We start from the raw sequence: 115,343 nt of genomic DNA on the forward strand, positions 1-115,343 counted from the left end.
CAGTGCCGCTTACAGTTGGGCCGCCCATACCAATATCTGCTGTTTGGGGCAAGGGAGGCGGGGCTTTTTGTTCCTGCTCAAACCGCAGTGAGTCGGCACCGGTATAACCCAATAATGCCCGCGAATCAATTACCCGCTGCTTAAACGATGCGCCCCCGTTGTTAAAGGCTTCGTCGGCATTAACGTAATATTGCCTTTTATTGAGGTCGCCAATGTTATCAAATTTAACACCGGCCTTTGTTTTGCCAGCAATTACATTCTCTATCAGGTCAATATCTTTTTTATCCTCAAAATAATAGCCATTGGTTAATAATGCAGCCACATTTTTAGCCGGGTTTTTACCATTTAAATTTACCATCGAGCCATCGTGTAGCCTTGGGTCCACATCGGTAAAGCTGTTTTGCTGTATGGTGTATAGCCTGATAAAAAGCAATGCTAAGATCACGGTGATCAGCAGCAAAAAAATACGCTCCTTTTTTCGCACCGGCTGTAAAGGTTTATCGGGCTCCATACGGCAACTTGGTTTTTGCGAGTGAGTCGGTAACGAACAAGGCAAACGAGGTGCTGCCGTTTACATATTTACCATCAGGAAAACTAAAAGTATTTTGCAGTGGCTGCCTGCAATTAAAAAAACGTACATTATTTAATTCAACATTGTTATTATAGCCCGCTACAGCTACATTAAACTGCCTGAATGATAGGCTATCCAAAACAATATGCTTGTTATTTGCCGATAAATTGAAAGCCGGGCCGTTGTACCCGCTATCACTTTGCAGTATGATATTGCCCATCGCCTTGATATGCAGGGTGTCACGGTTAATGGTTATCGGCGCACTGATCAATACCGGCGATCTAAAAACAGTATCGGGTAACAGCAGGTAGTTACCTTTGCAATTGTTAATGGCCTGCTGCAGTTTTATTTGCTGCGCGTTGGGCGCTTTTTTTACCGGGACAGCAATTGCAACCTGCACAGGTTTGTGATAATTAAAATATTGCCATATACAAACCGCGGCGAGGCCAAGTACGACCAGAATAAGAAAGCCAATAATTGTTTTGGTTGGTGACGGGCGCTCCGGTACGGTGTAAGAGCTATCGGCCCGGATATCGGGGGCGGCACTTACTGCCGGTGGTTCCGGCTGCTGCTGTATGGTACCGGCAGGCATGGTAGCCTCATGCTTTTTTTTTGGTTTATTATTTTCAACCAGTACAACGGTAATGTTATCCTTGCCGCCGTTTTGGTTTGCGGCATTTACCAGGCTGGTGCATTTTGTTTTTAATGATGATTTGGTTGTGAGGATGTTGCATATGGCCTCTTTATCAACCATATCGGTAAGGCCATCGCTGCACAGCAGTAAGGTATCACCCGGCAAAAATGGCGATTGGCCGGTTTCAAGATAATCGCCGTTTTGGATGTCGGTGTTTTTAAATCCAAGAGCCTTGTCAATTTCGTTACGTTTGGGATGCTTCATGGCTTCCATTTCGGTAAGGCGGCCCGAGTCTTCCAAAAAACCTACAAACGACTGGTCGTGTGAAATTTTAACCAGCGTTTCATCACGAAGCAAATATAACCGGGTATCGCCAACATGGGCGTAGTAAAATTGGTTGGCAGTTAAATCAACCAGGGCGAGCGTTGCCACACAGGCCATGCTGTCGTGTTTTTTAGCCTCCAGTTTTTCATGGCTAATCTTATCGTTGGCTATTTGCAGGGCGTCGGTTAACAGGGGTATAATTTGCCCGTCTATTTTCGACAGGCGCCACAGGATAGTTTCGCGGGCCAGGGCCGCGGCCACCTCGCCACCAGAGTAACCGCCAACACCATCAATAACGCAAGCAATAATATAACGGCTGTTTGCGTCAAGCTGTGCTATAAAAGCGTCTTCATTATCCTGCCTTTGCTTGCCGGTATCAGTAAGGCCATAAAAGTTTTCAGCCATTGGGTTTACCTGGGGTTTTTATGTCAATAAAATGAGTTATCAGTAATATCACGCAAAGGGCAAGTAATCCAAACGATAATATTTGCGACATGCCGGTTATGATTTAAAAATGTTTACGCCTACAATGCCGTTCAGCAAAATCTTCGAGTTTACGGGCAGCTCCACCCACCCGGGCGAGTTAACATCGCTTTTGGCAACTTCTTCTTCGTTTAAAATGGTGAGTTCGCCAAACGATGCCAGGTAAAATTTACCGTCGGACCGGTTGTAGCGTACATTGAGGTGTGGTGTGTTCACCCACTCTGTAGGGATGCGGAAAATATTTGTTGCTTCGCGTGTTTCGTCATTGCCCGATACCACGATCTCATCATCTGTCATGATAAACTCCACCTTTTTACCTGCAAATTGCTTTTCGGGAATGATGGTTTCAAAGCGGGCCAGGTTTTTAGCATACTTATTGGGTATGTTTCCTTCATCCAGTTCCAGGCCCTCAACATAAGGAGCTTCATAATAGCCCTCGCTATAATAATTAAAGCCTTTTAACACATCCTGACTAATATCAAACGTTTGCGCGATGCCTGTTTGGCGGGGTATAAAAGTTACCCTCAGGTTTTCTTCTTTCTGATTGTTATCAGGCATCAGCTTGCCGATAAAACCGATATCGCCACGGGTATAATCGGGATGCGATACCAAACGAAATACCCATTTTGAGCTGGATGGTATCACAATTTTACCGGCCGACCGGTATTGCTTTAATAACCCGTAAAACTTTTTAATGCATTCGTTAACTATCAGACCAAATATTCCCTGTTTATTGTTCATAAACGAGGTATAATCTTCGGGGTTAAAACAGATAATGTATTCGTGGTAAAATACAATACGATCGGCAAAGGAAAGCTCGCGTATTGAATCGCTGAACTTTGCTACAATATAATTAAAAACATCATCGGGGGTTAAAACCCGCTGACTGTTTATTGTTGACGTATTTTCGGATGTTAAAAACCAATCCTGTATGCCTATGCGTTGCCAAATAGATGTTTGTGAGTCCATGTTTAAGTTTAACCGGGCTTAATTTATTACAATCAACACCGGATGATAAGATATGTTTTGCCGATGAGCGCGAGCCCGTAAAAATTACTCATCGGGTGGTTTTACCGTGCCCGATGTATCAGTTTCTGTACTATCGGCTTGTTCACCTTCGGCCTTTTGGCGCTGCCGGCGCATCTCATCTTTTATGGCTTGCTGCGTAACTGAGTCGGCAGCCTTTTGGCGCTGCCTGAAACTTTGCCGGGGCGCGGTAGTAGTTGTGGTATCCGTTTTAGGTACCGATGTACTATCCTCCGTTTTTACAACACCGGCGGCAGTTCGGTTGCCGGTAAAATATAAGTATCCTGCTGCCGCCATACTAAGCAGCAGCAATAACAGCATCCCGATAAACAAGGGTTTTGAAAGATGCACGGTATCATCATTATACGCCTGCTGAGGCAGTACTGCCGGCTCCTTAACACTTTCGTCTGATTGAATGATCACTTCACTGGCCTGCATATCATCGCTGGCTTTTATAGCCTCAACACTTCCGTCGATTATGGCCTGTTGCAACGCCATTCCGTTTGCGTAACGCTTTTCGGGATCCTTTTCAAGGCATTTCGAAATGATATCAAGCAGCCATTGCGGCACCCTCATTTCCAATGCTTTTTTCTCCGCGGGCCAATTTGCAGGTATGTTGTCCTTGCGCAGTTGCATCAGGTTGGGCACAGGCGTTTCCATGTGCGCCACCATTACGTTATTACGTGATGTTTCGCCATTATCCTGCAGCGGGAACGGTACCTGGCCCGCCAGCAGCTCATACAATATCACACCATAACTGTAAATATCCGTTTCAAAAAGCAGGGCACCTGTGTTTTGCTCGGGCGCCATAAACTCGATGGCCCCGGCATGACGCATACTGGTGCGGCGCTGCTCGTCGGACATAATGGCCAAACCAAAATCGAGCAGCACATAATTACCCGAGTGGAGATTGTATTTTACGTTATTGCTTTTAATATCCCCATGTTTTACACCCACTTTATGGCAATGGGCAAGCGCGTTTGCCAACTGGTCGGCAAGTTTCATTGCTTCCTTAACGGTGAACAGTTTATCGTGCGGCGGTTTAAGCAGTTCTTCCAGGTCGGGGCCATCAATAAACTCCATCTCGATGAAAGGAAATGAGCCGCTATCCGTTAAGCCCGAATTAAGGATCTTTACCACATTGGGGTTGGGCACTTCGTTTACTTTTTTCAGCTTATCAACCTCATTTTTAAAAGCCTTAAAGTTTTTGTCGTCCTTGTCCTCGGTATAAATGGGAGTAGGTAAAAGCTTAACCGCGCTAATAACAGGGCCCATCCGGCGGCCCTTATATACCGAACCTTGCCCACCGGTGCGCAGTGCACCCATATTTTCCAATCCTTCGGTTATGGTGAATATTTTACTCATGTTTAAACTTGTGTTGCTCCTGCTGGTTTCGCCAAAGCATAACACATAGTTGAGTAATATGTTTATAAGCAGGCATCATTGAGTTGCCAACAACCGGCATCAATACAGGTTTGCTTTTTAAGCGAAAAATGCTTATATTGGGAAATACGATGCCGGAAGAAATTGCAAATTTGATAATCCAGTACCGATAATTATTGAAAAAATACCGACAAATACCCACCTTTTCGGAGTTTTTGTTGCGAAAATGATAATGGTTCTTTGATATTGCCATCCTAACCCCGTACTGCCGGCGGCGTTATGCTGCGGCAGCACGGTGCGCTGACATCTTATAAGAAAAATGGACCGGGGGTTATCTTACCTCATCCCAATCATCGGTTCTGAAACTCGATGCCGGAATGCCGTCGTTATTGTATAGTTCGGCAACGCAAAACTCTTTAAAGGCATACCTTACGGCTATGGGAGCTGCAACCTGATCGCAAGTCAAAATAACCTGGTTATTTACCATTTTGGCTTTGGCAGGATAAAACTTCTTGTCGGCTCCGGCTACCTCAAATAGCGTTAACGGTTTTCCGTAAGTAGTTAAATAGGGAGCGTTGCTAAAAGTTACGGTAACTGTATTGGCGGTAACGGCCATGGTTTTATAGGTTGGCGCCTCACAAGCTATGCCTTTAATGCCGTAAGTTTTGCCCAGTGCCCAGTAAGCCAGGCGTTGTGCGGGCAGGGTTTTATTCATATAATGGATAAATTTCTCCATCCCTACATCCATAGTTGATGCCATACCGCTATTAGGTATCAAAGCCATGCCGTTGAATTGTGCCTCGCGCAGCATGGGGCCGCTACGTGTTTTATCCTGAGAGCCGAATGGCGCTATCTGCACGTAATAGAACGGGATATCACCTAAGCCCCAGCGTTTACGCCAATCGGCTACCATAACAGGGAAAAGCCTGCCGTATAATTTAGGTTCCTGGCGGTTGCTTTCGCCCTGGTACCATATAATGCCTTTGATGTTCAAACCAATTGCAGGTGCAATCATCCCGTTAAATAAGGTGGTCGGTAATTTCCAGGGTTGTTTTACGGTATCTACAATGGTTGGTGGAACTTTTACTTCCGGAAACGGTGTAAGACTTTCTTTGCTCATCCAGCTTTCGATCATGGTGCCGCCAACGCTTGATACGATCAACCCTACAGGCACATGCAATTTTTTTTGCAGCATGGCACCAAACTGGTAAGCAATAGCGCTAAAATTACGAGCTGATTCGGATGTAGACTCGCTCCATTCGGCCCGAACATCGTTTGTTGGAACAATAGGTGATGCCGTTTTAAAAGTGCATAGACGCAATTGCGGGTTATCGGCATTTAAGATGATCTCGGCGGCATTTAAAATAGGCGAGGAGTTACCACGCAATGCCATTTCCATATTGCTTTGCCCGGAGCAAAACCAAACTTCGCCTATCAGGATATTTTTGAGGGTCAGCAAAGTGCCGTCGTTAAAAGTGATTTGGTACGGGCCGCCTGCAACAGGCGTAGATACTTTTGTTGCCCAGTTCCCGCCGGCATCAGCTTTAGCGGCATAGGTTTTTTTATCCCAGCCGGTAGTAACAGTAACTATGGTGTTTGCTTTTGCCCAGCCCCATATTTTGTTGGCGCTTTGCTGCTGCAGCACCATGTTATCGCCAAAAATGCCGGGTAATTTAACAGTAGCGTTTGCCTTAACGGTGATGATGATCAAAAGGAGAATTACCGCCGGGCGGAAATAAAAATGGTATCGCATGGGTAGTTATAATTGGTCATGCTAAAGTAGGGTATAGGGCCAGTTTAACTCAGGGTATTTATATCAAATTTACAGGTACAATGCGTCGTTGATTTTAGAATTTGCGGTTTTGAAGTGATTTGATCACTATACTGGTTCATTCGCACTGTATTTCTGTTTCATTTATCATGTTTGTGCGCGTATGCAAAGTTCTATCTTGCGGTCAAAACCAATTCTATATTCCTGTACGGATTTTTTATGAGATACTATTTATATGCCTTGCTTTTAAATGTAGGTATTTGCTATCATGCCAATGCCCAAACCCGTGTTATTAATATTGATGCGAACCAAATAAACGGTAAACGCTCCAATGTATTTAACGAGTGCATTGGTGCGGGACGTGCCAACGAAGGTTTGCGTGCCGACTGGCAGCAACAACTGGCCATGGTGCAAAAAGACCTTGATTTTAAATATATCCGTTTTCATGGACTACTGCACGATGATATGCGGGTGTATGCTTTAGATAAAGAAGGTAAACCTGTTTATAACTGGCAATATATTGACGAATTATACGATTATATGCTCAGTGTACATATCCGGCCGATAGTTGAGTTAAGCTTTATGCCTGCTGATATGGCCAGCGGAACCAAAACCGTATTTTGGTGGAAAGCTAATGTAACCAAACCAAAATCGTATGATCTGTGGGACGAACTGATACGCAGGCTGGTTGCCCATTTGCAAGACCGTTACGGCAAGGCCGAGGTAGAAAAATGGTATTTTGAAGTTTGGAACGAACCTGATCTGAAAGGCTTTTTTGATGCTACCCAGGCTGATTATTTTGAACTATATGCACATACGGCAAAAGCTGTTAAAAGCGTATCGGCAACTTATCGCGTGGGTGGACCTGCTACATCGGCAACTAAATGGATAGACGATTTTTTAACGTATTGCGATACCAACAAGCTGCCGGTTGATTTTGTGAGTACGCACGATTACGCTACCAAATCGGTACTGGATGAGTTTGGCACCAAAAAGCAAAAACTCAAACCTGATGCTGATACCGTTGCCAAAAATGTTAAAAAAGTTCGCGGGCAGGTCAACGCATCTGCCTTTAAGAATGCCGAGCTTCACTTTACCGAATGGAACACTTCGCCCTCATCGCGCGACCCGATCCACGACACCTACCAAAATGCAGCTTTTGTGCTTAACGTATTGAAAAAGGGAATGCCTTATGCCAACTCCATGTCGTACTGGACGTTTACCGATGTGTTTGAAGAAGCCGGCCCGGCCCAAACGCCATTTCATGGCGGCTTTGGCCTGGTTAACCTGCAAAACATCAAAAAGCCAACTTACTATGTATATAAATACCTGAATGAATTGGGTTCAGCTGAGTTAAAAAACAACGACGCTACTTCGATCATCTGTAAACAAGGTAATAATGTACAGGCTTTGTTTTGGGATTTTACTTTCCCCGAAACCGGGAAAGATTTTAACCAGGGTTATTTTATCAAAGATCAGCCGCCCGTTGCAAAGCCTCCTGTCGGGCTAAAATTATCACACATAGCCAACGGAACATATACCGTTGAAGTTTATAAAACCGGGTATCAATTTAACGATCCTTATACTACCTATATCGGGTGGGGGCGGCCGTCGTACATATCGCCGCAGCAGGTTGATCAGTTAAAAAATGAGTCAGCCGGCAAGCCAATATCAACATCAACCGTAATTGTGAAAGACGGTGTATTTAGCAGGCAGTTTGATATGCGGGGTAATGATATTTATTTCGTAAAACTGTTATATAAGCACAAATAGTTCAGATATACCTGCTTATTGTATCAAACTATGATATGCTTGCGGGAGGCGTTAAACAATAATTATTTTTACCAGCCAGTTATACAAACCAGCTTTCGCCGATAATGCGAACAAATCAATTTTGAATAAATAACATATGAAAATATCAGCTGCCCGCTCAGGGTTTTTATATATGCCTATGAAAAATTTTTTAAAAGCAACCGCAACAGTTTTATTGTTGATGGGATCGCAGCAAATACATGCGCGCCCATCGGCTGTTGCCGATACCTCTGCCGATGCCGTAATGGAAAGGCAATATATGATACAAACGTTAACCCGTATTGCCGACCCGGTGCTCATTGCGCTAAGCAAAAACGAGTTGAGAAAAACCATGCCTGTTGAGGCTAAAGTGCCTGATCACAACAAGCTGACAACACACCTGGAGGCTTTTGGCAGGTTGCTGGCAGGTATGGCGCCCTGGCTTGAGCTTGGCCCCGATCAAACTCCAGAAGGCCAGCTGCGTAAAAAATACATTGATCTGGCTGTTGCCGGATTAAAGAATGCGACCGATCCTAATAGTGCCGACTTTATGAATTTTAAAGACGGACGTCAACCGGTTGTTGACGCCGCCTTTTTAGCCCAGGCGTTGTTACGGGCTCCACACCAGCTTTGGGACAGGCTCGACACCAAAAGCCAGGCTAATGTAATTGCCGCCCTGCGTTCATCGCGGGTAATTTTACCATCGTATAGTAACTGGCTGTTGTTTGCTGCAACCATTGAAACGGCATTACAAAAATTTGATCACTCGGGTGATAAAATGCGGATAGATTATGCCGTGCGTTCTATATTTTTATGGTATAAAGGTGATGGCGCTTACGGCGACGGGCCTAATTTTCATTTTGACTATTACAACAGCTTTGTAATACAACCTATGCTGGTAGAGGTTACCCAGGCCTGGGCTGCCGAAGATAAAACACAGCAAAAAAATTATGAGCTGGCGGTAAGCCATGCCCAGCGTTATGCCGAAGTGCAGGAACGCCTCATTTCGCCCGAAGGTACTTACCCGCCGATAGGCCGGTCGCTCGCTTATCGTTTTGGTGCATTCCAGTTATTATCTAAAGTAGCCCTGATGCATGCGCTCGAAAAAAGCATCAAACCGCAACAGGTTAGGGCGGCGCTTTATACCGTGATCAAACGGCAAATAGAAGCACCAAACACCTTTGATAAAAACGGTTGGCTACGAATAGGAATTTATGGACATCAGCCCGGTGTTGGCGAAAGTTATATTTCTACCGGGAGCCTATACCTGTGCTCAGAAGCATTTTTAATACTGGGCCTGCCGCAAACCGACCCGCTGTGGCAGGGACCGGATAAAGACTGGACAGCTAAAAAAATATGGAAAGGCATTGACGTATCAGTCGATCACGCCGAAGATTAATAACGATATATTATCACCGAATTATGAAGAATAAAACTATAATACTGGCTGCCATCGCGATAAGCACAACAGCCGTAAACTGCTTTGCGCAAAAAAAGAATAACCTGAAGGCTAAGCCTGAGATATTGAAACTGATCGACAAAGATCTGAAAGATGCTGATGAGCAGTATAAATACCTGTATGCCCATGTACCAACTGATAGCATACCACGCAGTTTTAACAAAGCCGGCAAATATGTAAACGCCAGCTCCGAGTATTGGACGAGCGGTTTCCCCCCGGGTGTAATGGCATATTTATACGAGGCAACAAAAGATCAGGAGTTGAAAAAGAATTATCTGCACGAGTTGGACATCATGAAAAAAGAGCAGTTTAACACCGGTTCGCACGATGTGGGCTTTATGATGTATTGCAGCTACGGCACGGCGTTAAAGAATGATCCTAAAAATGAAGCTTACAAAACCATTTTGTTAAATACGGCTAAATCATTGTCAACCCGTTTTAATCCGGCAGTAGGTTGCACCATGTCGTGGAAATCGCAGCCAGGGCAGTTCAGGGTAATTATTGATAACATGATGAATTTAGAGTTGCTGATGTGGGCCACGCAGGCAAGCGGCGATTCGAGCTTTGCCAAAATCGGTATCACGCACGCCAATACTACCATGAAGAATCATTTCCGCCCGGATGGCAGCTCGTACCACCTGGTAATTTACAATCCCGAAACCGGCGCTGTAATAAAAAAACAAACCGTTCAGGGCTATGCTGATGAATCGGCCTGGGCACGCGGGCAGGGCTGGGGTTTGTATGGTTATACCATGATGTACCGCTTTACACACGATCCGAAATACCTGGCGCATGCCAATAAGATAGCTAATTTTATACTGACGAATCCTAATTTACCTGCCGATAAAGTACCTTATTGGGATTACAGTGCGCCGGGTATTCCGAATGCTTACCGTGATGCTTCAGCAGGTGCATTATATGCTTCTGCGTTTATTGAGCTGGCCGGTTATACGGATCCGGTTAACGCAAAAAAATATCTCGAAACTGCTGAAACGATCATCAAAACCTTGTCTTCGTCCGAATATAAAGCACCTTATGGTGAAAATGGCGGCTTTTTGTTAAAACACGGTGTTGGACACCTGCCAAAAAACTCGGAAGTTGATGTGCCTTTAACATATGGCGATTACTATTTTGTTGAAGCCATGATGCGGTACAAAGCTTTGGCTAAGTAGCGGGCGTTTTGAAAGGTTTATACAGACGCTATTTTTTTAATTAATAGTTGGGTGGTTGTTAATCAATTTATAATATTGTTACCTTAGTCTCCATTTTCGATAATAAACCGATAGCATTGAAACTACTTTCCTGCTCCCCAAAGGAAGGCTTGTTACAGAGCCCGATATGCCGTATGGCCTATATTATGCTGTGCGTTTGTGCGATGGTTTCGCAAACTTTCGCACAATCCACAAAGGCCATATTTAAACATCTGACTATTAACGACGGCCTCTCGCAAAACACAGTTTATTCCATATTGCAGGATCATGAAGGCTATATCTGGATAGGAACAACCGACGGGCTCAACAAGTATGATGGTTATGAGTTTACGACCTATAAGCACGATATTGACGATAAGAATAGCCTGACCAGCAACCAGATAAATGCCTTAATGGAGGACAAAGATGGCAACCTGTGGATAGGAACGGCCGATGGTATTAACTTTTATGATCGCAAGAGCAACACTTTTACCCATACTTACACTTTTTCAAAGCAATCAGCCGAAACTAACGACTATATAACCGACATCCTGCAGGATAAAAAGGGAAACATCTGGGTATCAACTTACGATGGTTTAAAGGTTTATGATGCCGCCCGCAAGTTGTTTATCAAATACCAAAGCGGCGACGAGACTGATATACAATCGCAAAAAGTACAAACCATATTTGCAGGCAACGATGGTATACTTTGGGTAGGCACCAATAAAAGCCTCAAGCTGTTTGACACTAACAGGCGCCAATATATATCCATTCCGGCGGTGCTGGGCAATAATGCCTTATTAAAAACCAGCGGTATCCGTTCGGTAAAACAGGATAAAAAAGGAACATACTGGATAGGAACAGAAATAGCAGGTGTGTTTAACTATGACCCCAAAAGGCAAACCTGCGTTAATTACCGTCAGCAAACCGGAAATGCCAATAGTTTATTGAGCGATATCGTTCGCGATATTTGTATTGTTAACGGCAGCGAGGTTTGGATAGGTACGCGGGATGGCTTAAGTGTTTTAAAGGATGGCAAATTCAGCAACTATCAGTATGATAAATACAATCCGGATGCGCTGAGCCATAACTCGGTGCGGTACATTATGCAAGACCGCTCGGCCAATGTGTGGCTGGGTACTTTTGCCGGCGGTGTAAATGTGTTTTATGCGGGCAGCAATAATTTTATCCAGATATCAGAGCAGATAGGGGCGAGCCCCGGCCTTAGCCACCGTGTAGTAAGTGCTATATTGAGCAATGGTAACGGTACATTTTGGGTTGGTACCGAGGGCGGCGGACTAAATTATGTGGATCGCAAAAATAACCGGTATAAAGCGTTCTCGATCTTAAATGAATCGCAGCAGCTTAAAAGTAATAACGTAAAATCGCTGGCTAAGGATGACAAAGGCAACCTTTGGATAGGTGCTTACGATGGGCTGGGGTACTTCAATACGCAAACACATGCATTAACCATTTACCGTTCGCTTAACAACTATCCAAATCCTGTCGAAAACCAGATCTACGCCTTATCGGCCACCAGCGATGGCGTTTGGATAGGTACAAATGGCGCCGGTTTACAGTTTATGGATAAAAACGGTAAGGTAACCGGTTATACCCACAATAATAAAGATATCAGCAGTATCAGCAGCAATTCGATATCGGCTATTTTGAAAGACGAAAACGCCTACGGTTATTGGATAGGGACACTGCAGGGGCTAAACTATTTTGATACGCGGACTAAAAAGTTCACGCAGTATAAACATAACGATGCTGATAAGTCCAGTTTAAATTACAACTCGATACTAACCTTATTTATTGATCGGGAGCAAAGGCTTTGGTTGGGCACCGAAGGGGGAGGACTATCCTACTTTGATCGCAGAGCCAATAAATTTTATGCCATTAACAATCAGCAGGGCTTAACCAATGGCGTGGTGCATGCCATTAACCAGGATAAAGCCGGCAACTTATGGGTGAGCACAAACAAGGGTTTGTTTAAGATCGGATTTGCAAAATTTAGCGTTCCGTTTAAAAACAGCGATCTGCTCATCAGCAATTATACCATTGCCGATGGTTTGCAAAGTAACCAGTTCTCATCAAACTCAACCGCTGCCGATGCAAACGGCGAGCTGTTATTTGGCGGAATCAGCGGTATCAGCTATTTCGATGCTGCTAAAATAGAAGTTAACAGGTTTAAGCCGCCGGTGGTATTTACCGATTTTTTGATACGGAATAAACCGGTGTTATTAACCGAGGAAGACTCGCCCTTAACAACCCAGATAAATGAAACCCAGGAAATTACGCTTACGCATGATCAGGGCTTTATTAGTTTTAAATACGCTGCTCTAAACTTTATCAGCCCGGGTAAAAACCAGTATGCTTACCGGATGGAAGGTTTTAGAGGCGATGACGACTGGCATTACGTTGGCAATCAACGCATGGCAACTTATACCAACTTAAATGCCGGTACTTATTACTTTAAGGTAAAAGCAGCCAATAACGATGGTATCTGGAACAACAATGCCAAATCCATTAAACTCATCGTATTGCCGCCGTGGTGGAAAACCTGGTGGGCATTTCTGATCTATGCGTCTTCTATCGGCGGGCTGCTTTACTTTTTTTACTATTACTCTTTTAAAACCGAACGTTTAAAAACCGAACTTTTATTTGAGCAGTTAAACCACGAAAAAGACCAGGAATTATCACAGCGCAAGCTAACCTTCTTCACCAACATCTCGCACGAAATTAAAACGCCGCTAACCCTGATACTGGCGCCGCTCGAAAAAATGGTAAGCATGAACGAGGGCAACAACAAGATACAAAATCAGCTGATGCTGATGCAGCGTAACGGAGAGCGCCTCATCAGGCTGATCAATCAATTATTGGATTTTCGAAAATTCGAATCGGGTAATATGCGTCTTGAGGCTGCCGAAGGCGACATCGTCAGGTTTGTAAATGAGATATTTATTGCTTTTGAAACTTATGCACAGGCTAAAAATATCTCGTTCAACTTTAACAGCGGACAAAACAGTGTCCGTCTGTATTTTGATCGCGATAAGCTGGAAAAAATATTATATAACCTGCTCTCAAATGCATTGAAATTTACACCCGAAGGCGGCAAAATAACATTGAGCATTAAATCCGACGATACCAATGTTTTGATTTATGTAGAAGACAGCGGACCGGGTATCCCGAGTGAAAATCTTGAAAAAATATTTGACTTATTTAACCACTCCGGGCCCTCGCAATATAATGCACACGGCACAGGTATCGGGCTGGCTTTTTCAAAGGGGCTGGCAGAACTGCATCATGGCGAGCTGCTGGTTGAGAGCAGGGTAGCTGCCGGTAACCAAAATAGCTATACCTGCTTTACTGTAAAATTACCTATGGGCAGTGCGCATCTCAATTCCGAAGAAATTATTCCGGAATTTAAGGATAGCGAAAATATTACGCAGTACACGTTGGGCATTAACCTCGAAGAGCCACTGATCCATACTGCTGAAGTAACTACCGACAATACCGACAAGCCAATCATGCTCGTTGTTGAAGATAATCCCGAAGTATTGAATTTTGTGGCCTCAACTTTTGCAGCGAGTTACAATGTATATAAGGCCGGGGACGGGCAAAAGGGGTGGCAGTTGGCTGCCGAGATCATTCCGGATATCATTATCAGTGATGTGATGATGCCCAATATGAATGGTATCGAACTGTGCAATAAAGTAAAATCTGATATCCGTACAAGCCACATCCCGATCATTCTGCTATCTGCGCGTACGCCGCTTATCTTTAAAATAGAAGGTTTGGAAACAGGCGCCGACGATTATATCACCAAACCGTTTAGTGTAAATGTATTAGAGGCCAGGGTAAGTAACCTGGTACAATCGCGTAAAAAACTGCGCGACCGTTACCGACAGGAAATAACCCTGCAGCCTAAAAATGTAGCCATTACCTCACCCGATGAAAAGTTTCTCACCAAGGTGATGAAGTTTATCGAAGATAACATAGCCGAACCCAACCTCACTGTTGAAGAACTGGGCAAAGAGATAGGCATGAGTCGCGTTACACTTTATCGAAAAATAAAAGCCCTCACTAACCAAACCGCTATCGAATTTATCCGTGGTGTACGCATTAAACGTGCCGCACAATTACTGGAACAGAACAAGTTTAACGTGAGCGAAGTATCGTACATGGTTGGATTTGTAGATGTAGATTACTTTCGCAAATGTTTTAAAGAGCAGTTCGGCTATACCCCCAAAGAGTATATGCAGCACACGGGCGATAAATAACCAAAAAAACCACCTGAACCTTGTTTTTGCAGCATTATACAGGTATAAAAGCCTGAAATACCCTGTGATTTTAACAACTCCCGCCTTTACTTTTATGGCCATATATCTATAAAGAATGAGATCTGCATTGAAGAGTGTTCCACCAAATAAGGGGCGAAAGCTGCTGGTTATAGGCGCCCTGTTAATTGTAATTTTATTAGTGGTTTTTAACCTCATATTGTAATAGCAATGAAAAGGTTAAGCATCATATTGTTGTTGTTTTTTATTCCGGGTATGGCGTATACCCAATCAACTGCCGGTCAAAAAAAGATCATCATCATTACTTTTGATGGTTTGCGGTGGAAAGAAGTTTTTACAGGCGCCGACTCTGGCAAGCTATTTACAGGTACTAAAAAGAACAAAGATTCGGTAGCAGTAAGAGCTAAATTCTGGGATGGTAACGCTGCCGCACGCCGGGCTAAGCTGATGCCGTTTTTATGGAATACTATCGCACAACAAGGCCAGCTTTATGGTAATCGTTATGTAGGCAGTAAGGTTAACGTTACCAATAGCTTTTGGTTTTCGTACCCGGGCTACAACGAAATATTTACCGGGCATTTTGATCCGCGTATCAACTCAAACGATTATGGCCCTAACCCTAACATTACCGTACAGGAGTATATCAATAAGCAGCCTGGCTATCAGGGCATGGTTGCTGCATTTACATCGTGGCAGGCTTTTGACAGGATATTAAATAAAGAGCGCTGCGGTTTCCCGGTTAATGCAGGGTATACAGCATACACAGGTAAAAATCCGTCCGAAAGGCAAAAAACCATCAGTGAAGCACAGTTTTTGCTGCCGCAAACTTTTGGAAACCACGAGCGGCCTGATGTGGTAACTTACATGCTGGCAAAAGATTATCTGAAACAAAATCACGCCAAGGTATTACAGATTAGTTTTATTGAAACTGACGCTTATGCTCACAAGGGCTTATACCCCGAATATTTAACATCGGCATATAACAATGATAAGATGCTCGCGGATATCTGGAACTATATCCAAAGCGATCCTTTTTATAAAGATCAAACTTATCTGTTCATCGCTAACGACCATGGCCGCGGCGATGATGAGCAGGACCACTGGGATCATCATAACAATAAAACCCCGGGATCTGACCAGATATGGTTCGCTGTTCTCGGCCCCGGTATAAAGCCATTGGGTGAAACAAAAAACCTACAGCTTTATCAAAATCAATACGCCAAAACTATAGCAGCACTGCTGGGTATCAACTTTATTAGTCCGGATAAAACCGGCGACACCATTGAAAGTGTTTTAAAATAACCAATACAAAGCCAATTATAACCAAACCAACATGAAAAGAGTACTTATTTTTAGTTTATTATTCATTGCCGGGCTAAACCGATTGCTTGCGCAGGATAAAAATGCCATGCACATTACACCCTTTACGGGAATGGACTATATCCGCGTAGTGGTTGATGTGGGTTTCCGTACTGCACCTGGTAATACGTTTAAGCTCACCATTAAATCAAACTCCGACGGAAACGTATTATGGCAGGGGGACGTAACACCCGCCAAAGCCATCAACGAAAGTAAAGATCAGCTGGCCTTTACAGTGGATAAGCTAAAACCGGTTTTGTGGACACCCAACAATCCCTATCTGTACGAAGTGACCTTACAGCAATATGCATCGGGTAAATTGAATGGCGAGTTAAAGGAGCGTGCCGGTTTTCGTTTAATGGAACGCCGGGGCGGCAATTTGTACCTTAACGGGAAACCTATCTTTTTACGCGGCATTGCCATTAATCCGCCCGACCGTGGCATACCGGCCAAGCTGGAACGGAGTCGCGAGTTTGCGATGGAATATGTACGTTTTATGAAAAGCATTAACGTAAACATTATCCGCATACCCGATGCCGAAGAATGGTATGACGTATGTGACGAATTGGGTATGATGGTTTTTGGCGGTAATTACGCCGGTAAAGTGGCCCAGGGCGCAAAAGTTGAAGCTGCCGAACAGGTAGGAGATGAGGGAGACGGCGGTTTCCCGAAAGACTATAACAAAGGCGTGTCATGGTATGAAAATGATAAACTAGGCCCTATTGCGCACCACCCAAGCCTGATGGTTTATGCCATGACCAATGAAACCCCGTTTGTTGGTAAACGCGCACAAGAGTGGGAGGCTTTTTTAAGTTATAATTTTGAGAAACTGAAAAAATGGGATGAAACCCGTGTTTATATTGCCAATGCCGGTTATGGCTACGGTAAAACAGGAGATATTTGTGATATCCATCGCTATTGGGGCTGGTATTACAGTTCGCCCTTTACGTTCTTAAATATTCGCGATAATGCCAAAATTATCCCTTTTCCAAAAAGCGGGCAGCCAATAACCTTTACCGAGTGTGTGGGTAACTATACCGGGCCCGACGGGCGCTACAACCAAACGCCTGCACATAAAAACCCAAGTTCGCAACTAGCCTGGACCGGGCACGAGCGCGAGGACCTGCAGGCGCAACTGGCAGATATTCATCAAAGTTTCACATTTAAACAGGCTACAGAAAGTTTCAGGCAATTACGGGTAATTAATCCCGACCTGAGCGGCGTATTCCCTTTTACCATTTTATTTTATAACTGGGACACGATAGAAAAATTTGGAGATATGCACCCTAAGCCGGTTACAGAGCAGGCAAAAATATCATACCAACCCATATTATTAAGCTGGGAGTGCTGGACATCACATGTTTACACAGGTTCAACTATTAAACCAGTTGCACACATTATCAATGATGATAATGACTTTAACGACCTGAAAAAAGTAACCATGCACTACCAGATACTGGATAAAACTAAAACCGCTGTAGTGAGCGACAGCTTGACTTATGCGGATATCCCTTACTATGGCAGTGCCCAAAAAACATTGGATATTAAAATTCCTGATGGCCTTGTATCCGGCGATTATGTGCTTGTAGGCAAGGTATATGCCAATGGTAAGCAAGTTTCGCAAAACACCTTTAACCTCTTTATTGCCGATAAACGGTATGTTAAAGATGTTCCGGTTGCCAAATCATCTGTACTGCTTTATGACAGCGAAGGCAAAACCAGAAACGCCTTTAACAAGCTTAATATTGCCTATAAAAGCGCTTCATCGCTAAATGCCATACCCGCAAATAATCTGCTGATCATTGGCGAAAACTCGGCCGATAGGGATATTAATGTTCATGCTTCGGTAATCAGGGATTTTATTAAAAAAGGAGGACGTGTTATCTGCCTGCGCCAGGATAGCATACATCGGCCAAATGTTAACACTCTGCTTGATTATAAGCTAACCAATACTACGGTTGATATTGATCATCCGGTATATCCGGTATCGAGCATTGCGCCGCGTAATGGCTATTATGTAAATGTCGAGCGCATAGAACATCCCATTTTTTCCGGTATCAGGCGGAGCGACCTGAGGGTATGGTCGGATTATACCGACTGGAACGAAGCCAAAAAGGGAATGCCTGCCATTTACCCGGTAACAGATGGCTTTATGCTGGATGACAGGAACGGGGTTGGCGCTACATCGATATTGGCTGATTATAGTTCTGGCCTGCAGGGCATTGCCGTTGCCGAACAGTACATGGGTTTGGGCAGTATGATAATTACCGGCCTTGACCTCGCTAACCGTGCAGATATTGACCCTGTAGCCGACAGGCTTTTGCTGAATATGATTAGTTATGGCGCTAATCCGGTGGGGCACAATGTTTATCAGCTCATAACCGCGCCAATTACGTGGGGTGAGTACGAAACAGAAAAAGGCATAGTTGTAGATCTGTATAGCGGTTTCCTGGTTAATGGTACTCCGCGTTTAGTGGGTGCTGCAGCTAAAAAAGGCATTGTGGTAACCAAAGAGGGTTATCAATTTGCAGGTGGAGCCCGCGGAGGCTTTAATACCCGGCCAGGTACGCAGTACGTAGCTAATGGCCGCCGTCCGTGGGGGCCTTATGTACAAACTTTTGGCGGGCAGCCTAAATTAGGATCGACCCCGCTTGGCGAGGGCAAGTTCTGGTGCCGCATCCCCGAAGGGCAAAACAACATGTCATCCGTTGTTTGGAATCCGGGCGATGAACCCTTAGCGATCAAAATAAAGGTAAATGACTTAGCCGAGGTTACGCAAATTATAAAAGCCGGGGAGCGAGCCACCGTTGAAACGCCCGTTAACCGGACAGATGTAAACGTAACCTATACCGGCGATCGCAGGTTGGTAGTTTTAGAAACAGCTTTCAGTAAAAAATAACATCAATAGCACGGCATTTGTAACAAAAAGCCGTGCTAACACCTAACAGTAATAAGTGTAAAAAGAGCCCTGATAAAACCTGGAGGCCGGTGGAAAATATTCGTTTTTAGGCTATATCTGCAGCTTTTTTTGAAATATAACTAATTAACAAACGACCATAAAAAATGCAGTTTATCCGGTAACAGGTACTTTTGAACGATTAACCCTGTATGCAGATTTTAATTATCATTTAATATTGCATCAGTTACCTGCAGTTAAGTCACTCATAACCGCGATAACCATAAACCAATAAAAAACCAATACCAGTAACCAATTATACTCAGGGTATAATGCGTTGATTCTTGTTTAATATAATGTGCTTTTATGCCTGTTGTACAAACCCGTTTTGCCGTATGCTTTGAGAAATGCTTTACAGATAACCATGGGCATAGTGCCTGCATATTTATTGACTTATTAAAGGACTTTTATGTATAAATTTTACTTACGGGGAGTTACTGTACCTGCGCTGTTTTTAATTGTCGCTCTTTCGGGAGGGACAACAGCAGCGTTTTCACAATCACCGGCAAATGTTACCGATAGTATTGCACCGACAGATTCGCTGGAAAAAGCACGGCAAATATTTCTGCTTAATAAAACACAGCAAAAAACCAGCCTGTTACAAGCAACATCCACGGTATATACTAATCAGTTAACCACTACACCGGCACCATCGTTTTTGCAGGCCCTGCCCGGAAGATTATCGGGTTTGTATACCCGTCAGCGCAGCGGTGTGCAGGATAACGATGATCCGACATCGGTAATTGATTTCAGGGTACGCGGGCAGAACCCGCTGATCCTGGTTGATGGCGTTCCGCGCGATTTTACTTCCATCGATCCGGAGTCTATCGAATCGATCAGTGTATTAAAAGATGCCTTGTCAACCGTATTGTATGGTCAGCGATCATCCAATAACATTATCCTGGTGACAACCAAGCGCCCGGTTGCAACACCATTTGTTTTATCGGCTACCGCGCAATTTGGTTTGCAAAGCTTAATTAACCTGCCTAAACCAGTTTCATCGGCCGATTATGCGATATTATATAACGAGGCACGCAACAACGATGGGCTGGCGCCTGTTTACAGCGCAGCCGATATTACCGCTTATCGTAACGGTACCGATCCGCTGGGTCATCCTAATAACAATTACCAGGATCTTTTTCTTAACAAGAATGCCCCAATATCCCGCTACAATATAAACATGAGAAGCGGCAACGATGTTGCCCGGTTTTACGTGGCATTAGATTATGAGAACGAGGGCGGCTTTTTCAAACAATCGGGTATCAACACCTACAACACCAATACCGATATTGACCGGTACATTGTTCGATCGAACGTTAGCGTTGATCTGAGCAAAACGCTCAATATTGGCCTTAACTTGTTTGGCCGTATCCAAAACTCAAACCAGCCGGGTGCAACAACCTCAACTGTTTTTACAGCATTGGCCAACACACCAAATAACGCCTACAATATTTTTAATGCCGATGGCTCTCTGGGCGGTAATACCAAATACGGCAACAACCTTTCGGGCGAGATCAATAACTCGGGATATTACATCGGTACTACCCGGGATATTTCTGCCGATCTGAGCATCACACAAAAACTCAGCAGCCTTACACCGGGCCTATGGGTAAAAGCCGATATTTCGTACAACAACACACTCGATCAAACCGTTAACCGCTCCAAAACTTTCGCGGTATACAATCTTACCAGTGCGCCCGGGGTAACTCCGGCTACGTATACTGCAATAGGTACCAATGGTTCACAAGCTAACACTTTTGCTTTTAATGCCCGCCGTACCTATACCTATGGTAAAGTAAGTATTGGATATGATAAGAGCTGGGGCAATGGTCATAGCCTCAACCTGTTGGCTTTAGCCGATCAGCAAACTACTACTTTAGATCTAACCTTGCCTGCCACCTATACAAACATCGCAGGTAATGCAGCCTACAATTACAAACAAAAATACTTTGCCGAAGCCAGTGTTAGTGATGGTGGCTTTAACCGTTTTGCACCAGGCAAACGTTTCGGTTTGTTTTATGCCGCAGGCTTAGGATGGAACCTGGCCCAGGAGAATTTTATGAAAGGCGTGTCGTGGATAAACGTTTTAAAACCGCGTGTTAACTATGGCCGTACCGGCAATGCTGATGTAGGTTATTATGTATATAATCAATACTATGCGGCTGGTGGCACAACACCGGTATATTATTTCGGCTCTACGCCAACAAATGCCCGCGGATTTACGGAACTAACCCTGGCCAACCCTAACGCTACCTGGGAAAAAGCCAATAAATTTAATGCCGGTATCGATCTGGAAATGTTTAGCAACAGGCTGAAGATCACATCAGAGTATTTCATCGACAGTTACTTTGACCTGATGCAAACACCCGGAAATTCATCACAGCTTATCGGGCAAACCTATCCGCAGGAAAACCTGGGCCGTAACCGCTATTCTGGTTCCGAAACCAGTATCCAATGGAACGGCAGATCGGGCAATTTGAACTACTTTATCATGGGTAACGCCTCGTTTTTAAACTCGAAAGTTTTATTTCAGGATGAGGTTTACCGCCAGTACGATTATCAAAAACGTACCGGGCTGCCGGTTAGCGAAACATTTGGTTATGTTGCCAATGGGTTCTATCAATCGCAGGCCGATATTAACAGCAGCCCGCGCGTTGATGGCTACTCACCTGTACCGGGCGACATCAAATTCAAGGATATTAATAACGACGGCGTAATTAACCAGTTAGACGAAACCGCCATCGGTTCGCAAAAGCCACTCATTTATTTCGGTTTTACCGGCGGCTTTAGTATAAAAGGATTTGATCTGAGCTTTTCGTTTCAGGGTGTTGCCAACAACAATATTTTACAAGGTACCGCCGGTAGCGATAATGTGCTTACAGGCGGCCAGCAATTTGCATTTCAAAACAACGGTTTAGGTAATGCCTACCAATTTCAGTTAAACCGTTGGACGCCTACAAATGCCGCAAATGCAACCTTCCCGCGCTTATCAATAGGTACCAACGTTAATAACGATCATGCATCAACATTTTGGATGACATCAGCCAATTACCTGCGCCTGCAAAATGTCGATCTGGGTTACACCATCCCGGCATCATTTACAACCAGGTTTAAGGTAAATAGCATACGCATTTTTGCTAACGGGTTTAACCTGTATGCTTTTGATAAACTTGACCATACCGACCCGGAGAACTACAATTCGGTTTATCCGCTTCGCCGAACCTTTAACGCCGGTATCAATATCAAATTATAGTATAAACCTTCTGAACAATATGAAGAATTACAAATATTCCATCCTTCTTTTGCCACTGATCATTGCGCTTTTCGGCTCTTGTGTAAAGAGCCTGGAAACAGAACCGCTTGAGCAGGTTACCAGCCAATACCTTTGGGACCCCACAGACTCATTAGGAACCAATGCCGGGTACTTCCTGAATCAGATATACAGCACCCTGCCAAACGGATATGCCCGTATTGGTGGCGATTTTTTAGATGCTGCGACAGATGATGCTGTATCGAGCAATGATGGTACTACCATTGCAACCTTTACAAACGGCGGTTACAGCGCGTTAAATAACCCCGATGATTCATGGAAAGCTAATTATGCCAGCATCAGAATGTGTAACGAGTTTTTGCAGAATTTTAGTAAAGTACACCTGTTAAAATCACTTGCCCTGCAGGGGCAATATTACCGCGCCGAAAACAGGTTTTTGCGTGCTATGTTTTATTTTGAACTCATCAAACGTTATGGCGGTGTGCCATTGGTTGGCGATAAAGTGTTCACTATTGATGATAACCTGAATTTGCCACGCAATACTTTTGATGATTGTGTTAATTATGTGGCCAGCGAATGCGATGCCGTTAAAGACAGCCTTCGTGCAGACCCGGTTGCGGCAGGCGATTACGGACGCATCACTAAAGCTGTAGCATTAACTTTAAAGGCCAAAATATTGTTGTATGCTGCCAGTCCGCTAAATAACCCAACCAATGATATTGCCCGTTGGCGAAAAGCCAAAAACGCTGCTGCGGATATCATCAGACAAGGCGTTTTTTCGCTCGAACCGGTATACGCTAACGTGTTTTTGGGGCGCAAAAACAACGAAGTAATATTAGCGTACCAGCGCGCAGTAACTACTGATCTGGAAACTTTAAACTCGCCGGTAGGATATACCAGCGGCACAACACCCAGCAAGGGTCGTACAAGCCCGACAGAAGAGTTGGTTGAAGCATTTACAACCACCAAAGGCTTGCCTATCACTGCCGATGTGAAAACGGTAACCAACCCAACAGGTTATGATGCTGCAAATCCTTATTTAAACCGCGATCCGCGTTTGTCTTTAACAGTGTTTTATAATGGGATGAACTGGCTTGGCCGCGCTGTGCAAACTTATAACGGCGGACTGGACCGACCTGATAACTCGCTTACGCAAACCAAAACAGGGTATTATATGCGCAAGTTTCTGGGCGATTTTTCGACAGGTACGGCCTACTCTAACCAAAGCCACAACTTCCCGATATTCAGATATGCCGATGTGCTGCTGATGTTTGCAGAAGCAAAAAACGAAACCGATGGCCCCGGAACCGGTGCCGCCGCTACCGATTCGGTGTATACTTATCTGCGCGCCATCAGGGCAAGGGCAGGGATACTCGCGGGTGCTGCGCCTAATTTATACGGCCTGGCTAATGGTATGAGCGTTTCTGCTATGCGCGATGCCATACGTGCCGAACGCAGGGTAGAGATGGCTTTTGAAGAGCAACGTTATTGGGATCTGCGCCGCTGGAACATTGCTGCAACAGTTTACAACCAGCCGCTGCACGGTATCCGGATCGCAAAAAACGGCACCATATTGAGTTACTCGGTTGAGCAATTGAATATACCGTTCCAGTTTGTGGCACCGCGTATGTACCGGTACGCCATACCATATAGCGAGATGGTAAAAAACACAAAACTTACACAAAACCCCGGTTACTAACCAATAGTTAAGGCCTATCAAATTGAGATAATATGAAGAGATTAATACACATAATCATAATGACAGCGGGTTTGCTGCCGTATTGGGCATTTGCGCAAACCACTGTAAGGGGTACGGTAAAAGATGCTAACGGGCCGCTGCCCGGTGTAAGCGTGCAGGAAGTTGGCGCCCCCGGAAACGGTACTGTTACCGATGCACAAGGCGCTTACCATATAACGCTGAAAGGTAAAACCAACACGCTGGCATTCAGTTTTATCAGCTTTGTTACCCAGCAGATCAACGTTACCGGAAAAACGGTGCAGGAGGTAGTGCTGAAAGAAGATAACAAAGGCTTGCAGGAAGTTATGGTTGTTGCCTATGGTACCACCAAAAAAATAACCAATACAGGCGCCATCAGTACCATAACCGCTAACGACATTAAAACAGAGCCGACACCGAATATCCAGAATACGCTGGCTGGCCGCGTGCCGGGCTTTATTTCGCAGCAGCGTAGTGGTCAACCGGGCTCGAGTGGCGCCGATTTTTATATCCGTGGTGTAAGTTCCATGTCCGGCGCCTCGCAAAAGCCGCTGATCATTGTTGATGATGTGGAGTATACTTACGATCAGGTTGCACAGCTTGATGCTAACGAGATCGAGTCGTTCACCATTTTAAAAGATGCATCTTCAACCGCGGTATTTGGTATTAAAGGAGCAAATGGCGTTTTGGTTATCACAACCCGCAGGGGTAAAATAGGCAAGCCACAGGTAACCTTTACTACCGAGCATGGCTTGCAGGCCGCGGTTAATACGCCTAAGTTTTTAAACGCTTACCAGGTAGCCCAATTGCGTAATGAAGCCGATGCCAATGACGGTTTGCCTCCCGATTTTACTGCCGAAGATATTGAACACTGGCGCACCGGAGACGACCCCTACGGCCATCCCAATGTTGATTGGTATAACACAGTATTTAAAAAATATGCCTATCAAACCCGTAATAACGTTAATGTTTCCGGTGGTAATGAAAAAGTAAAATATTTTGTTTCGGTAGGGCAGGTGGGCCAAAACGGGTTGATGAACGATTTCAGCAAAAACACCGGTAATCCCGAAAATAACTATTCTTACGATCGTTATGATTTTCGCTCCAATTTGGATTTGCGGGCCACCAAAGATATGTCCCTGCGCCTGGATATTACCGGCAGGTTAGGTACCACAAGCCAGCCGCATATCGCAACAGCTCCATTAAGCACTATTTATAGCTTTCAACGCCTTCCGCCGTATGCCGAACCACTGCTAAATCCGGACGGTAGTTACCCATGGGCATTCCGTTCGCGTAATATTTATTACGAAACAAGTTTAGTAGGCAGGCTTGCCGAGCAGGGGTATGACAGAACATACCGTAACGAGTTCAATATTTTGTTCAATGTAGATCACAAATTGGATTTTATTACCAAAGGATTATCTGTAAAAGCACGCATTGCTTATGCGAGCGATGCCTCGTATGGCAGAAGCTTGTCGCGCGATAATATTCCCGCGTTTTACTACAATCCGGCCAACGGTACCTATACCCCCCAACCAACCAATTTGCTTTATGCTTTACCGCCGCTAACATTAACCGGCGATGCATCACTCAGTGCATCTTCAAAAACTACCAATACATTAGGCAGCTTAAATTACGATCGTACGTTTAACGATAATCACGTTTACGCGCTGGCATTGTACGATTATAATTCATACGCGCCTGCTGCTTATGTTAACTCTACAATCGGAATACAGGAAGTGGCTCCTATCACAACTTTTGGTACAACTTTTCGTGCGGGATATGATTTTAAGCAGCGCTATTTGATTGAATTTGATGGTGCCTACAATGGTAGTAACCGGTTTGTTGCTGATCATCAATTGGGCTTTTTTCCGGCAGTATCAGTTGGTTGGAATATCGCCGAAGAACCATTCTTCAAAAAGCATGTACCTTTTGTCGATCTGTTAAAACTCAGAGGTTCTTATGGTATTGTTGGATCTGATATAACAGCCGGTAACACCTATAAAACCGAGCAGATCTACTCGGCTGGTACTGCCTATAATTTTGGTGAGACAACCAATACCGCGGCTACCATACAAGAAGGCGATCTGGGTAATACAGAGATCACCTGGGAGAAATCGCGTAAAACCGATATCGGCATAGATGCGCAGTTTTTTAACAATAAGCTGTCGCTCACCATTGATTACTTTTACGATCGTCGCTATGACCAGCTGATCACCCGGAATGACGTATTGAAGATACTGGGCGTTAAACCAGCCGTTACTAATCAGGGTGTGAGTGAAAACAAGGGTTTTGACGGGCAAGTAAGCTATCATGATCAGGTTGGTAAATTTAATTATTCTGCTGCCTTTACCTTCTCAGTAGCACGTAACAAAGTATTATACGATGGGACCCCGCTTCCGCAATACCCATGGTTATCAACCGTAGGCAGGCCAATTGGCCAGGCAACCGGCTACAACGTATTGGGCTTTTATAAAGATGCCAATGATGTTGCCGCTTCGGCCCACCTAACCGGCGCGCAACCAGGCGATTTAAAATATGATGACCTTAACGGCGATGGTGTTATAGATCAGCAGGATATGCGCGGTATAGGGAAAAGTAATTTACCTCAAACCGTTTTGGGTACTAACTTAGGTTTAGGATATAAGGGATTTTCGTTTAATATCCTATTCCAGGGAAGTTTTAACTACAGCTATCGTGTTGCCGAAGCCGGTATTATTCCTTTCCAGGGAAACCTGCAGGAAGTTAATTGGGGCAGGTGGACCCCGGCAACCGCTGCAACGGCAACCTACCCTCGCTTAACCACAAACCTTGCAGGTCCAAGCAGTCCTTCGGCGGCAAATAACTCGTCTTTTTGGCAAATTGATGCACATTATATCAGGTTGAAATCGGTTGACCTTGGCTATAGCTTCCCAGCCAAATGGACAAGTAAGCTTAAAATAAGGAGCGCCCGCTTATATGTAAGCGGATATGACCTGTACACTTGGGCTAACTTTAATTTATATGCACAGGATCCTGAAATATCCAATAACGCAAGTGCAGGCACGTATCCGGTTCAAAAGGTATACAATGTTGGGTTACAGGTTGGATTTTAATTTAGAAAAGCACACAGATGAAGAAGAATAAGATAATATTGTTTTTAGGCTTGATTGGATCGTTATTAACAATCAATGCATGTAAAAAAGGCCAGGCTTTGGATCAGGTTAAAACTACCGACCTAACCGAAGAAAGCACTTTTGCGGATAGCGCCCGTACCATGCAATTTGTAACGCGCATCTACAACGATATCGGTTTCAGTGCCGACCCAAAAAGATTTGCGGCCCTGGCGGTCAACCCGAGCAGCGTAGGTGTTTACGCCCTTGGCGATGAGGTAGAATATTCAACTCAGTCAGGCTCAGCATGGAACGTTATATTTCAAACCGGGTCGGTGAGCTCATTACAAATACCCGATGATGCATGGGTAACCACTTATGCTAATATCAGGCGGGTAAATGTGTTTTTGAGCCATGTTGCTACTACACCGTTGTCTGCAGCATTGAGATCAAGATTGACAGGCGAGGCTCGTTTTTTGCGGGCATGGTATTATTTTATTTTGTTAAAGCACTATGGTGGGATACCGTTGGTTGGCGATGCGATTTACACATCCGAAGATAATATTCCCGGCAAACGGGCAACATTTGACGCCTGTGTTAATTACATTTCATCGGAATGCGACGCCGCTGCCGGATTGTTACCATTACAGCAATTAGGTTTAGATTATGGTCGTATAACCAAAGGTGCATGTTTGGCATTAAAATCGCGTTTGCTATTATACGCCGCAAGCCCGTTGTTCAATGCCCGGCCCGATGCCGATTACCTGGATAAGTTAGGTACTTTGAAAGGCATTTTGAGTTATCCGAGCTATGATGCCACACGTTGGAACAAAGCTGCCCAAGCCGCCCTCGATGTGATCAATTTAGGCCAGTATAGTTTGGTCGACCTGCCTGCGCCTGCAGGTAATCCTGTGGGTTATACTGCCGGTTATGGCTTTGACAGGGTATTTGTTACACGTAAAAATTCAGAATATATTCTGGCTGTAATGGCAGGCAATAACCGCACGCTTGAAGCGATCTGGGATCCACCATCGCGCGGTGGTAGTGGCAGTGCCTGGCCGTACCAGGATCTGGTGGATGCGTTTGGCACTATTAATGGCAAGCCAATAACCACTGATATCAAATCTGCAAGTAACCCGCAAGGTTACGATGCCGCAAACCCATATTTAAACCGCGATCCGCGCTTTAACTGGTCTATCTATTATAATGGTGCTTACAGGTTAAACACCAGTAAAACGGTTACACAGGGTTTTACCTATACCGGCTATTCGCAGGATGGCGAACCGACCACAAGAACAGGGTATTACGTACGCAAAATGCTTGATGATAACACCATCGCCAGCGCAACCTCATCAACCACCGAACGCTGTTTCCCATTGATCCGCTATGCTGAAATATTGTTAAACTATGCCGAGGCCAGTAACGAAGCAGGCGATATTAATACAGCCTATACGCAATTAAAGACTGTACGTGCACGTGCTGGTATACTGCCGGGAGCAGGCAATAATTATGGACTGGCAACGGGTTTGAGCAAAGAGGATATGCGCACTGTGATACAAAACGAACGCCGTGTTGAACTTTCCTTCGAAGAACACCGGTACTGGGATGTAAGACGATGGAGAATAGCTGAGAATATAGCAAACCAACCATTACATGGGGTAACTATATTACAAGCGGGGGCTACGTTTACTTATACGCCAAATATTATCCGTACACCGGTATTTACAACGCCCAAATGGTACCTCTGGCCAATCCCTCAGGGTGAGGTTAATAAATCAACAGATCTTGTACAAAACCCCGGCTGGTAAATATCGCCATTAAATCAAAAAATTTAGGATCATGAATTTAAGAAAATCTTATTTATCAGGTATTAAAATACAGTTTTTGGTAATGATAATGCTTGCCGGAGTGTTATTTGACTCTTGTAAAAAACAGCAGTTTGCAGTTCCGGCTAATGTGGGTACTATCAGGTTTGCCAACAGCGCCTATACCATTGAGCGTAATGCCGGTACAACAACAATTATTTTACCATTATCGTTACCGCTCGAGTCGGACGGCACGGCTTTGGTTACTGTAGACAGTAAAAGCACAGGGCTGGCTAATCAATACACACTCAATCCCGCAATACCTGCAAATGGCGTAACGCTTAATTTGCCAAAAGGCTCAACACAGGCCTCGTTCAATATTACCTCAGCCGAAAACTTTGAGGGCGATATTACCATAATTTTAAACTTAAGCGCTGCTACCGGTGGTGTTACAGTAGCAAATTCAAACGCTTCAACTGTTATCACTATACATGGCAAGCCAATTATACTGCCGTCTATCACCGCTTCGGTAGCAAGCCTTGCTTTTGGTAATGTCAATACAACCACAACTTCAGCTTCGCAGTCGTTCACCGTTACAGGTGTTAAACTTACTGCACCTGTAAATGTTACTGCCGATGCTAATTACCTGGTATCGTTAGATAATACAAATTTCTCTTCGTCGGTAAGTATCACCGCTGCCGCAGCTATGGCAGCACCGGTAACCGTATATGCCGAGTTTGCCCCTAATACAGGTGTTAACCAGGCTTTACCGGGTAATATTACTATTATTTCGGGTGCATTGAGCGCCTTGATCCCGGTTACCGGCAGCGAAGTTGGTAATGCGGCACCAGGCGTATTGATAGCCAGTAACGACTTTAGTTATGGTGGCACAGCAGGAAACCTTACCACAGCAAGCGGTGGGGTGTGGTCGGCATTTTCAGCAGCAGGATCAAACCCGGTACAATATGTGGGTTCGGGCTTAACGTATACCGGTTATGCAGGATCGGGCGTTGGCGGTGCATTGGTTACCGAAAACAAAACGGCATCGGCAGAAGACGTAAGCATGAGCTATACCGGACAAAGCAGCGGAACAGTTTACATTGCCCAGATGCTTAATTTTGTTTCGGCCCCTACAACTGCCGACTTTTTCGCCTCCATGGGTGATGGTGCTGCGGGCGCTACGCCGCTTTATTTTAACAGGTTATACGCCAAGCTAAGCGGCAGCCAGTTTGTATTGGGCATCAGCAGAAATGCATCAACCACGCCGGCTTATACGGCAACTCCATTAAACTATGGTACAACGTACCTGGTAATTAATAAGTACGATTTTACCAACGGCACCTCATCGCTTTATATTTTAAGCGGCGCTATTCCGGCAATTGAGCCTGCAACCCCGGCTGCAACATCAACCGGCGGAGCGGCTGATCCGAGCTCGATGACCCGGTTAGTGATCAGGCAAAGCACAAACTTGTCGTTGAAAGCCACCTTTGATGGTGTACGCGTTGCAACATCGTGGAAACAGGCTGTGAGTTTATAATTGGTTAATATAAATTAAGCTATCCGGATAATTGCCGGATAGCTTTAAAAAAAAGTTATGAAGAATTTTAAGATCTTTTTTGTGTTGTTTATCGCGATAGCCCTGATTGACCTTGGTTGTTCAAAACATAATGACCCAGGCACAGATACTAATACCAACACAAACACCGGTGGTGGCGGCAGTACCTATCCAAAAGCTCCGTCGAACAATCCGGATGGTTATGCAACAGTTATCAGTGCCGATTGCTCACAAACACAGGGAAACGTGATGCGGATAGAGCAGGCTAATGTTCACTCAACTACCAGCGCTTTGCCGGGCGAAAAATCAAGAACATGGTTACAGGCCATGGGGCATACTACCATACGTACCTGGCTTGCGCTTTCAACTATTTACAATAAAGGTTATACCTATAAGTACGATGGTGGGCCCGATGCCGAAACATCACTGGCTTTTTATTCAACCTGTGCCGATTCGTTACTGGTGGCATTGTCGGCATACGAAGGCTCGGCATCGGCACCTGTACCTGCTGCGGGCGCACCGTTCCAAAACTTTTTAACGCAGACCTTACTGTATTATAAAACCAAATTCCCTAAAATAAAATACATTGAAGCAGGCAACGAACCCGATTATTTAGGTGAATCGGTAACCGATTACTACAACGTTTATAAATACTATTACACCGCTGTAAACTCGGTAAATGCTACCCTTGGCCTTAACGGGAACAACCGGATAATGCTGAGCAATGCTCCTTTTACCAGCAGTACCTCAACAAGCGGGCAAATCACCTATGATTATACTGCGGCTTTTTTAGCACTCTATGCTGCAGATACCGATCCCGGTAAAAAACTTGATTTCTACAGCATCCATTGCTACAATGGCATTAACGACCCGATAACGTTGAAAACCTGTAAACCGCAAATACTTGCAGCATTAACAGCAAATCACCTGCCTGCAATACCTGTTTTTGTAACAGAGTACGGTATGGTTGGTGGTAGCTTTGTACCCAACGGCTGGACGGAAAACGATATGATGAGCGCTTACCCGGCCGCACAATTGGCTAAGGCTTTCTTTTTATACGATGGCGGTTGCGACAGGGTATTTAACTGGTGTATCAATCACGGAACAATCCCGCATAAAAGCGAACTGGCCGATCTGACCAACGCTTATCCCAACCCCTATGGTAATGCATTACTGTTTGCCAAAGAGGTTTCCAATCGTGGTACGCGCATAAAGGTTACTTCGACAAAATTGAGCGCTACCACCGGCCTGGGTATAAACGCACTTGCTTCAATGGGTAACTCAAAAGGTATTGCCGTATTGGTATGGAACTATAATTATACCGCTGCAGTGGCCGATCAAAATATCAATGTGCAACTCAGTAATATACCATCATCGGCTTTTAGCGATGGTAAGATGCAGGTAAAGGTTTATATGCTGGATTCAAACAATAATAATATTTATAATAACCCCGCTCAAAACACATTAAAAACAACATCGGATAATACATACGCCTATTCCCCGTCGTTAGCGACCTCTTTAAAGCTACAGCAAAACTCCGTAGCTTTAATTGTAGTAACCCCTTAATTGTTGATTGATTCAGATAAGCACAGGTATCTCATTTTTTTGAGATCCTGTGTTTTATCGTCAGTATTAATATCTTCAACCGAATAAATCGCCTTCACCTAAATAGGTACGGATCAATTTAAGGATATCATCTCCGAAATCTTTGGCTTTTACAGGGCTGAACCCCTTTAAGGCTGCCAGATCCTGTAAAGTACGAGGCAGTTTGGTAGTGATATCACTGAGCATATTGTCGGATAAGAGTGCATATTCTAAAACCTTACGCTCTTTACTGGCATTGATGCGCCAATCTAACAGCTGATCGTACAATTGGGGGTTGTTGATCTCTTTTTCAGGAATTGTTGTTTTAGGGTTCCAGTTCTTTTGGATAGGCCGGTGATCGAGCCCGGCTTGCTGTGCGCTTGATAAAATGGTTTGGATAGATGTGGCCGTGGATAATTGAACAAACGCCGCGGTCTTAGATTTAAGGCTGATCGCGAGGTAGTTCATGGCTTCATAGTATTCGGCAGGAAGATCAGTGCTTTTTTGCGCAGTGTAGAAACCGGTAATAGCCGTATTCAATACGTTTAGCTTAGGGGCAAAATACGCCGCCGCATTTTGCAGGCGGGTTTTTAAAGGCTCGTCGGTCCAATTATAATGCTTGCCGGTTAACGCAGCTAATTCCTTACGGGCGAAACGTTCCCCGACGGTTTTGATTTCGTTATGCAATAACAGATCAGCTTGCCCGATATGTGTTCTTAAAGCACTATCAGTCGATTCACGGTTTATGCTTTCCCTTTTATATTGCTGCCAGGCGTTACTTAATACGGAAAAGTCGAAAAGGTCCTTCCATATTTCGATCTCCATCTCCCTGATAGTTTGTTGTAATAAAAGCTCGTCGGGCACTTTTGCAGCGGCCTGTTGCATAAAACGTACGATCTCTGGATCGGTACGAACATTTTCGGCGCGTACAGGTGCTTTAAGAATTATTCCTTCCAGGCTCCGGCAGCGGCTTAGCGCCACATAAGCTTGCCCAAAAGCAAAGGCCGCGTCGATATCAATAACCACTTTATCAAAAGTAAGGCCCTGGCTTTTGTGGATGGTGATAGCCCAGGCAAGGCGTAAAGGATATTGGCTAAAACTCCCGTTATTGGCCTCGTTAACTTTTTGTTCACCTTCGGCCAGTGCATATTTTACGTTGTTCCAGGTTTCGGGTGCAACATCAAATTCAGTCCCATCGTCCAGGAAACTGAGCCGGATACTGGTGGGAGATAGGGCGACGATGCGGCCTGTACGGCCATTATAATATTGTTTTTTGCCCGAACTGTCGTTTTTGATGAACATAACCTGTGCACCGACCTTTAATACCAGCTGCTCTTCGGCCGGGTAACCTTCTTTCGGAAAATCACCGGTGATGTTAGCTTTAAAAGTATAAACCTCGCCCCCCAGTTCGGCCAGCCGCAACTGGTTAAACTCGTCTACCAGTTTGTTGTGTGTAGACAGGGTTACATAATCCTTTAAATTATTGGCATTCAAATGGGGCTGATAGTGGGCATTGAGTTGGCCAAGCATATCATTATCGGCATAACCATCGCGAATATGGTTCAGGATATCAACAAATACAGGGTCCTTTTGCCGGTAAACCTGGGTCAACTCAAAGGTGAGCACCGGGAATTGCTGAAAGGCCATGCTATGAAAAAAATATGGGCCCTTATAAAAACGCTGTAATACCGGCCAATCCTTTTCGTAAACAGGGGGTAACTGGTAAAGATCGCCGATCATTAGCAATTGTACACCACCAAATGGTCGGGATGAACCTTTAACCTGCCGCAAAACACTGTCGATATAATCCAGCGTATCTGCCCTTACCATACTGATCTCATCAATGATCAGTAAGTCGAGGCATTTTAACAGTTTGTCTTTTTCCTGGCTGATCTGCCTGAATTCAAAATTACCGGCAGGCACCTGCGGGCCAAAAGGTACCTGAAAAAAAGAATGGATGGTAACGCCGCCCGCGTTAATGGCGGCTACAGCGGTAGGGGCAACAATTGCTAAATTTTTGCTGACAACGGATTTGATATGACGGAGAAAAGTAGTTTTTCCTGTTCCTGCTTTCCCGGTCAGGAATATCGGCCGGTTGGTTTGTTCAATAAAGCGGAGGATGAGTTCGTGAAAGGGCTTCAGTTGCATCGGTTTAAAGATAAGGAATTACAGGATGTTACAGAGAGTGATCGCTTCCTTATCACAAATATTGAATGGCGTTTTAATTGTTCCATTTAATTATAAATTTAGCCAGATGTTCCTGCTCATCAATATTCAGAATACTGCCATCATAGATCCAATAATTTTGCACATCAAAAAGGATGCGCCCATAATATTCACGCTCATAAGCTGCATATAATTGGTAACAGCGTATTGTGCCTTCAATTTCGAAAACTATCCGCACAATCTCACCTGAGCCATTTATACGCTTCAACCAGGCTTTCGCTTCTTGTCCGGAATCAATATTGTTTAACATCGAAGCAAATGTAAAAAGAAATTCAATAAATACTAAAAAAATTAGTATTTATTGACGCGCAAACGGCTGTGACCGTCAGGGATTTGAATGCAAATAAGGTGGGAGATTTTTCTTTTATTCGTCAAGAGTATCTAACTCAGTTTTGGCCTCTTCAAACCGGCTTACCTGCTCTGCGGCCTGTTCTTTAGCTCTTTCTAATACCATCTTGCGATAATGAGGTTTTTTTCTTCGGGCGGGGGCATCGTTCGACAGAAAATTATCCACTGTGGTTTGTATAAGTGTTAACGGAGGACATACTTTTTTGATCAGGTTTTTTTTGAGCCAGTTATTTTTTCCTTTGCCGCCTATTCTTTGGCTAACAAAATCCTGGTTAGCCTGGATGAGTGCCGTGCGGCTTTCTACAGCCATCGGCCTGGTTGTTTTGTCAAGTTCGGTTACCGCTTCTGTTTCGGCAGCATTACGTTCCCTGTGGAGATTAATATTGGTTTGAAGTTTATTAACTAAGCTCGCACGGTAGGCTTCGCCTGAAGAAACAGCGCTTACCGATACAGGGAAATATTGGCCCGACTGGGCTGCCACTTCCTGATCTACCGTGTTGAACATCACGGACTTTTGTCGTGCCAGTTCTTTCATGTTGGCCAAATCAAGCAAGTTCAAATCAAAAGGTCCAACCGTTTCCGACCAGCCGGTATCATGGCGGTGAGCAATTGGTTTGACATGCAAAACATTTGCTGTGAATATTGCGCGTGAAAAATCGTGTTTATCGCCTCGTCGCCCATGTGCGGGTACATTTGCCTGGAGGTGACCATGCAACACCCATTTACTGGTAAAATCCTCCCACCTGGCGTCTGTAGTATTCATCAGCCATTCTGCAGCAAAATCCCATTGGCCTGCTTCAGAGGTGGTCCGGTAAACAGATTCCGCAGTCACGGTAATAATGCCGCTTTGAAAAAGATCGGTAAAAATCGCTTTGGCACTCTTCTTACCATCAGCGCTAAGGGCCTCCGCATCATCGTCATGACCTTCCTGATTGGCGGTCTCTATCGTATCATCCCGTAAGGCATCGAGTCTGGTTTGAAGAGCAGTGCGCGCGGGACCTAAAGATGCATTAACATCAAAGGCCGAAGTTGAAAACGCGGTTCTGTCATCGTCTACCTGGTCTTCGGCATTTAGTACTTTAATCTTGCTATAAAAGTTGGCAAATACGGGCTCCCAATCACTTTTTCTGGCCGCAATAGCCGTGGCATAAGGGTGGTCGGTAGCCAAAGCGGCATTAAGGGGAGTCAATTCGGCTTGAATAGCTGAAAGAAAAGGCCCCCCTCTGAGTATGTCCCGGTCAATACGTGCTTTTATCCTACGGGTGTCTGCCAGGTTATTAACGGTGCTTTGATAGGAAGCCGGTTTGATTTCTGAGGCACGAGGCATCTTGTCCACACCATTTCCAATAGACAACATACCCTCCCGATCCTGGTTTGCAGTGAGTTCGATAGCATCTAAGCGGTTTCTTACCGCAGCTAACTCTGCCGCGGTTAAATGCCCCGCCAGGTCAGCCGGCGACAAGGTCATCGTTCGGAGGTCGATAGTGATATGGGTATCGCCATTAGGTTGCAATACACCGTGTCCTTCGTAATACGCTCTCATGAAAGTTCTTCTCAACTCATTGCTGAGGCCCGTTACATCAGCAGCAGCCAATAGGCCATCTACACTAACTAATTGTGCAATAGGTGGAGGCATAAACCGGGCTTGTACAGGAGCAGTAATGCCGGTAGTGCTATGTGCCGGATTATAAGAAACAGGTGCTGATGCTGCCGTATTACACTCAGTTGATATCCCGGTGTCAACTTGATCATTAGCCGGTTTTTGCTGTAAAACCGGCACCGCAGGCATAGCACGCCCTTTTGAGGCTTGATGGGCTACCGCCTGGGATGATGATTGGTTTGTGGTCTTAGAAATAGACTCAGCTTTCATCGGTTTAAATGGATATATGGAATGCGCATCTAAAAATACATTTTTTAATGTATCCATTTGAAAAAGAGTGAAATTGTTTGGGTTTTATAAACTCAAAATGCATATTTTTATTAACGCCAATTAAAAAAACCTATGCCTAAAAAAACACTCTTCTGTTCAGTAATTATTTTTTTTCTGATAGCTACCGCCCATGTAAGTGGTGCAGTAAAGTCGTTTACAAAAAATGCCGATGGTGTTATTTTTAAACTTGATAAAGGTTTAATGCGGATATCTATCCGCAAGGCAGATATTATCCAGGTAAGTTATACCATTTTAAATGCCTTTTCGGTAACGAAGTCATTGGTGGTAAACAATACCTGGTCACAAAAAACTGCGTTCGTAGTTACTGAGAACGATCATGACATCATCATCGCCACTTCAAAATTAAAGATCCGGATTGATAAGGCGAGTAATGCTATCACTTATACAGATATCAAAGGGAACATTATTTGCTCAGAATACAAGCCTGCTAATAAAGGTATGCGTACAGCAACTATAGCAGGCATCAATACCTATAATTGCGAAACACAATTCAATTCGCCGGCCGATGAAGGATTGTTTGGTTTAGGCTGCCATCCCGAAGACTCACTCTCTATTAATTATAAAGGGCGCAACCAAAATCTGGCTATTAAGTATATGACGGGGGCGATACCTGTTTTATTGTCAACCAAAGGGTACGGTTTATTGTGGGATAATTATTCTGCATCAAACTTTTATGGCGCCGAAGGTGATAATACCCGTTTTAAGTACCTATCCGAAAGCGGCCGCGAGGTTGACTACTATTTTTTCTATGGGCCGGATTTTGATCATATTATTGATCTGTACCGTAGCACTACCGGCAAAGCGCCTATGTTCCCAAAATGGGCTTTTGGCTTGTTCCAGTCGCAGGATAGGTATAAAAGTGAAGATGAGGTATTGACGGTAAAAGATGGCTATCGTAAAAATCATATCCCGGTTGATGCCATTGTGCAGGATTGGTACTATTGGGATCCGCTGCCTATCGGCTCGCATATCATGAATCCCGAAAGGTACCCTAACCCTAAGGCTATGGTTAATGCGTTGCATAAGGATAATATTCATGCTATGATCTCTATATGGCCGGTATTTGGCAGCGGTACCAAAAACTTTGATGCACTTAAGGCTAACGGGTTTTTAACCGACATTACCTGGGATAACGTGGTTACTCATACTTTTGATACTTATTACGATGCTCATAATCCCCTGGCAAGAGATCTGTATTGGAAACAGGCTAAAGACAGTTTGATTGCCCGCTATGGCTGGGACGCCTGGTGGGTTGACCAGTGCGAGCCAGATAATGGCGCCTTGCTGGATGCCCGCAGGCAAAGCAATTTTTCGGTAGGGAAGGGAATTGATTATTTTAACACCTATTCGCTCGAACATACCAAGGGTTTATACAAAGGCTGGAGAAACGACATCAAAAAGAAACGCGCTTTCTTTTTAGTGCGACAGGCATTTGCCGGGCAGCAGCGCAATGCCACTACGTTATGGTCGTCGGATATTACCTGCACCTTCCGTGCATTTAAAGACCAGGTTCCGCAGGGCATTAATGCCTGCGCGTCGGGCATTCCGTATTGGACATCGGATATTGGTGGTTACCATTTAAAGTGGCAGGCACCAAACTGGGCCCTGCCCGAAAACCGTGAGCTGTTTACCCGCTGGTTTCAGTTCGGTGCCTTTTGTCCGGTGTTCAGGATACATGGTAAAGGCGAACGAGCCTTGTTTTCAAATAATTGGGATGCTAAAACAAAACAGATCCTGTTAAAGTACGATAAACTGCGTTACCGGCTAATGCCTTACATCTATTCGTTGGCGGGCAGGGTAACTACCGAAAACTATACCATGATGCGTTCTTTGGCTTTTGATTTCAGGAACGATGCCAACGTGTACAGTATTTCTGATCAGTATATGTTCGGCCCGGCTTTTATGGTTAGCCCGGTAACCGATCAGCTATATACAGGTGCAAATGCTGCCCGTGGTATAAAAACAAGAAAAGTATATCTGCCGAAAGCAAAATGGTTTAATTTTTGGACCGGTGAGCCTGTTGCAGGTGGCCAAACAATTGATGCCGATGTGCCGATGGAAACATTGCCGCTGTATGTAAAGGCAGGATCGATCATACCGATGGGACCTGATATTGAATATGCCACTCAGAAAACGGGTGCGCTAATTGAATTACGCATTTATCCCGGTGCCAACGGTAGCTTTAAATTTTACGAAGACGAAAATGATAACTATAATTATGAGCACGGTGCCTATGCAACTTTTACCTTAAACTGGAATGATAAGGACAGAACACTCAGCATATCTGATACCCGGGGGAAATTTGCCGGCATGTTAAAACAACGTGTTTTTAATGTGGTGGTGGTAGGTAATGCACATGGCACAGATATCAATGCCACTACAGGCACCGATAAGGTAATAAAATACCAGGGGAAAGCGGTACGCGTAAAGATCTAATACAAAGTTATTAACTCCTTTAGTATGAGGTGACTAAGTGTATAAACTGCAAAAAGTGCAGTTTATACACTTAGTTTCTGAAATTAATTGCTTTTTATTTGAATTAATCAAAAAAAGTTGTTATATTGAGCATCGTTTTAATGCAAAGGACACCGTTAAGTCTTTTTTAAAATAAAAAAGTAACGGTAGTCGGTCGGATGTTGAGAGGGAGCCTGCCTGAAACATTATAACATTGCAATACCTGCTATTGTATCTATGATGTGGCTTTTTATAAAAGTCTAAAACATACTATTTTGATGGCCGCATAAGCAAATGCTTTTGTAGGCCGATCGTGTTTTAAAAGCCGATACAAATTTTAAGAATTAACATTAAGTTAATATTTAAAGCGTTCTTACTGACTACATTAGCAGGCTGCTATTGAGTTGTAATCTAATTGCATCATGCTTGTATACGTAGGATATTGCTCATTGGTTTCAAAAAAAACGTTCATAATCTAATATAACTACTGTTACCTTTTAATTCACTGTAAATGAAAAAACATCTACTTTGCTTATTTTATGTCTTTCTGTTATTGCTGCCAGTTTCTTTATTGGCTCAAACAGCACCTACCTTTCCTGCTATAGCAGGTATTACTTCCACAAGTTTTAGTGCAGACTGGTCAGCTGCAACAGGCTCGGTAACCAATTACACCTATGACGTTGCCACGGATAACGCATTTACCAATATTTTGGTTGCATATAATAGTGCTACTACCACTAGTACCGGGGTAAACGTAACTGGTTTAACTGCCGGAACAACCTATTATTTCAGGGTAAAAACGGTAAACAGTTCAGGCAGTAGCGCCTACACAACTGCCATAAGTACAACCACACTCACCGGATCAAACTTTTTAGCTAATTATGATTTTAATGGGGCGTCAGGTACTTCAAATACCGACGGCACTCCGCCGCCATCGGTAAATAATCTGACATTGGGCACTGCTACGCTTACCGGGGGAGCTGCATCTGCCGGTGCCGGACGATTTGCAGGTAATACCTGGGGCACGAGTACAACTATTGATGTAACAAAATATTATTCAGTAACACTTACCCCCACTTCGGGATATACATTTACACTTTCTTCGCTTACGTTTGCCGTTCAGCGTTCATCCACAGGATGTGCCAAATACAGCGTTCGCAGCAGTCTGGATAACTTTGCAGCCGATTTACCAGGTACCGTAACATCTAATGCTAATCTTACAGTAACGAGCGGTGTATTTAGTAATTCTAATACCTCGGCAAAGCAAGTCGGCAGTGGCATCACACTCGGCGCCAGCTTTGCAGGGTTAAGCAGTGCCATTACTTTCCGGATCTATCCATTTAATGCATCTAATGGTACCAGTGGCGCCTTTAGTGTTGATGATATTAATTTTACCGGTACTACAACTGCCGCTGCTGATGTTACACCGCCATCTAATACAAGTACTTATCCTAAAACAGCCAATCTTGCCAGTACATCGGTTGATGTGGTAAGTAACCTCGACGAGGCCGGCACAACTTATTACGTATTGAGTCCTGCGGCTACCGCAGCTCCAACCATAACCCAAATTATGGCGGGGCAGGATGGCACAGGAGCTGCAGCATTAAAATCAGGCTCATTTGCGGTAACAGCAAATACCGATGCTTCGGCAACCATCACCGGTTTAACGGCTTCAACAGCTTATAAAATTTATGTCGTATCAAAAGATGCAGCAGGCACTCCTAACGTGCAAACATCTTTTACAACGCTTCCAATAACCACGTCAGCTCCGCCTGCCGATGTAACCCCTCCGGTTAACGCAACTAATTATCCAAAAGCTAATAATGCCACGCCATCATCTATCGATGTTGTAAGTAATCTTAATGAAATTGGTACAACCTATTATGTAGTACTGCCAACCACAGGTACGGCGCCCACTACATCGGCACAGGTAAAAGCCGGGCAGGATGGTAATGGTAACGCTGTAACTTTATCGGGTTCGTTCGCAGTAGCAACCGCTAATGCCGATGCGACAAAAACTGTAAGCGGTTTAACAGCCTCAACAGCATATAAGGTATATGTCGTGTCAGAAGATGGGATACCGAACTTGCAAACTGCATTTTCTACTTTAAGCATCAGCACCACTGCCGATGTTACTCCGCCGGTTAACGCAACCAATTATCCAAAAGCCAACAATGTTACCAGTACAACTGTTGATGTTGTTAGTAATTTAAATGAAACCGGAACCACTTATTACGTGGTTATACCCACCAGCGGCACAGCGCCAACAACTGTTGCCCAGGTAAAAGCAGGGCAGGATGGTAACGGTAACACGGCTACTGCATCGGGTTCTTTTTCAGTACCGACAGCTAATACTGATGCAACTAAAACCATTACCGGTTTAACGGCTTCAACAGCTTATAATATTTACGTGGTTTCGCAGGATGCGGCTGGTACGCCTAATCTACAGGCAGCCTTTTCAACGCTTAACGCCACAACTACCGCTCCACCAGCGCCTGCAATAGGTACAACTGGTACATTAACCTTGTTAATAACAGCATCAGGTACTGCATCACCAAATACCAGCTTTAGCGTGAGTGGTGCAAACATGACTGAAGGTATATTGGTAACGGCCCCGTCAGGCTTTGAAGTAAGTACAGTTAGCACATCGGGCTTTGCCAATAGCATAACTGTTGGCGCAGCAGGTACAATAGCATCCACAACTGTATTTGTACGTTTGGCAGCAGCCGATGCAGCAAATACTTATTCTGGCAATGTGGTGTTGACAAGTAGTGGTGCCACTACTGTTAATGTGGCAACGGTGAGCAGTACAGTAACGCCTTTACCTATTTTAGCCTGGGATTTTGGCCCGGATGCATCAAACACCAATGCAACACATGCCACTACTACCAGCGATGCTAACCTTGTTGCATCTACATTAAGCAGGGGGGCAGGGTTAACAGCAAGCGGTTTGGCAGGAGGGTTCAGTTCATCTAATTTTACGATGAACGGAGATCTTGCAGATGCCATTGCCAATAATAAATATTATCAGTTTACAATTGGTGCCAATGCCGGTAAAGCGGTTTCATTAAGCACCCTGGATGCTAATCTTCGCCGGTCGAGCACAGGGCCTAATGCTTATCAATGGCAATACAGCCTTGATGGTACTAACTTCAACAACATCGGCTCGCCTGTAAGTTACACATCTACCAACACCAACGGCGATCCGCAAACACAGATCGTCCTTTCGGGGATATCTGCATTGCAAAATGTTGCTTCGGGTACTGCCATTACCTTTAGATTATATGCATATGGCGCTACAGCTACAGGTGGTACTTTTGCTTTCGGCAAACCAACTCAACCGGCTAATGATCTGGCAATAACAGGAACTATAGGTATTGCCCCGCCAACAGTAAGTTACGCTACACCGCAAACATATCTTCAAAACACGGCAATTACAGCGTTAACGCCAACAAGCGCTAACGTAGCGGCGCCGGCCTTTAGCACTAATGCTGTAGGCACTGCCTTTGCACAACCATTGGGCGTTGCCCGTGACGCATCCGGAAATATCTATATTGCCGATGCAGGCGCATCTTCAGTTTATAAAATGGCAGCGAACGGTACTGGTCTTACAACCATAGGTTCAGGTATTGCTGGACTTGGTGCAATAGTATTGGACGTAAATGGTAACATGTATGTAACCGAAGTTACCACAGGCAAACTCAAAAAAGTAACACCAGGAGGAGTAGTAACCGATATAACAGGAGCCGGCGTATTTACTCAGCCTACAGGCGTGGTGCTGGATGCCTCCGGAAATATCTTTGTTGCTGATCAGGCCACTAACCTGGTAAGTGAAATACTTTCGGGGGGAAATACGCCTGCTACTATTGCTTCAGGCTTTAGTACACCATTTGGTTTAACTATTGATGCATCCGGAAATTTATATGTAGCAAATCAGGGCAACGGGAAATTGCAAAAAATAGACGCGACAACTCATACTGTTACTGATGTTGTTACTCTTTCTCCGGGTTTAACTGGTTTAACGCTGGATGGAGCAGGTAACTTTTATTACACGAATGCTGCTGCTCATACTGTTAATGAGATACCGCAAGGAACTATTACACCGACATTATTATCTTCGGGCTTTACAACCCCGGGTGGCATAGTGATTGATGCCACAGGCAATGCTTATGTTGCAGACGCAATAAATGGCGGATCGGTAAAAAAAGTAGCACGTACAGGTGGCTATTACATCACTCCGGCTTTGCCTGCGGGTTTAAGTATGGATGGCACAACAGGTGCCATTAGTGGCACCCCAACAGCGGCAAGCGTCGCTACAAATTATACCGTTACCGGATTTAACAGCGCAGGCGGTACCAGCACAACTGTTAATATAACAGTTACCCCACAGCCTGCCATTGGCACTACCGGCACTTTATCGGCATTAAACACAACTTATGGTTCTGCATCGTCTAATGGTACATTCAGCGTTTCGGGTACCAATTTAACAGCTGGTGTATTAGTTACCCCGCCAGCCGGTTTTGAAGTAAGTACCGACGGTATAGCCTTTACAGGTACAGTTACTGTAGGCGCCGCGGGTACGGTAGCATCAACCCCCGTATATATCAGGCTGGCTGCAAACAATGCATTAAACAGCTATTCGGGCAATGTAGTATTAACCAGCAGCGGTGCCAATGCGGTTAACGTAGCTACAGTAAGCAGTACGATTAGTGCTGCGCCATTAACTATTACGGCAAACAATGTTACTAAAACCGTTGGTACAGCTATAACAGGCGGACCTAACTCTACGTCGTTTACATCCTCGGGTCTAAAAAATTCGGAAACTATTGGCTCGGTAACTATTACTTATGGCACAGGCTCTGCCGCGGGCGCGCCGGCTGCAACATATACCGGTTCTGTAGTACCATCAGCAGCAACCGGTGGTACATTTACGGCAAGCAATTATAGTATTACGTACACTGCAGGAGATATTATCGTATCATCGGCACCAACTCCAACAATAGGTACAACCGGAACTCTATCTGCATTAACAGCTACTTACGGTACGGCATCAGCATCGGGCACATTCAATGTATCCGGAGTTAACATGGCGGCCGGCATATTGGTTACCCCGCCGGCAGGATTTGAAGTAAGTACTGATAATGTAACATTTAGCAGCACTGTTACGGTAGGAGCAGCAGGTACGATAGCATCTACACCGGTTTATATCCGTTTGTTAGCTACCGTGGCAGCTAACATTTATTCGGGTAATGTGGTCCTTTCAAGTACAAATGCTGTAAATGCAAACGTAGCCACCACAGCAAGTACGGTAGGCCCGGCAGCAATAACCATCACAGCTAAGGCTGCCTCTAAAACTTATGGACAAACATTAAGCAATACGGTATCATCAACATTATATACCCTTACCGGGACATTGAAAAATGGCGAAACCATTAGTGATGTAACCATTACTTATGGCACGGGTGCGGCAGCTACAGATGGTGTTAACACTTATACAGGCACAGTAGTGCCGGGCAGTGTAACAGGTGCCAATGGCTTTTTAACAAGCAATTATTCTATCACTTATACCAATAACGATATTACAGTTACAAAGGCTGCATTAACTATTACAGCAAGTACTGCTAACAAAACTTACGGTACCGCATTAACAGGAGCGGCAGGTTCAGCAGCATTTACCACATCGGCACTGCAAAACTCGGAGACCGTAGGCAGCGTAACCATTGCTTACGGTACAGGTGCGGCAGCAACTGCAGCGGTTAATACTTACACCGGTTCTGTAACACCATCAGTAGCAACCGGCGGAACATTTACACCTGGTAACTACAATATCACTTATAATGCTGGTGATATAGTTGTGGGTAAAGCTAACCTGGCCATTACCGCTAATACCGCCAATAAAACTTATGGAACAGCCTTAACCGGAGCATCCGGTTCGACAGCCTTTACATCAACAGGCCTGGCTAATTCAGAAACTATTGGCAGTGTAACCCTTGCTTACGGCACAGGTGCAGCAGCTAACGCAGCAGTAAATACCTATACAGGTTCTGTAACGCCATCAGCTGCTACGGGTGGTACATTCGCGACAAGCAATTACAATATCACTTATAATAGCGGCAACATTGTTGTAGGTAAAGCTAATTTATCCATCACAGCTACCGATGTCAATAAAGTATACGGTGCAACCTTAACCGGCGCAGCAGGATCGACAGCATTTACTTCAACTGGTTTAGTTAATTCAGAAACTATCGGCAGCGTAACCGTAGCCTATGGGACGGGTTCGGCAGCAACAGCAGCGGTTAATACCTATACAGGTTCTGTAACCCCATCAGCGGCTACAGGCGGTACATTCACTGCAGGTAACTACAATATCACTTATAACAACGGAAACATTGTTGTAGGTAAGGCTAACCTGGTTATTACAGCAAACAATGTCAATAAAGTTTACGGCGCTACTTTAACAGGTGCAGCAGGTTCAACAGCATTCACATCAACGGGCCTGGCTAATTCCGAAACTATCGGTTCGGTAACCATTGCTTATGGTACAGGCTCAGCAGCAACTGCAAGCGGAGGTACTTACACTGGTGCTGTAGTAGCAAGCGCCGCAACAGGCGGTACATTTACGCCGGCCAATTACAACGTAAGCTATGCAGCCGGTAACATAACAGTGACACCGGTTAGCTTAACGGTTACTGCCACCAACGCTACTAAAGTTTATGGTACTGCTAACCCTGCGTTTGCAGTAACTTATGCAGGTTTTGTAGGTGCAGATAATGCCGCCAGCCTCACTACACAACCAACAGTGTCTACTACGGCAACTACAACCTCTGGCGTTGGCACTTATGCCTTAACACCAGCCGGTGGTGTGAGTTCTAATTATACTTTTGTATACGTTCCGGGTTCATTAACGGTAACACGTGCAGCATTAACCATTACTGCCGATGCCAAAACCAAAGCATACGGTTCTGCCAATCCTACGTTAACGGCAACTTATACAGGTTTTGCCGGTACAGATAATGCGGCCAGCCTAACTACCCAACCAACATTTGCAACAACAGCAGTAACCAACTCCTTACCAGGTACCTATCCGATAACGGTATCGGGAGCAGTTTCTGCAAACTATACCATTACCTATGTGGCAGGTACATTAACTGTTTCGCCGGGTAATAATGCTAACCTGTCGTTCCTCACTATCAGTGTGGGTTCATTGTCGCCTGCTTTTGCAACGGCAACCACAACCTATACTGACACGGTAGCAAGTACTGTAGATCGTTTGAGCGTTACCCCAACTTTAAGCGACCCTGCGGCTAACCTGCAGGTTAATGGCACACAGGTTGGCAGCGGTAACTCATCAACATTTATCCCGTTAAATGTAGGTAATACTACCATCACCATATTGGTTACAGCGCAGGATGGTACAACTAAAAATACTTATACGGTTAAAGTTTACAGGGCAACAGCGGTGAGTAGCATCTCAGCCACCAATGTCATGTCGCCAAATGGTGATGGTATAAATGATGCCTGGGTGATCAAGGATATCAACCTGTATCCAAACAATAATGTAACGGTTTATGATCGCGGCGGACGTGTAGTTTACACCAAACATGGTTACACCAACGACTGGACAGGCACACTGAGAGGAGCGCCATTAGCCGAAGGTACTTATTACTACACGGTGGACCTGGGTATTTCAACGCCTATTATCAAAGGTTATATCACCATATTAAGAACCAGGTAATTTTTGTAACCTAACCATTTAAAAAGCATCCAGATGAAAATTCTCAATCATATTAAAAACATCACATCAGCAGTAATCCTTACTGTAGTTTGTTTATTGACACTGACATTAACCAGCAAGGCGCAGTTAAACCCTTTTCAGCAAGGCTATTATCAAAACCGTTACCTGGCCGACCCATCAATGGCCGGTTTGGAACAGGGGTTGAACGTTAACCTGGGTTACCGCCAGCAATGGAGCTCGTTTCCGGGTACACCTAAAACTCAAACGCTTACCGCCGATTACCACGCGACTGATAAAGTTGGTTTGGGATTGAATATCAGTAATGATAAAGCCGGACTGATCCAGCAAACCCGTGTGATGGCAACCTATGCTTATCATTTGCCGATTGGCGGTAATAATCAAAAACTCAACTTTGGTTTATCATTAGGTATCAATGATCCTTTTATCAGCACCAGCAGTGTTAACGGCGATCAAGGGGATGTACAGATAGCAGATTATAACCAATTGAAAGCTTATGTGGATGGCGATTTCGGTGCATCGTACACCAGCAACAATCTAACCATTGAAGGCGTGGTGCCGAACCTGAAAGCAACCGTTTTTGGTAATAACGACGACCGCATCAATGTTGACCGTACTACCTTTATGACGGCTGCAAGCTATAAGATACAAATACCCGGCAACAGCCTTGCAATTGAGCCAAAAGTAATGTTTAGAGGCGTAAAAGGTTATGATAATATTTTTGACGCGGGTGTTAACTTCAGTATGGCCAGTACCGGTTTAAGCCTGCAGGGCATTTACCACAGCAACCAAAATGTAGGGATGGGTTTTGCCTGGGAAGAGAAAGCCTTTGGCCTGAGTGTTAACTATAACCTTGAAACCGGCCCTATCAGCAGCTACAGCTCGGGTGCTTTTGAATTTGGTTTGAAACTCAAGCTGTTTAACAAGAGCAAATAATTTAACTGACATCATACAACTAAAATCCTTTAGAGTATCTCTAAGGGATTTTTTGTTTTGTGGTATGATCTTACCGGCGCATGCCAGCCTATTTACTAACTTGTAACATTAACGATTGAAAGTATTTCTGTATCTTTTTGCTGATATTTTTATAGGTATTTTGTTTAAATCTACTTTACATGGTTTAATGTAGGATAATATACTACAATAGATAGGGAAAATGATATAGAAAACTTGGCGGTTTGTAAAATACTTTTGTTAAGATCAATTAACCGCCGCATTGTATTGGATAACCGGGAAAATCGCGATAAAGATCACCTTGTTAAAAAGGCTTTTGCTTTCCCTGTTATAATAAAATACCTCTGCAAAATTGCTTGTTTTTATTCAGAATGATAAAATGCGTTAGTAAAAGTGTTGTTCCATTTTTGTTGCTGATCCTGTCAGTGGGTATTGGCCGTGCGCAAAACTCAGGTACCGTATTGCGTACGGATCAGCTTAAAAAATATGTGGCCTATTTTAATTCGATAGATACCGAGGCGGTAAAGAATTATGTACCCAACAGCGAATCGTTTACGTGGCTCTCTAAAAATATCCCATTATTTGAATGTCCGGACACCATCTTACAGCGCATGTATTATTACCGCTGGTGGAGCTTTCGCAAGCACCTGGTAAAAACTCCGGATGGCTTTGTTTTTACTGAGTTTATTACCCCGGTAAAGTTTGCAGGTAAATATAATACCATTAGCTCAGCTGTTGGCCACCAGGTGAACGAGGGGCGCTGGCTGCGCGATCCGGAATATATTAATGATTATATTAAGTTTTGGTTATTGGATGTTCCGGGTTTACCCAAGCCGCACGGACATAACTTTAGTAGTTGGATAGACGATGCCGTTTATCAGCGTAACCTGGTTAATCCAAATAAGGCATGGATACAAAAATTGCTGCCTGCCTTAAATACCGATTACCAAAAATGGGAAGCCGAAAAGCAATTGCCCAATGGCATGTTTTGGCAGTTTGATGTACGCGATGCCATGGAAGAATCGATAAGCGGATCGCGTAAGGATAAAAACATACGGCCCACTATAAACAGCTATATGTACGGCAACGCCAAAGCACTGGCGCAGATGGCCGCCATGGCAGGCAATGATACACTACAAAGTAAATATTCGGCGAAAGCCAAAGAATTAAAGGCCTTGGTGCAAAATAACCTTTGGGATGACGCCGCTTCGTTTTTTGAAGTTAAACTAACCACCGGCCAGTTTTCGGATGCAAGGGAAGCTATTGGTTTTATCCCCTGGTATTTTAATTTGCCGGATGATGCGCCAAAATATGCCAAAGCCTGGGATCAGTTAACGGACACTACGGGCTTTAATGCGCCATGGGGTTTAACCACCGCCGAAAGGCGCCACCCTAAATTTCGCACCCATGGTACCGGTAAATGTGAATGGGATGGAGCTGTTTGGCCCTACGCTACCACGCAGGATTTGAAAGGCCTGGCAAACCTGCTCACCAATTATACCAATCATGGTAAAATGACCGGCAAAGTATTTTATGATGCGTTGCACAAATACGCCTGGAGCCAGCAAATGTACGGCAGGCCTTACGTTGGCGAGTACCAGGATGAAAAGACAGGTTACTGGTTAAAAGGCGATAACCCGCGCAGTACGTTTTATAACCACTCAGGTTTTGCCGACCTGGTGATCAACGATCTGATCGGCATAAAGCCAAGGTTAGACAATACACTGGAAGTTTACCCGATCATCACGCAAAGCGAATGGGCCTGGTTTTGCCTGGATAAAGTTTTATATCACGGAAAAAACATTACCATTCTGTGGGATAAAACCGGTACAAAATACCACAAAGGCAAAGGCATGCATATTTATGCCGATGGGAAAGAAATATTAAAAAGCGATAGTTTGAAACATGTTTTTGCCAAACTGTAGCCTATAAATACATTTAATGAGCATACGATTACAATACAATGGATAGCGTACCAAATTTAACCATTCAGTTTCCGGGAAAATTGGTGTTTGGTAAAGGGTGCCTGTCCGCTTTACCCGATGAATTGCTGGCATTAAAAAGCTTGAGGGTGTATATTATTACTATAACCCCGCTGTTAGGCCAAATTGAACCACTTATTCAGAAATTGAGAACAGCAAACGTTGAAGTTGCTGTAAATACAGCTATTATACAAGAACCGACTTTTGCCGATTTTGAAAATCTGATGGTTGAAGCTGCGCAAATTAACCCGGACACAGTTTTAGGTATAGGCGGTGGCAGTGTGCTGGATATTGCCAAATTGGTGGCGGCACAGCTAAACAATACACAAAGCCTGGCAGATATTGTTGGCATCGGTTTATTAAAAGGCCGTACAAAAAAACTGATCTGTGTGCCTGCAACATCGGGCACGGGTAGCGAAGTATCGCCAAACGCGATATTGGTTGATCACGAAAATCAGAAGAAGGGTATTATCAGTCCGTACCTGGTGCCCGATATGGTATATGTTGACCCGTTGCTCACCCTGAGCGTACCGGCCTCAATTACCGCTGCGACGGGCCTTGATGCCTTAACGCATTGCCTGGAAGCATATACCAACAAATTTGCACAGCCATTTATTGATATGTATGCCTTTGAAGGTATGCGGTTGATAGCTGCTAATATTACACAAGCGGTAAATAACGGCGCCAATGAAGAAGCCCGCACACAGGTTGCCATGGGCAGTTTGCTTGGCGGTTTTTGCCTTGGCCCGGTAAATACGGCTGGTGTGCATGCGCTGTCATACCCGTTAGGCAGTTCGTTCCACTTGCCACACGGCCTATCAAACGCGCTGCTGCTGCCCTATGTTATGAAATTTAATATCCCTGCCGCAACGTGCAAATATGCCGAAGTGGCTATGGCTTTGGGTTGTGATAGAGGCAGCAACGATAACGAAACAGCACAAAAAGGAATAGAAAAAATAAAACAACTGATTGCCGAATGCGGCATCCCCGCAAGGTTAAAGGATGTGAACATCCCTGCCGATGCGATACCGCAAATGGCTACCGATGCGATGAAGATAACACGTTTATTAAAGAATAACCCACGACCGATAACTTACCAGGATGCGGTTGATATATATACTGACGCCTACTGACCATGAAGATAAAAAAGAAATACCAGGGTGTAATTATACCAGCTGTTGTTCCGCTTACTGCAAAGTTTAAGCTGGATGAACAGGGTGTTGAAAGCATGTTTACCAACTTCCACAAGCACGGTGTTTATCCGTTTATATTGGGTACCACCGGCGAGTCGGCATCATTGTCCATGTCGCTTAAAGCCGAATACATTAAACTTTCGGGTAAATTAAAACGTCCGGGCGATATGTTGTATACTGGTATTGCATCCAATTGCTTTGAAGAATCGGTTGAACTGGCAAAAATGGCTTTTGATAACGGTACGGACGCAATTGTGGCCAGCTTACCATCATATTATGCCCTGTCAGAAAAAGACATGAAAACGTATTTTGAGCAGCTGGCCGATCAATGCAGGGGGCCGCTCATTATTTACAATATCCCGGCTACCACGCACATGTCCATCCCGTTAAAGGTGATAGACGAATTGAGCCATCATAAAAATATTGTGGCCACCAAAGATTCTGAACGTAGTGACGACCGTTTAAAAGAAGCATTGCACCTGTGGGCCGCACGACCCGATTTTAGTTACTTTTTAGGATGGGCCGCGCGCTCGGCCGTTGCCTTGTTAAATGGCGCGGATGGTATTGTACCAAGCACAGGCAACCTGTTACCCGGTATTTATACCGATATGCTTAATGCGGCGCACAAAGGAGATGTAGAGCTGGTACATGCGTTGCAGCACAAATCGGATATATTTGGCGCGCTTTATCAAAAAAGCCGCTCGCTGGGCGAATCGCTTTGGGCTCTTAAAGTATTGATGAACGAGAAGAATTTGTGCGATACCCACGTAATGCCGCCATTACAGCCACAAACCATGCAGGATGAAGACCTGCTAAGACAGGGATTACACAGTTTGATTGAGCAAGAGGGATTAGTAATTAAAAACGTTTAAAATGGAAGTAAAACCAATAGTAGGCATTACCATGGGCGATCCGGCAAGTATAGGTCCCGAGATCGCGTTAAAGGCATTGCTGGATAAAGAAATATATGATATCTGTCGCCCGCTTTTGGTTGGCGATGCAGGTGTGTTTGCTCACATCGCAAAGAAACTAAACATAAATATAACGCTTAGCGCGATCACTGATGTTAATGATGCCAAATTTGAGTTTGGTAAGGCCGATATCTTCGATCTGAAAAACGTTGACATCGATCAGCTCGAATTTGGTAAGATCTCGGCCATGTGTGGCGAAGCTTCATTTCAATCCGTAAAAAAGGTAATCGAACTGGCGATGGCAGGTGAGATAGATGCTACGGTTACCGGGCCGATCAACAAAAAATCGATAAACGAAGCGGGGCACCATTTTGCCGGGCATACCGAAATATATGCGCAGTTTACCGGCACAAGCAAATACGCCATGCTGCTGGTTGAAGATCATATGAAAGTGATCCATGTGTCAACCCATGTATCGCTTCGGCAGGCCTGCGATTTAGTAAAAAAAGAGCGCATTTTAGAAGTGACTGAACTGTTGTATAACGGTCTTATCCAATTAGGCGAAACTAACCTGAAAATAGGCATTGCAGGACTAAATCCCCATGCCGGCGACTCGGGCTTGTTTGGTACCGAAGATGATATGGAAATATTGCCTGCGGTTGAAGAAGCTTTAGGCCGTGGGTTTGACGTGGAAGGACCGGTACCGGCCGACACGATGTTTGCTAAGGCCGCAACCGGGTATTATGGTGGTGTGGTAGCCATGTATCACGATCAGGGGCATATCCCTTTTAAGCTTTCGGGTTTTAAATGGAACGCCGAAAAGAAACAAATGGACAGCGTAAAAGGCGTTAATATTACAATGGGCCTGCCCATCATCCGTACATCGGTTGATCATGGTACGGCTTTCGAAATTGCCGGTAAAGGTGTTGCCAGTGCGGATGCAATGGTGTTAGCCATCCAATCGGCAGTGCAGTTAAATAAACACCGCAAGGCTGCAAAAATGTTGCAATTATAATGATCGTAGTTATTGCAGATGATTTTACCGGTGCTGCCGAATTAGGCGGTATAGGACTAAGATATAAACTACAGGTAGAAATTAATACCCGTGTCAATCTGCAATCAAAGGCCGATCTGTTTGTTATCGCTACCGATACCCGCTCGATGACCAAAGATGAAGCCGAGCGCGAAACAGAAGAGGTGGTACGCGAACTGGCTAAACTGAACCCTACCTGGATATTCAAAAAGGTCGACTCGGTGTTACGCGGCTACGTTGCCGAAGAACTGCTGGTGATCATTAAAAAGCTGAACCATACACGCGCTTTGGTAGTTCCGGCAAATCCGGCCCTGAGCCGAACCATTACCGATGGGCAATATTTTTTAAACGGCACGCCTTTGCACCAAAGCAACTTTGCCAACGATCCGGAATTTCCGGTTAAAACATCATCGGTAGTTGAAAGGCTGAACGATAAAGGTATCCAAGTTTATTCGCAAAAGCACAACGAAACGCTAAAACACGAAGGGTTAATTGTTGGCGATGCAGCCAGTATTGATGATTTAAAAGGCTGGACAAGCCAGATCAATAAAAATATGCTGCTGGCCGGTGCGTCGGGTTTTTTTACCGCATTGTTGGATAGCCTGATCATCCCGGACGCACAAGCAAATTCAGTAAAACCAAGAGCTTTTGAAAACCCGATGCTCATCGTTTCGGGTACATCATTTGGTAAAAGCCGCGATGCCATTAGTAAGCTAAAAGCTGATGAGATGCCTGTAAGCTATATGCCGGCAACTGTACTCAACACACCTTCGCCGGATGAAGCGGATTACGAACAGTGGTGTAACGAGATCATTGCCTATCTCAAAGAATCAGGCCAAGCTATTATCGCGGTAAGCGAAGATATGGTAGACGGTTCAAAAGCCGACGCCAAAGACCTGCGATATAAAATAGCCATTGTTGTTAAAATGGTTTTTGACCGTGTGGATATTAAAGAATTATTAATTGAGGGCGGATCGACAGCATCGGCAATTTTAAAACAATTATGTTTGTACAGGTTCTTCCCGGTGGAAGAACTGGCAACCGGCGTTATCCGGATGCAAACCGAAAATAAACCACAGCTATATATCACACTTAAACCGGGCAGTTATGCCTGGCCGCAAGCTGTGCAACCGTATAGTTTATATTAAAAATTATAATGCAGAAGCAAACTTTACACCTGGTCGATTACCTCATTATTGCGGCATCGCTTGCAACCTCATTGGGCATAGGTTTGCGTTTTGGCAGGAAGCAAAATTCAACACAGGACTATTTTATTTCTAAAGGCGCAGTGCCGTCATGGGCCATAGGCATGTCGCTAATGGCAACATTAGTGAGCAGTGTAACCTTTCTGGCCTATCCCGGCGAAGGCTATTCATCAAACTGGATACTGCTGGTACAGGGGTTAATGGTGCCCGTAGTGCTGCTGTTTATGGTGTGGTTTATCGTTCCGCTTTACCGTGACGTTATCGGGTTAAGTACCTATGAGTATTTTGAAAAGCGTTTCGGCCTGTTTGCACGTATGTATAGCTCCGTGGCTTTCGTGCTTACGCATTTCTCCAAAATGGGTACGGTGTTCTTCCTGCTGGCTTTGGCACTATCAAACATGACGGGCGCCAATACCTTTCTCATCATCTGGGTAATAGGTTTCGTAGTAATTGCTATTACGTTGATAGGGGGTATTGAAGCCGTGATCTGGGCCGATGTGATACAGGGTTTTTTGTTGATCACAGGCGGTATTGTTTCATTTGTTATTTTATTGTTCGCACTAAAAGGAGGCCCGGCCGAAGTTTGGCATATTGCCGAAACTAATGGTAAAACGGGTTTTGGCCCTTACAATTTCAACTTTAAAAAGCTCACCTTTATTGTAATGGTGATCAATGGTGTGTTTTACGCCATCCAAAAATACGGTACCGATCAAACCATGGTGCAGCGTTATTTAACTGCCAAAAGCGATAAATCGGCCATTAAGGCAACTTTATTGGGTGTTGGGCTAACTGTACCGTTGTGGATACTGTTTATGTTTATAGGTACGGCGCTTTTTGTTTTTTACAAACAAAACCCATTGCCTGCCGGTACACGTCCTGATGCCGTTTTTCCGTATTTTATCATGACCAACCTGCCGCCAGGTGTTGTCGGTTTAATACTTGCTGCGCTTATTTCGGCAGCTATATCCAGTTTAGGATCTGATCTGAATTGCCTGGGGGCCGTTGGTGTTGAAGATTTTTATAAAAAACTCAGACCAAAAAGTACTGATCTGCAAAACCTAAAAGCCGGTCGCTGGATTGTGGTTTTTGGTGGTATCGGGTCGATATTGATAGCTACGCTATATCTATCAGCCGGTGATGAAGGCGTTTTGGGAATCGTATTTACGCTTTACGCGATATTTTCGGGTGGTATTGCCGGTATATTTTTGCTGGGATTATTTAGTTCGCGGGCCAATAAGCAGGGGCTGGTTATTGGTGTGATAGCTTGCGTATTGTTTACAGCCTACGCCTTCTTGTCGTCAACTAAAATAGGTTTGGGTAAGGATAAACATGTGCTGCTCGATATGGGTAAGTACGGCTTTAAGCAGCACAAATATATGCTGGGTGTGTACAGCCATATCATCGTGATCGTGATAGGTTATGTGACGAGTTACTTTTTCCCAAAACCAAACGTGCCGAAGAATTTACTTTTTAGCGGATGGCTGGAGAAGAGAAGGAAGTCAAGTGTCATAAGCCCTGAGTCAAAAACATAAAGATTCTCCATCCCGTCATTGCTTCGTGCCTCGCAATGAGGTGTGATTTTAATTTTAAAAGATGAAATATTTTAAAATATTATTCCTGTTTTTACTGATAACTACACTTGCTGATGCAAGCACAAGCAAAGCCGTACACATTGTAGTACCCGTAAAATGCCACCCAAGGATATTGTTCGGTGCTGAGCGGCTGCGCGAAGCGTATGGCAAAGCGGGGTATGATGCTATCATCCTGCATCAAAATACGGTTCCAGCCGGCTGGGCAATTGTGGTTGGGTTAACCAGCGATGAAGTGGTAGTAAAATCCACTGCTGCCTGGCGTCTGCCCATGAAAAAACTGCCTGCCACTAAGGAAGCCTTCAATATCACTTCATCAAAGCAAAACAACATTGTTATAGCCGGGTTGGATAATTCCGGTGCATTGTATGGTTGCATAGAATTGGCTGATGAGATCAAGGCTACCGGTAAACAGCCGCAAAATATATCGAAATTTGATCATCCCGAAATGGTGTTGCGCGGTGCCTGCATCGGTATGCAAAAATCAACCTATCTACCGGGCAGAACCGTTTATGAATATCCGTACACTCCCGAAACCTTTCCATGGTTTTATGATAAGCAGCTTTGGATAAAATACCTCGACCAGATGGTGGAGAACCGCATGAACTCGCTTTACCTGTGGAGCGGCCACCCGTTTGCTTCGCTGGTGCGATTGAAAGATTATCCTTATGCAGTTGAGGTAAGCGATGAAACTTTTAAAAAGAACGAAGAAATGTTTCGGTTTTTGACCACCGAAGCAGATAAACGCGGGATCTGGGTGATACAGATGTTTTATAATATCATCGTATCAAAACCCTTTGCCGAGCATAACCACATGAAAACGCAGGATCGTAACCGGCCGATCGTACCAATTATCGCCGATTATACCCGTAAATCGATAGCTGCATTTGTGGAAAAATATCCTAACGTAGGCTTAATGGTTTGCCTGGGCGAGGCAATGGAAGGTGTTGGTCAGGATGATATCGACTGGTTCACAAAAACAATCATCCCCGGGGTTAAGGATGGTTTAAAGGCATTAGGCACAACCGAGGAGCCGCCGATAGTGTTGCGCGCTCACGATACTGATGCTCCGGCCGATATGAAAGCAGCCCTGCCGCTTTACAAAAACCTGTACACTGAAGCTAAATATACGGGCGAAGCGCTTACAACTTACACTCCGCATGGTCCATGGGCCGAATTGCATCGAACGCTGAGTCATTTGGGTAGTGTGCAGATAGAGAACGTACATATTTTAGCCAACCTGGAACCTTTCCGCTATGGTTCGGCTGATTTTATACAGAAAAGCGTGCTGGCTATGCACAATACATACGAAGCCAATGGTTTGCATTTGTACCCGCAGGCATCGTACTGGGATTGGCCCTACAGTGCCGACAAAGCCAATGGGACGCGTTTACTACAAATGGACAGGGATTGGATATGGTACAAGGAATGGTCGCGCTACGCATGGAACTGCCACCGCGATACCATTGCCGAAGGGCAATACTGGGCAAAACAGGTAAGCGATAAATATGATTGCGGTGAAAAGGCAGGCGCAGATATTATGGAAGCGTATAAGCAATCGGGCGAGATTGCGCCTAAGCTGCTGCGCCGCTATGGTATTACCGATGGTAATCGTCAGACATTAACGCTGGGCATGTTTATGAGCCAGCTGGTCAATCCCGAAAGGTATGGCTTATTTACTTTGCTTTACAACTCTGAAGGGCCGGTAGGAGAGATGCTGAGCGAATATGCCGACAAAGAATGGAAACATGAACCACATACCGGCGAAACGCCGGTGCGCGTTGCCAGCGATGTGGTACAAGAAGGCAAGGATGCGATCAAAGCGATAGAAGCCGCTGAACCATTTATCAAAAAAGATAAGGCCGAGTTTACCAGGTTAAAGAACGATATGTATTGCTACAACGACCTGGCTAATTTTTATGCGTTAAAGGCACAGGCTGCACTACTGGTATTGCGCTATAAAAACTCGAAAGATGTAAATGACCTGGAAAAAGCCGTGCCGCTACTCAAACAAAGTGTGGAGCATTTTAAGCAATTAACGGAACATACCAAAAACACTTACCTGTACGCCAATAGTATGCAAACCAGCCAGCGTAAAATACCTATTGGCGGTAACGACGGTAAAAACAAAACCTGGGCCGAACTGCTGCCTAAATACGAGAATGAACTGGCGCATTTTAAAAAGAATGTAGACTCGCTGAAACGACATGCGGGTGAACCTGAAAAGGTAAGTGCAGCATCGCTTATGCCGGTAAATGTTAATTGGTTATCAAAAGTTGAAGGTACTTATACACTTGCTGCAAAAACATCGGTTTACACAGATACCGACTTGGTAGCCAATGTTTACGATGGTATATTGAAAAATATGAATGGCCTGCGTTTATCGCAAAAACAACAAATTGCCGAAGGCACTACATTGAAATTTAGCACAGATAAACCGGTTAAGCTGTTAGTTGGATTTTTTAAAGAAAAGGGAAAAAGCTATTCGCCCGAACCGACTTTAGAGAATGATGCCAGTGCGAATGATTATGGTCAGGCTGAGATCAAGGTAGCCAATGCTATTGTTTTTAAAGATATGCCGCCTGTAAATATTCATGCATATAGCTTTGCCGCAGGTACACATACTTTAACCTTGGCAAAAGGTCGTTGTTTGATAATGGGATTTGTGGATGGTAATTTAACACTCCCGGTTTATGATGCGGCCATGAACAAGGGTGGCGCAAATCGTTTTTTAGATGCTTTATTTGAATAATAGATGAAGAAGCTTAGTCTGATCGTAATATCGATATTATTTGCCGGTTCAGCTTCCGCGCAAAGCGATAACCTGAAACTTTGGTATAACAAACCCGCCGAAAAATGGACGGATGCCTTGCCTATAGGTAACGGCAGGCTTGGCGCAATGATCTATGGTGGCGTAAACAGCGATCATATCCAGTTTAACGAACAAACCTTATGGAGCGGAGGGCCGCGAACTTATCAGCGTGTAGGTGCTGCAAGCTATTTGCCTAAAATAAGAGAACTGCTTTTTGAGGGTAAGCAGGCCGAGGCAGAGAAGCTTGCCGGTGAACATTTTATGGGAATGAAAAGTAACGAAGCTACTTACCCAAGCCAGTTTGCCGGGTGGCTGAAAAAAGTAAAAGCCGACATTGCTTTGGCGACACAGGATGAAAGTAAATGGCCCGAGATTAAAGTCCCCACACCAAATGGCTGGGAAGTTGCAGGTTTGCCGGGAGTTGATGGGGCGGTTTGGTTTAGAAATAGTTTTGAGTTACCTAAGGGTTGGAAAGGTAAAAACCTGGTGATCAACCTTGGTAAGATCCGCGATATGGATATCACCTATATCAACGGTGTAGAAGTTGGCTCGATGGATTCGATGAATTTTGGCCGTATATATACCATCGCGGCAAGCTTGTTAAAAGAAGGTAAGAATGAAGTTGCTATTCAGGTGATTAATCCTTACGATAAAGGCGGATTGGTAGGCCCTAAAGCAGATCAGAAACCTTATGTGGTTTATCCGGAAGGCGAAGATCCGAAAAACGGAATAGTATTAAGTCCCAATTGGAAGTATAAAATTCAGGATGCTGATCCACCCGCTGCCCCGGCTTATGAAGCCGATTATCAGCCTTTCGGCGATTTATACCTCAACTTTAAAAAAACCGAGGCAGTTACAGACTATCATCGCGAACTGGATATTAAAAATGCTGTTTCGACCACAAGTTATACCAGCAATGGTGTCCATTTTATACGCGAATACTTTGCGAGTGAGCCGGATCAGGCTATCGTGATCCATATTAAAGCTAATAAGGCAGGTCAGGTCAATTTAGATGCTTTATTGCAAACTTTTCAAAAGAAAAACCATATTGCCAAAATTGATGATCATACCATCGCTATGACCTTGACAGTAAATAATGGCGTGTTACATGCTGCCAGTTATTTGTTTGCCAAGGCGGTTAATGGAAAGATCAGCGTAAGCGACAAAGGTGTGAGCGTTAATAATGCTGATGAGGTGACTTTTTATTTGATCGCAGCTACTTCCTTTAAAAACTATCAGAATGTTACGGGTGATCCTAAAGCTATATGTACACAGCAACTGGCAAATGTTAGAAGCAAAACTTATGCAACCATCAAAGCCGCACACATAGCCGACTATCAAAAATATTTCAACACGTTCTCGGTTAATTTTGGTGGTGATGGTGCTGTAAGCTTACCTACCGATGAGCGCATCAAACAGTTTTCGACCACGTTTGATCCGGGATTGTTGTCGTTGTACATGCAATATGCGCGGTACCTGATGATCTCGTGTTCGCGGCCGAATAGTCCGCTGCCGGCTAATTTACAGGGTATTTGGAACGACCAGCTTACGCCACCCTGGGGTAGTAAATATACCACCAATATTAACCTGCAAATGAATTACTGGCCGGTTGATGAACTGAATCTTGCTGATTGCGGCAAACCGCTGTACAAAATGATCAGCGAACTATCCGTCGCCGGTAAGGCAACTGCTAAAGTATATTATGATGCACCGGGTTGGGTGCTGCACCACAATACCGATATCTGGCTGGGTACCGCGCCTATCAATGCCTCTAATCATGGTATATGGCAACCGGGCGGGGCGTGGCTTTGCCACAATTTGTACGAGCATTATTTATTTACAAAAGATAAAACGTTTTTACAAACCGCCTATCCTGAGATGAAAGGCGCAGCCGAGTTTTTTGTGAGTACACTGGTTAAAGATCCGAAGACGGGATATCTCATCAGTACGCCATCAAACTCGCCCGAGCACGGTGGTTTGGTTGCCGGACCTACGATGGACAGGCAGATCATCCGCGACCTGTTTAAAAACTGTATCGCGGCAAGCAAAACATTGGGTATTGATGCGGACTTCCGTAAAAAGCTCGAAGAAAAATATAAGCAGGTAGCTCCGAATATGATCGGTAAATACGGGCAATTACAGGAATGGATGGAGGATAAGGACGATACGTCAGATACGCATCGCCATGTTTCGCATTTGTGGGGCGTTTATCCGGGAACGGATATTACCTGGGATGCTTCGCCGGCTATGATGCATGCGGCCGAACAATCATTTAAATATCGTGGTGATGATGCCACCGGCTGGAGTTTAGCCTGGAAAATAAACCTGATGGCACGTTTTAAGCATGCCGATCATGCCATGCTTTTGGTTAACAAGTTGTTAAGCGTTGCCGAAAATGATAACGGTAAAGATCGCAGCGGTGTTTACCATAATTTATTTGACGCACACCCACCGTTCCAGATAGACGGTAATTTTGGCGGTGCCGCAGGTATTGCCGAAATGCTGGTGCAAAGTCAGCAGGGGTATATTGAACTATTACCTACTTTACCCGGTGCTTTGCCCGATGGAGAAGTTAAAGGCCTTTGCGCCCGTGGTGGTTTTGTAATGAATATAAAATGGCAAAACGGCAAGCTGCAACGGTTGGAAATCACATCAAAAGCAGGTAGCGACTGCGAATTGAAATATGCCGGCCTGAGCACAAAGTTCAAAACCGTGAAAGGTAAAACTTACGTGTTTAACGGGAGTTTAAAAGGTGTATAAACTGTGTGTAAAATGAGTAAAAAACGACAGTTTTATATACCAAACGTTAGACAAATTGCATGCATTGCATTACTGTTTAGTGTTTTGGCAATAACTGATTTATACGCTCAAAATACACCCTTTTCGCCCCCTGTAAGGCAGGATATTCTGCTCAATAAAAACTGGGTCACCACTGAAGACGATGGCAATATCAACGCTCATGATGGCTTTGAGGATCCGGGGTTTAGAACAGCCAATTGGAAAACCGTTGATGTGCCACATAACTGGGACGAGTACGAAGGATACCGCCGTTTAAAGCATGGTGACAGGCATGGTTATGCCTGGTACCGTAAAAATTTTACTGCTAAAATACTACCCAATAAACGCTACTTTTTATATTTTGAAGGTGTGGGCTCGTATGCTACGGTTTGGCTGAATGGGAAAAAAGTGGGCTACCATGCCGGCGGGCGTACCACTTTTACTTTGGATGTTACCGATGTGATTAAAGCACAAAACGTTTTAGCAGTTCGTGCAGATCATCCCGATAAAATTCAGGACCTGCCTTGGGTGTGCGGAGGTTCGTCGGATGAGGTAGGTTTTTCGGAAGGCTCACAGCCGATGGGGATTTTCAGGCCGGTGCATCTGATTGTGACCAATCCCGTAAGGGTACAGCCTTTTGGCGTGCATATCTGGAATGATACGACAGTTAGCAAACGGAATACAACCGTGAATATCGAAACCGAGGTTAAAAATTATAAAAGCAGCTCTGCAACTATTATCATCAGCAGTAAACTGATTGATCAGCAAGGTAAGGTTGTTGCGGGGGCACATACTGAACGAACGCTTAACCAGAGTGAAAGTACCACAACGCGCTATGGTATAGGGTTTAAAAATGTGCATTTATGGTCGCCGGAAAGTCCGTATCTGTATCGTTTGGTAACCGAAGTAATTGACGAGAATGGAAAGGTAATAGATAGAGACACTACGCCTTACGGGATACGCTGGATAAGCTGGCCGGTAGGCAGAGTAGGCAATAATAAACAGTTTTTACTGAACGGGAAGCCGGTTTTTATTAACGGCATTGGCGAATATGAGCACAATATGGGCCAAAGCCATGCCTTCACCAATGAGCAGGTACGTACACGGGTAATGCAGGTTAGGGCAGCCGGTTTTAATGCTTTTCGCGATGCGCACCAGCCGCATAATTTACTATATCAAAAATATTGGGATCAACTGGGTATATTATGGTGGCCGCAGTTCACGGCGCATATCTGGTATGATACGCCCGCTTTTCGCGATAATTTTAAAACGCTGCTGGTTGATTGGGTAAAAGAGCGCCGTAACGATCCGGCAAACATTTTATGGGGGCTGCAAAACGAAAGTAAACTGCCCGCCGGTTTTGCTAAAGAGTGTTCGGAAATTATTCGTCAACTCGATCCAACGGCATCGTCGCAACGCAAAATAACAACTTGTAACGGGGGGGAAGGTACCGACTGGAACGTGCCGCAAAATTGGACAGGTACTTATGGTGGCGATCCGCAAACCTATGCTGCCGACATCCAAAAACAAGTTTTAATAGGTGAGTACGGAGCATGGCGCAGTATAGACCTGCATACCGAAGGCGGTTTTGTGCAAAACGGGCCGTTAAGTGAAAATCGCGAAAGCCAGCTGCTGGAAACCAAAATACGGCTGGCAGAATCGGTTAAAGATAAAACCACCGGGCAATTTTTGTGGGTATTAAGCTCGCACGATAACCCGGGCCGGGTACAGGCGGGTGAAGGCTACCGCGAACTGGATAGAATCGGTCCGATAAATTATAAAGGTTTGTTAACACCATGGGGTGAACCTACCGATGCTTTTTACCTGTATCGTGCCAATTATGCGCCAAAGGATAAGGAGCCGATGGTTTACATTGTATCGCATACCTGGCCGGATAGGTGGTTAAAACCGGGTAAAAAAGACAGTATTTGTGTATACTCTAATTGTGATGAGGTGGAGCTGTTTAACGATATCAACGGCGCATCATTAGGTAAGCGCCATCAACAGGGTAAAGGCACACATTTTCAGTGGGATGATGTTGATATCAAATATAATGTGCTTTACGCCGTAGGTTACGTAAAAGGCAAAAGGGTGGCGGAAGATAAGATAGTACTGAACCATTTGCCCAAGGCGCCTAATTTTAACGCGTTTATATCTGGTGGGGATGTTATTGCGCCGAGCCCTAACCTGAAATATATTTACCGGGTAAATTGTGGCGGGCCGCAGTATATTGACCATTTGGGCAATTATTGGATGCCTGATGTGCAATGGACGGGCCAAAACGAAAAGGGATGGGGTTCCATATCGTGGACGAGCGACTTTCCGGGTATGCCGGCCATGTTCGGCAGTCAACGGCGGATTAATGATCCGATAAAAAACACCTCAGACTGGCCGTTGTTTCAAACCTTCAGATACGGTCGCGATAAGCTGCGATACGGTTTTCCGGTGCCCGATGGCGATTACCAGGTTGAACTTTATTTTGCCGAACCCTGGTATGGTTTGAGTAATATTAACGCGACGGGCTGGCGTGTGTTTGATGTGGCTGTTAACGGTAAAACCATGTTAAACCATGTTGACCTGTTTAGAGAGGCGGGTTATGCTTCGGCTATCAAAAAAGTGCTCCATGTGTATGTGAATAACGGTCATATCGACATTGATTTCCCAAGAGTAGCATCCGGGCAAGCGGTTATATCAGCTATAGCCATAGCAACGACTAATAAAAATATTAAACGGGTGCTGGTTGGCCAACAGTTAATTAAACATTTTAGTAGTCACTATTCATCGCCTTCAGTACCAGAACGATGGCAACCAGGCACCTGGATGGATACCGGTGTTAAACAATTTGCCGATGATAAAACCACTTTTAGCAAACTGCCGCCAAACCTTTATGGAGCCGAGTGGATTAGGCCACCCAAAGCCGTGACAGTTACTTTCGAGTATGCACGTATCGATCTGGATGCTGATGCCGAGGTATATGTTGCCCTGGATGAAAAAGCGAAGCAACTACCTGCCTGGATGAAAGATTACGACGATACCAAAACGTTGATAGAGAACGATATGGATGGCGGACATAATTTTAAAGTGTATCATCATCGCTTTAGTAAAAACGCGCCGGTAATATTTGGCAAAAATGCCGATAGCGTGCTGATGTATACTATTGCGGTGTTGCCGGTAACAAATATGGAGCGCGCTACCGACCTGAAACCGACAATATCCTACAAAACAGAAACTGCCGCACTGGCAGGAGGTGTAGCAATTGTCGAAACAACCGGAAGAAAGGCGATCGGTTTTAATGGTAACGAGGGGAGTGTAACCTGGAATATTTCTCCTGGTGTAGCCGATATTTATACCCTGCGCATTAAATATTTAAACACCACCGGTAAAACGCTTACCGCAGATGTGAAAGTTTTGGCTGCCGATGGTACGGTGATGAAAGCCGGTTTAATGGAGTTTCCGGTTGTAAACGATGGGAAATGGAAAACGGTTGAAACAACTACAGGTACCAGCATTAACGCAGGAAATTATAAAGTGCTTATTACAGCTAAAGATGCCACCGGGTTAAGCATTTCAGGATTGGAAGTACAGTAGATGCGCAGATGAATTTGAGTAAATTAAGATATATGAGAACAAAATATCAATTAGTTTTTGCAGCGTTATTAATTATTGTAACGATTTCGGCACAAGCTCAAAAAATAGTACCTGAAGCTAAAATGCAGGAAATTTACAATGAAGTAAAAACGCCTTACAAATATGGGATGGTGGTTGTGCCAACCGATAATCAAAAAAAGGTTGATTGCCCTACTGTATTCCGCAAGGGCGGTAAATGGTTTATGAGCTATATTATTTTTAACGGCCGTGGCTACGAAACCTGGATAGCCAAAAGCGACGACCTGCTGCATTGGGCAACGCAGGGACGTATCCTGTCGTTTTCGGATACTACTGATTGGGATAATAATCAAAAAGCTGGTTACCCGGGCCTTGAAGATTCGAAATGGGGCGGGAGTTACGAACTGCAAAAATATAACGGTAAATACTGGATGAGCTATTTTGGCGGGCATGACCGTGGATATGAAAAAGGTTTGTTGTCGATCAGTATAGCCAGTACCGATAAGGACCCATCAACACCGCACGAATGGCAACGTTTAGGCAAACCCGTGTTAATGGTTACAGATACCAATGTGAGCTGGTGGGATAACCACACCTTGTACAAACAAACCGTGATCTGGGACAAGGCAAAAACCACCGGCTATCCATTCTTAATGTATTATAACGCCAATGGCGACAGCGTGAACAAAAAGCGCGGTGCAGAACGCATTGGTATGGCGGTGTCAAACGATATGGTACATTGGATACGCAATCGTAAAGATCCGGTGTTGAACCACGGCGCAGGCATTACCGGCGATCCGAATATCGAGAAGATCGGCAATGTGTGGGTGATGTTCTATTTCGGTGCATTTTGGTCAACATCGGGGCCAACCTGGCAAAAACATGGCGGCGCGTTTAACCGCTTTGCCGCATCGTACGACCTGGTGAACTGGACGGACTGGACGGGCGATGACCTGATCAAATCATCGGAAGTATTTGATGGTCAGTTTGCGCATAAATCGTATGTTATTAAATATAAGGGCGTGGTTTATCACTTTTATTGCGCTGTAAACAAAGCCGATCAGCGTGGTATCGCTGTAGCAACATCGAAGGATATGGGCAAAAGCGAAGTTAATTTTGTAGCACCGCCACCACAAAAAGCAAGATCGGTAGGGCAATGATTGATATGGTGAAAATTTTAAAAAGGGCATTGGCCAAGTGCGATTCCCCTCTTGAGAGGGGTGGAGGGGTGTGTTATTTACGTTTTTATAAAAATGAGCGAGTTTATTTGGGCGTTTCCCTACGAGCCAGGCTATTCGCTCATACTGCACGGGCCTTAGCCACGGGCCGGTATCCGCTACTATCCCTAACGCGACCGATCGGTAAAATACTGTTAGCATGTAGTGTTGTATTGCTGTGTGCCTCTACCGTTTTTGCCCAACATTTCCCATCCCAAAGCTTTAACCAAAACTGGAAGTTTTTTTTAGGCGACGATAGCCTGGCTAAGCAAGCAGCCTATAACGATAGCCAATGGCGTAAACTCAATTTACCGCATGATTGGAGCATAGAAGGTAAGTTTGACGAAAAAGCACCCGGAACTATTAACGAAGCTGCTTTACCTGCAGGCATTGCCTGGTACCGCAAAACGTTTACCATCCCGGTAACGGATAAAGGCAAAAACATATTTATTGATTTTGATGGCGTTTACCGCAACAGCACGGTTTGGCTCAACGGGCATTTGTTAGGCAACAGGCCTAATGGATATATCTCGTTCAGATATGATCTGACGCCTTATCTTAACTTCGGCAGCAAGCCTAATATCATCGCTGTAAAGGTTGATAACTCGGCGCAGCCAAACTCGCGCTGGTATTCGGGATCGGGGATATATCGTAATGTTTGGCTGGTGAAAAAGAATAAAACACAGTTTAAACCTTGGGGAGTGATTGTTACAACGCCGTTTGTTTCAAATGCAAAAGCCGAAATTGATGTATCAGCTAATGTTAACGAGGAAGAGGAGGCACATTATTTCCGGGTCACTACTAAGATATTCGATCAATCGGGTAAACTCGTAAAACAAGCATCCCAAACTACAGAATATAAGTCATCGGATGTGATCCGTCAAAAAATTATCATTTCTAAGCCCAGCCTTTGGTCTGTTGAAGGCCCTTATTTGTATAAATTGTTAGTTGAGATATCGCCGGTTTATGAGGCACTGCAATCAAAATCAGTCATACTTGATAATTACCAAACTACTTTCGGCATCCGCTCATTCAATTTCGACGAGCATAAAGGCTTTTTTCTTAACGGCAAGTCCATAAAAATACTGGGCGTTTGTCTGCACCATGATGCCGGTGCTTTGGGTGCTGTAGTAAACACACATGCTATTGAGCGGCAGCTTAAAATATTAAAGGAAATGGGGTGTAACGCCATCCGCACATCGCATAACCCACCGGCACCCGAACTGCTCGACCTGTGCGATAAAATGGGTTTTTTGGTAATGGATGAGGCTTTCGATATGTGGAAGAAGAAAAAAAACCAGCAAGATTATCACGTGGATTGGGATAAATGGCACCGGCAAGATCTGATAGATCAGATAGAACGCGACCGTAACCATCCATCGGTATTTATGTGGAGCATAGGTAACGAAATTCGCGAACAGTTTGATACTACAGGTATCCGCATTACCAAAGAGTTGGCTTCGATTGTAAAAGCTTATGACCCGACCCGACCGGTAACATCGGCACTAACGGAAACCGATCCTAAAAAGAACTACATCTATCAATCGGGTGCTTTGGATGTTTTGGGTTTTAATTACCACCAGGAATTATATCCCGATTTCCCGAAGAATTATCCCGGTCAGAAATTTATTGCTGCCGAAACCATGTCGGCTCTTGCCACACGGGGGCATTATGATATGCCGAGCGACAGCATACGCCGCTGGCCGCATAATGGCAAGGATCCTTTGAAAGATGGTAACCCTGATCTGACCGTTTCGGCTTATGATCATGTTTCGGCCTATTGGGGATCTACTCACGAAGAAACCTGGAAAGTGATCAAAAAATATGATTTCCTTTCGGGACTGTTCGTTTGGACAGGTTTTGATTATTTAGGCGAACCGGTACCCTATCTATGGCCAGCCCGCAGCTCTTATTACGGTATTGTTGATTTGGCCGGTTTCCCAAAAGATGCGTACTACATGTACCAAAGTGAGTGGACGAATAAACCCGTACTGCACATCTTTCCGCATTGGAATTGGCAGCCTGGTAAAGTGGTTGATGTTTGGGCATATTACAATTGTGCCGATGAGGTGGAGCTGTTTTTAAATGGGAAATCGTTAGGGGTGAAGAAGAAACAAGGCGACGACCTGCATGTGATGTGGCGCGTTAAATACGAACCCGGCACATTAAAAGCGGTATCTAAATTAAACGGTAAAGTGGTTTTGGTTAAGGAAATTAAAACCGCAGGCAAAGCTGCAAAAATTGACCTGATAGCAGATAAGGAAAAACTGAAAGCTGATGGGAGCGACCTGAGTTACATCACCACAAAAATTACCGATGCACAAGGCAATTTAGTGCCCGATGCAGATAACGCGGTACAATTTGAGGTGAGCGGGCCGGGTTTTATAGCCGGGGTTGATAACGGTTTGCAAACCAGTTTGGAGCCGTTCAATTCATCATCGCGCAAAGCATTTAACGGTTTGTGTTTAGCCATTATACAAGCTAAAAATTACACGGGTAAAATTATGGTAACGGCAACCTCGCCCGGGCTGCAGCCCATTACAATTTTTATTGATTGTAACAAATAAGTTATTGATGGCAATATCGTACAATATCTGGAGAACCTGATACAGAAAAGCACTGCCGGTTGCAAGTAGTTTTATACCCTATAAACCTACAGTACCATTTACCAGATATATGAAACAACAAAGCATATTTGATTATATTAATGTTGACGGATTTTCGTCGACACCTAAATATATGCAGCTTGCCAATTGTATCCACGAGGCGGTAGTAACAGGTAAAATTAATCAGGACAGGATTCTACCATCTTTGCATGAGTTGACCTATCATCTTGAAATATCAAGGGATACGGCGGATAAAGGTTATAAGTACTTACGCAGCCTGGGCATACTGGCGTCCATACCCGGTAAGGGCCATTTTATTACTGCCAATAATGTAGTACGGCAAAACAAGATATTTTTGCTGATCAATGAGTTGGGTAATAATAAAAAAGTGTTTTACGATGCCTTTAATCAGGTTTTAAAAGAACCGGTTACTATTGATTTTTATGTATACAATAATGACTTTGCCTTGTTTAAAAAGCTGCTTAACGGCAGGCGCGAAGGGTATACGCATTATGTTATCTTACCACACTTTACCGAAGGCGGCGAGAACGTTCACGAACTGATCAATACCTTACCAAAGGACCGGCTGATATTACTGGATAAGCCTATTAGCGGAGTGCATGGGAACTATGGCGCGGTTTACGAAGACTTTAAAAAGGGTATTTACGCATCGCTCGAAAAGCTGCTCAACCCTTTAAGTAAGTATAATACCATCAAACTGGTGCTGCCGCAAAACGGCTGTAACGCAGGCGACGTGGTGAAAAATTTTAATGCGTTTTGCCTGCAATATGCTTTTGAGCGGAGCGTGGTTACTCATGTAATTGCCGAAGAGATCAAAGAAGGGGAGGTGTACATTTGCCTGTCGGACGATGATCTGATCACACTGATCGAAAATGTAAAAGCAACCAACCTAAAAGTAGGCAGGGATATAGGCATTATATCATGCAATGAAACGCCTTTGAAAAAGTATATTATTAATGGGATCACCACCATCTCTATTGATTTTGAGCAGATGGGCAAACGGGCCGCGAATATGATACTTAAAGGCCAAATGGAGCAGGTTGAACTGGAGTACCGGATAAATATGCGATCATCATTATAAATGAACTATGATAAATAGCATATGAAAGTTTTACCTGTTTTCGATCTGGCGATCATTGTACTCTATTTGGTGGGAATGGTTTTGGTTGGGTTTTACTTTTCGCGAAAAAACAACAATTCCGATTCGTACTCCAAAGCGTCAGGTTTAATACCCGGCTGGGCTATCGGCTTATCCATATACGCCACGTTTTTAAGCAGCAATACTTTTTTGGGCGTACCCGGCAAAGCATATGGCGGTAATTGGAACGCTTTTGTGTTCAGCTTATCAATGCCTTTAGCAGCTTTTGTTGCCACCAAATACTTTGTACCATTTTACCGTAAAACCGGCCAGATATCCGCCTATACCCATTTAGAAAAACGCTTTGGCGCCTGGGCACGTACTTACGCGGTGGTTTGTTTTTTGTTAACCCAGCTGGCTCGTATGGGGTCGGTATTTTTTGGCATTGCATTAAGCTTACAGGCCCTTACAGGTTACTCCATGCAAACCATTATGGTGGTAATGGGCATATCCATTATTATCTATACGGTAATGGGTGGCATTAAAGCAGTAATATGGACAGAGGTGGTGCAGGGTATTATCAAAACCCTTGGCGCGCTACTGATCATCTACCTGATCGTGTCGCATATGGATGGTGGTATCCAAAGGATAGTTAGTATCGGAAAGGTAGCAAACAAGTTTAGTTTGGGTAGCTTTTCGGCCAATTTCACACAATCAACCTTTTGGGTGGTGTTGCTTTACGGCTTTTTTATCAATCTCAACAATTTTGGGATGGATCAAAACTATATTCAGCGTTATCATACAGCTAAATCATCAAAGGCTGCATCACGTTCGGTATGGCTGTGCGTATATATTTATGTGCCGGCATCGTTTCTATTTTTCATTATAGGATCTTGCTTGTTTGCTTACTATAACATCCACCCCGAATTATTGGAAGGTATTAAGCACCAGGTAGCTGTTGAACGGCTCCCGCTTAACGCCACTGCCGACCAAATCAATGCTTTGGCCACTAAGCTGCAACCGGCCGATTACGGTGATAAAGTAATGCCGCATTTTATGGTAACCAGCATACCTACGGGTTTGGTTGGTTTGATCGTTTCGGCCATATTATCGGCGGCCATGAGCACGATTAGCTCGGGCATGAATGCATCGGCAACGGTATTTACCGTGGATATTTATAAGCGCTATATTAAACCCGGCATCAACGAACGTCAAACACTTAACATGCTGCACATCGCCACGGTTGTTTTTGGCATACTGGGCATGGGTACCGGCATTGCCATGATCGGGGTAAAGAGCATATTGGATATTTGGTGGCAGCTTTCGGGAATTTTTGCCGCGGGTATGCTTGGGCTTTTTCTGCTGGGTATCATCAGCAAACAAACCAAAAACCAGGAGGCTTTAATTGCATCGGTAATTGGGCTACTGGTTATTTTATGGATGACTTTCCCCAATATTATCCCGGCCCAATACAGTTTTTTACGCAGTACGCTACACACCAACATGATCATTGTAGTGGGTACGCTGGCTATTTTTCTTGCCGGGATTTTACTCACCCGTTTGCGCAAGACCACCACAACCAAATTGACATCAACAACAGTAAAAGAAATACAATAAATGGAACAAAAAGGATTTATACCGGTGATGCTTACCCCGTTTAAAGATAACGGAGCGATTGATTATGATGTATTGACACAGCTAACCGAGGTATATATAGAAGCGGGAGCAAAGGGTTTGTTTGCCAATTGCCTGTCGAGCGAGATGTTTGAATTAACCGATGCCGAGAAATTACTGGTTATAAAACATGTTATCAAAGTAGCTAACGGCACCATCCCCGTAGTGGCAACCGGCACTTTTGCCGGAACTATTGATCAACAGGCCGACTTTGTTAAAAAAGTAAATGATACGGGTACGGATGCAGTGATCGTGATTACTGGTTTGCTTGCCGCTGAAGAAGAGAGCGATGATATTTTTAACGAACGTGTTTTTAAACTTTTTGATAAAACCGACAATATCCCCCTTGGCTTTTACGAGTGCCCTGTTCCGTATAAAAGATTACTGTCGCCAGCGCAATTGATTGATTTTGTAAAAACGGGCCGGGTGGTTTATCATAAAGACACCTGCCTTGATCTGGATACGATCAGAGAAAAACTCAAGGCAACATCCTATAACCCGCAATTTGGTTTGTACGATGCTTACATGGCACACGCGGTTAAATCATTAAAGGCAGGCTCGGCGGGTTTGTCGTGCATCCAGGGTAATTTTTTTCCTGAATTGATTGTGTGGCTATGCGATAATTATGATAATGCCGCCTTGAAGGCCGAAGTTGACAGTGTGCAGCAGTTTTTAATTGATAATATGGACGTGATGCACAATGTATATCCAATTATAGCCAAATATGGCCTGAATAAACGGGGATTAAACATTTCAACTTTTACCCGCCGCAAGGTTGGCGATTTTTCATCGGCAGTAAAGAGCGGGATCGAGCACCTGTACCAGGATTACTCATCACTACAAAACCGGATAGGGCTGCAGCTTTAATTGTGCAGGTATTTCCGTTTGTACTCTAAAGGTGTCATCCGGGTAACCTTTTTAAAGTGGCGGTAAAAGTTTGATACGTTATTAAAACCACACTCAAAGCAAAGCACTTCGGTAGGTAATTTATCCTCAATTAAAAAGCGGCAGGCATGGCTTATACGTATTTCGGTTAAAAAATCGGAATACGTTTTTTTGGTCATCAGCTTAAAGTACCGGCAAAACGACGTAACGCTTAAATTACCAATAGAAGATATCTCCTCAAGGCTTATCTCTTTTTTGTAGTTAGCCAGGGTATAGCTGCAAACCTTATTCAGCCTGATGGTGTCCGACTCGTTCGATTGATGGAACTCGTTGTGTGATAGGGTAATGGGTTTAAACTCGTCAGTTTCGGCTAATATCTTAAGCATAGAAAGCAGGATGATAACCCGGTCGAGGTTAGTGGCTTCAATAGCTCTTCGCATTAAAACAGCTAATTCGGCTTTTGCTTTGCCTTCGATAGTTAAACCACTTTTGGCCTTTTCAAACAATTTAGGCAACAGGTAAACTTCGGGTAAGGTGAGCAGGTATTTACCCAGGCAATCGGGCAAAAAGTGAATAACAATTACTTCGACATTTAAATTTGACTCCGGTAAAAAATATTCTTCCTTACAACGCCAGCAATGGGGCAGGTTTTCGCCCAATAACGTAATTTCTCCAGCAGAGAAGTTGCTGATGTTATCACCGATAAAACGCACACCTTCACCTTTTATAATATAATGAAGCTCTAACTCAGGGTGGTAATGCCAAATGCCCCTAAAAGTGGGTAATATATCGTGGCGTATACTAAACGAGTTTTGTGGCTTAACATCTACTTTTAAAAAATGAGGTTTCATTTACTCAATAATTACGTTTTTGCTGGCAATTGGTTTTAGGATCTGGAGATCCAGGTTTCAATTGATAAAAGTAATAATTTATACTTTATTATCACCTAATAAAAATGCTAATATCCTATAATTCCGCATCCGGGCCGGTTTTTGAAACGACTTTGTTACGTTATGATAAGATTCTACAATAAGTTGATAACAATTAGCAATAATGTAAGTGTGTGATATTTGATATTTGTATTGGATAGTAAAATTTAAACAAATGCACTATCACTAACATATAAACCAAAGCTCTTAGCTATACATTTTTGCTTAAATATTAGTACCGGTTTTTTAAAAGGTGCTAAACAGATTAAAGTTATTCTACACTACTTGTTCGAATAAATTATGATAATTTATTCGGATGATTGTTTAGAATATCATAAAAACTGAATGGATGTATTGCAAAGTTGCAAACTATAAATGTTGATTAAACACTAATAACCCCCATGAATAAACTATCCCTTCTGCTCATTCTTATCTCTGTGTACACTATACCTGTGTGTGCTCAAAAGGGCGAGTCGGCTGCAAACCAGGACCCTAACTACACCCAGGTAATTACCGCCAGGGCCTATAAAATTGTAAACGTATTAGGTATTACCGATTCAGCAAAATTTAAACGCGTACAAGGGGTTATAGTTGATCAATATCGTAATTTAAGCACCATCCATGATGCCCGCAATGCACAGGCTAAAGACATAAAGCAGCAAGCCGGAGAGGATAAAGCCGCCGCAAATGCAAAAATTAAAGCGATAGATGACGATGTAGATGCAAAGTTGAGCAAACTGCACGCAGAATACCTGGCCAAATTAGGTGCCGACCTTAGTGCTGCACAAATTGACCAGGTTAAGGATGCCATGACCTATAACATACTTGGTGTAACCTATAAAGCCTATACTGATGAAGTGCTTACACTAACCGAAGCTCAAAAAACGCAGATCAAGGCATGGCTGGTTGAAGCGCGCGAACTGGCCATAGACGCCGAATCATCAGATAAAAAACACGCTGTATTTAATAAATATAAGGGCCGCATTAACAATTACCTTTCTGCACAGGGCTATGATATGAAAAAAGAAGGCGATGAATGGCAAAAACGCATTAAAGAAAGATCACAACCAAAACAGAACTGACCAATCAAAACATAATAATAAAACCAATTAATCATTAGCTAAATATGAAACCAAATTCAAAACCATTATGAGAAAACTTTTCCTCTTATTTTTTGTGATGCTTGCCTTGAGTGTTATAGCGCAGGCGCAAAACAGGACCATCACCGGAGTCGTGACCGGTGAAGGCGAAACAGAACCCTTGGTAGGGGTAACTATTACGGTTAAAGGAAGCACTTTGGCAACTGCTACCGATGTGAAAGGTAAATTTTCTATTAAAGTAACCAACCTGCAAAACGTAACCCTTGGCGCTAAGTTTATTGGGTTTCAATACCAGGAAATAACAGTTAAACCCGGTGAAACGGTAGCCAACTTTGCACTGAAAGCTACAAACTCTAACCTGAACGAGGTTGTTGTGGTTGGTTATAGTACAAGGAAACGATCAGAAGTGATTGGTGCTGTAGCTACCATTAAGGCATCCGAGATTGAAGATATTCCTGCTCCTAACATGGCGGGTGCATTACGTAACCGTATAGCAGGTTTAAGTGTAAGCCAAACATCTGGTCGCCCTGGTGCCAGTATTACGCTTAACGTGCGTAACTCGCAAATAGCTGCTACATCTGCGCCGGGTGTTACTACCGAGCCTTTATATGTTATTGACGGGGTGATATCAACAACCGACCAGTTTAATGCGATTGATCCCTCCATGGTAGAAGACCTTACCATACTAAAAGATGCATCGGCTGCTATCTATGGTGCCAGCGGTTCAAAGGGAGTAATTTTGATCACTACCAAAAAAGGTAGACCTGGTAAGCCTAAATTTACTTATAATGGTTATACCGGTATTTCTGACGCTGTAGCGATACCCAAAATGTTATCGGCTTATGAGCAGGCTAAGCTGATAAACGATAATCTTGATCAGCAGGGTTTTGCTTCTAATAACTCATATTTTTCTCAGGCCGATCTTGATTACCTGAAAACAGCTCCTTATAAAAGCTGGTTTGATGAATTATGGAAGCCCGCAGTTATGCAAAGGCATAATCTGCAAATGAGTGGCGGTACCGAAAAATTACTGTTTTTTGTTGGTGGCAGCTACCAAAACGAGAATGCGAACTATGCCGGTATGCGCAATACCAAATATGGTTTCCGCAGCGGTATTACCGCTACTTTTAGCGAGAGCCTGAAGGCAGACGTTAGTTTCAACCTAAATTATGGCAACAAATTCAGTAATAACGATATATCAACTGATCAGGACCAGGCTTTCTTCCAATCCTTAATTACTACGCCACAATGGGTGCCTATCCAAATTAACGGTATGCCGGTAACCATCGCCTCTGTTAAAAACCCATTGGGTATTATTAATTCAGGATATTTTGCAAATCAATCAAACACTGATTATACTATTAACGGGGCCCTTACTTATACGCCAAAACCGATACCAGGTTTAACAATGCGTTTTCAGATGGCACAAAATGGAACCAGCGGACATAGCACTACTTACACCGCACCTTACAAACAGTATGATTTTGTAAAAACAGGTAATAATAATGCCTTGTATACCGAAACCCTTTTAAGCACAGGGGATGGAGTTTCTGCAGCCAATGCCAGGTATGAGCCTGCACAAAACTATGCTAACAGGTACCAGGCTGATATTACGGTTAACTATAGTAAATCTGTTGGTAAACACAGTATTACGGCTTTGGTTGGTGGCGAGCAGTCGCAAAGTTCTTCAGAAAACCTTGATATTTACTTTCAGAATCAGATCATCCCTAACCAAACTGAATCGTGGGCATTTGATCCTGCATTAACCTTTAAATCCAACGCTAAAAGCGAAAGTATTAAGCAATCTTTTTTTGGCAGGTTAAGTTATGATTTTGCAAAAAAATATTACATTGACGCTGTTGGACGTTTTGATGCTTCAACCAATTTTGCTACCGAAAACGCATGGGGCTTTTTTCCTAATGTCGGTGTTGCGTGGATAGTTTCGGAAGAGAATTTTTTCAAAAATATTTCAAAAATTAGTTTTATATCCTTTCTTAAAGTTAAAGCCAATTTCGGATTAACCGGTGACGACCGTTTAGCAGCGCGTTTATGGCAGGCCACATACACTGTTGACCCTGCTAATACCGGCTATGTTTATAACAACACCAATGCGCCATCGGCCAACGTAACCAATTATCCCAACCCGGATATCACATGGGAAAAGAAACGATCTTTAAACTTAGGTTTGGAAGCTCAGTTCTTTAATGGCAAGGTTACCTTTGGTTTTGATTATTTCCACGATTACGTTTACGATCAGTTTGATAAGAACGGAGCGAATAACTTCCCTTATTATGCAGGCTTTCCGGCACAAATTGTTAATAACGAAGACCACCATACCTATGGTACAGAGTTTACTTTGGGGTATAATACCAAATTCTCCAAAGGTCTTACTTTTAATGGCAGTGTTAACTTTGGCTTTAGCAGCGGCTACACAAGCCAGGTGTTTCAAAACCCATTCCAATATTTCCAGAATACACCAACCGACTGGCAGATCCTTCAGGGGGTTAATCCAAAAGTTTACAACAGTGGCAACATTGGTTTAATATCAAAAGGTGTATTAAAAACACAAGCTGATGTAGATGCGTTATTAAGGAAAAACCCAAACTACACTATTTATAAACTGACTCCTGAACCCGGCTGGCTGGATTACGAGGATACCAATAACGATGGTCACATTGATGATTTTGATATGGTACCGATGTATAAAAACGGAACTGACCCTGTAATTAATTTAGGCTGGAACCTGGGATTAGATTACAAAGGGTTTTCACTCCGTACAAATATAGTTTCGAGATTTGGTGGCCATGTGTTTTATGACAGCAAGGCACTTGTAAAACCAACGTTAACTGTTAACGTACCTGCATATTGGAATGACCGTTGGTCGCCTCAAAACCCTGATGGTTTATTGCCAAGGAGTGATGATGCATCTGCCGGAAAAAACTCTACCTTCTGGGCAAGAAGCGCCACTATGGTACGTGTAAATAACATGTCGTTAGCTTATAGCATACCGGCTAATTGGCTGCGCCGTACAGGTTTAAGCAATGTTAGATTAATTATTACAGGTAACAACCTATGGACAATTGTAAATCCATTATCTTACAAAGATCCGTACACGTCATCCATTTATGATTATCCTACCATCAGAACTATTTCTGGAGGTTTAACTATTGGATTATAAAAACTAAATCATGAAAACAAAAAATAAAATATTCAAAACATCAGTAAAAAGTATGGCTGTGTTTTGTGCAATTGCTTTAGTGTTTTTAGCAGGTTGCAAAAAAGACTTTCAGGTGCCTGCTCATAGTTCGATAGATGCGGAAGTACTATGGAACGACGAAGGCTCGGTACAATATCATTTAAATGGAACTTACCAGGTAATAATGCCTGATTATCCTTACGAAGTGGCGGCATACCTGCAAGAATTTGCCAGCGATGAGAATATCGGATCGGCCACGGATGGCACCCTGAAAGCGATAATGGGCATAGGCGCGGTACTAACATCTAATGATGTTAAGATCATCGGGAGCAAATACCAGGGTAGTAACAAAGGTGATAACAGGTATTTTGACCTTGCCCGTTGTAACGCCGGTATTGATCAGTTGTCCAGTTCAACTATGCCTTTAGCCACCCGCAAAAAGCTTATCGGTCAGTATTATATGTTAAGGGCAATGGGTTATTTTGATTTGGTAAGGTTATACGGCGGCGTTCCGTTGATCTTAAAAACGCAAAGCCCGTCAAATTACGAAACTGTGCCTCGCTCTAATGCAAAAGCGTGTTTTGCCCAAATTGTAAAAGATCTGGATTCTGCCGCTGTTAATTTAAACGGTGTTACCTTTGCCGATGCTACTGAAAGAGGCAAATTAACCAGGCTTGCTGCTGTTTGCTATAAAGCAAAAGTATTGCTTTATTGGGCAAGCCCGCAGTTTAATCCGGTGAATGATGGAGTGCACATTTATGACCCAACCCGTTGGAACGATGCCCTGGCTGCCAGTAAAGTCGCGTATGATCTTTGCCAATCTTCAGGTGTTAGTTTAATGCCTGATTATAGCACTATTTTTCAAACAGAAGGCACAGGCAATACCGAAGCCATTATAATACGTTCGTATTCTACCCTTTTAGAAAAAAGAGGTAATAACGTAGAATCTAAAGTTCGCCCGGGTAGCGCAACATTTACCGGCGGCTCCGCATCTGATTATTATGTAGCTACGCAACGTATGCTGGATGCCTATCCTATGGCAGATGGTACACCACTTAGCCAGGCAGGCGCCACTTACGACAGTTTTATGTTTTGGAAAAACCGCGATCCACGTTTTGCGCAAACCATCGCATATAACGGCAGCAACTGGAAATTGAACGGTATAGCTGCACGTAAACAATGGACATATTCTGGTGAGATCGAAGGAAGTACTAAACCATTTTATTGTAAACGCTTCAGCGCTCCTGATCTGCCTGCTGCATCTGTTGCCATAACTGCAGATAAAGGCGGTAACGGGTTTGATTGGATAGAACTGCGATATGCCGAAGTTTTGTTAAACTATGCTGAGTGTTTAAACGAAACAGGAGATCTGGCTAGTGCAAAAAATATGGTGCGCCTGATCAGGCAGAGAGCGAAAGTACTTGTAGGTACTAAAGACTATGGTTTGGATTACGCCACCGACAAAGCCACAATGCGCGACCTGATAGCTAACGAACGTATGGTTGAATTTGCATTTGAAGGCAAACGTGGCTGGGATTTAAGAAGGACCAGGAAGTTTCATGAGTTAAGCGGCTTTTTAAGTGTTACAGGCGAAGTAATTAGCCCTGTAAACACCGCTACTAAAAAATCTGAACTTGAAACCCTTGATGCCAATGGTATACGCGGTCGTGATAAACTGAACATGGATGTTGCAGCAACTTACCTTAACTACTTTTCACGTACAGCAGTTTACGGAAACAATACACAGGGTATTTCTATCGCGTCATCACAATGCTATTTTTACGGACTGCCAAGTTCATTCCTTTTATCATCTCCACTGTTAGATCAAACTTTAGGTTGGGATAACGGAACATTTGATCCACTTAAATAAGAGAAACAATGAAAAAATATAAATTTATTTTATGTGTGCTTGCAGGCGTATCGTTATGTCTAACGGCTTGCAAAAAAGAAGGTACCAGCATCTTCAATATGTTTGAGGGTGTTACCATTGATGTAAAAACCACTAACCCAACAGATATTAGTGCTACTGATACCAAGGTAGTTAATGATGGCGATAATGTGTCATTCAACTACACTGTCACTTCTGATCAGGATATGTATGGGATTTCTTTATTAGAGGTTGGTACAAATACCCCGATCCGTAAAATTATTTTAGATGATGCGCATCGCCGTTCTTTTTCTGAGGTTTATACGATGGTGGCTAATAACCGATGCGGCGTAACCAGTTACCGTATATACCCAACTGATAAAGTAGGTGTATATATGGGCGATGGTCATAAAGTGTTTTCTATTAACATAAATAACAATTACGACTTTAATGCAGAGCAACACGTAGATCTGGCTGATAGCGCGACCGTAGATCCGGGTGCAACATTAGCCGCACCGCCTGTAATTACCTATACTGCCCGTCCTTTAGCAAAAAGCTTCTACTCATTAACCGATGTAAAGGCATATAATTATAACGATGCAAAGGCAAATTCAGCTAACATCGATTTTGGTATATGGGCAAAAACAACGGCAACAAAAAATGCAACCACCGGCATTGTAACCGTTACTTATAACTTTTATGCTTATGTACCAACCAGTGTTGCAACTAATTATTTGCCATTTACCACCTTTGATTTTAGCACCTGGACAAAACGACCAAGTAAACTAGCAACAACAACGCAAAATTTGGCAGCTTTTCAAGCACTTAAAACCGGCACGCAAATTATAACCGCGGGAAAGGCAGCTAATATTACCCAGACAAGCGTTGAAATAAAAGCAGCTACTACTTTTTATGTACTTACGCCGGATGGGCGTTATGCTTCGATCTATGTAGATAAGATTGGTTATGATCATATCTATGGTTATTATGCCAACTTCTTTATAAAGTACGCTTATAAATAGTAAGTAATATTTTAGAACTATTAAATTTAGTAGTGGTACCATTTAATACCCTATAAAATTTAAAAAGTGATACAAAAGGGGAATACTTAAAAGTATTTCCCTTTTTGCTTTATAACTGTTTACATCATATCTATATTTAACCTCATAATATAAATGGTTTATGTGCATTCATTTTATATGATATTAACAATTTTTGCAATGGATCATTATTTTTAGTTTTTATAATTAGTGCTTTATATGAGGCCTAAAGAGCAAATTTGTAACATGATTGCGACAAAATGCCCATTTTACAACAATTGATAGGTTGTGATAAAATCGTATAAAACCATGCGAACATACTATATGAAATAGCAGGGTATACAATGCATATTTGAATTATAGATAATTTGCTAAACACCAATTTATACCTAAAAGTCTAAGTAAATTTCAGGGCATTAATTTACCGGCTAATATGCTTGTAGTATGTTTTGTAAACATGGTGATGCCGGTTGTTATTTAAATGATTAGTGTAAACTTATAAGTCAACTACATGAAAAAAAGTACCGTTCTATTTTTGATGGCCACAGCTGTAGCCGGTTTTGTAAAAACCTCCTCAGCTCAATACCCGCAAATTCCCAAAAGTGTTCAGGAAGCTTCTGATAAATTGATCAAAGACACCTACCGAAAGTCAGACTCGGCCTGGGCCGTAGCTTTGCCTATCGTTCAGTACGATCAAAAACATGGTAAACCTTACGTGCCATGGGCTTCACGTCCAACCGACCTGCCTCAGGCAAAAATTCTGGCCTTCCCGGGAGCTGAAGGTGGTGGTGCTTACAGTTTTGGCGGCCGCGGCGGTAAAGTTTATGTAGTAACTAACTTAAATGATGATGGCCCTGGCAGCTTACGCTGGGCCTGTGAGCAGGGCGGTGCACGTATCGTAGTATTTAATGTTGCAGGTATCATTCACCTTAAAAGTCCGGTTATTGTAAGGGCACCATATATTTCTATCGAAGGCCAAAGTGCACCCGGCGACGGTGTTTGTGTTGCAGGCGAATCGTTTTGGGTAAACACGCACGACGTGGTTATCCGCTATATGCGTTTCCGCCGCGGCGAGACCAATGTAGGCCGTCGTGATGATGCATTGGGTGGTAACCCGGTAGGTAACATCATTGCCGATCACGTTTCGGCAAGCTGGGGGCTTGACGAGAACTTTTCGATGTACCGCCACATGTTTGATGCCGGCATAGGCGAAAAAGAAGAAAAGAAGGGTACTGTTAACATCACTATACAAAACTGTATCTATTCAGAAGCTCTGGATTACTGGAACCACTCGTTCGGCAGTACTACCGGCGGCGAAAACAGTCTGATGGTGCGTAATCTTTGGGCCGATAATACCGGCCGTAATCCATCCATCGGTTGGACAGACGTTTACCACTTTGTAAACAACGTGGTATTTAACTGGCACCATCGTACTATGGATGGCGGCGATTATACCAGCAACTTTAATATCATTAACAACTATCTTAAACCAGGTCCGGTTACACCGAAGGACGCACCTGTTGGCCACCGTATCTTAAAACCCGAATCAGGTCGCAGCAAGCTGAAAGAAAAATATTTTGGCCGTGCTTATGTAAACGGTAACATTGTTGAAGGGAACGCCCAGGTAACCAAAGATAACTGGGATGGCGGTGTACAGGTTGAAGACTCAAACGGGCACGAACTACCCGACGCAGGTAAATACAAAGATTTTATGAAAGTAGACGAACCGTTCCCGTTCCCGCATGCGCCAATTACTGTAATGACTGCCGAACAAGCTTATCATTATGTGGCTGATAACGCTGGTGCCACATTACCTGTACGAGACGCTGTTGATAAGCGTATCACCGAGCAGGTACGTACTGGCAAGATCGCTTATAAAGAAATGGTTACCGATACCGATTTCCAGTTCAAAGTTCGTAAGCTGCCTAAAGATTCGTACAAAATGGGGATCATCACTGCCCCATGGCAGGTTGGCGGTTACCCGGATTATAAAGGTACACCTTATAAAGACAGCGATAACGATGGTATGCCAGATGCCTGGGAAACCGCGCACGGCCTAAACCCTAAAGATGCATCGGATGCAACCAAACCTGCTAAAAATGGCGAAGGTTACACCAATATCGAAGTGTATCTGAATACGTTAGCCGAAAAAGGACAGCAAAAGCTGCCAGCATCATTGACCAAATTTTAATAGTTTTCCATCGCTACCGATATAAAAAACTCAAACAAATATGTTTCCCCTGTCGAAACTTAATTTACACCTAACAACCTGCTTACTGGCAGGTTGTTTATTTATTGATCTTTCAGCCACGGCACAAAAAGCGCCAAAAGCTCCCAAGCCACAACCGCCGGTTGCCGAAAGAGATGGCAAACTGGTTTACGCCGCTGACGAGCAAGGTAACCGCATACCCGATTTTTCGTATTGCGGATACATGGCTTCCGAAAAGGCTATCCCTAATGCGCCTGTACGCGTAGTTGTACCGGTTAAAAAGGGCGATGCTACGGCGCGCATACAATCGGCGCTTGATTATGTGGCTTCGCTGCCTGCGGATAAAGATGGTATACGGGGAGCGGTTTTGCTTGAGAAAGGTAAGTACGATGTTTTAGGTACTTTGCTTATCCGAAAATCGGGCATTGTACTCCGCGGAAGCGGTAATACGCTTGAGGGTACCGTGTTAGTTGCAGGAGGAAAAGACCGGGCGACATTTATCAGGGTTTTAGGTACACCCAATAAACATGTTGATAGCTGGACTAAAATTACCAACGCTTACGTACCCGTAAACGCTACCGAAGTTAAGGTGGCCGATGCCGGTAAATTTAAGGCAGGCGATATGGTGGTGATACACCGCCCCACCACTTTAGCCTGGATACAAAAGCTGGGTACCGAGAGCTTTGGGGGCGGCTTATCAGCGTTAGGCTGGCATGCAGGTGATCGCGAAACGAATTGGGACAGAAAAGTTGTAGCCGTTAAAGGCGATGTAATTACACTGGACGTTCCGTTGACCACGGCTCTTGATACCACTTACGGTGGTGGAAGCATTGCTGCTTATCAATGGGCTGGCCGTATTGAGCAGGTAGGTATCGAAAACCTGCAAATGCGCTCGTATTATGATGAGGCCAAACCAAAGGACGAAGACCACCGCTGGATGGCGATCACAATAGAGAATGCACAGGATGCCTGGGTGAGGCAGGTGGTGTTCAAACACTTTGCGGGTTCGGCCGTGAACGTTTTAGAAACCTCGCGCCGTGTTACTGTAGAAGATTGTAAGTCATTATCGCCAACATCCGAAATAGGAGGGCAGCGCCGTTTTACATTTACTACTACGGGCCAGCAAACTTTGTTTCAGCGCCTTTATTCCGAATATGGTTATCACGATTATTCGGTAGGATATTGTGCACCGGGCCCGAATGCATTTGTGCAATGCGATTCGTGGCAATCGGTTGGTTTTAGTGGCGCTATTGACAGCTGGGCATCGGGAGTGCTGTTTGATGTGGTCAATATTGATAACAGCAGGTTAAGTTATGCTAACCGTGGTCAGGATGGGCAAGGCGCAGGCTGGAGCGCAGCGAACAGTGTATTCTGGAATTGTACCGCCGCTATAGTTGATTGCCCCAAACCGCCAACGGCGCAAAACTGGGCTTTTGCTACATGGGCGCAGTTTCAGGGTGATGGTTATTGGAGCGATTCGAATAACAGTATCAGTCCGCGCAGTTTTTACTATGCACAGTTAAGTGATCGTTTGGGACGTGACAAGGCTATGGAGCTTGCACAGATATTTCCGTTGAACACCAGCGCATCAAGCAGCCCGACTGTTGATGAAGCCCAAAGATTAATAGAACAATATAAAAAACCACAATTGCATTTAAGCGATTGGATAGACCAGGCCGCTAAGCGCACACCGATACCGGTAAGCGCATCGGGTGCAAAAACTATAGACGAGATAGGCGTTAAAGAGCCAATCACTCCAAAAATGGCTGCCCCAATGGCTGTTGTTAACGGTGTGATCGTTCGGGGCAATTCGATATTGACCGGTCGTCATTATGATTCTCCGTGGTGGAACGGTAATGTTCGCCCGGGAGGGGTAAAAGAAGCCAAGCCATCGGTTACGCGTTATGTACCCGGCCGCACTGGCACCGGTTGGACGGACGACCTGGATAGCATGACCAACAAAATGGTCAACCAACATGTGCTGACCTATGAACATAATTATGGTTTATGGTATGATCGCCGCCGCGATGATCACGAGCGTATCCGCCGGATGGACGGCGATGTTTGGCCGCCGTTTTATGAATTGCCATTTGCGCGCAGCGGCGAAAGCAGTGGCTGGGATGGTTTAAGCAAATACGATCTGACCAAATACAACACATGGTACTGGAGCCGCCTGAAAAAATTTGCCGATCTGGCTGATGAAAAAGGCCTGGTACTGATCCATCAAAACTATTTTCAACATAATATTATTGAGGCAGGTGCGCATTATGCCGATTTCCCGTGGCGCACGGCTAATAACATCAACAACACCAGCTTCCCTGAGCCGGTTCCGTTCGCGGGCGATAAACGGATCTTTATGGCCGAGCAGTTTTATAACGAGAAAGATCCGGCTTTAACCAAATTGCATATTGCTTTTGTTCGCCAGTGTTTGGATAACTTTAAAGATAATACAGGTGTAATTCAGCTGATAGGCGAAGAGTTTACCGGTCCGCTGCACTTTGTACAGTTTTGGGTGGATAACGTTAAACAGTGGGAAACTGATAATAAAAGGAAAGAGATCATTGGTTTAAGCACTACTAAAGATGTACAAGACGCAATTCTGGCCGACCCTGCGCGTGCTGCGGTAATTAATGTGATCGATATTAAATACTGGCATTACCAGGCCGATGGCAAAACTTATGAGCCGAAAGGCGGACAAAGTTTGGCCCCACGCCAGCACGAACGTATTTTAAAACCTAAGGCAACTTCGTTCGAGCAGGTTTACCGTGCAGTACATGAGTACCGCACCAAATATCCCGATAAGGCCGTGATCTACTCTGATGATGGCGCCGATAACTATGCATGGGCGGTATTTATTGGCGGCGGTTCGCTGGCGGCAATACCTGTTGTAGCTAACCCGAAGTTTGCAGCTGATGCATCAACCATGCAGCCAATTGATCTGCCGGGAAATCCTAAAGGACAATATGCCTTGGGTAATTTTATGAAAGGTTATATTGTATATAACGACTCGAATGAGCCTGTCCATTTAAATGCCTCTAAATTATCGGGAGAAATAACAGTTCATTGGATCAATCCGCGAAATGGGCAGATCATTAAAGAAGGTGAGACATTTATGGGAGGGCGCGACATAGAGCTAAAAGCTCCGCAAGCAGGCCCGGTAATTATGTGGGGAACGGTTAAATAATTATTAAAATACCGAAGAATACCGATGTTATAAATTAATGGTACAAAAGGTCAGATAAAAGAAATGTACAAAAGAATAACGATCATCATCCTCTTAGCACTTGTGAACGTGGTATTTGGAGCGTCAGCGCAAACACCATCGCGCTTAAAAATATCGGCCAACCACCGGTACTTTACCACATCGGATGGTAAACCATTTTTTTGGCTGGGAGATACCGGCTGGCTGTTGTTTGAAAAACTTACCCGCGAAGAAGCGGATAAATATCTCACCGATCGTGCTGCGAAAGGTTTCAACGTGATACAGGTAATGGTACTGCACGATCTGGGTATTAAAGATGCTTACGGCGATTCGGCCCTGATCAATAAAAGCGTCGCCACGCCTCGTGTGGTTAACGGCAACTCATTAGCTGATAAAACTTACGACTATTGGGATCATGTAGACTACATCGTCGACCTGGCTGCCAGCAAAGGCATTTATATTGCGATGGTGCCCGTTTGGGGCTCGGCGGTAAAAGCTCACCATGTAACTGCGGCACAGGCAAAAACTTATGCCACATTTTTAGCCGGGCGTTATAAAAACCGCCCAAATATCATTTGGATGAATGGCGGCGACATCCCAGGCACACAGAACATGGATGTTTGGAATGCTATTGGGTCAACCTTACATCAGCTTGATCCATCGCACATCGAAACTTTCCACCCGCGTGGCAGAACTCAATCGTCCATCTGGTTCCACAACCAGGATTGGTTAAGCTTTAACGTATTCCAATCGGGACACCGCAATTACAAGCAGGATACTTCGAAGAACGACTTTAAATACGGAGAGGATAACTGGAAGTATGTCAACTCCGATTATAAAAAACTACCTGTTAAACCAACCCTCGATGCCGAGCCATCATATGAAGATATCCCGCAAGGTTTGCATGATACAACAGAGAAAAGATGGATAGCTGCCGACATACGGCGGTATGCGTACTGGTCGGTTTTTGCGGGAGGTTGCGGTTTTACTTATGGGGACAATTCAGTTATGCAAATGCACTTGCCAAAAGACAGGTCAAGCTCATATGGGGCTAAAGCCTACTGGTTTGATGCGATAAATGATCCCGGCTCATCGCAGATGCAATATGTTAAGAAACTGATGCTCTCTCGCCCGTATTTTGAGCGTGTGCCCGATCAAACCCTGGTCGCTGCAAAGCAAGGCAAACGATATGATTATTTAATAGCTACTAAAGGAAAAAATTACGCGTTTATTTATACCTATAATGGCCGTAGTATCCCGGTGGCGATGGGTAAAATAGCCGGAGCCAAAGTAAAAGCATCGTGGTATGATCCGCGAACCGGGGATACGCAGGCCATCGGCACTTTTGCCAACACCGGTACTCACGAATTTAACCCGCCCGGAGAAATAAAAGCAGGAAACGATTGGGTTTTAATATTGGATAAGATATAAACGATGAGAAAATTAGGGTTCTTAATATTAGCTGCAGTATTGTTTGCATCCTGTAAAGTAAAAAAGGATGTGTATATGTACAGCTCATTCCACGAACCTGCTAACGAGGGCTTGCGCCTGATGTACAGCTTTGATGCTTACCACTGGACGGACCTGAACCATATTTTTATTAAACCCGAAATAGGCACCGAGAAGATCATGCGTGATGTTTCTATTTGTCAGGGGCCGGATGGGATCTTTCGTTTGGTTTGGACAACCGGCTGGAAAAACGACCAGAGTATAGGTTATGCCAGTTCAACCGACCTGATCCACTGGTCGAAACAGGAGCATATCCCGGTAATGACTTACGAACCTACGGCGGTAAATGCCTGGGCACCGGAGTTGTTTTATGATGATGAGGGCAAGCAGTTCATTATTGTATGGGCATCCTGCGTTCCCGGTCGTTTCCCGAAAGGAGAGGAGGATGAGAAGAACAACCATCGTTTATACTATACCACCACCACCGATTTTAAAACTTTTGCGCCAACTAAATTATTTTTAGATCCGGGTTTTAGCGTGATCGATGCGACCATCGTACAGCGTGGAAAGAACGATTATGTGCTGGTGATGAAGGATAATACCCGCCCTGAGCGCGACATTAAAGTTGGATTTAGCAAAAACGCAATAGGGCCGTACACCAATATATCAAAACCGGTAACGCCGTTATTTAGCGAAGGGCCATCAGTGGCGCATACTGGCAACGATTGGTTGATCTATTACGACGCTTATCGCGATAAAAAATTTGGTGCGGTAAAAACGCAGGATTTCATCACATTTACAGATGCAACCGGCGAGATCAGTGTTCCGGAAGGGCATAAGCACGGTACCATTTTTAAAGTGACCAAAAAGGTACTGGATAACCTAAAACAGCAGATCGCCAACTAAGGGTCTGCGCTATTATTTATGAAGAGGAATTTTAAACTGCTATTGTTAATACCGGTTTTGTTTGCGTTTAACGCGCAGGCACAGGATACCGTGCATTATACCGGCAATACGGTAGTGAATGTGGATTATCATCACGGGCAATTAAGCCCGGCGGTTGGGGTACACAGCACACAAGTTTTTCGCGCTAACCGCGAGCACCCGGAGTGGGCGGATGGTTTTGGTTTTACCTATAACCACGCGCCAATGTTGAGCTATTGGAACAATACATTTTATGTAGAATATCTGAGCGATAAGGTTGGCGAAAGCGTACCGCCTGGGCAAACGCTGGTTGTTACGTCAAAAGACGGGCAAACCTGGTCGAAACCCGAAGTTGTTTTCCCGCAATACAAAATACCCGATGGCACTACTAAGCCTGGTATCAATATCGTGGCAAAGGATCTGTACTCGGTAATGCACCAGCGTATGGGCTTTTACCAGGCTAAATCGAAGCGTTTACTGGTGTTGGGTTTTTATGGGATCTGCCTCGAGCCGCATGATGACCCTAACGATGGTTTGGGCATTGGCCGCGTTGTGCGTGAGGTTTTACCAAATGGTAAATACGGGCCGATCTATTTTTTACATTACAATCCGGCGTGGAACGAAAAAAACACTTCGTACCCGTTTTATAAAACCAGCAAGGACAAGGGTTTTATACAGGCTTGCGACGAGTTAATGGCAACTCCTTTGATGATGATGCAATGGGCCGAAGAAACCGACAGGAAAGATCCGCTGATACCATTGCATAAAGATTACAAAGCTTTTAATTTTTACCACCTGCCTGATGGCCGTGTTGTGGGTTTGTGGAAGAACGCCCTGACATCGATCAGTAAAGACGAGGGTAAAACCTGGGGAGCGGTTACCAGGGCGCCAAGGTTTGTAAACAGCAACGCTAAAATATGGGGCCAAAAAACATCGGATGGTAAATACGCTACAGTTTATAACCCGTCTGAATTTCGCTGGCCACTCGCTATATCAACCAGTAAGGATGGTTTAGAATATACCAACCTGTTGCTGGTCAATGGCGAAATATCGACCATGCGTTATGGCGGTGCGTATAAATCGTACGGGCCGCAGTATGTACGTGGTGTTGAAGAAGGCAATGGTGTAGTGCCCGATGGCAAGCTCTGGGTAACTTACAGTATGAACAAAGAGGATATCTGGGTATCGTCTATCCCGGTTCCGGTTACGGATGTGGCCGACGGGCATGCCAACGAAGATTTTAACACGATGCCTGCCGGGAAGGAACTGGATAAGTGGAATACTTTTAGTCCGCAATGGGCCAAAGTGCAGATAGAAAAAATGGCCGACGGCAGCAAAGCACTGGCTTTGCACGATGAAGATAAGTTTGACTACGCCCGTGCCGAACGAGTGGTACCCGAGTCGAAAAAACTGGAGGCTGATTTTACCGTGGTGCCCGGCCAGAATACCAACGGCATGCTGGATATTGAGTTTCAAAATGCCAAGGGTGATGCTGCCATCAGATTAACTTTTGATTCGACCGGTGCATTTATAGCTAAGGCAGGGTATCGTAATAAAACGCTGCTTAAAAAATATGAGGCCAATAAACCTTATCATATCACACTAAAGCTAAACACCGATACCCGTTTTTACTATATCAATATTGATGGGAAGGACCTGGCGCCAAACTTATTTTTTGCACCGGTGCTGGCAGTAAAACGTGTGGTATTCCGCACAGGGGGCGTACGCCGTTTCCCGAACGCTGATACACCTACCGATCAGGATTTTGATATGCCAAATGGTGGCGAAAAAGATAAACCTGCGGTGTTTTATATTAAGAATTTTGTAACCAAAACTTTTTAATGAACAGTTGTAGATCCTATATCCTTTTAGCTTGCGCGATCCTATTCGTGTCAATAACACACGCCCAGATTGTTTTGCCACGTGTAATTGGCAGTAATATGGTTTTACAGCGTCAAAAGCCGGTACCCGTATGGGGAACAGCTTCGGCAGGCGAGCAGGTAACGGTAAAGTTTGGTAAACAAACCAAAAAGGTTGTTGCCGATGCTTCGGGAAACTGGAAAGTAGTGCTGGATGCGATGACAGCTTCAAATATTGGCCAGGATATGATCATCGCGGGAAGCAATACCATCACATTGCATAATATTTTGATAGGCGAGGTTTGGGTATGTTCAGGTCAATCCAACATGCAATACGAAATGCGCAAGAACAGTAAAGTGCGCCTGGCCGATAGCCTCGACAAAAACTCACCTGTTTACGAAATGGACCATCCGCACAGCCCGGATATCCGCCTGTTTTGGGTTAATCAGAAGAACCAGAGAACAACGGGTAATTATTTAGCTAAATGGGATCTGGCAACCCAGGACTCGGCCCTACGTTCATTTTCGGCAGCAGCCTATTTCTTCGCCAAAAAACTGAACGAAGAATTACATGTGCCGGTAGGTGTGGTTTGCGCAGCCATCAGCGGAAGCGCCATCGAACCCTGGACCCCAGCCGAAGCTTATGCCACCGTACCTTACTTTAACCAGCCCGATGCTGTAAAGGCCAAACCGGAAGGCAAGTTTTACCACAGCATGATCGAGCCGTTATCGCCGTTTGCCATCAAAGGTTTTTTGTGGTACCAGGGCGAGGCCAATGTTGGCGAAAATATCAGCTACACTTATAAAATGCAAGCGTTGATCAACTCATGGCGTAGCCTGTGGGGCGACAATACTTTGCCGTTTAATTATGTAGAGATCGTACCTTATTGGTATACGAAGTTAAGTCCGAAAACTATATTGAGCCCCGAAAGGCTCCCCGAATTCTGGGAAGCGCAAACACTGGCGCTTAATATCCCAAATACCGGCATGATTGTAACTACCGATTTGACCGATGTGACACCTAACCTGCATCCACCCTATAAATGGGAGATAGGCAATCGTTTGGCACTACTTGCTTTGGCTAAAACCTACGGCAAAAAAGTGGTGTATTCCGGACCGATGTATAAACAAATGACTATAAAAGGCGATAGGATAGAGCTGAGCTTTAACGATGGTGGTAGTCCGTTGGTGAGTAAGGATGATAAACCGCTTAATTGGTTTACCATAGCAGGTGCCGATGGCAAATTTGTGGAAGCACAGGCTATCATCAAAGACAATAAAGTAATTGTGTTTTCGCCCGAAGTAAGCAAGCCCGTAGATGTTCGCTTTGCCTGGAACGAGTTAGCGCAGCCTAATTTGTTTAACAAAGCCGGTTTACCCGCAGCGCCTTTCCGTACCGATAACCCTTTAAAATTTAATCAATAATCTAAATAATGAGAATTCGTTTCGCCATAACTTCTTGCTTCCTGCTTCTTGCTTCCTGCTTCTCTTTTGCACAGGAAACGCAAAAGCTCTACCTCTCCGGGACGGGTAGCGACCATACCGTTAACTGGCAGTTTTATTGCACAGGCGGTATGCACGCGGGTACATGGACAACCATCCCCGTACCGTCCAACTGGGAACTGCAGGGCTTCGGTAAATATAATTACGGTTTGGATAAAGACAGCACCAAGGGGCGCGAACAGGGTTTATATAAATACGAATTCAAAATACCGGCGGCATGGAAGGGTAAAAACGTACAGATCGTGTTTGAAGGCTCCATGACAGATACCAAAGTTAAGATCAACGGCGAATCGGCGGGAGCAATACACCAGGGATCGTTTTACCGGTTTAAATACGATATTACCAAACTGCTTAAATACGGCGAAACCAATTTATTGGAAGCCACGGTTGATAAATATTCGGCCAACGCATCGGTAAACAATGCGGAACGCAAGGCCGATTTCTGGGTGTTCGGGGGTATTTACCGCCCGGTTTACCTCGAAGCTGCACCACAACAGCATATCAGTACCGTAGCCATAAACGCCTTGGCAAGTGGTAAATTTAACGCGAACGTGGCTTTAGCCGATGCAAATGGTAACAGCCAGGTAAGCGCACAGATCTATTCCCTTGCCGGGCAAAAGTTTGGCCTGCCTTTTAGCGCTAAAGTAAGCAAAGGCGATACCATAGTACATTTACAGGGCAACATCGCTTCGCCCCAATTATGGACACCGGAGTTTCCTAACCTGTATAATGTTGTGTTTACCCTGAGCAGCGGTGGCAAGGTTATTCATACTTACAAACAACGTTTTGGTTTTCGCACGGTTGAGTTTCGTGAGCACGATGGTATTTATGTCAACAATGTCAAGATCAAATTTAAAGGTGTTAACCGCCATACCTTCTGGCCAACAACGGGCAGGGCCATCAATAAAAGCATCAGTATCGGAGATGTGAAGTTGATGAAAGATATGAACATGAACGCGGTGCGTATGTCGCATTACCCGCCAGATGTTCATTTTTTGGATGTGTGCGACTCGCTGGGTTTATTTGTTTTAGATGAGCTGACCGGCTGGCACGGTATTTACGATACGCCAACCGGCTCAAAACTGGTTAAAGAAATGGTTACCCGCGATGTTAACCATCCTTCGATCGTAGTTTGGGATAATGGTAACGAAAGCGGCTTTAATTTCGATCTCGATCATCTTTTTCCGGATAACGACCCTCAAAAACGCCCTGTTATACACCCTTGGGCGGTTTTTAAAGGCATTAACACTAACCACTATATTAATTACGACTATGGTACCGGTACCGCCCTGCATGGTCACGATGTGTTCTTCCCGACCGAATTTTTGCACGGTTTGTATGATGGTGGTGCCGGTGCAGGTTTAGATGATTTTTGGGAACTGATGTACCGTACGCCGGTCTCGGCCGGTGGTTTTATCTGGGCCTTGCTGGATGAAGATGTGGTGCGTACTGATAAAGGTGGCATTTTAGATTCGGATGGCGATCATGCGCCGGATGGTATTGTTGGCCCATATCGTGAAAAGGAAGGAAGTTATTACGCTATCAAAGAGATCTGGTGCCCGGTACACATGGAGCCGCGCGACATCACACCTGCTTTTAATGGTACGATGCGCTTGGAAAACCGTTATCTGTATACCAATTTAAAACAATGTACTTTTACCTATCGCCTGGCCTATTTGGATAATCCATTTTATAAGACCAAGATTTTTGGCAAAACCACCCCAATTACCGCACCGGATGTTGCCCCTGGTCAGTTTGGTAACCTGCAATTGCAATTACCGGCCGATTGGAAAAGCTATGATGTAATGTATCTGACCGCCTACGGTCCGGATAAACATGAACTGTTTACCTGGAGCTTCCCAATCAGCAGCCACGAAAAGATCACCGCAAGGATGATCAATACCAAAGGAACTGAGAAACCAACCATTAAAGAAACCGATTCGCTTTATAAAGTAAGCGCCAATGGTATCGATGTCGAGTTTAACCGTAATTCGGGTTTGTTGCTGAGCGTTAAAAATGGCAAAGGTAAAATACCTTTCAACAATGGGCCGGTACTGGCAGAAGGTGCCGAGAAAACCGGCTTCCAAAAACTAAGTTACCGTTACGAAGGTAACGACCTGATTGTTGAGGCATCATTTGAAAAGAAAGCAACAGAAGCAGGTTTAAAATGGATCATCTATCCATCGGGGTTGATCAAGCTCAATGTTAAATACTGGCCAATTGGCGAAGAAGGTAATATGCTGGGTTTTAGTTTTTCTTATCCGGAAAAGGATGTAAAAGGTGTTACTTACATGGGCGATGGCCCGTACCGGGTATGGAAAAACCGGATGAAAGGTGTTAGCCTGAACACTTGGGATAAAACATACAACAATACTATAACCGGTCAGCCTGGTATGGAGTACCCCGAATTTAAAGGCTACTACTCCAATTTGTATTGGATGAAGCTGAATACTACCGGCCAGCCCATTACCATTATTTGCGATAACCGCGATGTGTTTATGCGCCTGTTTACACCAGCGGCCCCTAAAAAGGTTTACAATACGGCTCCGGCGTTTCCTTCGGGGGATATCTCGTTTATGAACGGTATAACCGCTATCGGCACAAAATCCCAAAAGCCTGAAAAATTAGGCCCGCAGGGTTTACCCAATAAATATTTTGATTACTACAAAGATCTCAGCGCCGCGTTAAGCGTTGATCTGTACTTTGATTTTTCCGGCAAATGAAACTGATCAAATATCCATACGGCCTTTTATGCGTACTGCTTTTAAGCGGTGCCTGTTTGTTTTCCTTCCGCGGACAGGATACGCCTGTAATTCAAAACCCGCGATGCGAGTTATTGGCCAATCCCGAAGGGATTGATGCAACGCAGCCGCGTTTAAGCTGGGAGATCGCTTCCAGCGTTCGTGGTACAGATCAAACAGCTTACCGTGTACTGGTTGCCTCATCAGCCGAAAAGCTATCCTCTAATACCGGCGATGTGTGGGACTCCGGCGTGGTTAAATCCGATCAGACCATACAGGTATCCTACCAGGGCAAACCGCTGCAAAGCGGCACAAACTACTTTTGGAAGGTTAAGGTTTGGACAAATAAAGGCGAAACTGATTGGAGCAATGCCCAAAAATGGAGCATGGGCTTGTTAAAACCTGCCGACTGGCAGGCTAAATGGATAGGCTATGATCATGCTTTTGCCTGGGATAGCGTATCAAAGTTTTCGCGGTTGTCGGCACGGTATTTTCGCAAAGAGTTTTCATCCGCGAAAGCCATAAAAGAAGCAAAGGTTTATGTATCAGGATTAGGATATTATGAGTTGTACATTAACGGTAACCGCATTGGCGATCAGTTTTTGGCACCGGCACCTACAGACTATACGCAATCGGTAAAATATAATACTTTCGATGTTACAGCGCAGCTTAAGCAAGGTAATAATGCTATCGGGACAATACTGGGCAATGGCCGCTTTTTTACCATGCGGCAAAACTACAAGCCGGCTAAAATAAAAACCTTTGGATACCCTAAAATGCTGTTGCAGCTGCATATCGATTATACCGATGGCACGAGCCGCACCATTACCAGCGACGATACCTGGAAAATTACGGGGGATGGGCCTATCCGCAGCAATAACGAATACGATGGCGAAGAATATGATGCCACAAAAGAATTAAACGGTTGGGCAAATGCCGGTTATAACGAAGCTGCGTGGTTGAAACCCGAATTGGTTGAGGCACCGGGCGGCAGGGTAGTAGCGCAGATGAACGAAAAGATCCGCGTGGTTGAAACCCTTAAACCCAAAACCATCACCAAAATAAGCAACGGTAACTATGTATTGGATATGGGCCAAAACATGGCCGGTTGGATCAATATGCAGGTAAAAGGCAATAAAGGCGATAAGGTACAACTGCGCTTTGCCGAAACAACTAAAAGCGATGGTGAATTATACGTGGCCAATTTGCGCGATGCAAAATCGACAGATACTTACACTTTAAAAGGTGGAGACGAAGAGCAGTGGCACCCGCGTTTTATTTATCATGGCTTTAGGTATGTTGAGGTTGTCGGGTATCCGGGTATACCCCAACTGAATGACTTTACCGGCGAGGTGATCAATGATGATCTTACTGTTACCGGTTCGTTCGAAACATCGAACCCGCTCATCAACCAGATCTATAAAAACGCGGTTTGGGGTATCAAGGCAAACTACAAAGGCATGCCTTTGGATTGCCCGCAGCGTAACGAGCGTATGCCCTGGCTGGCCGACCATGCTACGGGCTCGTACAGCGAAAGTTTTGTGTACGACAACGCCAAGTTTTACGCTAAATGGCTGGACGATATCGAAGAATCGCAAACGCCCGAAGGTGCTTTGCCGGATGTTGCGCCCGCTTACTGGCATTATTACAGCGACGATGAAACATGGCCCGCTACCTATTTGGTAGTTGCTGATATGCTTTATGACCAATATGGCGACAAAGCGCCGATTGTGAAGCACTACGAGTCGATGAAGAAGTGGATGACCTATATGCGCGTAAAGTACATGAAGGATAACATCCTGAACAAAGATAAATACGGCGACTGGTGCGTACCGCCCGAATCAACCGAACTGATCCACTCTAAAGATACCTTGCGTACTACAGACGGGCATTTAATAGCTACAGCGTACTATTACAGGATGCTTATGCTGATGAAGCGCTTTGCCGGTTTGGCGGGCAAAACGCAGGATATATCCGAATATGATGCAATGGCAGCCAGGATAAAAACGACATTCAATCAAACCTTCTTCAATCCCCAAACCAAACGGTACAGTAACAACTCGGTAACCTCAAACCTGTTGCCGTTGTATTTTGGCATGGTGCCCGGTGCCGACAGAAGGGCTGTATTCAAAAACATTACTGATAAGATATTGATCGATAATAAAGGCCACATCAGTACAGGTGTTATCGGTACGCAATTTTTAATGCGTACGCTTACCGCCAATGGTCGCCCTGATATTGCTTACCGCATAGCCTCAAATACCGATTACCCAAGCTGGGGTTATATGGTTAAAAACGGCGCCACTACCTTTTGGGAACTTTGGAACGGCAATACCGCCAACCCACAAATGAACTCGCAAAATCACGTAATGTTGCTGGGCGACCTGCTGGTTTGGTTTTACGAAAACCTTGGCGGGATAAAAACTGAAAGTGCACAGGGCTTCCATAAACTGGTGATGAAACCTGAACAGGTTGAGGGTTTAACTTTCGTGAATGCATCGTACAGATCGGTTAGCGGAATGGTAAAAAGTAACTGGAAAAAAGATGGCAAAACCTTTAGCTGGGATGTGACTATTCCGGCAAATACCAGGGCTGTAATTTATGTTCCGGCTGCGGCCGAAAAAGATGTTACGGAGAGCGGAAGCGCAGCATCGGCTAACCACGACCTGAAATTTTTGCGGATGGAAGCCGGTTGTGCAGTTTTTGAAATTAGTTCAGGTAACTATTCATTTAAATCACACATATAACTGATTATGAATTATAAAAAAATTTGTATTTTAACTGTTGTGCTATTTTGTCATGCTCTTAATGGCGCGTTTGCACAAACAAACCCGTGGAGAAAGGGTATTATTACCGATGAGTTTTTGTACGATAAGGCCCCTTTCCCGGAGTGCCATGCATCAACTATCGCCCAAACAAAAACAGGTTTGGTAGCTGCTTTTTTTGGCGGGACAAAAGAACGTAACCCCGATGTTTGCATCTGGGTTTGCCGCAATGTAAACGGTAAATGGACGGCTCCGCAAAATGTTGCCGACGGTATACAGAACGACAGCTTGCGTTACCCCTGCTGGAACCCGGTTTTATACCAGGTGCCAAACGGCGAGTTGATGTTGTTCTACAAGATAGGTCCGAGCCCTGGTACCTGGAAAGGCTTTATGAAAACCTCTGCCGATGGTGGTGTCACCTGGTCGGCGCAAAGGGCTTTGCCGCCGGGCTTTTTAGGTCCGGTAAAAAACAAACCGGTGCTGCTGAGGAACGGCACACTGATCTGCCCGACCAGTACCGAAGATAAAGGCTGGAACGTGCATTTCGAACTAAGTCCGGATAACGGCAAAACATGGACAAAAACGGCCGACGTCGCCAAAGCCGATGGCGTGATGGGCGCTATACAGCCAAGTATCCTGTTCCATAAGGATGGAAAGCTGCAGGCCCTTTGCCGCAGCCGCGACAGGGCGATACTGGAAACCTGGTCAAGCGATAATGGTTTAACCTGGTCGCCTTTGTCCAAAACAAGCCTTCCAAATAATAATTCGGGTACGGACGCTGTCACATTAAAAGATGGCCGTCAGCTACTGGTTTACAACCACGTATTGCCTCCCGGCAAGGAAGTGAAAGGTGCACGTACACCGCTTAATGTAGCAATCTCCAAAGATGGCAAAACCTGGTACGCAGCTTTGATCCTGGAAGATTCGCCGATAAGCCAGTACTCATACCCGGCTGTTATCCAAACCAGCGATGGTTTGGTGCACTTTGTTTACACCTGGCGCAGGCAAAAGATCAAGCATGTGGTTATTGATCCTAAAAAATTGGTTTTAAAAGAAATTGTAAACGGCGAATGGCCTAAAATGGAAGGTTATACTGCGCCGGTTGCAACCGGAGACACCAAAGATCTGTAAAAATGAAAAAGTTCGCCTTGCTTTTGTTTTTTGCTTTAATCCTTTCTGCTAAGCTGTATGCGCAGGTAAGTGTGGACGACAGTTTGAAAAAACCTTTAAAGCAAGTGCTCACCGAGGTGCAGGCGCGTTTTCATGTGCAGATCAAATTCGACGAGAATTTGGTGAAAGGCCAGGTAGTTACCTTTGCTGATTGGCGCATACGCCCGGCCAGCATCGATAAGACGCTGAATAACATACTGACCCCGTTGGATATTTCTTATACGCTTACTGCCGGTGTTTACCGCTTGCGCAAGTTCGATTATCCGCGCTGGTCGGTTGAGGATGGCAAGGAGCAACTGGCTTATCTGTCATCACTTTACAATGATAAAGCAAGCTGGGAAAAACGAAAAGCTGCTTTGCGCGCCTGTATGTACAGTGCTTTGCAACTTTCGCCGTTACCTGCAAAACCAACCGCGAAGCCTATATTAACACCGGTAAGGCAAATGGATGGGTACACCATCCAAAATATCGCCATCGAAACCTTGCCTGGTCTATATGTGTGCGGGTCGATCTACCGCCCGGCTAAAAGCAGCGGTAAACTACCGGTCATCCTTTCGCCAAACGGCCATTTCCAGTACGGCCGGTACAATAAAGATCAGCAAAAGCTTTGCGCAACCTTCGCGCGTATGGGCGCTATCGCCATGAGTTATGACCTGTTTGCCTGGGGCGAATCGTTGCTGCAATTTAAGGATGCCGATCATAACCGCAGTATCGCCATGAGCATACAGGCGCTGAACGGTATCCGTTTGCTCGATTATTTATTGTCACTTAAAGATGCCGACCCAGGCAGGGTAGGCATTACCGGTGCATCGGGCGGTGGCAGCCAAACCATGCTGTTATCTGCTTTGGATGAACGTTTTACGGCTGCATCGCCTGTAGTGATGGTATCCAGCGCTTTTTACGGTGGTTCGCACTCAGAAAGCGGTATGCCGGTACATTTATGCGAAGGCGATACAAATAACCCCGAAATAGCGGCCATGTTTGCCCCAAAGCCGCAACTCGTGGTTTCGGATGGTAAGGATTGGACGGTGAATGTGCCTGAGATAGAGTTCCCGTTCATGCAGCGTATTTATGGTTTTTACGATCAGAAGGATAAGTTAACCAATGTGCATTTACCGGCCGAAGGCCACGATTATGGAATCAGCAAGCGTAAAGCCGTTTATGCCTTTATGGCGAAATACCTGAAGCTGGATATCAAAGCGGTGCAAGGCGCAGACGGGGAGATAGACGAAACTAAAAGCGCTATAGAACCTGAAAAAGCATTATATGTATTTGGTGATAAAGGCGAACGCTTACCGGCCAACGCCATACATGGCTTTGATGAAATGCAAAAGGTGTTTAACAATGCAACAAGGCATTGAATGTGCAAATGAAAAATGATTAAAAATTAACATTGAGATAGATGTCTGAAATTAACAGGAAGAAATTTTTGCGCAATGCTGCGATACTAAGCGGCGGACTTTTGCTTGTGCGGAATAACTCATGGGCAAGCATTTTTGCTTCGGATAGCTCACAACGATACAAAGTTGCCATTGTTGACCTGATGTTAATAAAACGGCAAAAATTAGGCGCTTTTCAGCTCACTAAAGATATTGGTGCCGATGGTTTAGAAGTGGATATGGGCGGTCTTGGCCAACGTGAAACGTTCGACAGTCAGTTAGCCACTCCCGAAATAAGGAAGCAGTTTTTAGATAAAGCTAAAGAGTTAAACCTGGAGATATGCTCGCTGGGGATGACAGGCTTTTATGCACAATCCTTCGCCGAAAGGGCAGGCGTGGAGCGCATGGTGCAGGATTGCATCGACACGATGGTGGCCATGAATGTAAAGGTAGGCTTTTTACCGCTTGGCGTTGCCGACCTGGTTAGGAAACCCGAACTGCGCCCGGCTGTAGTTGAACGTTTGAAAGCTATTGCACCGCTTGCTAAAAAAGCTAACGTGATCATCGGGATAGAAACTTCTTTAGCTGCTGCTGATGAGGTTAAGTTGCTGGATGAGATCGGTTCATCGCATATTCAAAGCTACTTCAATTTTGCTAATGCAGCAGATAACGGACGCGACATCAGTACCGAACTGCAAACTTTAGGTAAAAAACGCATCTGCCAGATCCACTGCAGTGATACGGATGGTGTTTGGCTGCGTTACGACCCGAAGATAGACCTGAAAAAGATCAAAGGAACGCTTGATAAAATGAAATGGAGCGGCTGGCTGGTGATCGAGCGTTCCCGCGATGCAAACGATGTGCATAATGTGAAGAAGAATTACAGCGCCAATACAGAATATGTAAAATCGGTATTTCAATAAATGGTTGGATTAAAAAGCATATTATCATACAATGCCCTCCGCGCGTCATTGCGAGGCACGAAGCAATCCCCGGCGTACAGAGTTGCTCTGCCTGTTTTGGACTGCTTTGTGCCTCGCATTGGCGGTTTCCGGTTCGCTGTTTTGCTGATCTTGTTGCTAATTGGCGTTTCATCCAACGCTGCCGACATCTGGGTATCGCCGCAGGGCTCCGATCAAAATAAGGGAACGAAGGAACAGCCCTTAGCCACGTTAAATATGGCTTTACGCCTTGCCCGGGAAATGCGCCGGCTGAACGATCCTGTTGTTAAGGATGGTATTCACATCATCGTGCAGGGTGGAACATATCGATTGTTCGAGCCCATATTTATTCGCCCTGAAGATTCGGGAACCAAAGAGAGCCCGACGATCATAGAAGCAGCCCCCCACGAAAGTCCGGTACTGAGCGGAGGCGTTGCAGTAATCCATTGGCAAAAAGCTGTTAAACCAATACCCGGCTTACCGCTGGCAGCCAAAGGTAAAGTTTGGGTTGCTGATGTAACCGTTCAAAATTTCAGGCAATTATGGATAAATGGGCATAAAGCTATTCGCGCCAATACCATGCGGGGCGATAGCATGAGCCGTATATTATCATGGAACCACAAAGAACAAACCTGCTGGATACCTAAACCCAAAACTGCCGACCTGGCGAAAGTTAAAGGCATGGAGTTTTTTATTCACCAATGGTGGGCCATTGCTGTTCTGCGTATTAAAGCCATACAAGTGCAGGGCGATAGCGCTAAGCTGAGTTTTGAGCAGCCCGAAAGCCGTATTCAATCTGAGCATCCGTGGCCGGCGCCGTTCCTGTCGAAAAAAACGGGTAATTCAGCTTTTTATTTGACTAACGCCATCCAATTCCTAGATAGCCCGGGCGAATGGTATCTTGATCAGGATAGCCACAAATTGTACTACTGGCCACGTACAGGCGAAAATATGCCGTCCGCGAAAGCGATAATACCTGCATTAGAGAATTTAGTAAGTGTGGAAGGCACGATAGATAACCCGGTTAGCTATGTGTATTTCAAGGGAATATCGTTTCAGCACAGCGGTTGGCTGCGCCCGTCGCAACAAGGCATAGTGCCGCACCAGGCGGGCATGTATATGACAGATGCCTACAAATTGAAGATACCCGGTACGCCCGACAAAAAGGGCCTGGAGAATCAGGCCTGGGTTGGAAGACCCGAAGCAGCAGTAACGATTAAGTACGCCGCGCATACCGGCTTTGAAGCATGTAGATTTGAGCATTTGGCATCTACGGGGTTAGACTATGCCAAAGGAACCCGCGATGACGCTATTACAGGTTGCCTGTTTAAAGATATCGGCGGGAGTGGAGTGTTGGTTGGTAATTTTTCAGATAAAGCCACAGAGGTGCATTTGCCGTATAATCCGAAAGACTTACGGGAAGTATGTACCAATGAACAAGTGAGCAATAATTTGATAACCGATGTGACCAACGAAGACTGGGGCTGCGTGGGGATTGGGGCAGGGTATGTGAAGAATATCAATATTGAGCATAATGAGATTTGCGAAACATCATACACCGGCATTAGCGTAGGGTGGGGCTGGACCAGGACCGCCAACGCTATGAGCGATAATCATGTCTATGCAAATAAGATCACCCACTACGCTAAACACATGTATGATGTAGCCGGGGTGTATACGTTGTCGGCTCAGGCCGGATCGGTTATTTCAGAGAACTATGTCGACTCGATCTACAAAGCGCCTTACGCGCACGACCCGCATCATTGGTTCTATTTGTATCTCGATGAGGGTTCGTCAAACATTACCGTAAAGGATAACTGGACACCAACTGAAAAGTATTTGAAGAACGCCAACGGACCCGGAAACGTATGGGAGAACAATGGCCCGATGGTAGCTAACAAGATAAAAAACGCCGCAGGTTTACAGCCTGCTTACCAATATTTATTGAAGGAACGCGTAGTTAACCCAAATGATCAACCGATAAATAAGATGTAAAAGAATGAGTTTATATAAAATTTATAAGTATTTAAATTATAAAGCTTTATCATTTTTGTTGGTATTAGTTGCTTTGTTGTGCGGCTCACAAAAAAGCTACGCTTTAACGAAGATTGGACCTGCTGTGGTTGAAGTAGTGTACCCTGGTGGGAAAGTCGAGCAAGAAAGGTTACTAAGTTTGTGTAAACAACAAATGGTAGATGTCGCTGATATCTATCAATGGAAAAATCATTTTGTAGTTTTCGGACTCAACTTTGGACGCTTTTACAGTGCTAGCAAATTGCAGTTTAAAGATTGTATCATAAAAGTATACGATCCACCCTTTTATGATTTCGAGCGCAGCCGGTGCTCTAATAAAACTGTAGCCAAAGAATGGGATAATATTATCCTTACCGCTAACCTTGTATCCGACCCGAAGAAGCAACAGGAATATCTAAATTACCATAAAACTCAATTCGAGAAATGGCCCGAGGTTTCGCAAGGGTTTTGTAATGCCAACTTTCAGAGACTATTGGTATACCGTAATGGGCGCCAACTAATGCTCATCATCAGCATCCCGAAAGGAGAAAGCCTGGATAAGCTGAACCCGCTGACGACAAAGAACAACCCGCGGGTTGACGAATGGAATAAAATTATGGCTAAATACCAGGAAGGTATACCGGGAACCAAGCCGGGCGAAACCTGGGTGTTTTTGAAACCACTTTGATTTCGGATTTCGGATGTTCGATTTCGGATTTAAAAAGAATAAATACCTGATTGGCACTAATGAACCAATGACAAATGAACAAATGAACAATATATGCTACGATTAGGAATATTAGGATTAGGCGAGGGCCGCAGCACCATGTCGGCAGCAATACAGAGCCCCAAATGGGACCTGCGGATGATCTGTGACCGTAATGAAGACCTGTGCCGCCACCGTGCCGACGAGTTTAAAATGTACGATTACACCACCAATTACCAGGATATGCTGGATGATAAGGATATTGATGTAATTGCCATTTATACGCCCGACCACCTGCACGCCCAGCATATTAAACAGGCATTGCTGCATGGTAAACATGTGGTATGTACCAAACCCTTTATCGATAACCTGGCTGATGCCAATGAGCTGCTTGAACTGGCCGAAAAATCGGGTAAAAAGATATTCGTTGGTCAAAGCTCGCGCTTTTTTGAGCCGGCCAAAAGGCAGCACAAGGATTTTGAAGCAGGTTTGATCGGCGATCTGATCACGGTTGAAAGTCATTACCATGCCGATCACCGTTGGTTTTTGGAAAAACCCTGGGCGCTGGAATCGTCGTTTAAATGGCTGTATGGTGGGTTGAGCCACCCGGTTGATTTTATACGTTGGTACCTGCCGGATATCGAAGAAGTGATGGGTTACGGCATGATCAGCAGTAACGGCAAAACCGCCGGGCTAAAGAACCAGGATACCATGCACTTTATTTTTAAAGCTACCGATGGCCGCATTGCCCGGGTAAGCGGTTGCTATACCGGCCCAACACAACCCGCTATGCGCGATAGTGGTATGACGGTTATTTTACGCGGCACTGTAGGCGCATCGCAGGCCGATTACCACGAACTGCGTTACGCAATTACCGATAAGACCGGCGAAGAAAAGATAGTGCAATGGGGCGACTCGACCATTAAACATTACTTCAGGTTTGAAGGTCAGAGCCATCACGCGGGCGAATACCAAAACTACCTGGAATATTTTGCCGACAGCATTGAACAGGGCTTTACTGCTTACCCGGATATGAAAGAGGGGATTGGTACGGTAGCGTTATTGCAGGCCATGGATCAATCGCTGCAAACGGGTAAACCGGTAAAAGTGAATGATTTATTAAAAGAACATCATATTAGCCCCCTAACCCCCTAAAGCGGGGAACTGATAGCGGTGAATTGCCAATAACCTATAACTCAAGAACCTAATAACCAGTAACCCAATAACCAATGACCTCAATTGTATCCCGCCTCACTTTTTTAGATTATGCCATTGTGGTGGCATACCTGCTTATCCTGATCATTATTGGGTACCGGGCAAGTTTTGTTGGCCGTAACAAAGAGGATTCGTATTTTTTGGCCAATAAATCGTTGGGTTGGGCCAGTATAGGGTTTAATATGTGGGGTACCAATGTCGGTCCATCTTTATTATTAGCGTTTGCGAGTATTGGTTACAGTTCGGGTATTGTAGGCGCTAATTTTGATTGGTATGCTTTTATCTTTTTAATGCTGCTGGCTATGGTATTTGCGCCACGGTACCTGGCGGCAAGAGTAAGCACCATGCCCGGTTTTATGGGGCAGCGCTATGGCGATTCTACGCAAACCATACTGGCCTGGTATGCGCTGGTTAAAATGCTGATATCTTGGTTGTCACTGGGTTTATTTGCAGGTGGGTTATTGGTGCGCCAAGTGTTGGGTATACCCATGTGGGAGTCGGTTATCGTACTGGTTTCCTTTGCAGGATTGTTTGCCTTTACCGGCGGGTTGAAGGCCATTGCCAAGGTTAATATCTTCCAGATGCTGCTGCTCATCGGCGTATCGCTAACCTTAACAATTTTAGGTTTGCAAAAGGTAGGCGGTATATCGGCCATGTATCATGGTGTGCCGCCGCATTACTGGCAACTCATCCACCCCGCCAGCGATCCTAAATACCCTTGGTATGCTATTTTGCTGGGTTACCCGGTTTCGGCTGTGGCTTTCTTTTGCACTGATCAGGCTATGGTGCAATCTGTACTTGGCGCCCGCAATTTAGAGCAGGGCCAGTTAGGGGTAAGCTTTATCGGTTGGTTAAAAATACTGTCGTTACCGTTGTTCATCGTTACCGGGATATTGTGCTACATTCTTTTTCCGCATTTAAAAGATCCCAGCGAAGCCTATATGACCATGGTGACCAACCTCTTCCCGCCGGGAATGAACGGTTTGGTGATCGTGGTGCTGATCGCGGTATTGGTAGGTACAATCGGCTCATCCTTAAATGGTTTGAGTACGGTATTTACCATGGATATTTATGTAAAAAAGATCAATCCGAAAGCTACAAATGAGCAGATCATTAAAATGGGGCGCATGGTGGTAGTTGCGGGTTGTATTTTTGCCATCGTTATGGCCCTGGCTATCGATAGTATCAAGGATCTCAATCTGTTCGATGTATTTCAATCTATCTTAGGTTTTATAGCACCACCGCTGGCCGTGGTGTTCCTGCTTACTGTTTTCTGGAAACGCACATCCCGTAAGGCAGTAAACTTTGTATTGTCTATAGGTTCGATACTAAGTTTAGGCACTGGGGTAATATATTTATGGGTATTACCTGCCGCTACACATCCATTCTGGCCACATTACCTGATGCTGTCGTTCATCATTTTTGTGGGATTGACGCTATTGGCTATGCTGATATCGGTTTTAGATCCATCTCCGCAAATTTATGTGGTTGACGATAAAGCCGATAAACCGGTGTTTGTGACTACGAACAGGGTTAAGCTATCGTGGACGTTGCTAACTATTGTGATGATCGCGATTTACTTGTATTTTAAATAAGCCCCCTAACCCCCTAATAGAGGGAATAAGAGTTTTGATTTGAATATAAAAACACCAATGAACTAATAATTAATGACCAATGAACTAAACTATATGAAGAAGATAATTTACATTTTACTACTCTGCGGCCTGTTCGGGCCTGAGCTTGCATCGGCGCAAGCCAAAAAAGCCACATGGATATATTATCCCGGCGACTTTGAAGTTTGGCTGGGCAATAAAATGCAGAACCGGCGTACAGACCGGGGCGCTTTCTTACCCGTACTTTGGAAAATGGACAGCCATTATGTGCTGGTGGAGTTTCATAAAGACTTTGATGTGCCTGCCACCGAAGAAGTTAAGCTGAATGTTGAAGGTACCTACAATGTAAAGATCGATGGGCAGGCATTTGTGGGTTACCCAAAAAGCATAACCATGCCTGCGGGGCACCATAAACTAAGCTTGAAAGTATACAACCAGGCCAGTGTACCGTCAATATTCGTTCAGGGTAAAACTGTTGTATCTGATGATAGCTGGCAGGTTACTTTTGAAGATAAAGAATGGATAGATGCCACGGGCAAAGTATCCGACAGATCGGCGACCACCTACCTCAACGCCGGCTCGTGGAACTTTAACGATCCGCTGTCACCGCCATCAAAGTTCAGCTTACCAACCATTCAACAACATGCTGTTTATGCGCAGCGCACAAATAATACCCTCTTGCTCGATTTTGGTAAAGAGACCTTTGGTTTTGTTAAGTTGCACGGCATAGCAGGCAAAGGTAAATTGCATATCTATTACGGCGAATCGAAAGAGGAAGCGCTTTCGGCCGATCATTGCGAAACGCTGGACGAGCTGGATATTAACGAGCCCACAAAAAAGGATTCGGTAATGGAACTGTCCAAAGCATTTAGGTACGTTAACGTGCGGTTCGATAACCTTAAACTCGACTCTGTTTCAATGCTATATGAGTATGCTCCTGTAACAGAACGCGGCTCTTTCCGTTGCTCTGACGATGAGATCAACAAGATCTATGATATCTCGAAATACACCCTGCATTTAGCTACACGCGAGTTTTTTATCGATGGTATAAAACGCGACCGTTGGATATGGTCGGGCGACGCGTATCAAAGCTATGCCATGAATTACTATTCGTTCTTTGATTCGCCTACTGTTAGCCGTACCATTTTGGCTTTACGCGGAAAAGACCCGGTAACGAGCCATATCAATACCATAATGGATTATACCTTCTACTGGTTTTTGAGCATTAATGATTATTACCAGTATACCGGCGACAAAACCTTCATCAAGCAGTTCTACCCGCGCATGCAAACGCTGATGGACTATTGCTTATCACGCCGTGATAAAAATGGCATGATGGCAGGCTTACCGGGTGACTGGCTGTTCATTGATTGGGCCGATGGCCTGAGCAAAAAGGGCGAGTTAAGCTTTGAGCAATTGCTGTTCTGCCGCAGTTTGGAAACCATGGCTACCTGCGCTAAACTGAATGGCGATACCGATGGCGCTGCTAAATACCAGGCTTTGGCCGATGATATGAAGGCTAAGATATTCAAGCTGTACTGGAATGATCAAAAACACGCTTTGGTGCATAGCCTGATAGATGGCGCGCAAAGCGATAACGTGACCCGTTATACCAATATGTTCGCCATTTTCTTTGGTTATCTGAATGATCAGCAAAAGCAGGATGTGAAAAAGAACGTGTTATTGAATGATAACATCCAGAAGATAACTACCCCATATATGCGTTTTTACGAGTTGGAAGCGCTTTGCGCGATGGGTGAGCAGGACTATGTACTGAAACAGATGAAAGATTACTGGGGCGGTATGTTAAAACTGGGCGCTACATCCTTCTGGGAAGAGTATAACCCAACCAAAAGCGGCGCGGATATTTACGCCATGTATGGCCGTCCGTTCGGTAAAAGTTTGTGCCATGCCTGGGGCGCCAGTCCGATATATTTGTTAGGCAAGTATTACCTGGGAATAAAACCAACCGGACCGGGTTATTCAACCTATACAATCGAACCAGTTTTGGGCGGCTTGCGATGGATCAGCGGCAACGTACCAACTCCCGATGGCGACATATATTTGTATTGCGGTGTGAGCAAGATAAGCGTTACGGGTGCAGGTGGCACAGGTACTTTGCGCTTTAAAAGCAAAACAAAGCCCAATAACCGAAACGGCGAATTAAAAGCATTGGGCAATGATGTATATGAGCTTACTATTGAGAAAGGTAAATCATATGAGGTTCATTATACTGCGATATAATCGAAATGAATAAAATAAAAACCTATTCGGTCTATTCGGCGAAAGCCAAACTGGAAAAGCCAATTTCGGACGCTACGCACACACTGACGGAGATATCGTTCATTGTGCTGCGGATACTGACCGCTGGCGGTGTTACCGGAGAGGCTTATATGCTGAGCTTTCAGTACAGCCCGAAAGCCATAGCCGGTGCCATGAAAGATATTGGCGAAATGGTTTTGGGCGAAGAAGTACACGATACTGTTAAGGTTTTTGAAAAGATAAACCACCATAACGAATACTTCGGCCACGAAGGCATAAACCGCTGGGCACAGGCTGCCTATAACATTGCCATGTGGGATGCCTGGTGTAAAATATTGGGTCAGCCGATATGGAAAGTGTTAGGTTCATCGCGTACAAAAATACCTCTGTACGGCAGTGGCGGCTGGATATCGTATTCGGTTGAAGAATTGATACACGAGGTTACACAATATAAGGCCCGTGGTTTTAAAGCGGTAAAGTTCAAAGTAGGAAAACCCGACTGGCGCGAGGACCTGGAACGTTTAACGCTGGTGCGCGAAGCCGTTGGCAACGATATCGACATCATGATGGATGCCAACCAGGGCATGACGGTACCGACCGCTTTGAGTTTGGCCAATGCTGCGAAGCATTTGAACATCCGCTGGTTTGAGGAGCCGATAAACCATACCGACTTCCAGGGATATCAGTTGCTGCGTAACCAGGCCGCTATCTCGCTGGCCATGGGCGAACGGGAATATTCAACCCTGCCACTACGCGAATTGCTGAGCCGCAATGCCATTGACATGTGGCAGCCCGATATTTTACGATTGGGCGGTGTAGAGGCCTGGCGCGATAGCGCCGCACTGGCCGGCAGCTTTAATGTGCCGGTTTTGCCGCATTATTATAAGGATTATGATATCCCGCTGCTGTGCACCATCGCCAACGGCATGGGGGCAGAGTCGTTTGATTGGGTTGACCCGCTGATCGATAACCCGATGACGGTGAACAATGGTTTTGCTTCGCCACATAACAGGCCGGGCTGGGGGTTTAGTTTTAAAGATGAGTTTTTAAGCGAGATATGATGCACAAAAAAATACAGGTTTTGGCGGTAGCGGCAGCTTTATTGGTGCCGGGCACATTGTTTGCGCAACTGGTGGATAAAACCCCGGCGGCCATACCCAATGCACCAACAATATACAATGCCGAACCCTGGCAAAACCCAATGGTTGACGGTATTAACCGCGACCCGGCCCGGGCAACGGCTTACTCGTTCGCCACAGTGCAGGATGCTTTAACTTTAGATAGGGATAAAAGCGGCAGGACGATGAGTTTGAACGGGATGTGGGATTTCTCCTTCGCCGAAAAGCCTGCTGATGCCCCTGCTGATTTTTATAAAAGCCGCGTAAAAGGCTGGAAACAGATACCCGTACCATCAAACATGGAAATGCAGGGTTATGGTAAGCCTATTTATAAAAGCGCCGTTTATCCTTTCAGGCCGGTCAACCCGCCATACCCACCGCTCGACTATAACGGGATTGGTAGTTATCAACGCACATTCACCGTTCCGGATAACTGGAAGGATATGAATATCACCCTGCATTTTGGCGGTGTATCGTCAGGTTTTAAAGTTTGGGTTAATGGCAAGTTTTTAGGTTATGGCGAAGATAGCTTTATGGTATCCGAGTTTAACGTGACCCCGTACCTGCAACCCGGCGAAAATATCGTATCGGTACAGGTTATCCGCTGGAGCGATGGTTATTTTCTGGAAGATCAGGATCAATGGCGTTTAAGCGGCATCCATCGCGAGGTGATGTTGTTGGCAGAGCCCAAATTGCGCATTGCTGATTTTCAATGGCGTGGTAAGTTGGATAAGGACTATAAAGATGTACTTTTTAGTTTGCGGCCGCGGATGGAAAACCTCACCGGCAAACAAGTGGTAGGTTACCACCTGAAAGCGCAGTTGTACGATCAAAATAATAAACCGGTACTGGATAAACCACTGGGTAGAAGCGTGGAAAGCATCATCAACGAAATTTACCCGCGACTGGATAATGTGAAATTCGGCCTAATGGAGGCTAATTTGAAGAACCCGGCCAAATGGAGTCCGGAACAACCGAACCTGTACAAGTTGGTATTATCGCTTGAAGATACCACCGGCAAAGTGCTGGAAGCTAAAAGCTGCCGTGTGGGTTTCCGTAGTATCGAGTTCTCAAAAACAGATAGTAAACTGCTCATCAACGGTAAGGTAACCTACCTGTACGCGGTTAACCGTCCGGATCACGATCCGGTGAAAGGTAAGGCGCTTTCGCGCGAGGATATTTTGCACGATGTGCAGACCATCAAACGCTTTAATTTCAATTGCATCCGCACCAGCCATTACCCCATGGATCCATACCTGTATGATCTGTGCGATCAGTACGGCATTATGGTGATAGATGAGGCCAACCTCGAAACCCACGGGTTAGGTTCAAAACTAAGTAACGACCCGATGTGGACGGGAGCTTATCTTGACCGCGTTACCCGTATGGTAATGCGTGATAAAAATCACCCGAGCATCATCATCTGGAGCCTGGGTAATGAAGCCGGCCGCGGGCCAAACCATAGCGCAATGGCCGGTTGGGTGCATGATTTTGATTATACCCGCCCCGTGCATTACGAACCCGCACAAGGTACACCACAAGCCGAAGGATATATCGAACCCGGCGATCCGCGTTATTTAAAACCAAACGATCACTCGCATCGGCTACAGAATCCTATCGACCAGCCTTTTGTGGATATCATCAGCAGGATGTACCCGGGTTTATATACCGTGCCGCTGCTGGCTAACCAGGATAATGGCGATACACGGCCGATATTTTTTGTGGAGTACTCGCATGCGATGGGGAATTCAAATGGTAATTTGAAAGAGTTTTGGGATTTGTTCCGTTCCACTAAACGCATTATCGGCGGCGGGATATGGGAGTTTAAGGATCAGGGTTTGTTAAAGACCGATTCGGCGGGGAACAAGTTTTATGCTTACGGCGGCGATTACGGCGAACGCTATTATGATGATTTTACGATCAAAGGCATTGTGGCCTCTGATGGCAGGCCGAAAGCGGCTATTTATGAATGTAAGCACGTTTTTCAGTCTTTTGAATGTACCTGGGCCGATAGCGCGAAAGCCGTTGTAAAGATTGAGAACCGTAGTTCGGTGCAATCGACGGCTGAGTATGACGTTAAATTGGAAATATTGGAAGACGGCAAACTAATACTGAGCAAAATGCTGCCACGGCAGGATATAGTGGCGGGAGTGAGCGGAACGCTGAACTTACAGCCTTATTTGCCTAAAATGAAACCGGGATGTGAGTATCTGGCAAATATCCATTTTGTATTGCCGCAAAGCACGCTTTGGGCGGATAAGGATTTTGAAATTGCCAGCAATCAATTGGCTTTAACGAGATTGGCGGCTGTTAAACCAATGAGCAAAGGTTTGTCGAGACTTAGAATTGAAGACATGGAGCGTCTTGGTATTTTTAAGGTTAGCGGTAACGGTTTCGAACTTAGTTTTAATAAGTCTAATGGTGCCCTAACATCTTACGTCAGAAATGGCAAAGAGCAGATTTTAGCACCGTTATTACCCCATTTTAGTCGCCCTGCAACTGATAACGATCATCGTGGGTGGAAAGCTGATAAAAAGTTGGGTGTTTGGTATAACCCTGAACTGAAACTCGTTAGCTCAGTAGTCACTTTACCAAATAATAAAGACTACGAATTGCCTATTAGTTATAGTATTGACGGGGTAATTAAATTTAAAAGTAATTACAACTTAATCGATGGTAAAGCGACCGTTAAGGTAGTATACACCATCAACGGCGATGGCGTTGTTAAAGTTGATTATACGCTTAACGCGGATAAAAGTCTGCCAAACATTCCTAAAGTAGGTATGCAATGCAGTATAGCCCGTGGTGACGATAACATTACCTGGTACGGCCGTGGCTTACTGGAAAACTATATTGACCGCAGGACAGGTTTCCCGGCGGGGATATATTCGCAACCAATAAACGAGTTTGGTGAGCCTTACGTGGTACCGCAGGAGAACGGGAACCGCACCGATGTACGCTGGATGTTTTTAGGTGACAAGCAAAACAATGGTTTGATGGTGGTAGCCGATAGCCTGCTGAGCATGAGCGCCTGGCCGTATACCGAGCAAAATATTGTGGCGGCAAGGCATACCAACAAGTTAAAAGATGCCGGTTTTATTACGCTGAATATCGACCTGAAACAAATGGGCGTAGGCGGTAACGATAGTTGGAGCGAAATAGCCGCACCGCTACCGCAATACCAGATACCGGCAGGCGAATATCATTATACATTTTACCTGAAACCGGTTAAAACAGAAACAGCGAAGTTGAGTGAGGAAGCGAAGAAGGTAAGGTTTTAACCGAAAAGTTGCGTTAGGGGGTGAAGCGGATACCGGCCCTGTGGCTAAGGCCAGTGCAGTATGAGCGGAAGACCCGGCCCGATAGGGAACGCCAAAATAACAAAAAAAGCTAACGAGATATAATTATGAAGAGGGAGAATAAGTTGAACAGTATTTTAAAAATGGGCCTTTGTGTGTCATTCCTGTTGATGACCAATAAAATTTCATCCGCGCAAAGCAAAGCATTAGTAAACACATCGCAAAGTCCGCACGCGTTGTTAAGCAGCGTAAACATGGGCGATGTGCAATGGACGAGCGGCTTTTGGGCCGAGCGTTTTAAAGCTTGCCGCGATAGCATGATCCCCAATATGTGGCGCATTTATGCCGACCCAAAAATGGGGCATGCTGTTCAAAACTTTGAAATTGCTGCCGGTTTGGATACAGGATCGCATGTTGGTCCGCCTTTCCAGGATGGCGATTTTTATAAGCTTTTTGAAGCTGCAGCCAATATGTATGCCATTACTAAAGATAAAAAACTGGATGAGCTGATGGATAGAACCATCGTCATCATCGGTAAGGCGCAACGCGCCGATGGTTATATCCACACGCCGGCAGAAATAGAAGAACGTGCACATCCAGGTGTGAAAGCTGCATTTCAGGACAGGCTGAATTTTGAAACCTACAACCTGGGACATTTGATGACTGCCGCCTGCATTCATTACCGTGCTACGGGTAAAACTGCTTTTTTAAATATCGCCGTTAAGGCCACCGATTACCTGTACCGCTTTTACAAAACGGCTTCGCCCGAGTTGGCGCGTAACGCAATTTGCCCGTCGCACTACATGGGCGTGGTAGAAATGTACCGCACCACCCGCGATCCTAAATACCTTGAACTGGCTAAAAACCTGATAGATATACGGGGTTTGATGAAAGAAGGTACCGATGATAACCAGGACAGGATACCTTTCAGGCAGCAAACACAGGCTTTGGGCCATGCGGTAAGGGCGAATTACCTGTACGCAGGCGCAGCGGATGTTTATGCTGAAACAGGAGATACCACGTTAATGCATACGCTCAATTTGGTTTGGAACGATGTAGTGAACCATAAAATGTATGTAACCGGTGGCTGTGGCGCATTGTATGATGGCGCTTCGCCTGATGGAACATCGTATTTATTAAAAGATGTGCAGCAAGTGCACCAGGCTTACGGCCGCGATTACCAGCTGCCCAATTTTACCGCACATAACGAAACCTGCGCCGCTGTGGGCAATGTGCTTTGGAACTGGCGCATGCTGCAATTAACAGGCAAGGCCCAATATGCCGATGTGATGGAACTGACGCTTTACAATGGCCTGTTATCGGGGATCAGCCTTAACGGGACAAAGTTTTTGTACACTAACCCGCTGAGTGTTTCGGACGACCTGCCATTTGCACAACGCTGGTCGAAGGACAGGGTTGGCTATATCGGTTACTCCAACTGCTGCCCGCCTAATGTGATCCGGACGATATCCGAAGTGAACAATTACGCGTACAATGTTTCTGACAAAGGCTTATGGTTCAACCTGTATGGCAGCAATACCTTGTCGACCAATTTAAAGGATGGCTCCAGGATCAGGCTGACCCAGCAAACAGATTATCCATGGAATGGTGCCATCAACATTACTTTACAGGAAGTTTCGGCCAACGCTTTTTCGCTGTTTATCAGGATACCCGGCTGGAGCAAGGATGCCAAATTGATGGTAAACGGTAAAGCAAGCACTATCGCGTTAACGCCTGGTACTTATGCCGAGCTGAACGGTAAATGGCATGCAGGCGATAAAATTGAGTTGCAATTACCTATGCCGGTAACGATGGTTGAAGCTAATCCTTTGGTTGAAGAAACCCGCAACCAGATAGCCGTTAAACGTGGCCCGGTAGTTTATTGTATCGAATCGGCAGGGATACCGAAAGACAAAAAGGTGTTTGATCTGTCGTTGTCATCAAATATCAGCTTAAAGCCTCAAAACATTGTGATCGATCATGCTAACCTAATTGGTTTATCGGGTAAGGCAACCGTTATTGAAAACACTAAATGGACTAACCAGCTTTATCGCGAGGTAAATACAAAGCCCCTAGGCACCGTTGATGTGCAATTAATACCGTATTTTGCCTGGGGTAACCGCGGCCATGTGGAGATGGAGACGTGGATGCCGTTTAGCAGGTAGGTTATTGGGTCATTAGTTTATTGGTGTTTGTATCGGATGGTCGGTGATAACACCGACCATAGGCTAAATAATTATAGTTATGAAACGTATTTTTGTGGGCTGCGTAATGATGGTTTTGCTTTCACAGGTG

At 44.6% G+C, this 115,343-nt stretch carries 62 protein-coding genes (2 of these 62 only partly in view); 53 read left to right on the forward strand and 9 right to left on the reverse strand.

Features of this window, described 5'->3' with window-relative positions; genetic code table 11:
- From ACFGVR_RS16005 to ACFGVR_RS16025, 5 genes are all read right to left on the reverse strand, one after another.
- On the reverse strand, positions 1-511 hold the 5' portion of the coding sequence (locus ACFGVR_RS16005) for an FtsW/RodA/SpoVE family cell cycle protein (protein ID WP_448698321.1). 3,626 nt of this gene lie to the left of the window's left edge; the window shows 511 of its 4,137 coding nt (coding positions 1-511); the start codon lies at positions 509-511; the stop codon falls past the left edge of the window.
- Complete coding sequence (locus ACFGVR_RS16010; RefSeq protein ID WP_448698322.1) at positions 498-1,934, reverse strand: PP2C family protein-serine/threonine phosphatase; 1,437 nt, start codon at positions 1,932-1,934, stop codon at positions 498-500. Before ACFGVR_RS16010 ends, ACFGVR_RS16005 begins: the two co-directional genes overlap by 14 nt.
- Before the next feature lie 96 nt (positions 1,935-2,030).
- Positions 2,031-2,981 carry a hypothetical protein gene (locus ACFGVR_RS16015; protein WP_448698323.1) on the reverse strand — a complete coding sequence of 317 codons (951 nt, stop codon included), beginning with the start codon at positions 2,979-2,981 and terminating at the stop codon, positions 2,031-2,033.
- Between the two features lie 84 nt (positions 2,982-3,065).
- Complete coding sequence (locus ACFGVR_RS16020) at positions 3,066-4,403, reverse strand: serine/threonine protein kinase (protein ID WP_448698324.1); 1,338 nt, start codon at positions 4,401-4,403, stop codon at positions 3,066-3,068.
- A 349-nt stretch (positions 4,404-4,752) separates the two neighbouring features.
- The gene (locus ACFGVR_RS16025) at positions 4,753-6,174 is read right to left on the reverse strand and encodes a sialate O-acetylesterase (protein WP_448698325.1); all 1,422 of its coding nucleotides are present in this window, start codon (positions 6,172-6,174) and stop codon (positions 4,753-4,755) included.
- 237 nt (positions 6,175-6,411) lie between these two features.
- Between ACFGVR_RS16025 and ACFGVR_RS16030 the strand changes: the two genes are divergently transcribed.
- From ACFGVR_RS16030 to ACFGVR_RS16085, 12 genes are all read left to right on the forward strand, one after another.
- Complete coding sequence (locus tag ACFGVR_RS16030; RefSeq protein ID WP_448698326.1) at positions 6,412-7,965, forward strand: GH39 family glycosyl hydrolase; 1,554 nt, start codon at positions 6,412-6,414, stop codon at positions 7,963-7,965.
- Positions 7,966-8,143: 178 nt separating this feature from the next.
- Positions 8,144-9,382, forward strand: coding sequence for a DUF2264 domain-containing protein (locus ACFGVR_RS16035; RefSeq protein WP_448698327.1), 1,239 nt, complete (start codon positions 8,144-8,146; stop codon positions 9,380-9,382).
- A gap of 23 nt (positions 9,383-9,405) precedes the next feature.
- A complete protein-coding gene (locus ACFGVR_RS16040; RefSeq protein WP_448698328.1) occupies positions 9,406-10,614 on the forward strand; it encodes a glycoside hydrolase family 88 protein in 1,209 nt (402 codons plus the stop codon).
- Between the two features lie 116 nt (positions 10,615-10,730).
- Entirely contained in the window at positions 10,731-14,915 is a 4,185-nt protein-coding gene (locus ACFGVR_RS16045) for a hybrid sensor histidine kinase/response regulator transcription factor (RefSeq protein WP_448698329.1), read from the forward strand.
- 228 nt (positions 14,916-15,143) lie between these two features.
- Positions 15,144-16,235 carry a phosphoglyceromutase gene (locus ACFGVR_RS16050; protein ID WP_448698330.1) on the forward strand — a complete coding sequence of 364 codons (1,092 nt, stop codon included), beginning with the start codon at positions 15,144-15,146 and terminating at the stop codon, positions 16,233-16,235.
- Positions 16,236-16,266: 31 nt separating this feature from the next.
- Positions 16,267-19,191 carry a glycoside hydrolase family 2 TIM barrel-domain containing protein gene (locus tag ACFGVR_RS16055; protein ID WP_448698331.1) on the forward strand — a complete coding sequence of 975 codons (2,925 nt, stop codon included), beginning with the start codon at positions 16,267-16,269 and terminating at the stop codon, positions 19,189-19,191.
- A 466-nt stretch (positions 19,192-19,657) separates the two neighbouring features.
- On the forward strand, positions 19,658-22,501 hold the full coding sequence (locus tag ACFGVR_RS16060; protein ID WP_448698332.1) for a SusC/RagA family TonB-linked outer membrane protein: 2,844 nt from the start codon (positions 19,658-19,660) through the stop codon (positions 22,499-22,501).
- Between the two features lie 19 nt (positions 22,502-22,520).
- Entirely contained in the window at positions 22,521-24,218 is a 1,698-nt protein-coding gene (locus tag ACFGVR_RS16065; RefSeq protein WP_448698333.1) for a RagB/SusD family nutrient uptake outer membrane protein, read from the forward strand.
- A gap of 32 nt (positions 24,219-24,250) precedes the next feature.
- Positions 24,251-27,331: a SusC/RagA family TonB-linked outer membrane protein gene (locus tag ACFGVR_RS16070; RefSeq protein WP_448698334.1), complete on the forward strand. Its 3,081-nt coding sequence runs from the start codon at positions 24,251-24,253 to the stop codon at positions 27,329-27,331.
- 17 nt (positions 27,332-27,348) lie between these two features.
- Positions 27,349-29,136, forward strand: coding sequence for a RagB/SusD family nutrient uptake outer membrane protein (locus tag ACFGVR_RS16075; RefSeq protein ID WP_448698335.1), 1,788 nt, complete (start codon positions 27,349-27,351; stop codon positions 29,134-29,136).
- A gap of 31 nt (positions 29,137-29,167) precedes the next feature.
- Positions 29,168-30,670 carry a hypothetical protein gene (locus tag ACFGVR_RS16080; protein ID WP_448698336.1) on the forward strand — a complete coding sequence of 501 codons (1,503 nt, stop codon included), beginning with the start codon at positions 29,168-29,170 and terminating at the stop codon, positions 30,668-30,670.
- A gap of 57 nt (positions 30,671-30,727) precedes the next feature.
- A complete protein-coding gene (locus tag ACFGVR_RS16085) occupies positions 30,728-32,254 on the forward strand; it encodes a hypothetical protein (protein WP_448698337.1) in 1,527 nt (508 codons plus the stop codon).
- Between the two features lie 75 nt (positions 32,255-32,329).
- On the opposite strand, the gene ACFGVR_RS16090 is transcribed toward ACFGVR_RS16085, so the two are convergent.
- The 3 genes from ACFGVR_RS16090 to ACFGVR_RS16100 all read right to left on the reverse strand — a co-directional run bounded on the left by ACFGVR_RS16090 (position 32,330) and on the right by ACFGVR_RS16100 (position 36,716).
- Positions 32,330-34,420, reverse strand: coding sequence for an HRDC domain-containing protein (locus ACFGVR_RS16090; RefSeq protein ID WP_448698338.1), 2,091 nt, complete (start codon positions 34,418-34,420; stop codon positions 32,330-32,332).
- A 73-nt stretch (positions 34,421-34,493) separates the two neighbouring features.
- The gene (locus tag ACFGVR_RS16095) at positions 34,494-34,748 is read right to left on the reverse strand and encodes a hypothetical protein (RefSeq protein ID WP_448698339.1); all 255 of its coding nucleotides are present in this window, start codon (positions 34,746-34,748) and stop codon (positions 34,494-34,496) included.
- Between the two features lie 114 nt (positions 34,749-34,862).
- Entirely contained in the window at positions 34,863-36,716 is a 1,854-nt protein-coding gene (locus ACFGVR_RS16100) for a hypothetical protein (protein WP_448698340.1), read from the reverse strand.
- A 132-nt stretch (positions 36,717-36,848) separates the two neighbouring features.
- Here ACFGVR_RS16100 and ACFGVR_RS16105 point away from each other — a divergent pair, with 132 nt between their 5' ends.
- The 17 genes from ACFGVR_RS16105 (at position 36,849) to ACFGVR_RS16185 (ending at position 72,530) form a co-directional block, all read left to right on the forward strand.
- Complete coding sequence (locus tag ACFGVR_RS16105) at positions 36,849-39,233, forward strand: glycoside hydrolase family 31 protein (RefSeq protein ID WP_448698341.1); 2,385 nt, start codon at positions 36,849-36,851, stop codon at positions 39,231-39,233.
- A 529-nt stretch (positions 39,234-39,762) separates the two neighbouring features.
- Positions 39,763-46,986, forward strand: a complete 7,224-nt coding sequence (locus tag ACFGVR_RS16110; protein WP_448698342.1) for an MBG domain-containing protein — start codon at positions 39,763-39,765, stop codon at positions 46,984-46,986.
- Positions 46,987-47,019: 33 nt separating this feature from the next.
- Positions 47,020-47,940, forward strand: coding sequence for a PorP/SprF family type IX secretion system membrane protein (locus ACFGVR_RS16115; protein WP_448698343.1), 921 nt, complete (start codon positions 47,020-47,022; stop codon positions 47,938-47,940).
- 389 nt (positions 47,941-48,329) lie between these two features.
- Positions 48,330-49,883 carry an MGH1-like glycoside hydrolase domain-containing protein gene (locus tag ACFGVR_RS16120; RefSeq protein ID WP_448698344.1) on the forward strand — a complete coding sequence of 518 codons (1,554 nt, stop codon included), beginning with the start codon at positions 48,330-48,332 and terminating at the stop codon, positions 49,881-49,883.
- A gap of 38 nt (positions 49,884-49,921) precedes the next feature.
- Positions 49,922-51,073 carry an iron-containing alcohol dehydrogenase gene (locus tag ACFGVR_RS16125; RefSeq protein WP_448698345.1) on the forward strand — a complete coding sequence of 384 codons (1,152 nt, stop codon included), beginning with the start codon at positions 49,922-49,924 and terminating at the stop codon, positions 51,071-51,073.
- A gap of 2 nt (positions 51,074-51,075) precedes the next feature.
- Complete coding sequence (locus ACFGVR_RS16130; protein WP_448698346.1) at positions 51,076-52,005, forward strand: dihydrodipicolinate synthase family protein; 930 nt, start codon at positions 51,076-51,078, stop codon at positions 52,003-52,005.
- Position 52,006: 1 nt separating this feature from the next.
- The gene (pdxA, locus tag ACFGVR_RS16135; RefSeq protein ID WP_448698347.1) at positions 52,007-53,059 is read left to right on the forward strand and encodes a 4-hydroxythreonine-4-phosphate dehydrogenase PdxA; all 1,053 of its coding nucleotides are present in this window, start codon (positions 52,007-52,009) and stop codon (positions 53,057-53,059) included.
- On the forward strand, positions 53,059-54,225 hold the full coding sequence (locus ACFGVR_RS16140) for a four-carbon acid sugar kinase family protein (RefSeq protein WP_448698348.1): 1,167 nt from the start codon (positions 53,059-53,061) through the stop codon (positions 54,223-54,225). The genes pdxA and ACFGVR_RS16140 overlap by 1 nt, the downstream gene beginning before the upstream one ends.
- Before the next feature lie 8 nt (positions 54,226-54,233).
- Positions 54,234-55,814, forward strand: a complete 1,581-nt coding sequence (locus ACFGVR_RS16145) for a sodium:solute symporter (RefSeq protein WP_448698349.1) — start codon at positions 54,234-54,236, stop codon at positions 55,812-55,814.
- Positions 55,815-55,875: 61 nt separating this feature from the next.
- Positions 55,876-58,623 (forward strand): alpha-d-galacturonidase, encoded by a 2,748-nt coding sequence (locus ACFGVR_RS16150; RefSeq protein ID WP_448698350.1) that lies wholly within the window; start codon positions 55,876-55,878, stop codon positions 58,621-58,623.
- 3 nt (positions 58,624-58,626) lie between these two features.
- On the forward strand, positions 58,627-61,443 hold the full coding sequence (locus ACFGVR_RS16155; protein WP_448698351.1) for a glycosyl hydrolase family 95 catalytic domain-containing protein: 2,817 nt from the start codon (positions 58,627-58,629) through the stop codon (positions 61,441-61,443).
- Between the two features lie 12 nt (positions 61,444-61,455).
- Positions 61,456-65,049 (forward strand): malectin domain-containing carbohydrate-binding protein, encoded by a 3,594-nt coding sequence (locus tag ACFGVR_RS16160; RefSeq protein ID WP_448698352.1) that lies wholly within the window; start codon positions 61,456-61,458, stop codon positions 65,047-65,049.
- A 32-nt stretch (positions 65,050-65,081) separates the two neighbouring features.
- Positions 65,082-66,227 carry a glycosylase gene (locus tag ACFGVR_RS16165; protein WP_448698353.1) on the forward strand — a complete coding sequence of 382 codons (1,146 nt, stop codon included), beginning with the start codon at positions 65,082-65,084 and terminating at the stop codon, positions 66,225-66,227.
- Positions 66,228-66,457: 230 nt separating this feature from the next.
- Positions 66,458-68,851 carry a beta-galactosidase GalB gene (gene galB / locus ACFGVR_RS16170; protein ID WP_448698354.1) on the forward strand — a complete coding sequence of 798 codons (2,394 nt, stop codon included), beginning with the start codon at positions 66,458-66,460 and terminating at the stop codon, positions 68,849-68,851.
- A 109-nt stretch (positions 68,852-68,960) separates the two neighbouring features.
- A complete protein-coding gene (locus ACFGVR_RS16175; protein ID WP_448698355.1) occupies positions 68,961-69,992 on the forward strand; it encodes a substrate-binding domain-containing protein in 1,032 nt (343 codons plus the stop codon).
- 21 nt (positions 69,993-70,013) lie between these two features.
- The gene (locus ACFGVR_RS16180) at positions 70,014-71,606 is read left to right on the forward strand and encodes a sodium:solute symporter (RefSeq protein WP_448698356.1); all 1,593 of its coding nucleotides are present in this window, start codon (positions 70,014-70,016) and stop codon (positions 71,604-71,606) included.
- A complete protein-coding gene (locus tag ACFGVR_RS16185) occupies positions 71,607-72,530 on the forward strand; it encodes a dihydrodipicolinate synthase family protein (protein WP_448698357.1) in 924 nt (307 codons plus the stop codon).
- Here the strand turns inward: ACFGVR_RS16185 and ACFGVR_RS16190 are convergent.
- A complete protein-coding gene (locus ACFGVR_RS16190) occupies positions 72,527-73,399 on the reverse strand; it encodes an AraC family transcriptional regulator (protein WP_448698358.1) in 873 nt (290 codons plus the stop codon). The genes ACFGVR_RS16185 and ACFGVR_RS16190 overlap by 4 nt on opposite strands.
- 479 nt (positions 73,400-73,878) lie before the next feature.
- On the opposite strand from ACFGVR_RS16190, the gene ACFGVR_RS16195 reads away from it, so the two are divergent.
- From ACFGVR_RS16195 to ACFGVR_RS16310, 24 genes are all read left to right on the forward strand, one after another.
- Positions 73,879-74,559 carry a DUF3826 domain-containing protein gene (locus tag ACFGVR_RS16195; RefSeq protein WP_448698359.1) on the forward strand — a complete coding sequence of 227 codons (681 nt, stop codon included), beginning with the start codon at positions 73,879-73,881 and terminating at the stop codon, positions 74,557-74,559.
- Between the two features lie 67 nt (positions 74,560-74,626).
- Positions 74,627-77,755, forward strand: coding sequence for a SusC/RagA family TonB-linked outer membrane protein (locus ACFGVR_RS16200; RefSeq protein WP_448698360.1), 3,129 nt, complete (start codon positions 74,627-74,629; stop codon positions 77,753-77,755).
- Positions 77,756-77,765: 10 nt separating this feature from the next.
- Positions 77,766-79,643, forward strand: a complete 1,878-nt coding sequence (locus ACFGVR_RS16205; protein WP_448698362.1) for a RagB/SusD family nutrient uptake outer membrane protein — start codon at positions 77,766-77,768, stop codon at positions 79,641-79,643.
- Between the two features lie 8 nt (positions 79,644-79,651).
- Entirely contained in the window at positions 79,652-80,662 is a 1,011-nt protein-coding gene (locus tag ACFGVR_RS16210; protein WP_448698364.1) for a hypothetical protein, read from the forward strand.
- A gap of 529 nt (positions 80,663-81,191) precedes the next feature.
- A complete protein-coding gene (locus tag ACFGVR_RS16215) occupies positions 81,192-82,871 on the forward strand; it encodes a polysaccharide lyase (RefSeq protein WP_448698365.1) in 1,680 nt (559 codons plus the stop codon).
- Between the two features lie 40 nt (positions 82,872-82,911).
- On the forward strand, positions 82,912-86,073 hold the full coding sequence (locus tag ACFGVR_RS16220) for a DUF6298 domain-containing protein (RefSeq protein ID WP_448698366.1): 3,162 nt from the start codon (positions 82,912-82,914) through the stop codon (positions 86,071-86,073).
- A 63-nt stretch (positions 86,074-86,136) separates the two neighbouring features.
- A complete protein-coding gene (locus tag ACFGVR_RS16225; protein WP_448698367.1) occupies positions 86,137-87,522 on the forward strand; it encodes a glycoside hydrolase family 140 protein in 1,386 nt (461 codons plus the stop codon).
- 3 nt (positions 87,523-87,525) lie between these two features.
- The gene (locus ACFGVR_RS16230; protein WP_448698368.1) at positions 87,526-88,446 is read left to right on the forward strand and encodes a glycoside hydrolase family 43 protein; all 921 of its coding nucleotides are present in this window, start codon (positions 87,526-87,528) and stop codon (positions 88,444-88,446) included.
- Between the two features lie 18 nt (positions 88,447-88,464).
- Entirely contained in the window at positions 88,465-90,306 is a 1,842-nt protein-coding gene (locus ACFGVR_RS16235; protein ID WP_448698369.1) for an exo-alpha-sialidase, read from the forward strand.
- A 47-nt stretch (positions 90,307-90,353) separates the two neighbouring features.
- Positions 90,354-91,748, forward strand: coding sequence for a sialate O-acetylesterase (locus ACFGVR_RS16240; protein WP_448698371.1), 1,395 nt, complete (start codon positions 90,354-90,356; stop codon positions 91,746-91,748).
- 8 nt (positions 91,749-91,756) lie between these two features.
- Positions 91,757-94,549, forward strand: coding sequence for a glycoside hydrolase family 2 protein (locus ACFGVR_RS16245; RefSeq protein ID WP_448698372.1), 2,793 nt, complete (start codon positions 91,757-91,759; stop codon positions 94,547-94,549).
- Positions 94,546-97,314 carry a family 78 glycoside hydrolase catalytic domain gene (locus ACFGVR_RS16250; protein WP_448698374.1) on the forward strand — a complete coding sequence of 923 codons (2,769 nt, stop codon included), beginning with the start codon at positions 94,546-94,548 and terminating at the stop codon, positions 97,312-97,314. Before ACFGVR_RS16245 ends, ACFGVR_RS16250 begins: the two co-directional genes overlap by 4 nt.
- 6 nt (positions 97,315-97,320) lie before the next feature.
- Positions 97,321-98,463, forward strand: coding sequence for a sialidase family protein (locus ACFGVR_RS16255; RefSeq protein WP_448698376.1), 1,143 nt, complete (start codon positions 97,321-97,323; stop codon positions 98,461-98,463).
- A 2-nt stretch (positions 98,464-98,465) separates the two neighbouring features.
- Positions 98,466-99,863 (forward strand): alpha/beta hydrolase family protein, encoded by a 1,398-nt coding sequence (locus ACFGVR_RS16260; RefSeq protein ID WP_448698377.1) that lies wholly within the window; start codon positions 98,466-98,468, stop codon positions 99,861-99,863.
- Positions 99,864-99,904: 41 nt separating this feature from the next.
- Entirely contained in the window at positions 99,905-100,804 is a 900-nt protein-coding gene (locus ACFGVR_RS16265) for a sugar phosphate isomerase/epimerase family protein (RefSeq protein ID WP_448698379.1), read from the forward strand.
- Complete coding sequence (locus tag ACFGVR_RS16270; protein ID WP_448698380.1) at positions 100,805-102,817, forward strand: right-handed parallel beta-helix repeat-containing protein; 2,013 nt, start codon at positions 100,805-100,807, stop codon at positions 102,815-102,817.
- 193 nt (positions 102,818-103,010) lie between these two features.
- Positions 103,011-103,523: an L-rhamnose mutarotase gene (locus ACFGVR_RS16275; RefSeq protein WP_448698382.1), complete on the forward strand. Its 513-nt coding sequence runs from the start codon at positions 103,011-103,013 to the stop codon at positions 103,521-103,523.
- A gap of 93 nt (positions 103,524-103,616) precedes the next feature.
- Positions 103,617-104,696 (forward strand): Gfo/Idh/MocA family protein, encoded by a 1,080-nt coding sequence (locus ACFGVR_RS16280; protein ID WP_448698383.1) that lies wholly within the window; start codon positions 103,617-103,619, stop codon positions 104,694-104,696.
- 74 nt (positions 104,697-104,770) lie between these two features.
- The gene (locus ACFGVR_RS16285) at positions 104,771-106,351 is read left to right on the forward strand and encodes a sodium:solute symporter family transporter (RefSeq protein WP_448698385.1); all 1,581 of its coding nucleotides are present in this window, start codon (positions 104,771-104,773) and stop codon (positions 106,349-106,351) included.
- Between the two features lie 93 nt (positions 106,352-106,444).
- On the forward strand, positions 106,445-108,613 hold the full coding sequence (locus ACFGVR_RS16290; RefSeq protein ID WP_448698387.1) for an alpha-L-rhamnosidase-related protein: 2,169 nt from the start codon (positions 106,445-106,447) through the stop codon (positions 108,611-108,613).
- A 5-nt stretch (positions 108,614-108,618) separates the two neighbouring features.
- Positions 108,619-109,692 (forward strand): mandelate racemase/muconate lactonizing enzyme family protein, encoded by a 1,074-nt coding sequence (locus ACFGVR_RS16295; RefSeq protein ID WP_448698388.1) that lies wholly within the window; start codon positions 108,619-108,621, stop codon positions 109,690-109,692.
- Complete coding sequence (locus tag ACFGVR_RS16300; RefSeq protein ID WP_448698390.1) at positions 109,689-113,030, forward strand: glycoside hydrolase family 2 TIM barrel-domain containing protein; 3,342 nt, start codon at positions 109,689-109,691, stop codon at positions 113,028-113,030. The genes ACFGVR_RS16295 and ACFGVR_RS16300 overlap by 4 nt, the downstream gene beginning before the upstream one ends.
- Before the next feature lie 125 nt (positions 113,031-113,155).
- Positions 113,156-115,213: an aceric acid hydrolase gene (locus ACFGVR_RS16305; protein ID WP_448698392.1), complete on the forward strand. Its 2,058-nt coding sequence runs from the start codon at positions 113,156-113,158 to the stop codon at positions 115,211-115,213.
- 79 nt (positions 115,214-115,292) lie between these two features.
- Positions 115,293-115,343: the 5' end (the start) of an energy transducer TonB gene (locus tag ACFGVR_RS16310; protein WP_448698394.1), read on the forward strand. 411 nt of this gene lie beyond the right edge of the window; the window shows 51 of its 462 coding nt (coding positions 1-51); the start codon lies at positions 115,293-115,295; its stop codon lies off the right edge, out of view.

This window comes from Mucilaginibacter aureus (assembly GCF_053514885.1).

What these genes read in the sequence shown, in the direction of transcription:
- ACFGVR_RS16120 (WP_448698344.1), top strand. Translation starts at nt 48,330, where the DNA reads ATGATAAAATGCGTTAGTAAAAGTGTTGTTCCATTTTTGTTGCTGATC.
- ACFGVR_RS16145 (WP_448698349.1), top strand. Translation starts at nt 54,234, where the DNA reads ATGCAGAAGCAAACTTTACACCTGGTCGATTACCTCATTATTGCGGCA.
- ACFGVR_RS16025 (WP_448698325.1), bottom strand. Translation starts at nt 6,174, where the DNA reads ATGCGATACCATTTTTATTTCCGCCCGGCGGTAATTCTCCTTTTGATC.
- ACFGVR_RS16175 (WP_448698355.1), top strand. Translation starts at nt 68,961, where the DNA reads ATGAAACAACAAAGCATATTTGATTATATTAATGTTGACGGATTTTCG.
- ACFGVR_RS16195 (WP_448698359.1), top strand. Translation starts at nt 73,879, where the DNA reads ATGAATAAACTATCCCTTCTGCTCATTCTTATCTCTGTGTACACTATA.
- ACFGVR_RS16015 (WP_448698323.1), bottom strand. Translation starts at nt 2,981, where the DNA reads ATGGACTCACAAACATCTATTTGGCAACGCATAGGCATACAGGATTGG.
- ACFGVR_RS16020 (WP_448698324.1), bottom strand. Translation starts at nt 4,403, where the DNA reads ATGAGTAAAATATTCACCATAACCGAAGGATTGGAAAATATGGGTGCA.
- ACFGVR_RS16205 (WP_448698362.1), top strand. Translation starts at nt 77,766, where the DNA reads ATGAAAACAAAAAATAAAATATTCAAAACATCAGTAAAAAGTATGGCT.
- ACFGVR_RS16275 (WP_448698382.1), top strand. Translation starts at nt 103,011, where the DNA reads ATGGTAGATGTCGCTGATATCTATCAATGGAAAAATCATTTTGTAGTT.
- ACFGVR_RS16245 (WP_448698372.1), top strand. Translation starts at nt 91,757, where the DNA reads ATGAGAATTCGTTTCGCCATAACTTCTTGCTTCCTGCTTCTTGCTTCC.
- ACFGVR_RS16290 (WP_448698387.1), top strand. Translation starts at nt 106,445, where the DNA reads ATGAAGAAGATAATTTACATTTTACTACTCTGCGGCCTGTTCGGGCCT.
- ACFGVR_RS16090 (WP_448698338.1), bottom strand. Translation starts at nt 34,420, where the DNA reads ATGCAACTGAAGCCCTTTCACGAACTCATCCTCCGCTTTATTGAACAA.
- ACFGVR_RS16075 (WP_448698335.1), top strand. Translation starts at nt 27,349, where the DNA reads ATGAAGAAGAATAAGATAATATTGTTTTTAGGCTTGATTGGATCGTTA.
- ACFGVR_RS16235 (WP_448698369.1), top strand. Translation starts at nt 88,465, where the DNA reads ATGAAGAGGAATTTTAAACTGCTATTGTTAATACCGGTTTTGTTTGCG.
- ACFGVR_RS16105 (WP_448698341.1), top strand. Translation starts at nt 36,849, where the DNA reads ATGCCTAAAAAAACACTCTTCTGTTCAGTAATTATTTTTTTTCTGATA.
- ACFGVR_RS16260 (WP_448698377.1), top strand. Translation starts at nt 98,466, where the DNA reads ATGAAAAAGTTCGCCTTGCTTTTGTTTTTTGCTTTAATCCTTTCTGCT.
- ACFGVR_RS16220 (WP_448698366.1), top strand. Translation starts at nt 82,912, where the DNA reads ATGTTTCCCCTGTCGAAACTTAATTTACACCTAACAACCTGCTTACTG.
- ACFGVR_RS16165 (WP_448698353.1), top strand. Translation starts at nt 65,082, where the DNA reads ATGAGAACAAAATATCAATTAGTTTTTGCAGCGTTATTAATTATTGTA.
- ACFGVR_RS16230 (WP_448698368.1), top strand. Translation starts at nt 87,526, where the DNA reads ATGAGAAAATTAGGGTTCTTAATATTAGCTGCAGTATTGTTTGCATCC.
- ACFGVR_RS16140 (WP_448698348.1), top strand. Translation starts at nt 53,059, where the DNA reads ATGATCGTAGTTATTGCAGATGATTTTACCGGTGCTGCCGAATTAGGC.
- ACFGVR_RS16270 (WP_448698380.1), top strand. Translation starts at nt 100,805, where the DNA reads ATGGTTGGATTAAAAAGCATATTATCATACAATGCCCTCCGCGCGTCA.
- ACFGVR_RS16190 (WP_448698358.1), bottom strand. Translation starts at nt 73,399, where the DNA reads ATGAAACCTCATTTTTTAAAAGTAGATGTTAAGCCACAAAACTCGTTT.
- ACFGVR_RS16180 (WP_448698356.1), top strand. Translation starts at nt 70,014, where the DNA reads ATGAAAGTTTTACCTGTTTTCGATCTGGCGATCATTGTACTCTATTTG.
- ACFGVR_RS16050 (WP_448698330.1), top strand. Translation starts at nt 15,144, where the DNA reads ATGAAAAGGTTAAGCATCATATTGTTGTTGTTTTTTATTCCGGGTATG.
- ACFGVR_RS16115 (WP_448698343.1), top strand. Translation starts at nt 47,020, where the DNA reads ATGAAAATTCTCAATCATATTAAAAACATCACATCAGCAGTAATCCTT.
- ACFGVR_RS16130 (WP_448698346.1), top strand. Translation starts at nt 51,076, where the DNA reads ATGAAGATAAAAAAGAAATACCAGGGTGTAATTATACCAGCTGTTGTT.
- ACFGVR_RS16060 (WP_448698332.1), top strand. Translation starts at nt 19,658, where the DNA reads ATGTATAAATTTTACTTACGGGGAGTTACTGTACCTGCGCTGTTTTTA.
- ACFGVR_RS16080 (WP_448698336.1), top strand. Translation starts at nt 29,168, where the DNA reads ATGAATTTAAGAAAATCTTATTTATCAGGTATTAAAATACAGTTTTTG.
- ACFGVR_RS16010 (WP_448698322.1), bottom strand. Translation starts at nt 1,934, where the DNA reads ATGGCTGAAAACTTTTATGGCCTTACTGATACCGGCAAGCAAAGGCAG.
- ACFGVR_RS16295 (WP_448698388.1), top strand. Translation starts at nt 108,619, where the DNA reads ATGAATAAAATAAAAACCTATTCGGTCTATTCGGCGAAAGCCAAACTG.
- ACFGVR_RS16085 (WP_448698337.1), top strand. Translation starts at nt 30,728, where the DNA reads ATGAAGAATTTTAAGATCTTTTTTGTGTTGTTTATCGCGATAGCCCTG.
- ACFGVR_RS16300 (WP_448698390.1), top strand. Translation starts at nt 109,689, where the DNA reads ATGATGCACAAAAAAATACAGGTTTTGGCGGTAGCGGCAGCTTTATTG.
- ACFGVR_RS16110 (WP_448698342.1), top strand. Translation starts at nt 39,763, where the DNA reads ATGAAAAAACATCTACTTTGCTTATTTTATGTCTTTCTGTTATTGCTG.
- ACFGVR_RS16250 (WP_448698374.1), top strand. Translation starts at nt 94,546, where the DNA reads ATGAAACTGATCAAATATCCATACGGCCTTTTATGCGTACTGCTTTTA.
- ACFGVR_RS16100 (WP_448698340.1), bottom strand. Translation starts at nt 36,716, where the DNA reads ATGAAAGCTGAGTCTATTTCTAAGACCACAAACCAATCATCATCCCAG.
- ACFGVR_RS16225 (WP_448698367.1), top strand. Translation starts at nt 86,137, where the DNA reads ATGTACAAAAGAATAACGATCATCATCCTCTTAGCACTTGTGAACGTG.
- ACFGVR_RS16125 (WP_448698345.1), top strand. Translation starts at nt 49,922, where the DNA reads ATGGATAGCGTACCAAATTTAACCATTCAGTTTCCGGGAAAATTGGTG.
- ACFGVR_RS16265 (WP_448698379.1), top strand. Translation starts at nt 99,905, where the DNA reads ATGTCTGAAATTAACAGGAAGAAATTTTTGCGCAATGCTGCGATACTA.
- ACFGVR_RS16210 (WP_448698364.1), top strand. Translation starts at nt 79,652, where the DNA reads ATGAAAAAATATAAATTTATTTTATGTGTGCTTGCAGGCGTATCGTTA.
- ACFGVR_RS16040 (WP_448698328.1), top strand. Translation starts at nt 9,406, where the DNA reads ATGAAGAATAAAACTATAATACTGGCTGCCATCGCGATAAGCACAACA.
- pdxA (WP_448698347.1), top strand. Translation starts at nt 52,007, where the DNA reads ATGGAAGTAAAACCAATAGTAGGCATTACCATGGGCGATCCGGCAAGT.
- ACFGVR_RS16055 (WP_448698331.1), top strand. Translation starts at nt 16,267, where the DNA reads ATGAAAAGAGTACTTATTTTTAGTTTATTATTCATTGCCGGGCTAAAC.
- ACFGVR_RS16305 (WP_448698392.1), top strand. Translation starts at nt 113,156, where the DNA reads ATGAAGAGGGAGAATAAGTTGAACAGTATTTTAAAAATGGGCCTTTGT.
- ACFGVR_RS16160 (WP_448698352.1), top strand. Translation starts at nt 61,456, where the DNA reads ATGAGTAAAAAACGACAGTTTTATATACCAAACGTTAGACAAATTGCA.
- ACFGVR_RS16070 (WP_448698334.1), top strand. Translation starts at nt 24,251, where the DNA reads ATGAAGAGATTAATACACATAATCATAATGACAGCGGGTTTGCTGCCG.
- ACFGVR_RS16155 (WP_448698351.1), top strand. Translation starts at nt 58,627, where the DNA reads ATGAAGAAGCTTAGTCTGATCGTAATATCGATATTATTTGCCGGTTCA.
- ACFGVR_RS16030 (WP_448698326.1), top strand. Translation starts at nt 6,412, where the DNA reads ATGAGATACTATTTATATGCCTTGCTTTTAAATGTAGGTATTTGCTAT.
- ACFGVR_RS16095 (WP_448698339.1), bottom strand. Translation starts at nt 34,748, where the DNA reads ATGTTAAACAATATTGATTCCGGACAAGAAGCGAAAGCCTGGTTGAAG.
- ACFGVR_RS16215 (WP_448698365.1), top strand. Translation starts at nt 81,192, where the DNA reads ATGAAAAAAAGTACCGTTCTATTTTTGATGGCCACAGCTGTAGCCGGT.
- ACFGVR_RS16280 (WP_448698383.1), top strand. Translation starts at nt 103,617, where the DNA reads ATGCTACGATTAGGAATATTAGGATTAGGCGAGGGCCGCAGCACCATG.
- ACFGVR_RS16065 (WP_448698333.1), top strand. Translation starts at nt 22,521, where the DNA reads ATGAAGAATTACAAATATTCCATCCTTCTTTTGCCACTGATCATTGCG.
- ACFGVR_RS16185 (WP_448698357.1), top strand. Translation starts at nt 71,607, where the DNA reads ATGGAACAAAAAGGATTTATACCGGTGATGCTTACCCCGTTTAAAGAT.
- ACFGVR_RS16255 (WP_448698376.1), top strand. Translation starts at nt 97,321, where the DNA reads ATGAATTATAAAAAAATTTGTATTTTAACTGTTGTGCTATTTTGTCAT.
- ACFGVR_RS16200 (WP_448698360.1), top strand. Translation starts at nt 74,627, where the DNA reads ATGAGAAAACTTTTCCTCTTATTTTTTGTGATGCTTGCCTTGAGTGTT.
- ACFGVR_RS16035 (WP_448698327.1), top strand. Translation starts at nt 8,144, where the DNA reads ATGAAAAATTTTTTAAAAGCAACCGCAACAGTTTTATTGTTGATGGGA.
- ACFGVR_RS16285 (WP_448698385.1), top strand. Translation starts at nt 104,771, where the DNA reads ATGACCTCAATTGTATCCCGCCTCACTTTTTTAGATTATGCCATTGTG.
- ACFGVR_RS16150 (WP_448698350.1), top strand. Translation starts at nt 55,876, where the DNA reads ATGAAATATTTTAAAATATTATTCCTGTTTTTACTGATAACTACACTT.